This is a genomic window from Methylomonas sp. HYX-M1, from assembly GCF_040741385.1.
Taxonomy (GTDB): Bacteria; Pseudomonadota; Gammaproteobacteria; order Methylococcales; family Methylomonadaceae; genus Methylomonas; species Methylomonas rhizoryzae.
On record NZ_CP160405.1, the window covers coordinates 3,163,812 to 3,279,154 of the forward strand.

The window sequence follows — 115,343 nt, forward strand, 5'->3', positions numbered from 1 at the left end:
CCTGGTTGCGGAAACTGCAAACCGAAGCTGCGGCTAGTTGATTTCGAACTCGGCTTTGTCTCTGCCGGCAGCCAGCAATTCCTGCATCCATTTCGGCGCCAGACCGCGACCCGTCCAAGTTTGAGAAGCATCGGCCGGATTACGGTATTTAGCCGCCACTTTGCTGCCTTTCCTTTCCGACCTTTTATCGCTTTCGCCAATTTCAACAGTCACGCCAATTGACGCTGCAAGTTCCTTAATTTGCGCTAAAACTTCCTTACGCTTGCTGTTCATCCGCTCCTTTAAAGCTCTTTCGGCATTATCGATCAGTGCTTGAATTTCCGCTTCAGAGAGATTGTTAAAATCAGTCATATTTTCCCCATTAAATTAAAAAGCGCCTTAATTATATCACCGCTTTTAATTATTAAATCAAGCATCCTAATGATTAACTAAGAAATTCACTTGGCTAAATAACTTGCCGTCAGCATGGATTAACGCCACTCTCCATTCGCCGACATCTTCGAGTGTAAACTTACGTGAAGATACTAGCTTAAACTTATCCGATTTAATATCGACACGCTTTTTGATCACTAAACCGCCGTTTTTGTACCAAGCTTGATATAGAGTTTGCTTGGCCAATTGCTTCACTTCGCAAAAATAAAACAGCTCCAAGGTTTTACCGGCCTCCGGCACGAACCGGTACGCATCAACCGGCTTTAGCGGTTCGCCTTTTAATAACTCGGTATTCAGCGACGCACGAATTACTCGTCTATCGAAAATGATTGCACCCGGTTTGAAAACTTTTTCGGACAACGTATTGCCGCTAGTCTCAGCCTTAATTCCAACCGGCTTTTCCGGCAAAGCCGGGCTGCCTTCCGTTTTGACGGAATCGCTAATTTGCGAATCCCCGATAGCCGTTTCCGGCGGAAGCGGCTCCGAGGCCGGGCGATCCGAGCCGGCAAATTTAACCCAATAAACCGCGAACGCGATTAATATAAAAAAAGTGAGCACAGCTGCTAGAATTCTACCGGTATGCCATACCGTTACCATTTTCGGATCGATCAATGCTTTCCGATATTTGTCCTTATCGTAATTTATCTTAATAATCACTCTGTTATCCGCCATGCTGCTCTCCGCAATTTTTGCAGCCCGTCTTTGTTCAAGCCAAGCTACGGTGCGCGTTTGCGCTTCGTTTTTCCTTTGGTAATATACCATTAACAGCTACAAACCTTTCTCAAGCGCTAAAACCGGGACGTTATATGAGCAACTTATTGAAACTGTTTAGCGACACCTCGGCGTATTACGGCGGCAACGCCAGCTACATCGAATTGCTTTACGAACAATACCTGAACGATCCTCAATCGGTTTCGGATAAGTGGCGCGAACATTTCGACAATATCCACTGCGGCTCGCACGACGACACACCGCATAGCGTCATCGTCGAACGCTTCGAAAAGCTGGCCATCTCGGAGCCCGGCAAATTAGCCAAAATGCAAGGCTTTACCGAGCAAAGCGTCAAAAAACAATCGGCCGTCGCCAGACTCATCAATCAGTACAGGATGAAAGGCCACCAGATAGCCGCCAATAATCCGCTCGGCAACTCGGAAGCAATACCCAGCGATTTGGAACCGGTGTATTACGGCTTAACGCAAGCGGACATGAAAACCGTGTTCGACACCGGCGGCCTGTGCGGCATAGACCGGCTTCCGCTGCACGCGATCATTCAAACCTTGAATGAAATCTATTGCGGCAGCATAGGCAGCGAATTCATGCATATCGTGGACGCCGAGCCTAAAAATTGGATACGGGCTAAATTGGAAGGCGCGAAGCCTGACTACGCCAGCCATGCGGAAAAACGTATCGGCTTGCTGAAATTGCTGACGGCGGCTGAAGGATTGGAAAAATATTTGCATCGCAAATACGTCGGTCAAAAACGATTCTCGCTGGAAGGCGGCGAATCGCTGATACCGATTCTGGACGAACTGATCCAACGCGCCGGCGAATCGAAAGTCAGAGAGGTGGTGATCGGCATGGCCCACCGCGGCCGCCTGAACGTACTGGTCAACGTACTGGGTAAAAGCCCGGCCGTTCTGTTCGGCGAGTTCGAAGGCACACATACCTCATCTCCCGGCGTATTGACCGGTGACGTCAAATATCACATGGGCTTTTCCTCCAACATCTCCACGCCCGGCGGCCCCATCCACTTGACTCTTGCTTTTAACCCTTCGCATCTGGAAATCATCAATCCGGTCGTGGAAGGCTCCGTTAAAGCCCGACAGGATAGACACGGCGTAGGCGGCGAAGACGCCATTGTGCCGGTACTGATCCACGGCGACGCATCGTTCGCCGGGCAAGGCATCGTCATGGAAACCCTGAACATGTCGGAAACCCGCGCCTTCCATACCGGCGGCACGGTGCACATCGTCATCAACAATCAAATAGGCTTTACCACCAGCAACCCGTTCGACGCCCGTTCCACGCTATATTGCACCGACGTGGCCAATATGATTCAAGCGCCGGTATTTCACGTCAACGGCGACGATCCGGAAGCCGTGGTGTTCATCACCCAGTTAGCGCTCGAATACCGGATGACTTTTCATAAAGACGTCGTGATCGATTTAATTTGCTATCGGCGCTTAGGCCATAACGAAGCGGACGAGCCTTCGGCCACTCAACCGATGATGTATCGCAAAATCCGTAATCTCCCGACCAGTCGGCAGCTTTATGCGCAGCAGTTGATCAACGACGGCGCGATCGACGAAGCCACGGTCAATCATCTCGAAGAAGAGTACTATCAGATGCTCAGCGAGGGCAAAGTCGTATCCCGGCCGATTGTGGTAAATCAAAACTACTCCTACTCGGCCCGTTGGGAAAAATATCTGAACCGGGAATGGAACCAGGCCGCCGACACCACTGTGCCGCTGGAACGCCTGCAATTTTGCAATGCGCGCATGCAAATCTTGCCCGAAAATTTCGAATTGCACCCGCGTGTCGCCAAGGTCATGGAAGAACGCAACAAAATGGCCGCAGGGGAAATATCGATGGATTGGGGCTTCGCCGAAAACCTGGCCTACGCGACGTTATTGCTGGACGGTTACGATATACGCCTGACCGGTCAGGACATCGGCCGCGGCACCTTCTCTCACCGCCACGCGATTTTGTTGAATCAACAGAACGGCGACAATTACATTCCGCTGAAACACTTGACCGACCAGCAAGGCCGCGCGCAAATTTTCAATTCGCTGCTGTCCGAAGCCGGCGTGCTGGGCTTCGAATACGGTTACAGCTCCACCGAACCCGACAAATTGGTGATTTGGGAGGCGCAGTTCGGCGACTTCGCCAACGGCGCCCAAGTAGTTATCGATCAGTTCATCACCTCGGGCGAAACCAAATGGGGCAAATTGAGCGGTCTGGTCATGCTGCTGCCGCACGGTTTCGAGGGCCAAGGTCCGGAACACTCCTCCGCTCGGCTGGAAAGATATTTACAATTGTGCGCCGACCAAAACATCCAAGTGTGCTCGCCCACCACACCGTCGCAAATCTTTCACCTGTTACGCCGGCAGTTGATACGCCAATACCGTAAGCCCTTGGTGGTCATGAGCCCCAAGAGCCTATTGCGCCACAAACTGGCGGTATCCAAGCTGGAAGACTTAACCGAGCGTGGCTTCATGCCGACTATCGGCGAAATCGACGACATCGATCCGTTTGCGACCACCCGCTTGGTCCTTTGCAGCGGAAAAGTCTACTATGACTTGCTGGAAGCGCGCCGCGACGCCGACCTGAAACACGTTGCCATCATCCGCATCGAACAGTTATATCCGTTCCCTAACGACGCTTTTCGCGCGGAACTGGAAAAATACCCCAACATCGACCTAGTCGTCTGGTGTCAGGAAGAACCGCGCAACCAAGGCGCTTGGTATCAAATTAAGCATCATTTTTACGAACTGATCGACGATAATATCCCCATCATGTACGCAGGCAGGCCGCCATCAGCCGCCCCGGCCGTGGGCAACTATAAAACCCATCTTACCGAGCAGAAGGCCGTCGTGCATACCGCCCTATTTGGCAGCAAAGAAGGAAATAAACATGAGTTTTGACATATTGGTGCCCCATCTTCCTGAATCGGTTTCAGATGCTACGCTGGTAGCTTGGCACAAACAAGCCGGCGACTGGGTTAACGCCGGCGACAACCTAGCCGACCTGGAAACCGATAAAGTGATCCTGGAAGTGCCCGCACCGTCTGCCGGAGTGCTACTGGAAATCGTCAGACAACCGGGAGAAACCGTGGCCGGCGGCGAGATTCTGGCCCGATTCGACGCCAAACAGAAAACCGCTGTGCCGGAAAAGCCGACTCCCGCAGTGCAATCCGGGAGTGCCGAACCCCAGTCCGGCAAAGCCGAGTCACCGCTAAGCCCATCGGTACGCAAACTGGTCGCCGAAAACGAGTTGAACCCGGCAGCCATCAGCGGCAGCGGCAAGCACGGACGGATTTTAAAAAGCGACGTACTGGAATTTTTAGAAGAACAAAGCGCTCCGCAACCAACCCCGGTGCCAGCACCTCAGCCACCGGCCCAAGAAGCCAGCCACGCACCGTTGTCGGCTACTGCGGTCGCCAGCCTGCGCCCGGAGCAACGCGTGCCGATGACGCGATTGCGGGCGAAAATCGCCGAACGCCTGCTGCAAGCCCAGCAAAACGCCGCGATGCTGACCACCTTTAACGAGGTCAATCTAAAATCGGTCATCGATCTGCGCAATCAATACAAAGACCGGTTCGAGGCCAAGCACAACGTCAAACTCGGCTTCATGTCGTTTTTCGTCAAAGCCTCTATCGAAGCCTTAAAGCGCTTTCCGGCCATCAACTCCTCGATAGACGGCAACGACATCATTTACCACGGTTATTACGACATCGGCATAGCGGTCACCACGCAGCGCGGCTTGATCGTACCCATATTGCGCGACGCCGATCAACTGGATTTCGCCGGCATCGAAAAAGGCATACAGGATTTCAGCAGCAAAGCCCGTAGCGGTTCTATCAGCATGGAAGACCTGAGCGGCGGCACCTTTACCATCACCAACGGCGGCATCTTCGGCTCCATGCTGTCCACGCCGATTTTGAATCCGCCGCAATGCGCGATTTTAGGCATGCACGCCATCAAGGACCGGCCCATCGTCGAAAACGGCGAAATCGTCATCCGCCCCATCATGTATCTGGCCCTGTCTTACGACCATAGGCTGGTAGACGGCAAAGAAGCCGTGCAATTTTTGGGCATCATCAAAGAAAGCCTGGAAGCTCCGGCTCACCTGCTATTGAACATATAACCCCACCGCACCTTGCGCGCCGTCCGCTCGCGGCGCCTCAGACCATCTTACGCCATGCGTTACACCATCTTACCCGTCACCGATTATCAACAAAATTGCACGCTGTTGGTCTGCGAAAAAACCGGACAAGCAGCGCTAGTCGATCCGGGCGGCGATTTGGACGACGTATTGGCGGTCGTCGAAGCGCAGAAGGTCGAATTGGCGGCCATTTTGGTAACTCATGGCCACATGGACCATGTCGGCGGCGTCGCCGAACTCGCCGACAAATTAAAACTACCGATTTACGGCCCGCACCGGGAAGACGACTTCTGGATTCAAAACCTGCCTAAGCAATGCGAGATGTTCGGCTTCCCTATGAGCGAACGTTTTACTCCGACGCGCTGGCTACAGGACGGCGACCGGGTCAGCGTGGGCGAACAAGTTCTGGAGGTCATACACTGCCCCGGACATACACCCGGCCACGTGGTGTTCTATCACGCCGCCAGCAAATTGGCCTTGGTTGGCGACGTACTGTTTAAAGGCTCTATCGGCCGCACCGATTTTCCGCGCGGCGATTACCAGACGTTAATCGATTCGATACAACTCAAATTGTGGCCACTGGGCGCGGACGTGGCCTTCATACCCGGCCACGGCCCCATGTCGACTTTCGGTGCGGAAATGCGCAGCAATCCGTTTGTGCGCATACGCTGAGACGGCTAACTGCAGCCAACGGCGTTGCCTTAGGATGCGAATAGCCGTTAGAATCAAACCTTCTCGTACCCAAAGGAAGGTAGCCATGGCCCACAAACTCGCACTAAGCAACAAGCTGCTGTTACCCTTACTGCTAAGCGGTTATATGAGCGGCTCGACAGCCCTAGCCGACGTCGTATCCGGCCGCTATCAAGGCACTATCGATTTCGATAGCGGCTTAGGCCTACTCGGCCAAATTATGTACGTCGATTTCAGCTACGACGCCGGCGTTCCCTATTTTCAAAACATAACCGAGCCGCCGTTGCACGACGCGGCCGATTATTTCGATTATTTACTCGAGATGAGGATTCGCATCGGCGACAACGTCTGGGATTGGCAGCCAACCTTGGGCACTTCGTTTATCTCGCTTTACAACGACAGCCTGATTAGTACCCTGATTGGTACGGAAGACAGAATCGTCGCATACAACGACGCATTCACCGGCCCCTTACTCGTCCCGGGAGTAGAAGATATTTCCTACGCATTCAGCCTTTATCTGTCGGACAACCTGGGCTTGGACGGCCTGGACACCGCCCAATCGCTACCCAACAGCGCACCTAACCCGGAACTGTTTAACAACTTGGTGTGGAATTCGATGGAATTCGCCTTTTTTACCGGCAACGGCGAGTCCGGAGAGTTTTATTTCATTACCACGTCCGATGTGACTCCGGTGCCTATTCCTGGCGCATACGGGTTATTCGCTTCGGCAATTTTGTTATTACCCAAGCAAAAGCGGAGCGGATGAGTAGGCATAAAAAAGGGGCTGATTCAGCCCCTTTTTAATTGCGCTAAAAGCCCTGATTATTTGCTGGCATCAACCAGTTTATTGAAAGCTTCAACCCGTTGTTTGCCGATGTTCGCCAAATCGATACCGTTTTCGATAATCATCGCAATCAAGCCTGGCGTGTTATAGACGATTTTCCCCAAGTAAGCGACGGCCGGAATCGCCACAATCGCGCCAAACAGCGTTCCGAAACCCAATACGCCCAAAAATTTGGTCAACAGCACCACAACATCCAAAGGCAGTAATATCATGGTGCCGAAATACACCAATACGATGAAAGTAAATAAAACGAAGACCACAAATTGCAGCAGCCGTATCAAAATGACATTCAGGTTTTTCATGATTTGAATTCTCGGGAAATATTTAGCAAACTGAGCAAGACCAAACGTTTAGCTGATAACGCCGGCCCAAAAACATCGCGCATTATAAAATAAAACCCTAAAAACCACTCAAGTTTTTACCATAACTTAACCGGCGTCATGTCAAGGGATGTAGCGCACATGCTAGCCGGATGCATCAAAAACCGGTCAAGTTTCCTTAACCTTGTCAGTTTCGAGTTAAACCCAAAGGCGGCAGCCTTTACGAGTAATAATCGTAATCCTCGGATTTTTTCAATTTAAACTTGGGCTCGACATCCACCTCTTGGTGATTCAGTTTTTCCCGGCCCGGCTCGGGTAAGGCCCGAACGGATTCGATAAACTCTTTAAACCAAAGGCTTTCGGCAACCGGCTGCATATCCTCGTCCTGCACAATAGTAGACTCGTTGGGCAAACTACCGAATTCTTTTGCTTGCTCCAGGGCTTTTTGACAGGCCGTTTCGTCGCCGCGAAGAGCATAAATGCAGGCCAGATTATAGGCCGCGCTGGCTTTTTGAATCGCGCAAGCTTGCTCGAAAAACTCCTCCGCCTTTGCGTAACACCCCGTTCGTTCGGCCGCCGGGCGCAAACGAGCCAATTCCATGTACGCCACGCCGCCGTCGATTGCCGCGCCTAAATAATTGGGCGCGGTTAACAAGCAAAAGGTAAATTTCGAGATGGCATCTTCGAGAGTGGCGGCCGCTTCCGAACCTTGTTTGGTTCCAGCCTCGTGCAACAGCCCGAACCCCCAATGGTACAAGGCCTCGGAAAACATTAAATTGTCGACGAGTACGCCGGCAAACCCCTGGTAAGCGCTTTTATACAATTGCTCCGCTTTGCCGCCTTCGCTTTTGCGGGCTTGAGCCACGTGTTTGATTGCAGCATCCAAGGTGGATCGCTTTTTAAAAGAACTCAATAATGACATAACGATTTCCTCATCAGGATAACAACTGCTTGCGATAAAATAACCGCCAAGTCTACAACATCGCCTGTCGTTCCGAAAAACCGTTTTATGCAACACTTACCGTCGGACCTTGAAAAAGCCAAGGTCAACCTGGAAACCTCGCAAATCGCCTGGCGGGAATTGCAGCGTTTTTTCGCTGCCGGTCAAACCATAGCGGTAGCCGCCGATTTGGATTTGATCGAAGTCGCCTATCAATTTTCCGCCGACAACCGAACGCTAGTCGCCGCTTGGTTGCAACAGGGAGTGGTCGGACCGGTCAGTGACCGGCAGGCCAGCGAATGGTACCAAGACGACAGTCCGGTATGGGCCGTGGTAGTCAAACCGTGGATCTTGGTACAAGCCTCTGCCCAACCTGCCGATTAAGACGGGAAATACTTGCGCACCAGCCAATAGTCGGCGCTAACGTAACGGCCGCCGCCGGTAAAAAACAATGCCAGCAGCATGACGAAATAAGTAGCCGCGAACTCTATCCCGTTATTCAATACCACAAAATTGCCGAACTCCGTCAGCCACTGGTAATCGCCTTGCGCCTGCAAGAGTTCCTTGGCTTGCGCCAAGCGCTCCACGGCGGCTTTTGTGCGGTCGGTAGCAAAAATCCCGTCGCCGGTGGCAATTGCCAACCAACCGTTGTGCCAATGTACCGTAAAAGCCGCGAACGCCATGATCACCATCAGCGGCAAGCTAATAAACCGGGTTGCAAAACCGAACAACAAAAACAGCGCACCCAAAATTTCGAATAATCCGACTAGGAAGACCAGCAAATATGGAGCAGGCAGCCCTAACCCCCATTCGGCATTACCGAACCACTCGGCGGTATCGGTAAAACCGGAGAATTTCTTAGCCCCCGCCATCCATAACACCGGCGCCAAATATAGACGCATCAACAACGGCGCTAAAAAATCCACGCACTGAGCCTTATCGCAAGCCTTGCGGACCCACGCTACGACAATCGGTGCCGTTTCCAGCATAATTGCCGCGAACTTCGAAAACATCGTATTACTCATTTCCCCCTCCGCCCATTTGATTTTTTGACTTATTTATGACGATACGTGCCGCATCCATCTACCACGGCATTCCGGCGAGTTTGCCGTCCGAATTATGCCAAACGTTGCTGGAGAAACCTATATTGCGCATCGAACGCATCGTATCCCGCGGACACAGCAGCGATTGGTACGACCAGGACAACGACGAATGGGTCATGTTACTGCAAGGCGAAGCCCGATTGACGTTTGCGGACGGCGGCGAATTACGGCTTACCGCCGGGGATTATCTGTTGATACCCGCGCATTGCAAACACCGGGTGGATTGGACGACACCGGACCGGGACAGCATTTGGCTAGCGATACACATCGGCTCCGAACGATAACGGCAATACCAATCGAAACTAAACGGCAACCGCCAGTCGATATAAACACTAGCTCGACACCCTGCGCATCCTGGGGAGCAAGCGCGATCCTGCGCGGAAACGCTGCAGGCTAAGCTAAGCCGGTTGCTGATAACCCGTCTCAGAACAAGTCGATTTCGCCTGTTGCGGCTTCTTTAATAACGCCATCCCGCAATAGTTGTTCGTAATGGAACACACGATTGCGTCCGGCCGCTTTAGCGGCGTACAAGGCGCTGTCGGCGCGGTTAAGCACCTCTCGCGGAAGCACTTTGGGATCCGCTTCGGAAAACCCGCCGCTGATGGTCACTTTGCCGACGCGCGGAAACTCGAAATCTTCGATTTTTTGCCGAGATCTTTCGAACACGCGTTTAGCAGATTCCTCATCCGGAGTTGCGATAATTATCAAAAATTCTTCGCCGCCATACCGGTATAGCAAATCCGATCTACGCATGGAGTTTTTCAGCAAGCCAGTGATCAGTATGAGGACTTCATCGCCGATGATGTGACCAAATCTATCGTTAATACTCTTGAAATGATCGATATCAATCAGCCACAACCAATAACGTTCTCGAGGCGATTTAACATCGGCTGCCTCGGCCTGCATGACGTTTTGGCTTTCCGCCAGCAAACTCCACAATCCGTTCAAATACGCATCCAACGAGTAGCGATTCAACAACCCGGTTAATTGATCGCGCTGACTGGCGTCCAACAGGTCGAAATAGTTGGTGAATACCTCGATTACCCCCTGAATGATGGAATCTTCTTCCGCCGTGACGTCCCTATCCCGCTGAAACACGAAGTAACCGACAACTTCATTCTTGCCGAACGTGGGGTAGCAAATCAGCCGTTGCTCGCCGTCTATGTGCCTGCTACATGCCTTACCCAGCAATCGGGCGCTTTCGAACAACTTGACAACAAGAGCAGGCGCATCGCGTTCGTTGGTCACTTCTTCCACGTTATCGACCACCCGGTTTACACCGTTTTCAGCCACAACATTACGGCTATGGTGTATCGCTCGAATAATGCCGCCGCTATCGTCGGTACGGTAAAAAGAAGTTTCGAGTATACCCAGTAGCGGTTCCAGCGTGCGCAACAAGCTTTGTTCGACTAATGCGGTATCGCGGAGAGCAGTCATACCGCCCAGTTTTTTGAGTACACTCGGTAGCTCAGTATTAGCGCGTTTCTCGGACATAACGATTCATTCCAAAAATTGCCTTACCTTTAATTCGCAACCATTTAACGCTTTAAACCAAATCGATTTTCTAAATGCTCATGCTCGGACAAACGAATGACTTCCTTATAAGCTTCAAAACTGAGGGTCGAGTTGACGTTCTGCGTACTACCGTCCGCTTTTAAGGTGGCGAAACAATCCAGCACGGCCTGGGTAGCCGAAAACAAACCGGACAACGCAAATGCAACCAATTTATAGCCCATCGCTTCCAACTCCGTTACCGACAAATTCGGCGTCTTGCCGCCTTCGATGATATTAGCCATCAACGCCACGCCCTGAAAATGCCGGGCCACCTGCGCCAGCTCCTCACGCGACTGCGGTGCCTCGACAAACAACACGTCGGCGCCGGCCGCCAAATATCGCTCGCCGCGCCGTATCGCCCCCTCCAAGCCTTCTATCGCTCTAGCGTCGGTACGAGCCACGATCACCAGACCGGAATCTGCGCGCGCATAAGCCGCCGCACGGATTTTTTCTACCTGTTCTTCGCTACTGACGATACGCTTGCCGTCAAAATGACCGCATTTTTTCGGCCATTCCTGATCTTCCAAAATGATACCGGCCACTCTGGTTTGGCAGATTTCTTCCACGGTGCGCACCACGTTCAACGGATTGCCGTAGCCGGTATCCATATCGGCAATCAATGGAATAGGCACGCTGGCGGCAATGCGTTTGGCGGCATCTATCATTTCGCCGGCGGTCAAATAACCGAAATCCGGTTTGCCGAGCAGGGACGCCGCAATACCGAATCCGCTGGAAAAAATAAAATTGAAACCCGCCTGCTGCGCAGCCATTGCCCCTATGCAATCGTATACGGCCGGCGCAGCCTGTATGCCGGGTTGCTCTAACATTGCGCGCAATCGATTGCTGCCCATAAACTGTTTCCTCTCATGTGGACGAAAAACGGAACTAAATACCACGAGGCTGATGGGAATCAACGCCGGTCAAACGACATTTTCGTTTTGAACATAATTTTCCAGACGCCCGGCCATATCGGCTTTACGGGCTATCATCTTCTCGGCCAGTTTTTGACTGCCGCCGCAATCGATGACGATACGGCCAATCCGCTCGTCGGGAATCGCCACCACTCGCATAATGGCCTGTGCCAGTTGCTTAGGACTCATGCCGGCGAACAGTTTGACGGCGTGCGGGTTACCGGCGTCGCAACGCAACACGTCCAGTTCGTCCACCCGGGTACCGAAGGCTTTGCCTTTGGGATCTCCCTGAGCCCGGTAGGCCAAGGCCCCCCCCACGTCCAGGGTCAGCACTATGCCGTCCGCGACCCCTTGGTTGTCGCCGTTAAAACCGGCAGCGTCCCAATTGGCGGTCCAGGCGTGCACGGCAAACCAGCGCTGCGCCTGTTTGCGTTCGCTTTCGCTGAAATGGGCAACACATTTCTTGTCGAGCTGCAGCCATTCGGTGGCAATTTGGTCCGGCGCGCTTGTGTTTACATAGGTTAACGTCGGCGCACCCGCCAATTGGTAAAGCTTGGCCGCAAGCCACTCGTTGCGCGCATGCGCCGCAGACTCCAAGGTCTTTACGTAATAGCGGCGTCCGTTACCGTCCTGAAAAATACCCGCCGGGTTAGTGCCCAACTGTCCGCCGACTCGCTGCATGACGGCGGTATCGATCATAGACGGGGCCCACTCATGCCGGAACCGCCCATCAAAGCGCAGGTTTAGTCCGGCGCACCAACGCCAATTGCGCCGGGGTTTCGATGGCCCCCTTACGCACCCGGCGCACCGCATGAATCGCCTCTTCGGGATGCATGCCCAGCTCAACCAGCAAACGCGCGGCGATCATGCCGGCTCGTCCCAGGCCGCCCTTGCAATGCACGAGCACGTCGCCGCCATTGCGCAACAACTCGCGAATCTCGCGCCCTTGGGTTGCCCACTCCAGCTCGAACGCCTTGGTCGGCACGGAAAAATCGGCGATAGGCAGGTGACGCCACTCTATGCCGCGCCTGCGAATTTCATGGCCCAGCTGCGGCACTTTCAACGCGGAAAGTTCGGCCAACTCGACCAGGGTCAACACCAATTTCGCCCCCCAAGCGGCGATGACGTCCAAATCGATACCGAGGTCGCGCTCCCAGGCACCGGTATGGGCGAACCGGTCGTGTTTGCCCGGACAGAAGGTAATCCCGATTCGGCCGTACCCCGGACTGGCGCGTACTTCCGCGATTTGGAGAGGATGTGTGTGACTATTGCGTGCCCCTGCCATAATATCGACCTTACCAATCATTCAGCTGTCAGCGTCCGAGTCTAGCACGAACGGGCAAATGCTCGGCGACCCGCTCGCGCCGGCGAACGGCGCCTGACCGGCAGGCGGCGCAGCGTAACCCGCGTTCATTGCCGCAATTTCGCCAACGCCCAGGCGCTGTGTTCTCGCACCAACGCGTGCGGATGATGTAACCGTTCTCGCAAGGCCTGCTTAGCCGCTTCCAAAGCCGGGCCGTTGCCCAAAGCCACCGCGACGTTGCGCAGCCAGCGCACGTGGCCTATGCGGCGTATCGCCGAGCCCTCGGTTTTTTGTAAAAATTCGGATTCGCTCCAGCCGAATACCTCGAGCAAGCCGGCGCTGTCCAGGCCGCGGCGCGGCATGAAATCCGCCTCGGCACTCAGTTTGGCGAAACGGTTCCACGGGCAAATCAATTGGCAATCGTCGCAGCCGTATATGCGGTTGCCGAGCAACGGTCGCAACGCTTCCGGGATAGCGCCGTGCAACTCGATGGTCAGATAGGAAACGCAACGTCTGGCATCCACTTGGTAAGGCGCGACTATGGCTTGAGTCGGACACACCTCCAGGCAGGCCTGACATTGGCCGCAGTGATTGGCGGCGGGAGTATCGGCGGGCAGCGGCAAATCGGTGTAAATTTCGCCCAGAAAAAACCAGGACCCGGCCCGACGGTTGATCAAATTGCTGTGCTTGCCTATCCAGCCCAGACCGGCCTTTTCGGCGATAGCCTTTTCCAATACCGGGGCGCTGTCGGTAAACACCCGGTATCCGAACGGCCCTGCCACCCCAGCGATTTTATCGGCCAACTTCTGCAAACGGTTGCGCAAAACTTTGTGATAATCCCTACCCAAGGCATAGCGAGACACGAACGCCGCGGCCGGGTCTTGCAAGCGTTGCTTGCTCACCGAGCTCTGTTCGGGCAAATAATCCAGGCGCGCGCTGACGATGCTGAGGGTGCCCGGCTGCAGCAGCGCCGGCCGGCTCCGCTTGACGCCGTGCGCCGTCATGTAGTGCATATCGCCGTGAAAATCCCGCGCCAGCCAATGCATTAAACGCGCTTCGGCCTGGCTCAAGTCCGTGTCGCTGATGCCGATTTGCTGAAAGCCCAAGTCCTCGCCCCAACGTTTGATGCGCTGGGACAACTGCATGTAGTCGAGCGAAGGGGTTGGGGGCATGGCGGGCTTGCACTATAATGGGATGTGCCTCTCATTTTACACGACAATCCGATGCCTCCATCCGATAACGCACTGTACGGGGTCGCTGAAATTCGTGCGGTCGAACGCCATGCAATAGAGCAACTGAACATTCCCGGTTTCGAATTGATGCGCCGCGCAGCCGGCGCGGCCTTCGAGCAGCTTAGACTGCGCTGGCCGGACGAAACCTCGCTGCAAATCTGTTGCGGGGCCGGCAACAATGCCGGAGACGGTTACCTACTGGCCACGCTGGCCATGCAGGCCGGAATGCAAGTCCGAACTTGCAGCGTTATCGATCCGCAACAACTAAAAGGCGACGCTTTAAGCGCCTATCAGCACTATCTGGCGGCCGGCGGCAGTTGTTCGGCGTTCGACGAAACCGCAGCCCCGCAAGGTGTAGTGGTCGACGCCCTGCTCGGCACCGGCTTGAGCCGTCCGGTCGAGCCGCCGTTCTCAACGGCGATCGATTGGATCAACGCCAGCGGCCGCCCGGTTTTGGCGCTGGACATTCCGTCCGGCTTGCACGCCGATACCGGCTGCGCGCTGGGCTGCGCCGTGCGCGCCGATCTGACGGTCAGTTTCATCGCCCTGAAAGGCGGTTTAGTGACCGGTGAAGCGGCGGATTATTGTCGGGAAATCGTCTGCGCGGACCTCGGGCTGCCGCCCGGCGTACTGGAGCCATATAGACCGAAAGCGCGGCTACTACGCCAACCGCCATTTCCGCCGCGTCCCCGAAGCGCCCACAAAGGCCACTTCGGCCACGTTTTGTTGATCGGCGGCAACCTGGGCTTTTCCGGCGCCATCCGCTTGGCCGGCGAAGCCGCGCTACGTTGCGGAGCCGGACTGGTCAGCATCGCCAGCCGGCCGGAACACAGCGGCTTTTTAAACATAGGCCGGCCGGAACTGATGTGCCACGCGGTCGAAAACCAAACGCAACTCCAGCCCTGGCTGGAAAAAGCCGACGTTATCGCCGTCGGCCCCGGCCTGGGCCAGGATGTTTGGGCGCACGGCCTGCTGGCGGCCGCTTTGGCAACCGACCGACGCTGCGTGTTAGACGCCGACGCACTGAATTTGTTGGCGCAATTTCCGGTCGCCCGGGGTAATTGGATATTGACCCCGCATCCGGGCGAAGCCGCCCGATTGCTGGCGTGCAGTAGTCGAGACGTCTCGGCCGACCGCTACGCGGCGGTGCGGGCGCTGCACAAGCGCTACGGCGGCATTTGCGTGCTGAAAGGCGCCGGCAGTTTGGTGGCCGATGCCGACACGATCTACGTCAACACCACCGGCAATCCCGGCATGGCCGGCGGCGGCATGGGCGACGTCTTGACCGGCATCATCGCGGCGCTGCTGGCGCAAGGCTTGCCGGATTCGGATGCCACCCGCTTAGCCGTGCACCTGCACGGCGCCGCCGCCGATAGGGCCGCGCTGCAGCACGGCGAGCGCGGCATGCTGGCCAGCGATTTGTTTCCCTTTCTCACAGCACTGTCGAATTCATGCTGATCGATCTCAACAGCAGCGCGGAAACCGAAGCCTTCGGCGCCGCCTTGGCGGCAGCCCTGCCGCGCCAATGCCTGATATTTTTGTACGGCGACCTAGGCGCCGGCAAAACCACCTTGGTACGCGGATTATTGCGAGCCTACGGCCACAGCGGCGCCGTCAAAAGCCCTACCTATACCTTGGTGGAAGAATATTCCCTCCCGGAGCGACAGGTGTTCCACTTCGATTTGTACCGGCTGAAAGATCCGGAAGAATTGGAATGGATAGGCATGGACGATTATTTAGCGCAGCCGGCGCTGTGCTGCATAGAATGGCCGCAAAACGGCACGGGAATACTGCCTGCCCCCGACATTCGAATCGATTTGGCCATTGCCGACTGCGGAAGGCGATTGGAAATCAACACCCTAGGCAAACCATTAACAATTAACTGGAAAAACAATAACCTGCTGCTATAATCTCCAACCGTTATTATAAGTTCCCCGGTTGGCTGGCTTATGCGCTTAACACTACAATTTTTCTGGCTGCTGGCGATATGCAGTTTCGCCGCCGCCACCCACGCCGGCCAAGCCCGGATTCAAAACTTGCATTTTGCAGGTTCCGCCAAAAGTCTGGTGTTCGAGCTAACCGAAACGCCGCATTACCGCCACTTCCTGTTAAAAAACCCGGACCGGCTGGTCATCGATTTTCCGAACACCGAACTGGCTGCCGCCTTGGCTCAACCGCCGGCCGGCCAATCGTTGGCGCTGGCCGTGCGTTCCGGCGTGCGCAACAAAACCGATTTGCGCGTCGTCGTGGAACTGGCCGGTGCTGCCGACATCCGCGCCAGCGTGAACGGCAAAATCCTGCAACTGGATTTGAACGGCAAACCCGGCACTACCCCGGTACGGCAACAAACGGCCGGCAAAACCACCGCACCTATCAAAGAAGCCAAAATCAAGCCGGTCGCCGAACCGGTTAAGTCCGCCCCGGCCAAACCCGCCAAAACCCGGGGCCGCGACATCGTCATCGCGGTCGACGCCGGGCACGGCGGTAAAGACGTCGGCGCCCAAGGCGGCAACGGCACCAAGGAAAAAGACGTGGTATTCGCCATCGCCAAGCGTCTGGCCGGGGAAATCAACCGACAACCCGGCATGAAAGCCGTGATGATTCGCAACGGCGATTATTTCGTCAAACTGCGCGACCGGGTCAAAATCGCCCGCGACGCCAAGGCCGACTTATTGGTTTCCATTCACGCCGACGCATTCGACGACGCCAGCGCCCACGGCGCATCGATCTACACCCTGGCGAACAAAGGCGCATCCAGCCACGTCGCCCAGTTTCTGGCCGATAGCGAAAATGCCGCCGACGGCTCCGGCGAGGCTCAAGACGACGTGTTGGCCTCGGTGTTGATGGATTTGACCACGAATGCCGCCAAAGAAGCCAGCCAACATATCGGCAACCGGGTCTTGAAAAGCGTCAAATCGGTCGGACATTTACACCGCACAAGCGTACAAAAAGCCGGATTCGTGGTGTTGAAATCGCCCATCCCGTCGATTTTGGTCGAAACCGCCTTCATTTCCAATCCGGACGAAGAACGCCGCTTGAACAGCACAGGCTATCAACAACAAATGGCCAAAGCCGTATTTAACGGCATCATGGCGCATTTCAAACAATACGCTCCCGCCGATACCAGCTTCGCCCAACTGCAAAAATCCGGGCATACGCCGGCTAAACTGGCAACCCGGCAAAAATCCGCCGAACCGCCGCTGGCCCGTGCCGCCATACCGGAAGTCGGCGACAAAGTGGTCGGCAGCTCTCCCGCCACCACCCGCCACGTAATCGGCCGCGGCGAAACCTTGCACGACATCGCCCGCCAGTACGGGGTTTCGGTTCGCGAAATCCGTTCGGCCAACGGCGGCAACGCCGAGGTCAGAGTAGGCCGAGTCTTGCAAATTCCACGCAGCAGTTAGTCCCTGCCCGTTTAAACGGCACATTCGCTATATCACCCAAAATTCGCTCTATCCGTTAGAATACGCGCTTTTGCATGGCGCGCACGATGCGGATTCAAGCTTTACCCACCCAACTCATCAACCAAATCGCCGCCGGCGAAGTGGTGGAACGCCCTGCATCCGTCATTAAGGAATTGGTGGAAAATTGTTTCGATGCCGGCGCCACCCAAATCCACATCGACGTCGAACAAGGCGGTGTCAAACTGATCAAAATCCGCGACAACGGCTGCGGCATCGTTAAAGACGACTTGCCCTTGGCCTTGTCGCGTCACGCCACCAGTAAAATCGCCTCGCTGGAGGATCTGGAACGGGTCGCCACCATGGGTTTTAGGGGCGAAGCCCTGCCCAGCATCAGTTCGGTAGCCCGACTGACCTTGATTTCCCGCCCGGCGGATGCCGAATGCGCTTGGCAAGTCAGCGCCGACGGCAGCGAGCAAAACTTCGATCCGCAGCCCGATCCGCATCCGCCCGGCACCACCGTCGAAGTGCGCGACCTGTTCTACAACACTCCCGCCCGGCGCAAATTTTTGAAAACCGAAAAGACCGAATTCGGCCATATCGAAAGTTTGCTGCAGAAATTGGCCTTGGCGCGTTGCGACGTCGGCTTCGTGCTGAACCACAATCAGCGCGAAGTATTTAATTTGAAACCGGTTGCGGGTGCGGCGGACCAGCAAAAGCGCATTGCCGCGGTGTGCGGCTCGGTATTTCTGGACAGCGCGGTCAACATCGACTTTGCCGCATCCGGCTTGCAACTGTCGGGCTGGGTAGGCAAACCGACATTTTCGCGCAGTCAGCCGGACATGCAGTTCTTTTACGTCAACGGCCGCTTGATTAAAGACCGCTTGATCGCCCATGCCGTCAAACAAGCTTACCAAGACGTGCTATACCACGGCCGGCATCCGGTGTTCGTGCTGTACTTGCAGCTGGACCCGGCGCTGGTCGACGTTAACGCCCACCCGACCAAACTGGAAGTCCGCTTTCGCGAAGGCCGCATGGTGCACGATTTTCTCTATCAAGCCCTGCATCGCAGCCTGGCGGAACAACGCCCCGGTCTAGCACCTACCGAGCTAATCGAAACGCAGATACCAGGCACGGCGGCGAAAACCTCCGCAAATGCCGAAGCTCGTTCCAACCCCGGCGAACAATTATCGCTGCCGTTAAACGACGCCGCGCCGTCACAGACGTCGCAACAAACGTATATACCCCCCGCGGCCACGACTAACCGCGCGTTCAGCTATCCGGCCCGCACCCGCATGCCGGGCAGCGTAGCCGAGCAAATCGAAGGCTACGGCAAGCTGTACCCGCAAAGCCAAAACAAACCGCACGGCGACGGTTTGCCGCCGCTCGGCTACGCGCTGGCGCATATCCACAGCATTTATATCTTGGCCGAAACTGCGGACGGCATCATCTTGGTCGACGCCCACGCCGCCCATGAACGGGTAACCTACGAGCGCTTGAAACAGCTTTACCAAACCCAAGGCATCGTTTCCCAACCCCTGTTGCTGCCGATAAAAATCCAAGTCAGCGCGGCGGAAGCCGATGTAGCCGAACAAGAACACGGCTTTTTTTTCGGCTTGGGTTTCGAATTGACCCGCTCCGGCCCGGAAACCGTGATTCTGCGTGCACTCCCGGCCTTGCTGGCCAAAACCGACAGCGACCGCCTGGTGCGGGATATTTTGGCCGACTTACTCGCTCACGGCACCAGCCGCAAGGCCGAAGAAACGCTGAACGCAATCCTGGCTACGATGGCGTGCCATAACTCGGTGCGCGCCAAACGCCGGCTCAGCATCGACGAAATGAACGCCTTGTTGCGCGACATGGAACAAACCGAACGCAGCGGCCAATGCAACCACGGCCGTCCGACCTGGATAAGCCTGAGTCACCAAGACTTGGACCGCTTCTTCATGCGCGGCCAATAATGCAAACCCTCGAAAAACCGCGCGTATTACTGCTTATGGGGCCGACCGCGTCCGGCAAAAGCGCGCTGGCGGTAACCATGGCTCAAGCGCTGAACGCGGAAATCATCAGCGTCGATTCCGCCCTGGTCTACCGAGGCATGGACATAGGCACCGCCAAACCGACCCTGGCGGAGCGCGGCGGCATCCCCCACCATTTGATCGACATTCTGGAACCGAACGCAAGCTTTTCTACCGGCCAGTTTCGCAGCCGCGCCTTCGAGTTGATGGACGACATCGCCAAACGCGGCAAATTACCGTTGTTGGTGGGTGGCACCATGTTGTATTTCAGCGCGTTGACCCAGGGACTGGCGCAACTGCCGGAAGCCGACCCTGAGATCAGGCAACGCTTGGACAAGGAGTTACTCGACGCCGGCAAGGATGCGATGCACGCGCGCTTGGCGCAAGTGGACCCGCAAGCCGCCGCACGCATCCACGTCAACGACCCGCAACGCATCCAAAGAGCGCTGGAGGTCTACGAAATCAGCGGCCGGCCCATCTCCAGCTTTTTTCAGAGCGAAGCCGACGACGAGCCGCCGTACCGCTTTATCAAACTGATCGTCGCCCCCAGCGAACGGGCCGGCTTGCACCGAAAAATCGCCGCACGTTTCGACGCCATGCTGGAGCAAGGCTTTTTAGACGAAGTGCGGGCTTTACGCGCTCGCGGCGATTTGACGGAGGGCCTGCCGTCCGTGCGTTGCGTCGGCTACCGGCAAGCCTGGTCGTTCCTTAACGGCGAATGCGATTTCGCCACTTTTCGCGACAAAGGCATCGCTGCCACCCGGCAACTGGCCAAACGCCAATTGACATGGCTACGCAAAGAAGCCGACGCCCTGCATTTGGTCAGCGAAGCCCCGGATTTAATCGACACCGCCCTAGCCCATTTTGCCCAGCATGGATAAAGCCCGACAACGCGGCCTGGGCTATGCGGCACGCGCAGCCCAAACCGACAAGGACGCCGCCAGCGCCCGCATTTGCCGGCGCTTTCAAGACTTGGTCGAGCAAGCTCACGCGCGCACGGTGATGTGGTATCTAGATTGCCGCTCGGAAGTGCGCACCCAGCCCGCCGTCTGCGAACAGCTGCGGCTGAACAAACATCGCCTCGTCATACCGTTTTGCACGCAGGACGGCGACGGCAACAAGTGCCTCGGTTTATGGCATTTACAATCCCTGGACGAACTACGGCCGGGCATGTGGCGGATTTTAGAACCGCCGCATCAACGTCGGCTGGAAGCCGAAAAACTCATCAACCCGGATGAATTGGACGCAATATTGGTACCCGGCGTGGCTTTCGATCCTAGCGGCGGCAGGCTGGGCAACGGAGCCGGTTACTACGACCGCCTGCTGGCCCGGGTCAGACCGGATACACTGTTGGCCGGCGCCTGTTTCCACCGGCAACTATTGGATCGGGTATCGATGGAGGCACACGACGTCTACATGAACTGGGTCCTGACCGAATGCGCGGCGTACCGGGGGCAGCGTTGCCCATGACGGACGATATGCTGGCGCTGGAAAATTTCAAGCCGCGCAGTCCGGCTTTCGTACTGGATTTGGACCGGGTGCACGCCAACCTTCAAGCCTTGCAAGCAATCCGAACCGCTAGCGCCTGCAAGCTGTTGTATTCGGTCAAAGCCTTGCCGCTGGCCAGTTTGATAGCCGAATTGTCCGACTTAGTCGACGGCTTTTCCGCCAGCTCATTGTTCGAGGCCAAGCTATGCCGGGAAGCGGCGCAAAACCGCGGCAGCCTGCACTTGACCACGCCGGGCATACGGCCGGACGAGTTTAGCGAACTGGCCTCTTTATGTAGCCACGTCAGCTTCAATTCCCTGAACCAATTCGCCGCGCTGTACCAAACCTGCGCTCCCTACTCCGCCGGCTTGCGAGTCAACCCCAAAGTCTCGCAAGCGGCAGACCAACGTTACGACCCTTGCCGGCGCCATTCCAAACTTGGGGTAGCTATAGAGGCCTTGGCCGAGGGTTTACCGGCCGCAATCGCAGGCCTACATGTTCATAACGCATTCGGCCAAACAGCCATACAGCCGTTACGCCTGACCTTGCAAGCCTTGCAGCCGGTGCTAGCGCGATGCGGGCGATTGCGCTGGCTGAATTTGGGCGGCGGCTATCTGTATCACAGCATGGTCGATCATCAGCAATTGTCGGAATTGATTGCGCAATTGCGCGCCGACTATGCCGACGAGGTCTATCTGGAACCGGGTAACGCCATCGTCGGCAACGCCGGCTATTTATACGCGACAATCATAGACCGCTTCGTCAGCGACGGCGAAACCGTGCTGATTCTGGACACTTCGGTCAACCACTTACCCGAAGTGTTCGAATACCAACTGCAACCCGAGCTATTGCAAGCTAGTCCGTCCGGCGACGAATCGGCCATTGTTGCCGGCTGCACCTGTTTGGCCGGCGACGTATTCGGGGCTTACCGCTTCCGGCGACTACCCGAGATCGGCGAAACCCTAACCTTCGCTCAGGTAGGTGCATACAGCCTGATTAAAGCTCATCGCTTTAACGGCCATCCCCTACCGGCGATATACCTTAAGCGCGGCACGGCGCTGCATTTGGTCAAAACCGACTGCTACGCCGCATACCGCGCACAATGGCTGAGTCAGGATTACCCCTGAGCACGCTAGACTGCATGCGATACCGATAGGCGAACGCTTAAAAAATCTCTCATTACTCTTGATGGCCAATGCGATACACTTTATTGCGATTTTGTGAAATAGCTAACGTTTACGGCCGGGGCCGGCACGCTCTATTTGGGAGAAACCATTCGATGAAACCATTAACTTTCGCAGCAATGTTGTTATTGGCGGCACTCAGCGCCGCCCCGGCCATTGCCTCAACCTATTCAGGCGTATACGTATTCGGTGACAGCCTGTCCGACGCCGGCGCCGACCCGTCGGCAGTCGTCAGTCTCTACAAGTTACTGGGCAGTAACTGCGATCCCTGGCACCCCTGTCCGCCCTACTACCAAGGCCACTATTCCAACGGCAAAACCGCAGTCGAGTATCTCGCCGACAGCATTCTGCCGGGCGGCGCCAATAGCGGAAATTTTTTCGATTTAGCCATCGCCGGCTCGACCTCCGGCATCGGCAACTACGGGGACTTCGGCACGCAATCGACCGGCGGCTTGTTGAAGCTGCCAGGCATGGCGCAACAAGTCGTCGCCTACCTGTCAACCAACCCGGTCGATAGCAACGCCTTGTACGTGGTTTGGGGCGGAGGCAACGATTTATTGACTTTTTCAGGTACCGCGACCCAAGCCGCACAAAATATTGCTACCTACGTAGCCGTGCTGGCGATTTACGGCGCCCAAAACATCCTGGTGCCCAACTTGCCCGATATGAGTAAAACCCCATATGCGCTCGAAAACGGCGCGGACGTAATCGCTTATGCCGCGGCGTTTACTCAAACGTTTAACAGCACCTTATCGCTGTTTCTGGACGATTTATCCGGTAAACTGCCGAGCGCCCGCATCACCGAATTCGATACCTACAGTTTATTCGACACCATTTTGCAAGCCCCCTCGGCATACGGTTTTACCAACGTGGTAGACGCCTGCGTCAATTTACCTTCAGTCTGTGCCGACCCGGACAGCTACCTGTTCTGGGACAGTGTGCACCCCACTACACGTTTGCACGCATTAGCAGCTGAAGCGATGGCTGAAACCTTGGCTTCTCTCGACGCCTTGTCGGCGGCGAACTCGTTTGCCGATACGGTTGTACCGTTGCCGGGCGCTGCGCTGTTGTTCGCCAGCGGCTTACTCGCCGTATCCGGCCGCAGGATGACGACCCATTACAAAATGCGTTTATCACGGCCAAGCCGATTCGTTTAATTTTGTGCTACCGCCCCGCAGTAGCTTTAACCGTCGCGACGCGACACATTAACAAGCCCAAAAGGTCTATACACACATGGCATTGTATGTCTTTAAATTCGGAGGGACTTCCGTAGGTACGGTTGAACGGATCAAAGCCGTCGCGGAAAAAGTCAAAAAAGCCCGAGAGGCCGGCGATCAAATCGTCGTCGTCGTATCGGCGATGAGCGGCGAGACCAACCGTCTGGTTTCACTGGCCAAGGAAATGCAAGTACAACCGACCGACCGCGAATTGGACGTGCTGCTGTCGACCGGCGAGCAAGTCACCATCGCCCTGTTGTCAATGGCTTTGCATAACCTGGGTTGCGACGCACGCTCCTATACCGGCGCCCAAGTCCGCATATTGACCGACAGTGCCTACACCAAGGCCCGCATTCGGGAAATCGACGAAGACAATATGCGCGCGGATCTAGCCGCCGGCCGCGTGGTCGTGGTAGCCGGGTTTCAGGGCGTAGACGAACACAATAACATCACTACGCTGGGCCGGGGCGGCTCGGACACCACCGCCGTTGCACTGGCCGCAGCCTTGAAAGCGGACGAATGCCATATTTACACCGATGTCGACGGCGTCTATACCACCGACCCGCGCGTCGTTCCCAAAGCCCGGCGCCTGGAACGCATCACCTTTGAAGAAATGCTGGAAATGGCTAGCTTGGGCTCCAAAGTATTACAAATTCGTTCGGTCGAATTCGCCGGAAAATACAATGTCAAATTACGCGTGCTCTCCTCTTTCATCGACGGCACCGGCACGCTAATCACTTACGAGGAATCAGAAATGGAAAAAGCGTTAATTTCGGGCATCGCATTTAACCGGGACGAAGCCAAGCTAACGTTAACCGGTGTATCCGACCTGCCCGGAATTGCCTCGAAAATTTTAGGGCCGATAGCCGGCGAAAACATCGAGGTGGACATGATAGTGCAAAACGTCTCCGCCCACGGCGCAACCGACTTTACCTTTACCGTACACCGTAACGACTTCGCCAAAGCCCAAAACGTATTGGAATCGCTACGCGCCGATCTCGGCACCGCCAGCCAAATCCTTGGCGACGACAGCATCGTCAAGGTTTCCATCGTCGGCGTCGGCATGCGCTCCCACGCAGGCATCGCCAGCACCATGTTCAAAGTTTTGGCCGACGAAGGCATCAACATTCAAATGATTTCCACCTCGGAAATCAAAATCTCGGTCGTGATCGACGAAAAATACCTGGAGTTGGCGGTGCGCGCTTTACACAAAGCTTTCGGCCTGGACAACGAACCCGCCGTCGCCTAAACGGAGCATAAGCAATAACATTGCTGTAATAAAAAGCTTGCAAAAACTTTTAGACGCTTTATAATGCGCGCTTAAGTTGCCGGGGTGGTGAAACTGGTAGACGCGCCGGATTCAAAATCCGGTTCCCGCGAGGGAGTGTCGGTTCGATTCCGACCCTCGGTACCATTTATATGTACAGAGACGTGCAACTGAATACGAAAACCCGCAAGCCGTAAGGCTTAGCGGGTTTTTTATTGTCCGAAGACATCTCATGAAATGCCGGGACATACACCGGAAAGTGTTACCTTTTTTTGTTACCTCGCCGAACGTCCGGCGCTGAAAGCGGAGCTGGAAATCGCAAGTACGCGCTCGAAGTAGAAGAGGAGCAATTAATTTGCTCAGCTGACACATCGGGCATGGACGGCTTTTACCGCCGGCAGAATTGCAACCCCGAAATCGTACTCATGATGGAGGCCTAAACTATGCTGACCGGCACCCTGTACGCGATGCCGCGCATTCACCTGGAAACGCTGTTCCGCACCGAAGCCAAACCGGCGACCATGGAAGTACCGGCGCCTTCGCCAGTACCGTTCAAAACTCAAGGCAAAACGGCGGTGATTGCAATCGTCACCGACACCACGGCAGAATTGGGCAGCATCGGTATCGTCGGTATTGTCCGGACCGGCGGCCAGAACGCCATCGAGATTGTTAGCAGCAACGCGCCGAACAAACGACCGACCGGACGCCACAACGCCGGAAGGCAAACGGATACCCTTTTATTGTCTTTTCATAGCTTTTTTATTTCCAGCGTACCGCAGACATAAAAAAAGCACTTGGCTTATGGCCTAAGTGCTTGTTTTATTGGTGGCGACACCGGGAATTGAACCTGGAACCTCGGGGTTATGAATCCCGCGCTCTAACCGGTTGAGCTATGTCGCCGTGATCTGGTAAAGAGCTGCTATTATATGGATTTGACGATATTGTGTCAAACGTTGAAGCGGAAGTGCATGACGTCGCCGTCCTTGACTTTATAGTCCTTGCCTTCCAAACGCCACTTGCCGGCGTCTTTGGCGCCTTGCTCGCCTTTGTAGGCGATGAAGTCGTCGTAGGAAACCACTTCGGCCCGGATAAAGCCTTTTTCGAAATCGCTGTGGATTACCCCGGCTGCTTGCGGTGCCAGTGCGTTGACCGGGATCGTCCAAGCGCGGACTTCTTTGACGCCGGCGGTAAAGTAGGTCGACAAATTCAACAACTGATAGGCAGCCCTCACCACTCGATTCAATCCGGGCTCTTCCAGGCCCAAGTCGGCTAGAAACTCTTGTTTTTCCTCATCGTCCAGTTGCACGATTTCGGCTTCGATTGCGGCGCAAACCGGCACTACCTTGGAGGCTTCGTTGTTGGCGAATTCGACGACTTTATCCAGCATCGGATTGTGTTCGAAACCGTCGTCTTGCACGTTGGCAATGTACAACACCGGCTTGATGGTTATCAGGCACAGTTCTTTGATCAGTTTGGCTTCGTCTTCGGACAGGCCTAGGGTGCGTACTGGAAAGCCGGCGTTCAAGTGTTCCTGTACCCGTTCCAGTACCTCTTTACGAGCCAGTTCGTCCTTATTGCCGGATTTGGAGGCCTTTTGCGCTTTTTGCAGCGCGCGCTCGACGGAACTCATGTCCGCCAAAGCCAATTCGGTATTGATGACCTCGATGTCGTTGATCGGATCGACCTTGCCGGCCACGTGAATCACGTTTTCGTCCACGAAACAACGCACTACGTGCACGATGGCGTCGGTTTCGCGAATATTGCCCAAAAATTGGTTGCCCAAGCCTTCGCCCTTGGAGGCGCCTGCCACCAGTCCGGCGATGTCGACGAATTCTATGGTCGTCGGCAGCACGCGCTCCGGCTTGACGATTTCAGCCAGTTTGTCGATGCGCGGGTCCGGGACCGGCACGACGCCGACGTTGGGATCTATGGTGCAGAATGGGTAGTTTTCCGCTGCGATGGTGGCTTTGGTAAGCGCGTTGAAAAGCGTGGATTTGCCGACGTTAGGTAAGCCGACGATGCCGCAATGTAGAGCCATGATGATTTGGAGTTAGATGCAAACGTCCCGTTGCCGAACGGGGCCAAAGCAGCGAATTATACCGCTGCGTCGCCGATACTTCACCTGTGCGTGTGTCGGATCTCGGACGGGCCGGTTCATATCTTGATGCGTTCCGGCGCCACTCGGTTTACCTCGTCTATGGTAGTCAGGCCGGCGGCCACCTTTTCCGCGCCGCTGAGCCGCAACGGCCGCATGCCTTCTTTGATGGCGAGTCTTTGCAATTGGGCTAAATCGCAACCTTCCACGATCAATTTTTGCAGCTCCTGGGTGTTTTCCATGATTTCGTAAATGCCTATCCGTCCGGCGTAGCCGGTATTGCGGCATTCTTTGCAGCCGACGGCGCGATACATTTTTTTGGGCGCGGGACTCTTGAACGGGAATACCAGGGCCTGCCATTGGTTTTCGTCGACTTCGATTTCCTGTTTGCAGTGGCAGAGCACCCGGATCAGGCGCTGCGCCATGACGCACAGTACGGTTTGTTGAATCAGATAACCCGGCACGCCGATATTCAACAAGCGGGTTACCGCCGCCGGGGCGTTGTTGGTATGCAGGGTGGAAAACACTAAGTGGCCGGTCAGCGAGGCTTGCACGGCCATTTCCGCGGTTTCCATGTCGCGAATCTCGCCGACCATGATGATGTCCGGGTCTTGCCGCATCAAGGTGCGTATGCCGGCGGCAAAATCCAGGCCGATGTTGGGCTGTACCTGCATTTGGTTGAAGCTGGGTTCGATTTGCTCGATAGGGTCTTCCACCGTACACAAGTTGACTTCCGGGGTTGCCAGGCGTTTTAGTGTGGAATACAGCGTGGTGGTTTTACCCGAACCGGTAGGCCCGGTCACTAGAATGATGCCGTGGCTTTGGCTGCTGACGCGACTCCACACTTGCATTTCTTGTTTGTTGAAGCCAAGTTGTTCGTAGTCGCGCAGCACCACTTCCGGGTCGAAAATCCGCATCACCAGCTTCTCGCCGAACGCGGTCGGCATGGTCGACAAGCGCATTTCGATTTCCTTGCCGTTGGGGGCTTGGGTTTTCACCCGTCCGTCTTGCGGTAAACGCTTTTCGGCGATGTTCATCCGGCCCAAAATTTTCAAGCGGCTCAATACCGCATTCAAAATCGGCTTGGGAAATTGGTAAACCTGGTGCAGCACCCCGTCAATGCGAAAGCGCACGTTGCCTTGATTGCGGCGCGGCTCGATATGAATATCGCTGGCACGTTGGTCGAACGCGTATTGCAGCAGCCAATTCACCAAATTGACGATGTGCTGGTTGTTGGCGTCCAAATCGGACGATTTACTCAGCTCGACCAACTGCTCTAAGTTTTGGACGTTACTGATTTCGTTTTGTCCGGTTTGCGTGCTGGCGCCTTTTAACGAGCGGGAAAAATTATAAAACTCGTCGACGTAGCGTTTGATTTCGTCCGGGTTGGAAAAGACGCAGCGAATCCGGCCCTGGTGCATTTTGTTCAAATCGCGCTGCCAGGAGCGGATGAAGGGTTGCGCGGTGGCCACCACGACTTCGTCGTCGCTGATTTTGATCGGCAAAATGTTGTAATTGGCCGCGTAAGCCTTGCTGAACAAGGTAGTGACCTTGGCGACGTCGATTTTCAGCGGGTCGAAATAGTAGTAGGGAACATTCAGTTTCGGGGCCAACCACTGGGTCAAGTCTTCCAGACTCATCAGTTTGCCCGACTGACTGCGGTCGCCCAGCTCACAGTCAGCCAGGACTTTTAACGGATGTTTTTGCGCGTTGATCCCGGCTCTGGCGTATTGCTCGGCTTTCTGCAGATCGGCGGGCGACAGTTTTCCATCTTGCTCCAACCAGGCGATGATGGCGAATATGTCCAGCTTATGGTCTTCGGTATGGCTGTCTTCCCGCATGTGTCCGCACGAATCGATAGAAATGGTTTAAGTCTAGCGGAATCATTGCGGGCGGACGTAGCCGGCGTCGAAAACTGCGGTGCGCGGCTGCGTCAAACCGAATCGACCACGCCCCGGCCCGCTCGCGTAAACGAGGACGGAGCGTCGGCGCTGGGCATCTAGGGAAACGCGATAACGATATTCATGGATAGCCGAGGCTATGCCAGCATGAGTTTGTAAATGTAATGCTCGCCGGCATGATTGACCGTGCTGTGTTCCAGCGTTACCGAAAAGCCGAATTCCGGGGCGATGTGTTTCGGATCGTGCTCCGCCCCGACAAATTGCGAGTAAGGAATATAGATGCGGGTATGCTCGCTAATATAATCTTTCACCTGCCGGAAAAACCGTTTCAAGATTTCCCTGCCGCCGTCGGCATTCAGCCCGAAAGTACCGTCCGCCGGATAGTAATTGAAATTGAACACGATCAAGTCGAACAGCTTATGCGGCACATCGGCAAACAAATCGCTGTGCAAAAAATCGATGGGCCCCAGGTGCGGATTCAACCGGCTGTTTTCCAGGGTACATTGCACTGCATCGCGGTTGAAATCCACGCCGGTCACCTGGCCGCAACCGATTTTTTTCAATAAAAATGCGAAATAGCCGCTACCGCAACCCATGTCCAGCGCCGTTTCGGCCGGCGCTTGCTGCAGGATGAAATTACCGAAAAACGGACTGGTCAGCCCGAAGTCCGACGGAAACACGTTTTTGGCGATGGTTAAGGTGATGCCGTCCAATTCGGTGACGTAGGGTTGTTTATCCAAATAATGGGCTAACTCCTGTTGACGAAAGTCGATGCTCATATCCTGTGCTGTCATGGTCTGCAATGTCGGGTAGTCGTTGGGAAAGGTGTGTTCCGGCGCATGCTACCGTAAAGTCCGCGATTAACTCAAACCGGCTTTGGATTTTGCCGGCGGCGCACGGCTGGGCCAGATTGTCAATCGCAGACCCGGCAAACCGCAGGGCTCCCTCATTAAACCATTCGAGCCGGCACATCGTTTAATACCACCCGCTCCCTTTACGCATACGCTTAATGGCTATGCGTTTGGTTTTGGCGCGCCTGGTCATGTTTAAAGCGGCGTAAAGATAAACAAGTTACGACAAGCGCAGCGGCAGCTCCAGGCGTAGTCGTACCAAGCCCCGCCGCGAACCACACGAGGCCCTAAACCCAAGCAGACCCATCCCGGAGGGCGCCTTGGTAACCGGCGCGTCAAGTATCCTGTGTTCATTCCCAGACATTGCCGTGCATTGCATGCAACCCCCAGCGATTGGCGGGCAGGCTGGCCACCGGCACGGTCTTGCCCCGAAACTCGCTTTTTTCGCCGTCGGCATAATGGTGCCTCCCGTGGTAGCTCACCAAAGCCGGCGTGATGTTGCCGCCGAAGGCAACCGGTGGTTGTTCCCGCCCGGCAGGCGTATTCCCATTGCGCCTCGCTGGGCAAACACAGTTGTAAACCGGGCTGCAATTGGTTTAGCACCTGGATGAAGTACTGAACATCCTGCCAGGATACATTTTCGACCGGCAAGTGCTCATCGCCCTGGAAATGACTGGGATTATTGCCGGTCACCGCTTGCCCAAGGCCTGCGTGCAGGCGGTATCAAACAGCCGGAAACCCGCAGCAAAGCTCACTTCGTGTTGCCCCAATAATTCCGGGCTATCGCGGTAATCGTCCATCAGCGCCCGATACGGCGCATGGCGGGGCAGCAGAGATTGGAGTGACTAACGTACCCGGCGCTTGTCTTCGCGAAACGGCGTCAGCCGCTGACTATCGTCTTCGGGGGTGGTGTATCAACACAAAACTGAAATCGGCCAGGGCCTTCTCCAGTTCCGCGACCGCGGCATCCAGATTGCGGCGGCCTATCCATACAGCGTTGTAGTCTTTGCCGTCGGGCAAACTGCACAAGGTGATGTTGATCGCCAGCACGGCAATCAAGCATCCATTTGCGTCGAAGCGTTGTAACGGTTGGCAGGTGTTGTTCTTGGGGAATTTTCTAATGTCTTTGAAATAACGGTCGTACCATTTTTGGAACTCCTTGAATTTGTTGAAATGGTACTTTGGCTTGCCGTTAGCGAAATACTCGACGGATTCGTTCTCGCTTTTTAAGGTGCGCGCCAAGCCCTCAGCAACACTTTTATCCACATCATGATTGCCCGGCGCGATGAACAAGCGGGTTTTATCCAAATCGGAAGCCGCCGACAGCGCATCGAAAAATGCGCTAGCCGCTTGATATTCCTTGGCTTGGCCGGAATAGGCAATATCGCCGGTCACGAACACGGCATCGGTCTGAAAGCTTTCGCGTTCACGGCGGCGAATTTCGGTAATCAACGCATTTAAGACGGTATTGCGTTCGTATGGGTCTTTGCCGTCGACATGAAAATCGGACACATGTATCCAGCGAAAAGCCATCATCGTGTTCCAAGCGATAAACGATTGCGAAAATTAGCACGGCAAACTGGGCGGGAACAAGGCCGGCTTTGCCAATAGCGACGGGGCATCGCTGCCGCCAGCCATGCTTTGATTAAACAACCCGAAGTTTCTCAGATCGTTAACAGAGCAAACGGCGCAACAAAGCGGCCACTTTCAGTCCGAAAGATCGAACAACTGGCGCCAAGCCGGGTCCGGCTGTCCTTTAAACGCTACGGCGTTGATTTCTAAATTACCTAAGCCCATGTAAATATGAGAAAAACCGGCTTGTTTCAAGGCATTTAACAAGGATTTTTCGCTAAAACCGGTTTTGTGAGCGTAGAAATCCCGGCCGCTACGCTCGATCTCGACGCCGTAGCCGTAAAGCACGTCCAACACCATAATCGGTCCGGCCTTGGCCTGATACAGGGTGTCTTCCAAGTCCAGTTGATTTTCCAGGGTCTTACGCATGACCGCTAGCAAGTCCGGCACCCGAATGTGCGCGAAGCCACCGGGTTTGAGCACGTGTAAAAAACCGGCCAATACCAGCGGCACATCGTGCCTATAGTAGTGCTCCAGATTATGCGAACAATAAACCGCATCGAAGCCGGCGGACTCCAAATCGGTCAACCGGCGCGCGTCGCAGACGATATCCGGCGAACCTTTAGGATCGATGTCCAGCAACAATTGCCGAAAATTTTGATACTGGCCGGGTAGTGCGATGGCTTTGCTATGACCGCCGACGTTTAATAGTGTTTTCATTGTTTTGCCTTAGCCGGTATATGCCGGCTAATTGTGATTGTCAAAATAGCGTGCGCTTGCTCTATGAAGCTATCTTAACTGACTTGCGTCAAAAACCGACGCTTGCGCATTTTGCTGGCGGCGGCGAATAATTGATCGATGTTTAATTTTTAGGTATAGTGCGCCTCAATTTCCATCCGTCTGCTAAGATGAGCCCCCGGAGGCCCACTATGTTAAAAAAATTTCTGCATTGGTTGCTGACGCTGCTGTACCGAGTCAAGGTCGTCGGCCTGGAAAATTACCACGCAGCGGGAGCACGGGTATTGATCATCGCCAACCACACCTCGTTTCTCGACCCCTTGTTGCTGGGGGTATTCTTACCGGACGACATCACTTTTGCGATCAACACCCATATTTCCCAGCGCTGGTGGCTGAAGCCGTTTTTACGCTTGTCCACGGTGTTTCCGATGGACCCAACCCATCCCTTGTCTTTAAAAGCCCTGATCAATCATCTACAGCACGATACCAGAACCGTGATTTTCCCCGAAGGCCGCATCACGGTGACCGGCTCCATGATGAAGATCTATGACGGCCCCGGCATGGTGGCGGACAAATCCGGCGCGACCATTCTGCCGATTCGCATAGCCGGCGCGCAGTACACGCCGTTTTCCAAGCTGAAAAACATCGTGCGCCTGCGCTGGTTTCCAGCGATTACCCTGCATATTCTGCCGCCGACCCGCATCGATACCCACGGCCAATTTACCGGTAAAGTCAGGCGCAAAAAAAGTGGACACATCCTGGCCGACATCATGACTGAAATGCTGTTTGCCACCAGTCATTATCAGCAAACCCTATTCTCCGCACTATTGGAGGCCCGCCGCGTCCACGGCGGCAAGCATCGGGTGGCGGAAGACATGGAACGCAAACCGCTCGATTACGACAATGTGTTAACCCGTAGCATCATCGTGGGCCGGCTGTTGAAACCTTTGACCGAGGCCGGGGAAAACGTCGGCGTGTTACTGCCCAATTCCGCCAAAACCTTGTGCGCGATACTCGGCATTCAGCTGTATGGCCGGGTGCCGGCCATGCTGAATTATTCGATCGGTTCAACAGGCATGCTATCGGCCTGCAACACCGGCCAAATCAAACACGTGGTGAGCTCGCGCAAATTCGTCGAGCTGGCCCGTTTACAGGACGACATCGAGCAATTGGCAAAAGCCGTTCAGATTACCTATTTGGAAGACTTGGCCGGCAGTTTGTCCGGCATCGACAAATTGACCGGCGCATTGCTGGCCAAGACTGCCGGCCTTTGGTATCGCGGCGGCGATGGCGACGATGCCGCCGTCACTTTGTTTACTTCCGGCTCGGAAGGCGCTCCCAAAGGCGTGGTGTTGTCGCATGCCAACGTGTTGGCCAATCTGCTGCAAGTCAAATCCCGCATCGACTTCAATTCGCGCGACATCGTGTTGAATTTTTTACCGATGTTCCATTCCTTCGGTTTTACCGTCGGCACCATGCTACCGGTGGTCAACGGCATGACGGTGTTTTTCTATCCGTCGCCGCTGCATTATTCCATTATTCCGGAAATGGCTTACGAAGTGGGCGCCACCATCATGTTCGGCACCAATACGTTTTTGGCCAATTACGCCAAAAAGGCCAATCCTTACGATTTTTACAGTTTGCGTTATGTGGTGGCCGGGGCGGAAAAATTACAGGAATCCACGCGGCAAATGTGGTTGGATAAATTCGGCATCCGCATATTGGAAGGTTACGGCGCCACCGAAACCTCTCCGGTCACCGCGGTCAACACGCCGATGGACTACAAAGCCGGCACGGTCGGCCGCTTCATGCCGGATATGCTGCACAAACTGGAAGCGGTTCCCGGTATAGACGAAGGCGGCAAACTGCACGTCGCCGGACCCAACATCATGAAAGGCTATTTGCTGCCGAACAATCCCGGCGTGCTGGTGCCGCCCTGCTCTTTATACGGCGAAGGTTGGTACGATACCGGGGATATTGTCAGCGTCGACGACGAAGGCTTTATCCGCATCCAGGGCCGCAGCAAACGCTTCGCTAAAATCAGCGGCGAAATGGTGTCTCTGGCCTTTGTCGAACAGCTGGCCGCGACCGTCTGGCCCGATGCTCATCACGCAGTCGTCAATCTGCCGGACCCGAAAAAAGGCGAGCAATTGGTGTTGTTAACCAGCCAGCGCGGGGCAAATCCCAAACAATTGGCCGCGGCCTCGCCCGGCGTTGCCTCAATCAACTTACCCAAGAAAATTTTTGTGCTGGACAAATTGCCGGTACTGGCCACCGGTAAGACCGATTATCCCGGCGCCACGGCTTTAGCGCAGTCCTTGTTGGATCACGCCGAGCACGCCGAGCACGACGAGGCAAGCGAGGTTTAGCGTTTCGACCGAGGGGAGCCATGCCCAGCATTGACTCCCGACTGGAATCGGCAGCCGGCCGATTTATTGAGCCGTTTCGTCGGCCAAAAATTCTTGTATGGCCTCGCGGATATCCGCGACCACTTTTTTGTTCTTTTGCTGGATTTTCAGCTGTTCGAAGACCATTTTCACCACCGGATCGTCGTCTTCGACCGCACCGGCGTAATATTGCAGCGTATTCAATGCGTTGTCCCTGACTTCTTCGTTGCCGTCCAATAAGGCCTGCGATAAGGCCTCCACGGTTTCCCGGGTCGGCACTTCGATATACGACAAGTAATCGGCCGCCGCCGCCCGCACCGCCTCGGCTTTATCCTGCTGCAGGGCAGCGCGCATCAGTTGTTCGGACTTGGGAGAAGGATAGGCCGACAATTGCTCGATTGCCGCCACCCGTTGTTCGACGCTCGCATCCGCCAGCAATTTGCCGGCTTCTTCGATTTGCTCCATATCCGCTTGCGCCTCTTCAGCCGCGTCTTCTTCGCTTGCTTGGTAGTTTTGCGCGGCTTCCAAGCGTTCTTGCATAGCCGCCGGGTCTAATGCCGGATTGGCTTCCGCCGCTTCTTGCGTTTGTGCCTCCTGCAAGCCGAAAAAGCGCTGTATCTCAGACCAATGCTGCGACGCCCAAAAAGCGGAGGGAACCACAATAACCGCGGCAGCCAAAACCAATGTCAATCCGATATAGAGTTGTTTACGTTCCATGAGTGAAGCTTAAAATACCAGTGAAACAAAAAACGCAGGGGCAAGGTAAACCGCCCCTGCTAGTAAAGCTTAAAGAACCGGAATCACCCCGTTATCCAGGCCGGCCGGACTGCTGACGCAGTTCGGGTGATCCGTGGTGTTTGGGGTTACCGTAGTAACCAAGGTCATTTCGTCGCCTTTCGCCCCTTCCGCTGCGCCGGTTTTAAAACCGGCGGGAACGGCATCCAATTCCAGGGCTTTTCTGATTTTCCAAGCAACCGCGTGGTCGGTACAGGAGGTATCGCCCGATACGCCGATAGCGCCGATTTTCTTGCCGTTTTGATACAGCGCCAATCCGCCACCGAATACGTTGACTCCGCCGATACGTTTCTTGATCAACGGATCTTTTTTAGTCCCGTAAGTGCTCGGAGATCCGGCATAGGCGCGGCCGGCATCGACCGGGTTGCTGTGTTGCAAGCCGTATAAGCTACCGCCCGGCTGGGTCAACCCGTACAGATTGGCGGTAGAAATCGAAAATCCGTCCAGGCTGAATGCATTGGCGGTATTGGCTTTTTGGGCGGAGATCACTCGGCTGCCCAGCCAAGACACATTGCTGCGACCGTTTTCATCTTTTTCGGTACCGCTGGAATTAACCACCTCGCAAACCTTGCCGGTTTCGTCGACGCTGGTTACCCACATCTGCAATTTAAATCCGCCGCTATCTTGGGCATCGACTACCGTTTTGGCGGTCTCTTGCAAATTACCGGCTGCGGCAATGGCTTTACAATCGGCCGTCACAGTGCTTGAAAATACGGTGGCAATGCAAGCCAAGGGCAATATCACTTTATTTTTTATCATACTCACTCCCCCGTTTAATTATTGTGTATGTGTACCTTTCACAAGGCGGCTCATTTTCACATCAAGCCCAATACTTGTCTACCTCATAAACTCGGTCGCTAGTAGCGAATTTAGCTACCGCAAAGGCAGGCAAATCGCGGCGTCAAAACAAAATTCGCAATACCAGTGCCGCGAATATTCCGGCTGCCACGTCGTCTAGCATGATCCCCAAACCGCCGCTTACCCGCCTGTCCAACCAACCGATAGGCCACGGTTTGATAATGTCGAACAAGCGGAACAACATAAAACCAGCCGCCAAACTTTGCCACGAGAAGGGTACCACGGATAAAGTCAGCAACAGGCCGGCAATCTCGTCCCAAACGATACCGCCGTAGTCGTGGACTTGCAGTTTGCGTGCGGCCTGATCGCATATTGGAATTCCGATCAGAACAACAGCCGCGGTAACCAGCCAGTACAGCCAATCCGGCGTTTGGCTCAGTCCCAGATAGAGCGGTATCGCCGCTAAACTGCCGAAAGTTCCGGGCATGCTCTTGGCCAAACCGGAACCGAAACCGAATGCCAGAAACAGCACAGGGTCGTTAAGGATTTGCTTGGGGCTTAAACCGGCGTTGCCGTAGGACGCTCTAAAAAAAATGCTCATAGCCTTTGGCTGCAATAGTTTCTTCCCGTCCCGCCCGTCGAATGCGCAAGCCGGGCTCGGCTTGAATGACGCCTATGCAGTAGCAACCGGCGGGCACCAGATCGCCCCGCTTCGCCGGCACGGTAAAACATAATTCGTAATCGTCGCCGGCAATCAACGGCATGCGCCAGTCGCCGGTCAAGCGGATGTACTCCTGCACCGGAGCCGACAAGGGCACGCGTTCCCATTCCAAACACGCGCCGACCTCGCTTCTGTCCAAAATATGTCCGAGATCGGCGGCCAGTCCGTCGGAAATGTCGATACAGGCGTGCGCCACACCGCGCAAAGCCAGCCCTTCGGCGATTCGCGGATGCGGCTTATCCATTGCCCTTAACGGCAGGTCGGGTTCGGAACACGCCCAACCTTGTTTGATTTTTAAACCCAAGCCGGCATTACCGACTTGTCCGCTGACATAAATCAAGTCCCCGACTTTTGCAGCAGAGCGCAATAAAGCCCCGCCTTGCGGCAACGATCCCATCGCGGTTACGCTGAGCGTCAGCGGACCTGCCGTCGTATCGCCGCCGATCAAATCCACCCCTTGTTGCTTGGCCAAACCGATGAAGCCGTCAGCAAACGCTTGCAACCACGCTTCGTCGGTATGCGGCAAGGTCAGCGACAAGGTCACGGCAAACGGGTGGGCGCCCATCGCCGCCAAATCGCTCAAGTTGACCGCCAATAATTTATGGCCCAACGCGGTGGGATCGACGTCGGCGAAAAAATGTACGTTTTCGACCATGGTATCGGTGGTGACCGCCAACTGGTGGCCAACCGGCAAACTCAACAACGCGCAGTCGTCGCCTATGCCCAAGCGGTTTTGCGCTTGTTGCGGGGCATATTTAGCGAAATAACGCTGAATCAGGTCGAATTCGGCCAACGCCATGGCTAAGAATCCGCCTTCTTCATGCCGATTTCGACGGAGCGGTGTTTTTGCGCGACCTTGTCCAAAATGCCGTTCACATATTTATGGCTGCCTTCGGCGCCGAATTCTTTGGCCAAGTTTACGCCTTCGTTAATAATGACTTTGTATGGCGTTTCCAAACGGTTGATGATTTCGTAAACCCCCAAACGTAATACCGCCCGTTCCACCGGATCGATTTTATCCACCGGCCGGTCGACGAATTCCAGCAATGCGGCGTCGATAATGTCCAGTTGCGCCGGCACGCCGTGTATCAATTCGTTGAAATACGATTTTTGCGCCCCCTTAAGGCGTTGTTCTTCCTGAAAATAGTTTTCTATGCCCGTAAGGCTAGCTCCGCTCATTTGCCATTGATACAGTGCCTGCACCGCACATTTACGGGCATTGGTTTTCGCCTGACTCATTAAACGCCCATGGTTTTGAACAAACTGACCATTTCGATTGCCGACAAAGCGGCTTCCGCGCCTTTATTGCCGGCTTTGGTACCGGCCCGCTCGATGGCCTGTTCTATGGTATCGACGGTCAAAACGCCGAAAGCTACCGGAATGGCATACTGCAAACCGACTTGAGCGATGCCTTTGACGCATTCGCCGGCCACGTATTCGAAGTGCGGGGTACCACCGCGAATCACCGCACCCAGGGCGATAATCGCGTCGAACTTTTGACTGGCCGCCACGCGTTGCACGACCACCGGCAGTTCGAAAGCGCCGGGGGCTTTGACCAAGGTAATATCGTTAGCATCGGCGCCGTGGCGAACCAAGGCGTCGATTGCCCCGGCTTCCAATTGCGAAACGATAAAACTGTTAAATCGAGAAGACACCAAACAAAATTTCCCGCCTTGCGCGGTTAAATGGCCTTCCAATGTAGTGACTGCAGTCATTTTGTTACCTATAACAACGATTAAAATGATTGTAACTATTCAGCGGTTATCCGTTTACTCCCACTCCTGATGGAGAGGAGATTTGTGCTTGGCGCTGAATAATTGCAAATGATTTAGCCCGGTTAGTACGCAATCGGCGCAAATTCGCCGGTGGAGCCGGGTCAAGTGGAGCTTGCGGCAAGGCCAACGCGGCTGCCGCGTAAGTCAAACGCCAGCGGTTAAGTGTCGATATGCTGGACCACTTCCAGGTCGAAGCCCGACAAACCTATGTATTTTTTCTGTGCGCCCATCACTTTCAAACGATGCACGCCTAAATCCGACAAGATGCGGGAACCGGTACCCGTGGTACGCCAATCACCGTCCGCGGTTAAGTCGCGCTGCTGTTTGACGCCGTGATCTTGCATTTCGTAGGCGTGAATCAGTTCCACCAACGACTTATTGTCTTCTTTTTGTCGAATGATCACCAACACGCCCCTGCCCTCTTCGGCGATTTTTTTCATCGCTTCGCGCACCGGCAAACTGCAGTCGCTGCGCTTGGAGAACAGTAAATCGTCGACCAGATTGCGGGCATGCACTCTAACCAGCACCGGCTGCTCGCCCGCCACATCGCCCATGACCAAAGCCAGATGCACGTTGTCGTCGTTGCGGTCTTGATAAGCGTACAAGCGAAAATCGCCGAATTCGGTCGGATACGCGCACTCGCTGATCCGTTCCAAGGTGTTTTCGTGCTTGATGCGGTAATGGATTAAATCGGCGATGGTGCCTATCTTCAAGCCATGGATTTCGGCGAAAGCTTCCAAATCCGGGCGGCGCGCCATAGAACCGTCGTCGTTCAAGATCTCGACGATTACCGCCGCCGGCTCCACGCCGGCCAAACGGGCCAAATCGCAACCGGCTTCGGTGTGTCCGGCCCGGTGCAATACCCCGCCTGCTTGCGCCATCAACGGGAATACATGGCCAGGTTGCACTAAATCGCCGGGCTGAGCGTTTTTAGCCACCGCTTTTTGGATAGTCAAAGCCCGATCCGCCGCGGAAATGCCGGTGGTTACCCCTTCCGCGGCTTCTATCGACACCGTGAAATTAGTGGAGTAAGGGGTTTGGTTGTCGTTAACCATCAGCGGCAAGCGCAATTGCTGGCACCGCTCGCGGGTCAGGGTCAAACAAATCAGACCGCGGCCGTATTTCGCCATAAAGTTAATGTCTTCCGGGCGAGCGAAAGCCGCCGCCATCAATAAATCGCCTTCGTTCTCCCGGTCTTCGTCGTCCATGATCACGACCATTTTGCCTTGGCGCAAATCCGCTATGATTTCTTCTATGCTATTCATCTAATTAATAAAACCGCTGTCATGTAATAAGGCTTCGGTAATATTGCCGCGGCATTGCGCGGCCGCTTCGCCCTGCATTAAACGCTCCAGATAACGGGCCAACAAATCCACTTCCAGATTCACCCGGGCGCCGGTTTCGGTCGAACCCAGCGTGGTCTCCTGCAAGGTATGCGGCACGATATTGACCGAAAATAACGCGCCGTCCACGTCGTTGACCGTCAAGCTGATGCCGTTGATGCAAATCGAGCCTTTTTCGGCGATGTATTTGGCCAGACTGTCGGGCGCTTTAAAGGTAAAACGTATCGAGCGGCCATCGGGCCGTTTTTGCGTGACTTGCCCGATACCGTCGACATGGCCGCTGACGATGTGACCACCGAGGCGACTGGACGGCGTCAGAGCTAATTCCAGATTGACCGGCGCGCCGACCGTTGCCGATTCGAGTGTGGTGCGCGACAAGGTTTCGTTGGAAACGTCCGCGCAAAAATAATCGGCGCCCAATTCCACGGCCGTCAGACACACGCCGTTAACCGCAATGCTGTCGCCCAGCGCGCAGCCGTCCAGCGGCAATTTGCCGGTGTTAATTTTCAAGCGGCAATCGCCGCCGCGTTGCTGCACGGCAGCGATACTGCCTATAGCCAAAATAATGCCGGTAAACATGCTTACCCCAAATGAGTCATCGAGTCAGGGTCAGGCGTAAATCCGGCCCGACTTGCCTGACTTGAGCGAAGTTAAAAGACTGGCGATCGGAAAGGTTTTGCAAGGCCGGAAAAGCAAACACCCCTCTGGCTTGGTCGCCCAATGCGCACGGTGCGACGTAGACTAACCACTCGTCCACCAAATCGGTCGCCAGCAAAGCGCCATTTAATATGGCTCCCGCTTCCACCCAGACGGTATTGATTTGCCGCCCGGCCAACCACGCGAAGGCTTGCTGCAGATCGACCCGTCCCGCCTGTGCCGCGACCTGCTGTACCGTACAACCCACGGCTTCTAACGCTTGGCGCTTGGGCGCATCGTCGGTGCAGGTTATTACCCAGGTTTCTCCCGGCAGATTCAGCATTCTGGCGGTCAACGGCATCCGCAATTTAGAATCCAACACGACGCGTACCGGTTGTATGCAATCGAAATCGACCCTGGCATTCAAAGACGGATCGTCCTCCAATACCGTGTCTATGCCGGTCAGAATAGCGCTGCTTTCGGCACGGAAGCGTTGCACGTCAGATCGCGACTCGGCCGAGCTTATCCATTGGCTTTGGCCGTTCGCCAACGCGGTGCGGCCGTCCAGACTCATCGCCAACTTGCTGCGTATATAAGGCAAACCCTTGACCATGCGTTTGATAAACCCCCGATTCAAGCGCTCGGCTTCGGCTTGCAATAAACCGCATTCGACCTGCACGCCCGCCGCTTGCAATTTAGCCAAGCCGCGGCCGGCCACCAGCGGATTGGGATCTTGCATCGCGGCGACTACCCGGCTCACGCCGGCCGCAATCAAGGCGTCGCAGCAAGGTCCGGTGCGGCCTTGATGGCTGCAGGGCTCCAAGCTGACGTAGGCCGTAGCGCCGACCGCCTGATCCGGATGCGCCAGCTTCGCCAAGGCATCGACTTCGGCATGCGCCTGTCCGGCTCTGACGTGCCAACCTTCCGCCACAACCTCTCCGTCTTTGACCAAAACGCAGCCGACCCGCGGATTCGGATCGGTGGTATACCAAGCGTTTGCAGCCAACCGAATAGCCCGCGCCATAAAAATCGCGTCCGCCGCCGCACTCATGATTTTTGCAGGCTGGCAATCATGTCGGTAAATTCGCTGACGTCCTGAAAACTACGGTATACCGAGGCGAAACGCACAAAAGCCACATGATCCAAATCGGCCAATTCTTTCATCACCAATTCGCCGAGCTCCATAGCCGGAATCTCCCGCTCTCCGCGGCTCATTAAGGCTTTTTTGATTCTGCTGATCGCCGATTCTATCGCATCGACCTTTACCGGGCGTTTTTCCAACGCTTTCTGCATGCCGGCGCGTAACTTGGCTTCGTCGAAAGCCACCCGAGCGCCATTGCGTTTGATGATGCGCGGCAAGGCCAGTTCGACCACTTCGAAGGTGGTGAAGCGTTCCTTACAGACGACGCACTCGCGGCGGCGTTTGACTTGATCGCCGTCGTCGGCCAAGCGGGTATCGACAACCCGCGTATCCTGAGCTGAACAAAAAGGGCAACGCATCGATCAAGTTCCGCCGTCAAAGCTTACCATTGTATTACACATCGTTTTATTCACGAAGCCGGAGCACCGGCTTTATTGCCCCAATATACCCGGTGCGACCGAGCGAACGTGGATGTCGCGCTGCGGGAACGGAATTTCGATGCTATGCTGCTGCAGAGCCTTGTATATACCCTTATACAACGCATTGGTGGTCGGCAATCGATCGCTCAATTCCCGCACATAGGCGAAGATTCTGAAGTCAACCGAACTTTCGCCGAAGCCGGCAAACACAATCACAGGCTCCGGTTCTTTCAACACTTTTTCTACAGAGCCCACCACTTGACGCAAGAGCGTTTCGACCTGTTCTATGTCGGTTCCATAGGCTACACCGATGTTGATTTCCAAGCGGGTCATGGTGTCGCTTAAAGTCCAATTGACCAAACGGTCGGTAATGATGTTTTTGTTGGGCACTACCAGTTCTTTTAAATCCCAATCGATGATGTGGGTCGCGCGCATTTGAATACGGCTGACGCGGCCGGTAACCTCTCCGACCGTCACTACGTCGCCGACCCGAATCGGTCGTTCGAACAATAAAATGATGCCGGACACCAAATTAGCGAAGATTTCCTGCAAACCGAACCCCAAACCGACGCCCAAGGCCGCTACCAGCCATTGTACTTGCGTCCAACTGCCGCCAAGTTCGTTGGCGACCGCCAAGAACGCAATGCTCACCCACAAATAACGTCCCAATTGAATCAGCGCATAGCGGCTGCCGGCCGTCATATCGAAGCGGCCGACCAGCAACAAATCGACCAAGGCCGGAAAGTTGCCGACCAAAATCACCGTCAAACCCATATACAACAAGGCCGCCAACAGATTTATCAGCGTCACGGCTTGCACGACCTCTTTACCATCCAGAACTTCCAGATGTTCCCAAAGCACCACTTGGTCGAACACCGACAGGGCCGGCAGAATGGAGCTCCAAATCATCCAGCATCCGACCGCCAGCATCACCACAATTAACGTCGACAGCAACTTGTTGCTTTGCTGTTGTATTTTGGATAAGTCAGGGGTCGCTTCGTCCGCCACGAAGGCTGCGCCTTCGTCACCGACAGCCTGACCGGCTTGTTGTTCGGCCTGTTTGCGCTTTTGCCGGGCGCTTTGTAAGGCCAATTCGCGTTTAGTGACCGTCAGCCAACGGGTCACCAAGGCGTGTATCAATGCCACGACGAATACCAAACGCAGCGTGCTTATCAGCTTTTGCTGCAACTCCAAGGCACTTTGGTAATAGCCGGCCGCGCTGAAGCCTATCACCACCCATGGCAACAACACGATCGCCGCATACCAGACATAGCGCAACCGGCTGATCCAGTTGTCAGAGGTTTCGAAATAGTTTTTCGCCACACCGGTGACGGGATGGGTTAAGCAATGCAACACGAACGACAGGGTCAGCATCAACACGATTTGTGCGCTGCGGCCTAACGCGTGGCTGTATTCCGAATAGGCGTTGTTGCCCGACATGCCGATCAGAAAGATGCACGGTATGATCACGAAGCGCGCCCATTTAAACTGTCGGTATAGCAAATTAGTGGTTCGGGCTTTCCAGTGAAACAGCAGTTCGGCCACGCTATCCGGCTTGAACAGCCGATAAAAAAACTGCACCATGCCCAGAGACAGCGCTGCGGCAGTCAAGCCTGAGGCCAATGCGCGGCTTAAATCGTCGCCGCCCTTGGCTAGATTCAAGGTCCAGCCTGCCCACAACATCAACAGCGGCGCGGACAGCGACAATAGCAGCAAGCAGGCTATGCCGTCCAAGGTATGCCCGAACCCCATCAAATAACGGCTGGCGCCGGTTTTGTTCAGCAAGCCGGCTAAGCGGGCTTTTACCGACTTGCGAAACCGCAAATTCAAACCGACAACGGCTAACGCGGGCAAGCAAACCAACGGGTTGCTGCCGAGTCCTTGCAAAAAAATATTGCCGACCGACAACCATGCGCTGGGACTCAACAAACCTATCAGCGCATGAAACATGTTGTTTAGATAATCTTTGCCGATCACCGGCGCGCTGGGCACCCATAACAAGCGTTGATCCAGGTAGCTGCCGAAACTATCGGCGGCATTCAATAGTTGTTGCAAGGTGAAATCCACGTCGCCCAACACCCGGGCATAAGCGGCATACGCAATGGCCAAACGCCCGATCAAATCCTTTCTATCGTTCAGCAACATACGCAATTCGGCTCGAATGCGTAGCACCTCGCCGGGCGAGGTATCCGGCGGCACATTGGCCGCCAAGGCATCCGCCAAGGTTTGGTTCACATCGACCAAGGCCTTCTTTTCGTCTTCCAATTTGAACATTTCCAAACTGGAGCGGGAAATCTCCTGCTGAATCATGTCGTTCAACGCACTGTAGCGCTTGCGTTCCGGCAGACTGCGGCGTTGCTCTCTCAACAAATTGCCCAACGCCGGACTCAAACCGGCCAAGCTGATTTTCTGTTCCGCGCTCTTGTAATCCTGCTGAACTTCGTTGTAACGGCTTTCCAGATCGCTCTTTTTTGCCAAGTATTTTTCGATGTCGTCGTTAACTTCCCTGAGATTTTGGTTGTACGCAATATTGATTTTGGTGGCTGCCTTGATCAAAGGGTGCTTGCCCTCGGCGTCTTTTTCCGCCTGCGCCAGAACCGCTTGTTCCTTACTGATTTCCGCTTGCCGACGCTCCAACAAACTGTTGTCCAAAGCATCGATAGATAGCGCCAGTTGTTCGCGTTTAATGCCCAACAGATGCCGCTGATCTTTTTGCAGTTGCAAACGCATCGGATTGATGATGTTTTCCAATTCCAAGGCCTTTTGCGTGTTGTTTAACAAATTGGCTCGAGTGTCCAACTGAACCTGCCTGGCTTCCATTTCGATCAGGCTCGCGCCCTGGCCGCCGGCCAAGGTCTGCAATTCTTGCTGTATGCCTAATTGTTTGGCTTTAATGTCGGCGATTTTTTCTCGGGTGCGTTGCGGCCCGTTGGTAAGATCGCTGATCGCGGTGTCGTTTTGCGCAATTTCCGCGTCTAAATCGCTCAAACGCGACTTCAAAATAATCAGGTGCTGCTCCAATTCGTCGCTCGGCAAATCGCTAAACCTTTCGCTTTTACCGTTGGTCAGATTGCGCTCCGCTTCGGCAATTTCGGCTTGCAGGCGCTTGGTTTGCAGGGGCAGTTCCTTAATCGCCCGTTTATACGCCTCGGCCTGCTGTTCTTGATTTTTGATTTCCCTAAGATTGTCCGCGCTTTCCTGATAAGCGCTTATCACCCGATTTTTCACGTCCTCGGCTAAATTTTGCTTATCTTTAACCGATTGGATCCGCTGCTCTATTTCCGGCAACACTAAAACGTTCAGCGACTTTTGCGTGCCGGCATAAGCCAACTGCGCATTTGCGGCCAATCCCAACCAACAAACCAGTAAACTTATGACAAAAAGCGAATATTTCATGAAGCGTTAGACACCGTGAACAATAGTGATATGAATTTAGTGCAGCCCGTTGACGAGCCGGAAGGCGTTATCAAGTACCAGCTCACCCATCGCCATGCCAACATACCCTACGATTTCGACGTAGCCGGTTTAAACGGCTGGCGTAATCTATTGTTTAAGCTGGGTTTGATCGGACAAAGCCCGGACAAGTACCAAGGCCTCGGATACGGCAACATCAGTTTGCGCCTGCAAGCCGAACGGCAGGCGTTTATCGTTACCGGCACGCAAACCGGACACTTGCCGTATCTATATCCCAAGCATTTTGCCATTGTTGAGGCAGCGGAACCACGGAAAAATTCAATCCTCGCGCGCGGCCCCTGCAAGCCGTCTTCGGAAGCATTAACCCATGCTAGCATTTATCTTAATTCTGCTGCCCAAGCAGTCATCCATGGGCATTGCCCGGAAATATGGCGGCATTGCCGGGCTTTAGGTCTAGCCGCCACAGATGAAAACATCCCGTACGGTAGCGTGCAGATGGCGGATGCGGTTGCCGCTTTAATCGACAGGATGAGGGATCAAAACACTACGGTATTTTGCATGCTCGGCCACTTGGACGGTGTGGTAAGCTACGGCGACAGCCTAGCGGAAGCGGCTACGGCCTTGTTAATTCAATTGGCCCGCGCGTTAGCTATTGAGATTCCCGCTTCCTCTGAGTAGAATCGCACTCTTTATTAGCAAAGGATAATTTAGCATGAGGTCAGAGATTGTTATTTACACGGGTCGCCTGTGCCCTTATTGCACCATGGCTAAACGTCTTTTCGAACGCAAGGGCGTAAGCTATACCGAAATCGACGTCGATTCCAAACCGGGATTGCGCGAGGAACTGATGGAAAAAACCCGGCGCAGAACCGTACCGCAAATCTTTATCGGCGAATTCCACGTCGGCGGCTTCGACGACTTGCAGGCCATGGATACGCGTAAAGAATTGGACCCCTTGCTGAACCTTGGCTAATCCGGCGTAAATCAAGGAATTTCGACGATTTGCAAACCGACCAAGGTAAAGTCACCTTGATTATTGACCCAAATCACCTTGCCTAAAGCCGACATACCGAACTCGTTAATCTGCAATTTGACCGGCGCATTCGGTTTAATCCCCGGGTGCTGCACGGTCAATTTGACGCATAAACCTCTGGCCGAGCGATTGATGCCTTCGACGTGCAGCCGGTCTTTACCAATGTAAAGCTCCGCTGTAAACGGCTCGGTTTTGCGATACCCCCGGCGCTTGATCCACAATTTTTCGGCGTTGTGAACGACACTCTCGAATTCCAAACCCATCAAAATTCTGCCGCGGTCTTCGCGCACCCACACTACTTTAACCTCGCCGGCCAACATCAACTCTTCGACAAATATTTCCGCCCTATCGTCTTCCAACAGCAATGCTTCAAAATCCTCCAGGTTCTCCAACAATTTGCCGCGTTGTAATTCAATCATCGCGCCTTTGACCGAAACGTCGTAACAATTAAACCGCAAGGTTTCGCCGCCGATATTCAATTCGCCCACGGCATTAAAATTTTTTCTGTATTCTTTTCTTTCCTGGAACATAGTGCGGATCTCTTTTACATCGATTTTGTACTGGCAAAGATAGTCTATTTTCCGTCGGTCTGACTCGGCAACTCGGTACAAGCTGTCGTCAACAGCGGCGGCAGGCGATTTGCGGCTGGATGATCCGGTGTGCGGGCGACAGGCGCGGGTTTGGCTAGTTCAACACGCGCTTGCCTGCCACCTAGGCTGCGATAGCCTATTGAAACTCCGCTATTCTCGTAGGAACGAGGCCTTCATTCGCTTAATGCTAGCGCCACTCCGACATAAATTGGAATACGCCGCCGCAGTTCAAAAGCTGCACTCCCACAAGCAATCCTTTCCATTACCGAAGTAGGAGCTGCCTTCATGAGCATTGGGCGGATTAACCCGTGTTGCGCATCCCGGCCGCGATGGCGTTGATGGTGCGTAACAATGGCTTCATCCAGCGACTTTGGTTACCTTCCTCCTCGTCCTCGTTCAAGGCTTTCAATAAGCTTGCTTGCATGTAGTTTAACGGGCCCAGGTAATCGTTGCGGCGGCGCAACGAGGCTGCCAGTTCCGGATTTTCCGCCAGCAAGCGGTCGCATTCGGCGATTTGCAAAATGCTGTCGACGCAGCGCCCGTATTCGGCGGCAATCAAGCCGTGAATTTTGGTGCCAACCTGCGAATCATTACATAAGGCGCTGTATTCGGCGGCTATCGTCATATCGGATTTGCTCAAAGCCATTTGCGCATTGCTGAGCAGATTGCGGAAGAAGGGCCAGGTTTTATACAGCTGCCGTAGCGCGGTCAAGCGTTCCTCATTACCTGCGCAATAGGCCTCCAAGCTGGAGCCTATGCCGTACCAGGCAGGAAAGGTCTGCCGCGATTGCGCCCAGGCGAACACCCAGGCGATAGCCCGCACCGAGTATTTGGAACGGTCTTGCTTTTTGCGGTGCGACGGCCGCGAGCCTATGTTCAACTGGCCGATTTCCTGCACCGGGGTAGCTTCGTAGAAATAATCCAAAAAGCCCGGGGTATGTTCGGTCAATTGCCGATAGCTGTGTTCGCCCAGCCGGGCTAATTCGTTCATCACCGCGATGTTGTCCGGGCGGTCCTGCTCGACCGGTTGGATCAGGCTGAGACTGGCTTTCATCAAGCCGGTGATGCCCATGGTCAATTCGTAAACCGCGGTCTCCATGTTGTTGTAGCGGTAAAACAATACTTCGCCTTGCTCGGTGAATTTGATCTGGCCGCGCACGCTGGCCGGCGGTTGGGCCAATATCGCTTCGTGGGTCGGACCGCCGCCGCGGCCTATGGTACCGCCGCGGCCGTGGAACAAGCGGCATGGCACGCCAAGGTCGTCGGCTATTGCCATCACTTGTTGTTGCGCGCGGTACAAGCCCCAAGCCGAAGCCAGAATTCCGCCGTCCTTACAAGAGTCCGAGTAGCCCAACATGACTTCCTGGCGCAAGTGCGAAGCTACCAGCAAGGCACGGTAAGCCGGCTGCGCCAACAGGCCGCGCAGCACGCTGTCGATATGGTTTAAATCGTCTATGGTTTCGAACAGCGGGCTGACGCCGATATGGCAATACCACTGTCCGCCGATCCGGCCGGCCAACCCGTTTTGCGCCGCCAGCAGCAACACTTCCATGATGTGACTGGCCGAATGGGTCATCGAAATCACGTAACGGCTAAAGCATTGATGGCCGACTTCGCGGCGCATTTGCGCCATGATTTGGAAGACTTCCAAGGTTTCCAGGGTTGCCGGTGACAATTGACTGGCGTCATAACCCAGACCGCCTGGAATCGCGATGGCTTCGGCCAAGACCTGCAGGCGCCCTTCTTCGTCCAAACCGAGATAATCGACGCCTAAAGCCGCACCCAAAACTTCCGCCACCGCTTGGCTGTGCCGGCCGGACTCCTGACGCACGTCCAACTGCATCAAGTGAAAGCCGAACACGTCTACCAGACGGATCAAATCCTGCAATTCGCGGTCGGCGACGATTTGCTCACCGTGACTGATCAAGGAGTCGCGAATCAGGTGCAAGTCGGTCAGAAAGCTTTGCAAATTGTTATAGGCGATAGCATCGGTTTGCGAACTATCGCCGGAGATACGCTGCTCGATCAATTCCGCCCGGCGCTGCATGCGGAACTTCATGAAGCACAGTTTGTTTCGGTAAGGTTCTTGCTGCGTGGTGCGTTCCAACGCTACCGCGTGCTCGCCGAGCAAATCCCGGTCTGCGTCCAGACTAAGCAAAAATGCTTCGGTCGGCTCGCACATCCCGTGCGAATAGGCCAGCTGTTCGCGCAATTGATCCAAACGGCGCACGTATTCCTGGGTGATGGTGCGCGCCTGCAAACGCAAGGCTAAGGCCGTGGTTTGCGGCTTTACATTGGGGTTGCCGTCACGATCGCCACCTATCCAGGAGCCGTAATTCAAGAAACCCGGTACCCGTACTTGGTCCGCGGCTTCCGCTCCGTAAACGTCGACCAGCGCCCGGCGAAAATTCCGGTAAACCTGGGCGGTGGCTTCGAACAGGGACAACGGGAAATAAAACAAGCCGGATTCGATCTCGTCTATGACACCCATGCTGCGCACCCGCACTTCGTCGGTTTTCCACAGCAATTGAATTTGACTTTGCAATTTGTCCAGGGCTTCCTCCAGGAAATAACCCTTCACGTCGCCGTGTTGGATCTTCTCCTGACTGATGAACACATTGCGCAAGGCGCCGCGCACCGTGCGGCGCTTGGCTTCGGTCGGATGCGCGGTCATCACCGGCAAATACAGCATCTCGTCCAACAGAGGTTGTAACTGTCCGGCAGTGATTCCCGCGTTCTTGAAACTTAGCAAAGTATCGTGGAACGAGCCGCGCCAGTAATGATTATGCCGTTCGATTTGGCTGCGCCGGGTTTGCAGCTGCGTGGTCTCTTCCGCGATATTCAGCAGGCTAAACAGCATGCTGAAGGCCCGAATCACGTCGCTCAGACTGTCTGCCGGCAATTCCTGCAAAGTATCCAACAATTGTTGGCGTTTAACCGCACCGGGGTCTTTTTGCAATTCCGCGAATTGACGTTGCAATTGCTCGACGGTAGCCACCACCTTGGGACTAGCCTGTTGTTTCAACACCTTATCCAGCATTTGCCTGAGCAAACTGATCGCGGCGCGTACTTCTTTGTCGTCGTATTCGGTTTGGGTTGTCATGCAGTATTTCCGAGAGTGAGAGAAAAGATGAGGGTAAATTACGATGGAATTTTTAAATAGTAAACGCGTAAATTAGTAGGGGAATTGAGCAACTAAGGATAAAAGCAAGCCCCCTGCCGCCCGACTGCAACTGAAATCCGCCGGACTGCGGGTAGTCAATTCAGGCGATGCTTTCAAGCAAGCGAACTAGACCAGGATAGGTCTTCATTGCTTACAAAGCATTGAATATAAATGATTTTGCACAAACTCGCGTCGCGTTTTGCGGCAAGAGACCACCGCCACGAAGTTGAAGCGGCACCGAAATCGAAAAAATTGCGTTAAATGGCGAACAAAAACTGGATAGCCGCTGTGTTTTTTATAATAATCCATAGGGTGCGAAGTGCGGCATCAGGAAACAGCCCAGCATCTCGCCGTTCAATAATAACAAGCAGGAGGTAGAGCTATGCTAGCAAAAATAGCTGTCGCAGATTACATGAGCGAACACGTTGTTACTGTTACTCCGGAAACCGAGGTCACCCATGCATTCAAAAAAATGTTGGATCACAAAATTACCAGCATGCCGGTGGTCAACAATCAAGGCAAATTGGTCGGCATATTCTCGGAAAAAGACGGCATGAAAATTGTTGTCGAGTGCGCTTACAACCAGAGCATGGCCGGGAAAGTCGGCGAATTCATGACGGACAATCCGGTCGTGGTTCAGTCGGAAGAGAGTTTGGTCGACGTAGCGGCCAAGTTTTTGAACTCGGCAATAAGAAGCTTTCCGGTGTTTCAAAACGGCGACATGGTAGGCATTATCAGCCGGGTCGACGTCATGCGAGCCTTGACTGCGGTTCATTAAACCCGTTTTCTCCAGCCGTGGTGCCGATACAACACTTAACACTGTGGAAACAGCATTTTCCAGCCTTCATCAATCAGGACGATCACGCCTTAAGGCAATTGATGGAGGCTGCACTACTGATAACAATTCCTGCAGGTAAACAAATTTTTTACCCGGGCAAGGCCTGCGATCACTATTTGCTGATGCTGGTCGGCAGCGTGAAAACGCAAATTATTTCTACCGACGGACGTGAAGTATTGCTGTACCACGTTTTACCGGGCGACTCTTGCGTTTTGACAACCTCCTGTCTTTTAGGCGATAACCATTACCCCGCCGAAGGTTTTACCGAAACCGATATCAGCGCTTTTGCAATTCCGGCCTATGTCTTCCACCGCTGCCTAAGCCAATCCGAATACTTTCGCGAATTCGTTTTCCGCAATTTTTCCAAACGGTTGAGCGATGTGATAAGACGCATGGAAGCTTTGAGCTTCGACAGCGTAGATCGTAAACTCGCAAAAGCGCTACTGGCCGAAGGGTGCGACATCATTCGCAAGACCCATAACGAATTGGCGGCAGAGGCGGGTTCTGCCCGCGAAGTTGTCTCCCGGCATCTGAAACGCTTCGAAAGTTATGGCTGGTTGAGTTTAGGCCGCGGCAATTTACGGATCATCGATACCGCAGCCCTAAAACGCATTGCCGTCCAAGATACGGCGGAATAATCGAACGGATTGACAGAAAATTTAACGATCGCGCTCAGCTTTAGCCTCGTTACCGATAAAATGCAATAACACAAAGCCGATCACGAAGCCCATCACTGCGGCAAACACCAAGGGTAAGGCAAATGGAATATCGTGGGGATCTTTTAAGTTCATTTGTAATACCCCAGACGCGATTGCGAATATAAAATCTAACATATAAACCTACCTTTAATAATTGTTGATTGATCCAAGCCACTCCCGCTTGCAACGGCTGAGAGCTGCCGAAAATATAAGGCTTGGCCTTACAACGCTCAGTAACTTAGTCACCGCAATCGCGCGAAATTTCGAACATAAATATTTTGCAAAACGCATTGGCTAGGCATGCGCATAAGGGTAAAATGTAGGGCTCTATCGTTTAGAGGGGACGAAAATGAAGGAACATCAACAAGACGAAAACATAAAAACAGCCAAAAACATCGCAGCCGCAGTCTATCTGCTCGCCATGATTGTGATTACCGGCGGATCTTATTTACACCAGCAAAACGGTGAAACAGCGCAAGAAGCTAAAATCAGTCAACATCAATAATCCGAAGCACGCTCAGACTAAAGACCCTAAGTTCAGGAATCACATTGAATAAACATACATAGCACCGGACCGGGTAAGCGGACACTCGGCCGGTGCCCTATTCCAATACGCTACAGTCGGGGGAAACAGCGGGAATAACCCAATTGGTTGAGGGATTTATCAACATGCAGAACCACACCGGATTGAAGCTACTCATTTTAAGCCTGTCCCTGACCCTACGCATCGCCCAGGCGGACGCCCTATCCGCTCTGAATATCAGCCTGGATTCCGACAACTCGCCTGCAACCGCAAAAATCGCCAGCAAGGCCAAGCGGTTGTTAGGACAAGGCGTCAAGCAGCGGCTTTTGGATAGATATATCGCGCATAACAACACGGAATCCGGCTTTGCCGCTTGCGTATCGTTAAATGACACAGTTTCACCAAAACGCACTGCCGCTCTGGTTAAAAAACTGCGTCAACTCACTCTAAACGTCGATTATACCGATAACTGCTCCCCATCCGCCTCTACCGACGTTAGCAACACGTCTGGGCCGGAGATAAAGTACGTCACTCTGTACAAAAAAACTTCCTTCGACGGTTACCACCAATTTTTAAACAGCCTAGTCGATAAACAAGCGGATTGGGAACAATTGTGGCATGACGCAAATACCGACGAATCATTGCCGACTGTAGACTTTAACACCCAGCGCGTCATCGGGATATTTTTGGGAGATAGGCCGGACAGCTGCTATTCGCTGGATATAACATCCGTTCAAATAGTCAATCAAGCAAAGATCCGGGTCAGCTATCAAGAAACCCACTGGATAGACGGAATTTGTCTGCAAGCACTGACTCAACCCAGCGTAATTGCGACAATAGCCGATACCCGGCTTCCGGTTGAGTTCGTCGCACTACCTGTAAAAAATGCATCCATTGATGAAACCGGCCGGAGGGATGACGGCGACGGATATGCACTGGATTTCGCGGCATTGCACTACACTGAAAACGGTGCCTGTCCAAATAGGGCGGCAAAGTACGATATAGCGATCGTAAAAGACCGGCAGTCTTGGCAGCAACACTGGCAGGACTGTTCCGAACCGACCTGGGACTCGCAAACCCAGTCCTTTATTAAATCCCCTCCGCCGTTACCCCAAGTCAATTTCGACACCGACATGGTAATCGGCCTGATCAGTGATGGTGGTGGTTGTGATGTAGCGAGTAAAATCGAGTCCATCGAATACCACCCAAACGGAGGGCTAGCGGTGAATTACCGTCCGGAGACTACGTTACCGCCGCCTCCGCATAACACGGCTTATGTCTGCACAGCCGATTATTACCAGATCAATCACTGGGTCTCCGCCCCCAAATCAAATCTGCCGGTTAAATTGAATAAATTACTAACCAAATACGTCGGAAGGACACAGTAGACAATGCAAAGCATAACGGGAATTGATCAACCATTCTTGTTCCCTCGCGTACTTCGATTGAAACTAGTGCATCGCCGATTGTAGATTAAATTCGAATATCAATCACATACCTGGACTACGCCATGCTACGAATTCTGTTTTTTCTACTCGTTGCCAGCCAGTACAACTTTGCAATAGCCGGCATTACTAGCAACTCACCTCCGAATGCGCTGAGCATCGACATTAAAAACCTAAATTCGACAAACGGGAAAAAAGCCGCGGCCAAGACCATCCGCTTATTAGGGGAAGGCGTCAAGCAACAAACTCTACAGCACTTCGCGGTCCGAACCGACAACTCCGACACTTTTTCCGCTTGCGCGAGCTTCAACGCTAATGCGCCGGTCAAAAAAACGCTTGCACTGGAGAAAAAACTGGCTTTTACAGGTAATGGGAAAGACGCAAGCGAGCATACGGCTACCCGGGTTGAGCAATGCAACAGCACAACTGCGGTCTCAGAGCAACCAATTTCCAGCGCTAACCGGCAACCGCTGATTTTTCGAACCTTGGATAGGCAACGCTATTCCGGGATTAGTAGCGCCCAATCGGTAACGATAAATGATGCCCTGCAATGGCAGGAATTTTGGAGCACGCACTTCGACGACAGCGTTGACCCGTTGTACTCCCTGCCTTTCCCAGCCCCGGAGGTGGACTTTTCCAGTCAAATGGTCATCGGCGTGTTTTTAGGGACTAAGAGTTGTTACGCTGTCGACATCGAAAATGTCGACTTGATTGACGAAAGAAAAATCGTAGTCAGCTACCGGGAAAATGCTCCGGCACAAGCCTCACTATGCAAAGACTCCCACTATGCGCCGGGCCATTTGATTGTCGTCGAGCGTTCCGATTTACCGGTCGAATTTAACAAGCTCCCCGCGGCCCGCGCCGCCCTGCCTATGAATCCGGTTAACGGCCTAAGCCCGTGGTATCTAGAATTGATTGACGAAAATTTCGATTGCCCGTTCCTGCTGCTGGAAACCGAAGCCTCCGCTTTTTGCAGTTCTCCGGAATCGTTCCACGACAAGGTATTGGTAAAAGACGCCATGAGCTGGCAGACCGTTTGGCAAGGCTATTTCGGCGCTGAAAGGCCGCTTCCGGAAATAGATTTTGCCACCAACATGGTAGCCGGCATTCATATTTCCGGCGGCGGCTGCGCCATAGAAGCGCGTATCGAATCGATAGAACAAGTCGGCGACCAAAAGATTTTAATCAACTATAGCCGAACCGCATTACCGATTTGCGCATACGGCTATTTTGCCAAGCTCAACTGGTATCAAATTCCAAAATCGCATTTACCGGTAGAACTCAATTTGGTGCAACCCCGATAATCCCCCGGACAGGTAAACGGCGTCGACACCATGCCGTTTACCTTGAACTAGCGTGCCTTTAGCGCATTTTCCAAGCAGACGATTATTTGTCGAAAAGTTTCGGCAGCCAAAACGCCACCAAACCTATCACGATTAAACCGGAAAATACCGACAAACCGAGTGCGTCTCGGTCCGCTACCTGATGACTCCGTTTTGCCGCCAATATCGAAGCCGAAGTCCGGCCGTCGGCGGCGTAGCCCGGCGCGGAATCCTCCGCATCAGCCCTGGCAGTCATCGAAACCAGCAGCGCGAAAGTGGCAAACATTCCAACAACCGACACTTTCCTAAAAGAAATCAGCCGAATTTGTCGAAACATAGGGAGTACCCTCCTTAAACGGCTTCCGGCAAAAAATAGGCCGGACCGACTGGCCTTTTTGCCTATCTCTACGCTAAAAAAGCTTGCATGACGCCGCTACGCTTCGCTGCACAACAATCCGGCGTCGTTGAACATATTGGTTTTTCGGTAACCGCCTTAAGCCTGGCCTATCGCTTTAAAGCCGATATCGGTTCGATAATATACGTCCTGCCAACGAATGCCGTTACACAATTGGTAGGCCTTGATTTGCGCTTGCTCAATGGTCGCGCCTAGTGCGCAAGCGCACAAAACCCTGCCGCCTGCCGTTACGATGTCGCCGTTTTTGCGCTCGGTCCCGGCGTGAAACACTTTGCAATCGTCGGTAGCTTGATCGGGTAAACCGGTAATGATCGCACCCTTGGCATAACTATCGGGATAACCGCCCGCCGCCATCACCACACCCAATGCCGCCCGCTCATCCCATTCGGTAATCATGCTATCTAAGGTTTTATCCAACGCCGCCAAACAGAGCCCTACCAAATCGGATTTTAAGCGCAGCATGATGGGCTGGGTTTCCGGATCACCGAAACGGCAGTTATATTCCAGCACCTTAATCGCGCCGTCCTTGCCTATCATCAGGCCGGCGTACAAAAAACCGGTATATTCGTTACCATCCTCGCGCATGCCTTGCAGCGTCGGCAGAATTACCTCGTCCATCACCCGTTGATGAATATGCGCCGATACGATAGGAGCAGGCGAATACGCACCCATGCCGCCGGTATTCGGCCCACGGTCTCCGTTATCCCGCGCTTTGTGATCTTGCGAGGTCGCCATCGGCAAGGCATGAACGCCATCGGCAATCACAATAAAACTGGCTTCTTCGCCATCCAGAAATTCTTCTATGACTACGCGATGCCCGGCCTCGCCGAAGCTATTGCCGGACAGCATGTCGGTAACCGCATCTATCGCTTGTTGCTCGGTTTGCGCCACAATAACCCCCTTACCCGCCGCCAAACCGTCGGCCTTAACGACAATGGGTGCGCCTTGCCTGCGGATATACTCGATCGCCGGTTCAGGATCGGTAAAGGTCCGGTATTCGGCGGTCGGGATAGCATGCCGCGCCATGAAATCTTTACAGAAGGCCTTGGAACCTTCCAACTGCGCGGCGTTTGCCGTAGGGCCGAAGCATGCCAAGCCGGCCGCCTTGAACGCATCCACTATCCCTTTAACCAGCGGAACTTCAGGCCCTACAATGGTCAGCGCAATGTCTCGGGCTTGGGCGAATCCAAGCAGGCCGGCAATATCGTCGGCCGCTATGGCGACGTTCTCAATGCCGGGTTCCATCTCGGTTCCGGCGTTTCCGGGGGCGACGAACACTTGACTTACGGTTGCAGATTGTTTGGCTTTCCAAGCCAATGCGTGCTCTCGGCCGCCGCTGCCGACGATCAGGATTTTTCTCATGCAGGTAAAACCTTGGATAGTTGACTAGGTTAAAATCGGGACGAATTTTACCGACATTTGCTCGTGCTGTCGGGAAATTCTATACATCTACCCGTAAGCGGCAGGTGCGCTAGCAACGAAAATAAACCGTGACTTAGCTTAATTTCAGGAGCTGAAAATGACAGATTGTTTGTTTTGCAAAATGGCTTCCGGCGACATCAAACCGGACATCGTGTACGAAAACGACTCCCTATTGGCTTTTCGAGACATCAATCCGCAAGCCCCGACCCATGTTCTGCTGATACCTAAACGGCACATCGCCAACTTGAACGGCATGGAGGACGCTAATTTAGCGGGAGAATTGCTAGTTACCGCGGCGAAAATCGCCAATCAATTGGGTGTCGCCGAAAACGGTTATCGGACGGTCATCAATTGTAACGACGACGGCGGCCAAACCGTCCACCATTTGCACCTGCATTTGCTCGCCGGCCGCCGCATGTCCTGGCCGCCCGGTTAACCAAGGCCGGCCTGCCACGGCTAATCTCCGCGCAAGCGGACGTTAGCCGGCCAAGTGACGACGTGAGTTAAGCCGAGCTTGGACTCCAAATGCAGCAATATTTCCTCGACTCGGCCGGGAGAATCGTAGAATTCCACGATTAACGGCAAATCCAGCGACAAGGTTAACAAGGATGCGGTATGCAACACGCCGTCACTGCCGATACCGGCAATTCCGCGCACTACGCTTACCCCGCGAACAGTTTCCGCCTGCAGATGCTCCAGCAGCGGCGACAACAAATGCTCGCCTTCGCGCAAATAAATCCTCGCTACTGTGACAGCCTGCCCAATTGCCATACCCAATTCCCTACCCAATACCCCGACCAAATGGTGGCCACCCCCAGCAAGGTGTTCACCACAAACAAACTCAACAAACCTTGAAATTCCATGCGAACCTCGCCGGCTCGCAGACCGAACCACAGCGTAGAGGCCATCGTCAGCCCGCTAAGTAGCGAAATGAAAAAAATTGCCCGCATCTCCCGAGCCGCATTGAAATAGTGAAACAGCAATTCAACGCATAACGACAAGAAGAAAATCCCCAGGAATCCTAACATCAAACCAAAGTTAGTTTGATATTGCACGACCCAGGGAGACAAGCCCTCGGAAAATAAAATCCTGCCCCAAATCAAACCTACCCAACAAGCGCTCAAACACAATACGACGCTGAGAAAAATATTCAACAAGGCCTTTAAATAACTACCCTCTTCGAAGAGATAGAGAGTTTCCAACGCAAAGGTGGAAAACGTCGTAAAAGCGCCGAGAAATCCCACCAAAACCGCGGCCCGGTATTCGATGGCGAGTGCGAAGCGATGTACCATGAGTTCGGTCAACACCCCGATCAGCAGTGAGCCGACCACATTCACAAACAAGGTACCGTGGGGGAAACTGCGCCCTAACGCGGCATAAACGCCGTTAGCTACCAAAAAGCGCGCCACGGCCCCCAACGAGCCGCCGACGGCTATCGCAAATAACTGTTGCATACGTGAAGTGATAGGAACTGTTCTAGTCGTTTTTGTTTCGAGTTTAACAGCAATTAACAAAAAATTTCGAAGATGTTCTTTTTCATTGTAACGGCGTAGACGCAATTATCATCTGAGCCGCTGTGTATGCGCCAACCGAAAAAATGTCTTTGCAGTTGGGTAATGGGATTAGACGCATTCGACGAACTATTCGCGCTTCAACAAAAGTGCGAATAGACGATAGAAATAGAGAGTGCATCCATGCACTGTAAAGATGAAATCGAATAGGCGCTATGCTCAATTCACGACTTTGTGGCCACGCTGTCTCATACAGCTGCTAAAAGCCCTTTTGTAATTAGCATCCGCTTCCAAGCCTTGTTTGGCACCGCCACCTATGCCCCCGGCCGCAGCTCCTATGGCTGCCCCCTTCCCGGGATCACCAACCACCGCACCCAAGGCTGCACCGCCCGCTGCGCCTATCAGACCACCGACGCCGGCACCCACCGCCGTTTCTTTTGCCGCCCCGCCGGCAGCTTGAGACGCAAGCTGCTCGCATTCCTGCAAGTCTTGATTGATACGGTAAGCGTTCGGATCGCCGTAAGGGTCGACAGTCGGCGTCCAACCGCCCACGGACGCACAACCGGAAAGCAGCAAAGCCGTCATCACTGCTGCAGCTAAAGTGTTACGCGAAATCGTTCTACACATAATGTCCTCACTTGATTTAATAAAAACTCTAAAAATTGGACCGAAGTCTGCGTCTTTTAGTTGCGGGCAGACTACGTAACGAACCTGAAGGTTAAATTAGCTACTCAGTAGAATTGAGTAACGGCTGCTACCTTGGTCAACTACCTCGTATCGAGAATAGCGGCGAGCGGTATTGAAGCGGAAAACTCTACTCATTACCGTGAATCCGTACAAGAGCGAGCACACCCTGTCGAAGTCAATCCGTTTCTTGTTTTACTTTGTCGGGTTCGGCACATTCTACCGATACCGGCTAAAACCTGCCGACAAGCAGACGAAGCCGACTCGGTAAACCCAATTTCACTTGTTGGAAAAACGCCAATTTGTCGGTCCGCAACCCCGGGAGAACTTGTCAAATAAACGACAAAAGCACCGGATTGCACGCGCAAATCCATAGAAACACCAATCAAAACAAATTGTTATATCAAACCCTATAACCACGGACCTATCTCCAATTTTGCCGCTTAAATTGGTCGCATTATTGCTTGGACTGTGCTTGTCACACTTCGGCCAGCCCATTTCCGCACATTGTCGCTTAGTTCCTGTAACGGTTTACGCCTACCGGACTCGACAACTCCGCAACATCGGAGAATGGAAATTCGGCATAGCCGCCCCCTTTTACTGACACACAACTAGAGAGGCACTATGTTTGAACATAAAAATTTAGACGGCAAATGGAACCGAGTCATTCCGGCAACCGATAGTTTTCTTGCCAGCGACGTGCTCGAATGCAGGGACAGCGTCGGCTCCGAACCGGAAAAAATCAGCCGGCAACAATACGCTGTGATCGGCGACCGCTTGGTGAACCGCTGCCTACCGCCGGAATCGATTGGCGAAACGTGGAGCCACGACAACGGCAAATCGCCTTGGTGGGGGTCAGTCATGAATCCGCCGCATATGGGCTTGATTGCCGAATTCAACAGCCAATTCGGCGGCTTGCAACGTAGAAACTTAGATGTTGCGCATAACGTAGTCGGTTATGCGAGCGCGGGAGAAGAAATCACCTTACGCAACACCGTTTACTACGTCACTCGCGCCAGCGACGGCACGGAACTGAGCGCCCCATCCATGCTGGAACTCCGTAAACTGTATTTCGTTTGATTCCCGTTGTAAAAAGCCGCCGCGGCCGCTTCACCGCGACGGCTCTCAACCCTATTGGCAGACACCTTCACAATTGTCCCGGCTTACCCCCTGGAACAATAAGACTTAGGCATTAACTTGCAACGCCCTTTACGCGTTGAGGCAGACAGTCGCTACGCGAATGAAGCGTATAGCCGAGTCGAAAATCGTCCCGCCAAAACGGATTCGTCAATATCTCGTCGACCGATAATGCATACGGTGTCCTCAAGCCGTGAAATTCGCACGGAGCGCCGATTTGCCGCATCTCGAAACCCTCTTTTTTGATGACATGCGCTAAGGACGGGGCCACAAAGATATACCAATCTTTAATGCCGTTATCCTTGGAGTAATCCAACGCGCCTCGGTATAAGCCCCACATCAGTCTGCGGGTCAAGCTACGGTACAAACTTAAATCTCTGATGTTGCTGCCGGAGGAATGATCAACTAAGTACCCTGGCATTAAGCGCCTGGCTTCCTTTACGACACAAAGCCTCGAAATTTCCGCGCTATTTTTAAACTGACTACTTTGAAGCTTATGATACGGCCGAGTTTTGTCCAGGAAAGGAAGGCGCTGCCGATCCGGATTGATCAATCTCAACGCCCCCCAATAGGTTTTGCTCTCGCGATCCCGGACTAAAAAATGCGTCGAGTAATCATCCCATTCGTCGCGTTCCCTGTAATCGGCAAACCGGGTCTTGTCTTCGTAACCCATTTCGTCGCAGTACACCCGGTAGCGCAAACGATAATGGGCGGTTTGGCTTTCAGGCGTATCCGCCAAGATCACCTCAAAGTGATCGTCAAAGCGTTGCGGTCCTAACATCGCTCAAAGTCTCCGTAGAAAATATAAGGGCCAATTTCCTTATAATGGCAAGGAAAATACGTTGGTTTTCTCGATTACCACACGGCCTCCTGCCACACTCCCCCGTGTACGCGGCCTTAGCGATGTGTTAAAAAAATAGTAGCCAAGCAGTATTAAGAAAATGCTACGGTTTCAATTAAAATTACGTGAATTTTCAGCTGTAAGCTTAAGAAAATATTGAAATTCTGTCGTTACATTCTAACGAAATATGGCACAGATAAAACCGTTAGGCGAAAATTCCTCGACGGCTTGAACCCCCAGCTGTACCTTTATCTACGGTTTAACTACAGCCCGATCAACCACCTGCGGAATGGGTAAATTTAACCAACTTCCGGCAACCAGCATTTAGGAACCCGGCCACAATGCGACAACTATTTTCGTTGAAGGCATTCATTTCGTTAGGCTTCGGCTTGGCGATCCTGCCCATACTGTTTACGGTATGGTTAGCGAAAGACCACATGCAGCAAGCTTTAACGGTCAGTAAAGATTTAAACAACAAGGTATTCAAACAAACCCAATCCGTGTTGACGACTCAGCAGCGGGCAGCGGACACCGAACGCAAAGCCCGCTTGTTCATTCTATTATCCGATCCTTCGGTCCGACAACCTTACGAAAGGCAATCGTACGAAGCGGCTCGCTCTGCCTTAAAACAGTCGATAGACGAGTTGTTACAGCTTAGGGTCGACAATAAAATTGCCTTGCTGGCTGAAGAATTAACCAGCAAAGAAGAGCTGATTTACCGGCAAATTATCAATCTCGATACCCCAAATGCGCTGATTCTACCGTTAGACATTCTGTTTCAAGGCTTCCGCGAAACTTCGAGCGCGTTGGCGCGGGAATTCGAAAGCTACGTCGAGCGAGAGTTTTCTCAGCTGGCAGAGCAAGCGGACAGCCTGCAATCCCGATTCGTATCGCAAAGTCTGATTTTGTTAAGCCTCTCGGCGGCATGCATGCTGGCTCTGTTGGCCATGATGCTGACGCCGTTGCGGCAGTTGGATTCCGCAATCAACCGTTTGGCTTCAGGACTTTTGAAAACGCCCATCACTATTGACGGCCCCCCGGATTTAAAGGCTTTAGGTCAGCAGTTGGAATGGCTACGCAATTATTTGTTCGAGTTACAGCGTTCCAAACAATTACTGATGAGTAATTTCGCTTACGAAATCGAGGGATCGTTGGACGACTTGCGTACCGGATTGGACTTGTTGTCGCCCGGATTGGATAAAGCCCAGCAAGAAATCTTGCAGCCTTTGCTGACGCACGTGGAACGCATAGAGCATATCCGCGCCGCATTTTTGCGCTTTGGCGACATCAGCACCGCCTCCCCCTCGCAGGCAAAAGAGCCGGTCGACCTGCCCCATCTATTGGATACCGTGCTTTCCTACTTGCAGCCGGAAATCATCACCAAGGCCCTATCGGTCAAATTGCAATTACAACCCGCGCAAATCCTCGGTTTTTCAGCACAATTGCGCGCCGTGCTCGCGCAACTTTTGAGCAACGCCATCCAACATTCGCCGCAACACAGCGAAATTGCCGTCAGCTTGACGATTTCCGGACAAGACATCGAATTGACCATCGCTGACGAAGGACCGGGAATTCCCGAAGAAGAACGCGCAAGCATTTTCGAACCGTTCAGATCGACAACCAATCACGACAATTCCGGCATAAACCGACTAGGATTAGGGTTGTGCCTGGCCAAACAATTCATTCTCAACCATCAAGGCACAATAGAATTTATAGATCCGAAACCACCTAAACACGGTGCCTGCGTTTACGTCAAGCTACCGTTAACCATTTTTTAACTCAAATACGACAGTCCACCCGCATGATTAGGTTAACTTCTCCGCTTACCTTTGCCATACCGCTAATCCTGCTCGGCGGCTGTGCTCATTTTCAATCGGACCCGGAGCCCCCGCCGCAGCCGTGCGCACCGCAGCCGAAACCGGTCTCGGAACTCGAAAACTTGCTGACTTTTGCTTTCGACATGGCCAACATGTCCGAAACAGCCCGCTCGGAGGCCTGTTCCGCATTGCTCAAACGCCAACAAATCGCCGAAACCACCACAAATCTGTTACAGCTAGCGGTCGGCCGCCAATTGTCCGGCGCTTGCGGAGACATAGAGCAGATTTTGAGCAAACTCAATGAAATACCCCCGGAACAACTCGGAGACGAACCGTTACGCTTATTTGTCGGTTTCCAAAAAGCCACGTTAACCAGTAAAGGCCAGCTGTCCAAAAAAATTGGCAAACTGGAGCGCAAGCAAAAAAAATATCAATCGGCACTGGAAAGCAAGGACGCCAACGCAACCAAAGCCAATGAAGCCCGGTTGTTACGGGAGAAGTTGGAAGCTATCCGCAGTATGGAAAAACAACTGGACGAAAGCGGCGGCGACAAATAACGGCGATGTTTAGATTTCGTTTGTCGGCAGTCATCGCGGTTTCGGTGTGCTTCGTGTTAACGTTGGGAGCCGCCTTATATTGGGAATCCAACCAAGTGGCGATTTATTTCGAGCGTAGCCAAACCGCCCATCAAACCTTCGCGCTGTATCAACGCCTGTCTCACGAGGCGTTTCGCCACTTCAAACAACAAATCAATCGCTTAAGCAACAATTCGCCGACCTCCGAAACCAAATTGAAAAACTCCGAACAACGCCTGTTAAACGCGTTGCAAGCGGTACAAGACACGGTGATGCAAAACGCTTCGGCTACCGGCATAGTGCAGAGCTGGGACGATAAACTGACGGATCTGGATAGGCTGGCGCGCTTCAAGGTGTTTTTGGAAACCAATCGCTACCAATTCGAAACCATTCTGCACTTGCGCAAAGAAGGCAAACCCGAACAAGCTAGCCAAGCCCTGGCGCATTTTTCGGAAAACGAAATCGACGGCGTCTTTCAACCCTTAATCGATACCGCTATCGAATCCGAACGCCTGAAAGCTCAACAAGCCAGCGACGACATGGAGCGTCTGATCAACAACGCCAGGACCATAGCCGTTTCGGCCGCGGGTCTGGCTGCCCTATTCGGTTTAATAGCCGGATTTATATTGCTACGTAGCGTGCGTAAACCGTTAGAAGCGCTGATGGCAGGTACCGACGAAATCGCTTCAGGCAACCTGAGTTATCGCATCGCCCTGCACAGCCGCAACGAATTCGGCTATTTGGCCAAGCATTTCAATCAAATGGCCGGCGAATTGGAGCAACAGCAAGAACGGGTCCGGCAAGACCGCTCCTTATTGGAAAAACGCATCGCCGAACGCACCGCCGACCTGCGCAAGGTCAACGAAGAGCTGAAACGCTTGGACAAAGCCAGACGGGAATTCTTTGCCGACATCAGCCACGAATTGCGTACCCCGATCACCGTGATCCGCGGGGAAGCCGAAGTTGCGTTACGCGGATCGAACCTCGGCATTCCCGATTACCAAGACGCATTGCAGCGCATCGTCGACTTGTCCGCGCAATTGAGCACTTATGTGGGCGATTTGATGTTTATGATCCGCACCGACAACACCCAACCCCAGTTCGACTGGGAACCGATAGACCTGCGCGAGCTGGTCGGCAGTGCAGCCGAAGACCTAAAAGTCATCGCCTCGGAATACGCGCAGTCCTTGGCTTTGCAACTCCCGGACCAGCCGATCAAAGTACGCGGCGATAAACAACGCTTGCGCCAAGTCTTGTTCATTCTGGGCGATAACGCCTGCCGTTACTCCCCTAAGCAGGGCCACATCTCTTTGAGCGTAACGTCGAATCCATCCCAAGCCTTGATCAGCATCGCCGATCAAGGCATAGGTATAGCCGAGGACGATTTACCGCAAATTTTCGACCGCCATTTTAGGGGCAAGAACGCAAAACGTTCGCGGGAAGACGGCTCCGGCTTAGGCCTGCCCATGGCTAAATCCATTATCAAAGCGCACGGCGGCGATATTGCGGTGCGTAGCGTCGAAGGCCGAGGATCGACCTTTACCATCAACCTGCCGCTTAACGGCGCAACCTAACTCATCAAACAGACCGGACAGCAAAACTATGTCAATCACTGCTTACGATACGCAGCTCATGCGCATTCTCATGGTAGAGGACGATAGCCGAATATCGGATTTCGTCATGCGCGGCCTCAAGGCCGAAGGTTACACGGTAGAGGTTTGCAACCGGGGCTCTTCGGCGCTGCCGCTGGCCCTGTCCGGAGAATTCCGGTTGCTGATCCTGGACTTGGGCCTGCCCGACATCGACGGCCGCACGCTGTGCGGCCAACTGCGCGAACAAGGCTCGCAAATCCCCATTCTGATGTTGACGGCTAGAGACGAAGTCGCGGACAAAGTATCCGGCTTACGCGCCGGAGCCGACGATTATTTGACCAAACCCTTCGCATTCGAAGAATTGTTGGCCAGAGTCCAGGCCTTGATGCGCCGGCGCCGGGACGAATTCAAACTGGCACAAACCGAACTGACGATAGCCGATTTGACCTTGAACCGGGAAACCCACATCGTCAGCCGCGCCGGCATCCCGATAGAATTAACCCCGAAAGAATTCGCGATGCTGGAATGTTTTATGTGCATGCCGGGAAAAGTACTCAGCCGCACCCGCATTTTGGAACAAGTCTGGGGCTACAGCGCAGACCCGTTGACCAACGTGGTCGACGTCTACATCCGCCAATTGCGGCGCAAGATAGACGATAATTTCGAACCCAAACTGCTCAAAACCATACGCGGCTACGGCTACAAAATGGATGCATCCTAAACCATCCGCCGCCAGCGTTCCTCCGTTTCCAGCCGCCGGACCACAGCGGCTAGCCTAATTTTCCAAGGCTAAAACCTAAAAGCTTGGTAGCATGCCAAGCGTCCTTCTGACACCGATTGGGTCATGGAAACCGACAGCAAACCCAAGACACGCCGCCAACATTTAGGCCGCCGCAACACCGTCAAGCTGTTAGCCTTACTGTGTCTGCCGGCTTGGGCTCAGGCCGACGTCGAAATCGACGGCCTGAGCGGCGAAGTCCGGAACAATGTGGAATTGACCCTGAGTGTGGCCGACGAAAACTGCGAATCGCCCGAATGGAAAATCCGCGATTTGTACGCACAAGCCGACCAAGAGATCGATCAGGCCATGCGGGCGTTCGGTTACTACCACAGCCAACTGGCAAAGCAACTGCGATTCGGCGACGGCTGTTGGCAAGCGCACTTCGTGATCGCTCCCGGCCCGAGAACGTCGATCGCGGAAATCAATGTGGAGATACGCGGCGAAGCCGCTGAAGACCCGGCGTTCGTCAAACTGCGCGAACAACTGCTGCAGCAGCGCAATCTGGCGCTCAACCACGCCGATTACGAGTCGATGAAGCGCAAGATAAACGCACTGGCGGCCGAACAAGGCTATCTGCAAGCCAAATTTCTAACCCATCGCTTGCATATCGACAAGCAACAACACAGTGCCTTGATCGATTTGGTATTCGACAGCGGCCCGCGCAACCGTTTCGGCGTTTTGAGCATAGATCAAGACGTTCTCGATCCTGCGTTGGTCGAGCGTTTCGTCAGCTTCAAAAGCGGCGATTACTACAGCGCCAAACAACTCGCGCAAACCCATGCCGCCCTGACCTCCAGCCCATACTTTCAGCGGGTCGACTTACAACCTGATTTGGATAACATTCAGGATCTGCAAGTACCGGTAACCTTGACACTGCATCCCCGCAAAACCCACCACTATACCGTGGGGATAGGCTACGACACGGACAAAGGTCCGTTACTCGGCGGCGGCTACCAAAACCGGCGCTTGAACCGCGACGGGCATGTGTTGAACGCCGACCTGGACGTCTCGCCGGTGCTGGCCACCGCCACGCTGGAATACACCGTGCCGCTGCAAAAACCGGCCAGCGATTATTTCAGCTTCGGCGGCGGCATCAAACGCGAAGACACCGACAGCTACCAGTCGCTGTCCGGCAAACTGTCGGCCCGCGTTAAAAAGTCCCTGGATAGCGGCTGGAAGCAGACTTTGTTCCTGGATTCGGTCTACGAAAGCTACAAAACCGACGGCGACGACGATAGCACCTTACTACTGCTGCCGGGCGGCAGTTGGTTACGTTCGGTTTCCGACGATCCGGTGCGCCCCCGCCAAGGCTATCGCATAGAGTTCAACGTCATCGGCAGCGCACAAAATCCGTTGTCGGACATCAATTTAGCGCAAGCCCATTTCGCGGCGGTTTGGCAGCATCCCATGCCGTGGCGCAGCCGTTTGCTCGTGCGCGCCGAGCAAGGCGCTACCCTAGTCGACGATTTCAGCAAACTACCGACCACCTACCGCTTTTACGCCGGCGGCATGAACAGCATACGCGGTTATTCCTACAAAGAACTCGGCCCGACCGACGCCGCCGGCAACGTCATCGGCGGTCGCTTTGTGAGCGTACTCAGCCTGGAATACGAACAAGGCCTGTTCGACGATTGGGGCATTGCCGCTTTCATCGACAGCGGCAATGCCTACGAACCGGACGACATCCGGATTAAAACCGGCGCCGGCCTGGGCTTGCGCTGGTATTCGCCATTCGGCCTGGTACGCTTTGACCTAGCGACACCTATCGGTCAACCAGACGGCGGCATACAATTTCATTTCGCCGCCGGCACGCGTTTATGAAAAAATTGCTTTGGTTAACGCTGACTATCCTGATACTGGCGCCGCCCGCCGTCTTATACGGCTTGCTGAGCAGCGAAGCCGGCAGCAACTGGCTACTGCGCCGGGTACTTCAGACCATACCGGCCGACAGCGGCTTCGTTTCCATGCAAGGCAATTTGCTTGGCACCATCAGATTGAATGCTTTCGCATACCGAACCGCCGGCGAAACCGTCCGCATCGATCAGCTCACATTTTCCTGGTATCCCAGGCAATTATCGGCCGGCCGCCTGCACATCGCCGAACTTTCCGCACGCGGCGTTTCGATAGAGCGGAAACCTAACCCAACACCGCCGGATTCCTCAACCCGGTTCGATCGGAATCGCTCCTTCGCCCCGCCTATCGCTATAAAAATCGACGCATTATCGATAACCGACTTGCAGTATCGTAGCGGCGATAGCCAATTCGAATTGCCGGAGTTAAAAATTTCCGCACACACCGTGCAAAACCGCCTGCATCTGGAGCATTTGGCCGTTTCCGGCCTGCGTGCCGGGATTACTGCAAGCGGGGAACTGCAACTGGGCCAAGGTTTCCCGTTCCGACTCGGCATCGACTGGCGTTACGACGACCCAAAACAAGGCCGCTTTTCCGGCGCCGGCCGACTCGACGGTTCCATCGAGCTGATCAATGTGCATAGTCGGACGGCCGGCCCGTTCGTTTCCTCGCTGCACGCGCAAGTGTCCGACCTGCTGAACCGCCCCCGGATTCAAGCCGAACTCGATTGGCAACAGCTGCGTTGGCCGTTTACCGAAGCATCCGGCCAATTGCTTAGCGAACAAGGCCGCATCGGCTTCTCCGGTTACCCGGACGCTTACCGGCTGGAGTTGAACGCTGAGGTACACCGCACCGGTCTGCCGAAATTTCAAGCCCGTCTGAACGCCAACGGCAGCCAAAGCGGGTTACAGCTGCAAACCTTGAGTATCCGCTCGCCGGCCGGCGGCTTGGAGGCTAGCGGTCGAATCGATTGGCGGCAAGGCCTTGCGTTTTTGCTGGACGGCGAAGGCCGCGATTTCAACCCCGGTCTATTCGACCCACGATTGCCCGGGCAATTGAACTTCAGCGCGCATCTGCAAGGCACTATACGAGACAACAGCCGCCGGCTGACGGCCGAATTAAAATCCTTACAAGGCCGGCTACGCGATTATCCTGTCGCCGCTTCCGGCAAACTGGATTTACAAAACGACGCGCTGGCCGTCGCACAATTCGACCTGAGCAGCGGCAAAAACCGGATCCGCGCCGACGGCAACCTGGACCGGCAACACTCGCAATTGCGACTCGACGTCAACGCCTCTGACCTGGCCGGATTATGGCCGGGTCTGCGCGGCCGGGCTTCCGGGCAAGCCCGGCTGAGCGGCGACTGGCAAAACCCGGCGCTAACCCTGCAAACGCAAGCCGAACACATCGCTTATCAAGCCAATAAGGTGGACAAACTGGATGTAAACATCGATTACGCCCCGGACGGCAAACGCTTATCCCATGCCCGCGCTGCCGCTGCCGGCATCGTTTCCGGCGCACACGCCGTCAAACAGCTAAACCTGGAAGCCGAAGGCTCGCAGAAACAACACCGTATCCACGCCGAGGCCGCCAGCCCGGCGGCCACGTTGGCATTAACTCTAGCAGGCGGCTTAAACCAAGAGCGCTGGCAGGGTCAGATAACCCATCTGCAGATCTCCGCCGTCGATTTCGGTCGCTGGCACCTCAAACAAGCTGTAAAATTAGCCGTCTCGGCCCGGGCCGCTGCCACCGAACCCCTATGCCTACAGCAAGGCAATGCCGCACTGTGCCTGAGCGGCAAATACCGGGAAAACCACGGCAGCGAGTTCACCGGCGACGCCACCGCGTTACCCTTAGCATTATTACAAGCGTTTTTACCCGGGCGGTTGAGCATAGACGGCGAGTTAAACGCCCACGCAACATTGCAACACAAGCGGCAAAAATTCAGCGGACAAATCCGGGCCGGATTAACCGACGGCACAGCGTTACGCGTGAAGGACGCCGAAACCGGAACGGAGTTTACCTTAAAGCGCGCCGAGTTTTGGGGAGACACGGACGGTCAACGCCTTAACGCCAATTTGGCCTTACACCTGAACAATAACGACAGCCTGCTTGCCCACGCCCTGATCGATCCGGACGACTGGCGGGCGGTAAGCGGCAACTTGCAAGCCTCGATTGCCGATATAAGCCCGTTCAACCCCTTTGTACCGCAACTAAGCCGGCTAGCCGGCAGAATCGATGCCGATCTGAGCGCCGATCCTCAATCCGGCACACCGAAGCTACAAGGCCAACTGCAACTGAGCCAAGCCTCGTTCGAACTTCCCGGTCTCGGCATTGCCCCGCACGATATACAGCTAAGCGTGACGCCCAGCGCCGATGATCCCGAGCGCTTTGCGCTTACCGGCAAGCTATCGTCCGGGCCCGGTCGCTTGAAGTTGGACGGCTGGGCCGACCTGACCGGCGAAGCGAATCTGCACATCAAAGGGCAACAATTCGAAGCGGCTAAAATCCCGGAAGCGCAGATCGAACTGTCGCCAAATTTGACACTCGCCCGGGCACCCACCGGCGCTAAACTGGCCGGCACGCTCAGCCTGGACAAAGCCGTGTTAAGCCTGGCGGAAATACCGGAAAACGCCGTCGCCGTCAGCCAGGACGAAGTCATCGCCGGCGCCCCCGCTCCAACCGAGCCTGCGGCGGCTAGCGTCAATCTGGATACCGACCTGGAAGTTTTGTTGGGCAAGCAAAGCAGATTCAGCGGCCAAGGGTTAAGCACGGATTTGCACGGCCGGTTGGTCATCAGCAAAATCGCCGATAAAAACGGCGTGTACGGCACGGTGGAAATGAAAAACGGCCGCTACCGCAAATACGGCCAGGATTTGACGGTACGTACCGGCCGCTTTCTATTCAACGGCCCGGCGGACAATCCCTGGCTGGACCTCGAAGCCACCCGCTTATCCAAAAGCCGGGAGGTGACCGCGGTGCTGAGTTTGACCGGCCCGCTGAATTCGCCCAAAACCAAGGTTTATGCGGAACCTGCCTTGCCGGAAGCCGACGCCCTGGCCTATTTGATCACCGGCTCGGCCTTGGACCAAGTCGGCAAAAGCGACGGCAACCTGATCGCCAACGCCGCGCTGTCTTACGGCGTCGGCCAATTGTCCTGGCTGCCGGAAAAATTAGGTGTCGATACTTTCGACCTGCAACAAGGCAAAACGCTGCAAGACACCTTGGTCTCGGTCGGCCGCTATTTGACTCCGGATTTTTATATAGGCAGCAAAATCAACTTGTTCAGCCAACAAGCCAGCTTGATTTTGAAACATAAAATCGGCAAAAACTTCAGCGTGGAAACCCAAACCGGCAGCTCGCAACGGGTGAAATTCAATTGGGAAGTGGATACGAATTGAGCGATTTAAAACTTATGGCCCTTTACAAATTATCAATCATGGTCTACCCGATCAGCTGAAATATGTCGGTTTTTTTAACACAAGTTAACAGCTTGACCACAAACCGGCAAACAAACTATTGAAATGATTATAACTATTAATATGGCACAATTAATGCTTATATTTTGACATGGAAAACAATTTCGGGGGATATCACATGTTAAAAAAACTTTTTCTGACCGCATTGCTTGCGGTCCCGATAACAAGCCAATCGGCCACTTTCAATACCTGGACCACAAACGAAGGCGGAACCGGTAACTACATCTTAACGGTTACGGAACAAGCGACCGACGGCATATTCGATTTCAACTTGACGGTAAATCCTTGGAACGCCGAAGCATTGGGATTGTTTATCGATTTCGGCAACAACGACCTGGGCGCGACGACGCTGAGCAACGTTACCCCATCAGGACAAGTCAGCTTGTTCGCGACAGATACCAGCTCTGACAACTGCGGCTCAGGATGCAACCTGAACGGCTTGTTCGCGCCGGTATCGTCTCCGGACGGCGAATGGGAACTGGTTTTTCGCTTAGGCAGTCAAGGTTTCAATAACATCCAGACCTTTTCGTTCACCGTTGGTGGCTTAGCCGGACTGAACGATACCGATATTACCTTGGCAGCTATCCGCTCTCAGCAACTATGTTCCGGCACCGATACATTGCCCACTGGTAGCTGCGGAGGCAGCGACAAATCGTACGGCACTCCAACCTTCCCAGGGCCCACCGTCCCCGAGCCTGGTATTTTGGGCTTGATCGGCATTAGCGCGCTGGCTTTGCGTAAATTCGCAAAAAAACAGTAACTATTCGGTCATTCTCGTGGGAGCGACGCGAGTCGCGAATTGAGACGTCGCTCCTGCGTATCCGTACGCTTCTTGCTATCGTTACTCCGACATCAGCCGGAGTGCTCGCTGAACAATGACAACGTATTGTTGTTTGCATATAACGCCGGTTTACCGGCGTTATTGCCATCCCTGGCCGTCTTCTCGACGAATCCCAAAGCAAAAACTCAAGCCTGTAACGCTTGTTTACGCTTACCCAAGCCCAGCATGCCCGCAAACGCGGTAGTGAATAACCAAACGGCTGCCGGCACCGGTACCGGCGCAGTCGTTAGCGTGGCGCTGTATTGCTGACCGATAGCGGTACTGCCCGTGCCGTTACCGCCTATCCACAAACTGTAATGACCGGCCGCCAAATTCAAAAAGGTGATTTCCACCGAGTTGCCTACCAGCGAATAGTCGACGCCACCGTCGGAACTGGTAGTCGAGGCGTGCCCCAAGTAAACCAAATTGCTGGCCCCGCGGTTACCCGGATTATAAGGATCGGCGTTCCAGGAACCGTGCTTGCTGCTGGTGGTGGTTTCGTCCCAGTTTTCCCACAAGGTAAATCCCGGTACGAAAACGGAGCCCAAGGCGGCATCGGCTTCTACTTTGATAGTCAAATTGGCTGCCGAACTCAAGCTGATCAAGCCGAAGTCCAAGGCATTGCCCCAACTGGATGCCGGGTTCCATTTATTGTTATAGGTTTCGATGACATAGCCGCTAGGCGCGCCTTCCGCCAAAGCGTCCGCGGTCGAGACTTCCAAGCTGGAACTGTCGCCATGGATGTGTGCCATCCAGGTTACCGGCAAACGGCCGGTATAGTCGGTTGCGGCTCCACCGGTCCAGGTTCCGGCGCCGTTAGTGGCGTTGCCGTTCGCCAAACTGCTTGAGGTGTTGTACGACACGTGGGCTTGCGCGCTCGTGGCTCCCGTCAGCAACAAACCTATCGTTCCGGCCAGCGCTGATTTTTTATACTGATTCATGCCTTTTCCCTGTGATCTATAAAATTCGGGTTGGATATCTAAGATGCGCTCACCTGACAGCCTACCGCCAGCAGGGTCGACCGCAGGGGCGCAACACAAATAGAGCAACCGACATGCCATTCCACAAGGCATTGATTTTAAATAGCTCTACTACACTAATTTCCAAAACATCGGTCAAAGCCCGCAAGAAAATCCGCGAAATAACATAGTTTCCCATTTCACAACGATCGATCAACGCCGTGACCGTCTATTGCTGGAAATCCGCAGTAGGACTTAGGTAATACACGCCGTCGTCGTGATTGACGACCCGTTGGTAGGGAATGAAATCCAGCTCGTGCAGTAACACGATAGCGTGGGTCTTGATCAAGCAATACACCCAATCGCCTTCGCGCAAGCCCATGCCGCGGTTAGCCGCCGGGGTAATTTCCGCCAATAAGATTATTCCGCAATCGATTTGCACGATGACGCTATCGCCGCGGGCAATGACGGCGCACACACGTCCCTTGATTTGATTCTGGATAGAGATGCCTTGAATATAGTGATGCGACAACGCAATATCGTTGGCGCGTATGGCAATATCGACCTTGGTTCCCGGCTCCAATTGCGGACGATACGGCAAAGCCAGCGCATAACCGCCAAAGCCGGCAAAACTGCAACCGCCGAGTTCCTCGTGGCATTGCATCTTGACCGTGACGATGTTGTCGGTTTGCCGCACGCCTAGAAAGCGCAAGACCTGCTGTCGTTTGGCCAACTCGCGGATAGGCCCGCTTTGCACAATACGCCCGTGTTCCATGATTAGCAAGGTGTCGCTCAAGCACAGAAGTTCGGACATCGATTGGCTGGCATAAATCACCGGAATGCCGAATTCGTATTGCAACCGTTTAAGTAAGGGCAACACTTGCTGACGACAGGATTCGGGCAGCGTCGCAAAAATATCGTCCAGCAACAACAATTTAGGGGATTGCAGCAAAGCGTAGGCCAATGCGACCCGCTGCCGCTGTTCGCCCGACAATTGACCTACCCGTTGATCCAGCAAGTGGCTCAACTCCAAAAGACGCAGCAAAAACTCCACGGAAAACCAGCGCCGACGCCACGCCCAATACCGGCCAACCGAATGCAACACTTCCCTGACGGTTTGCCCGCTTCCCCGATAGGCCGCTTGCAACACCGCGCCTATCGGTCTGGCTGCGGCCGGCATTGCAATGCCATGCCGGCTGTCGAACAAAGCAACGCCGTCCAGCAAAATATATCCGCTTTGCGGTTGCAAGGTACCCGCAATGATTTCCAGCAACGTGCTTTTTCCGGCACCGGCCTCGCCGTACAAACCCGCACCGCTTGCTTGCACATTGAGTTCCGCCGCCAGTTCAAAGTAACCGCGGCGTAGTTTGACGTTGACTTCCAATTGCATAAACGCCTACTCCCACTGTTGCGAAAACACGCTGTTTAAGAAATTTTCGGTGCCGCCTTGTCGCGATAGCCTAAGTACAGTCCGTCAATTGGCGATGGCAAGGATGACTGCACCCGCTTTAAACACTACCGTCGCCGGTTGGCCCACCCGCAACCTCAAGTTTTCGATGCTGTCGTTGGTCACGGTGGAGGCGATTTTTTGCCCGCCGGCGAGTTCCAAATCGATTTCCGCATTGACCGCTCCCGGTTTGATCGCGGTCACCACACCCGGCAGTTGATTGCGGGCCGACAACCGATACCCGCCGAAATCGGTAACAAGGATGATTTGCGGGGCTTTGACCATCGCAATGGCCGGCACACCCGCTTTTACCCCTAAAGTCTCGACCGAGTCCTTGGTAATGGAGGCAACGATCGTTTCTCCGCCGGGCAAGCCGACATGCACTTCCGCATTGACCGCACCGATTACCACTTCACTGACCACACCGCTAAATTGATTGCGCGCACTGGCTTGCATAAACTTGCTCCTAAAATTTATCTCAATATCGATGAACCCTTGATTTGCACATAAACCGGCATCCCGACCCGCAAGTTCAACGCCAGCAGGGATTTTCGAGTAATACGCGCCAATAAGGCCTGTTGTCCTACGTTTAAAGCAACTACGTTTTGACCGTCGACCGCATCGTTCAAACCGGTCACGCTCGCCGGCAATACATTCAAAATACTGGTAGCCGCCGGCCGCTCCAATGCGATACTGATGTCGCTGGCATTCAGTTGCAATCTGAACTCGCTGCCTACCGGCGCATCCACCAGCGGCACACACAATTCCCCGCCATCGAACTTAACGTGGGTCAGGTGGTAGTCCGGCTCGTGGCTCGCTACGGACACCGGCCAAACCACGGCAGCCTGTTTTTCCAGGGCTAAGGGCAAATCCAGGCGGCTCAAGGTTTGCGCCAAAGGCCCGGCCGCTTGCACCCGGCCTTTTGCCAATACCACCATGTAATCGGCCAGCTGAGCCGCCTCGTGCCGGGAATGGGTGACGTACAACACCGGCATGCGCAACTCCTTATGCATGTCGATCAAATAAGGCAGAATTTCCTGCTTGCGCTGTTCGTCCAACGCCGACAAGGGCTCGTCCATCAGCAATATCTTGGGATTAAGCGCCAAGGCCCTGGCTATCGCCACCCGCTGCCGCTCGCCGCCCGACAGGCCGGCCGGCATCCGTTGCAACAAATGGCCGATTCCCAATAATTCGATGACGTGCGCCATGTCGCCGTTGGCTTTTTGCTGTCTCAAACGTTTGACGCCGAACTGCAAATTGCCCGCTACCGTTAAATGCGGAAATAAATTGGCCTCCTGAAACACATAACCCAACGCGCGTTGGTAAGTCGGCACGAACACCGAACGGGCGCTGTCTTGCCAAACGTCGTCGCCAATCTGCAAATAGCCGTTGCCGGCCTGTTGCAATCCGGCCACGCAGCGCAACAAACTGGTCTTGCCGGAGCCGGACGGCCCGAACAACACAGTGATGCCGGTACCCGGCAAAGTTAAATCGACGTCCAGCGAAAATTGGCCGTAGTTCAAGTTAAAACGGGCTGAAATCGGATTGAGCATTAGGTCAAGGGATGCGCGACTGGCTGGGTTTTTAATGCGGTATAAAGCACCAGCAACACCAAAAAAGAAAACAGCAGCAAACCACCGGCTAAAGCATGGGCTTGCCCCAGCTCCAAGGCTTCCACATGGTTGTAGATTTGCACCGACACGACACGGGTTTTGTCCGGAATGTTGCCGCCCACCATCAACACCACGCCGAACTCGCCGACGGTATGCGCGAAGCCTAAAATCGCTGCGGTCAAAAAACCCGGTCGGGCCAACGGCATAACCACGTGAAAAAAAGTATCCAGCGGTCCTGCCCGCAAAGTCGCCGCCGCCTCCAAGGCCTGGGGCCCGATGCCGGCAAATGAAGCCTGCAAAGGCTGCACCACGAAAGGCAGGGAATACAGTACCGACGCGACCACCAGTCCGGCGAAGGTAAACGGCAAGGTACCCATGCCCAAAGCACTGGTCAGCTTGCCTATCGGCCCATTCGGACCCAGCAAAATCAAGAGATAAAAACCCAGCACGGTAGGCGGCAACACCAAAGGCAAGGCCACCAAGGCGTTGCATAAGCCCTTCCAACGCGACTGAGTTCGGGCCAGCCACCAAGCCAGCGGCGTGCCGAAAATGAGCATTAAACAAGTGGCCACGCCGGAAACCTTGAAGGTCAACCACAACGTGGCGAAATCCGCTGAATTCACACTAACAACTCCTTACTATGTAAGTCATGACCATGAAAGTCATAGTGGGAACGACAGATAGCCGCGATTCGCAAGGCCCTCATCGCGACTATGCGTCGCTCCTACCAAACTACCTTTCATTTGCCGGGGCGGCTGCCAGGCCTTCATGGTAGTTACTATGAAAATCATCGTGAGGGCGGGGCGATGCCCTTGTCGCGCATAGCCTTTCGAATCGCCACCGGGCGTCGCTCCCATTATCAATGCTTTTCATCGGCGGGGGGATTTGCCACGACTTCGCGCCCGTTAGGCAAGCGATAGCCGTAGCGTTCGATAATCGCCAAAGCTGGCGGCGACTTCAGAAATGCCATCAACGCCGATGCCGCCGGGTTTTGCGCACCGGCCTTCATTAACACGGCGTCTTGCCGAATCGGCATATGCAATTCTGTCGGCACTACCCAACCCGAACCTTCGCCGATGCCGCCGCCATCGGCGATCACTTGCGACAACGCGATGAAACCCAATTCGGCATTGCCGGTACTGACGAATTCTTGGGCTTGAGAAATATTTTCGCCATACACCAACAAAGGCTGCAGTTTGTCGTATACCTTCAGTTTGTTCATGACCTCCACGGCGGCAACACCGTAGGGCGCCAGTTTCGGATCCGCCAACGCCAAATGTTGAAAACCGCCTTTGTGCAATATCTGCCCATCGGCGTCCACCACGCCCGGTTTGGCCGACCACAGTAGCAAAGTACCTAGCGCATAGGTAAAACGGCTGCCGGCCAGCGCAACCCCTTCTTGTTCCAATCGTAGCGGCTTATCGCCGTCGGCGGATAAAAACACTTCGAACGGTGCCCCGTTCAGCAATTGCGATGCGAATTTACCGGACGAACCGAAGGCTAAATTCGCCCCGTAGCCGGTTTGCTTTTCGAACTCGGCGGCAATCTCGCTCATCGGCTTGGTAAAGTTGGAAGCCACCGCCACCAACACCGTTTCGGCCTGCGCCGCAAACGAATACAGGAATAAACAAGCAGCCAAGCAAACGCTTTGCCTAAGGTAGGTGACCATCGATTTCTCCTGGTTGATTCTTAAAAAGATACATGCACTATGCCTACGGCGGTTTTAAAATCTCAGCTGACTTTGCAGGTAAAAATAATCCACGTCGCCCTCGGCCGGTGCCGACGGCGCGTGTTGGGCAAACGCCCCTTTAAACAAATGCGCCCAGGCGGCTTCGAAATTTAAACTGCTGTTGAAATCCCAGCGGGCCGTCAATTCCAGTTGATGTCCAATATCGCCGCCGCTTTTTCCGGTTTTATCGCGCAGGCCGGCTGTCGTCCAACTGTCGGTATCGGACGCCAACCAGAAGTAGCGGTGCCTGACACTCATTTGCACATCGCTACGCGGCGAAATACCGATGCCGTATCCCGGCGTATTGATGTTGCTGCGCGCGAAGGCGCCGTAAATACCGGTCGGGCCGAACTCGAAACGGCGCGCACCATACAGCGTATCGAAGCGCTGGTCGAGGTTGTCGTTAGGGTCTTCGTCGCCGCTGGCGTAATCGTAATCCAGGCCGAATCGAGGCGACCAGGGCACGTCTAAGGTGTAACCAAGACTGACATGCTCATACCAAGCGGCGTGATCCAAGTCTTTGCCGTCGCTGTTGGCGGTGGTTTTTCTAACCGTACCCAATTGTCCTATCGCTTCCAGTTCGAAATCGAGTTTGGCTTTGGCCGGTTTCAGGTAAAAACGCATACCAGGCGTGAAGTAACGGCGGTTACGAGTGGGGTTTCGAATGCTGTCGCCTTCATCCAAATGGTAAAGATAAGCCTCGGCGTTTATACCCCAAAGCAAATCGTACAGCTCCAAAAATCCGCCGGAAAACCAGGTATGCGTGTCTTCCTCATCGAATTCGTGCGTTTCGGCCAGGATTGCCTTTTCCTTGTCCGGAAAACGCAACACCGGCATGGTTACGAAACCGGTAAAGGCCCACTGACTGTAATCGGTAACACGCAATTTCACCCCGGTAAAACTATTGATGGTATTTCTAAGGGCATTACGCGCCACCAAACGCCGGCTGCCGATATTCAAGGTCTGCCTACCGGCCGTCGCGTCGGCCCCTATACCGCTATAAAACAGATTCTGCTCCGCCCAGTTGAGGTAGCCCTGGATGAAATCGGCGTTGTCGGCGTGAGTGGTGTTGAGGTCCGAATCCTTGTCGCTCAACAGCGCGCGAGCATCGACGAATTCCGCTCCCGCCCGCAACTTGCCCAGATTGGCTTCCAGCCAAAACGCGGTTTGCAATGCGATTTGTTGGTCGCCGCCGCTGCCGGAGGCCTTGAACGCGTTGTCGAAAGTCTCATAGCGGGTACGCTGCTCCACAGACATCGATAACCAATCCGGCAATTTCAACATGTCATGCAAATTCCACACCGGCTTTTCATATTTCCCGCCCCCCAACAAAGGATCGTGCATTTGGCTGGAGAACGCCGCAAAAGGCGGCCGGATGTATTTAGGTTTCTCCGCCGCTTCGACAACTTCGCAAGCTAAAAACGTGCATGCGCTTAACAACGAAAGAGGTAAGGCGGTGCTTGCGCGACCGACCGGTTGTATCGCCATAGGGAGCCTGCTGTGTCTGTTAGTTGATAGATTTCTTCCTCGCCTTGAATACCGCGCAAGGCAGGTGTTGGGGCCAGTTTAATTCGTTATGTACAAAAGTAAATAACGAAACGCAAAATGGTTTATTCACCCTGGTTAAATAACAGAGCGATCACAAGGTTATTGCGCCGGGAAAACGCGTTGGATTTGCCGACAAGCTAGCTTGCGCCAATACAATATCAGGCAGGAGAGAGGCAAACATCCCGATACGGCGCCGCAAATCCGGCTAGCGGATAGCGGCTCGGGAAGGCAGAAGAAGAACGCTAGAAAAAACTATGGAGCGCTTGGCGACAAACCGCGGCAATAAACGGCGTACCCCGCTATGTAGCAATAGCATAAGGCCGGCAGAACCAATGCCGCCTGGATACCGAACGCATCGGCCAATGCGCCTTTCAGCAACGGCACAATCGCACCGCCGACTATCGCTGCGCACAAGATGCCGGAGCCCTGGCCGGTGTGTTCGGCCAAGCCGGTTAAAGCCAGGGAAAACAGGGTCGGAAACATCACCGAATTGCATAGCCCTACGGCGATCAAACTCCACATGGCCGGCTGGCCGCTGGCAATAGCCGCGGTAACGACCAGCAAAACCGCCGTTGCCGCATGACCGGCCAGTACCCGAGCCGGATGGAAATGGCGCATCACTACCGCGCCGACAAAACGACCCGCCATAGCGCCACCCCAATAAAACGCCAGGAAACGGCCGGCTTGCGCTTCCGGCAAACCCGCAATATCGCTTTGCCCGAGGAAACTCACCATAAAGCTGCCGATAGCGACTTCGGCACCCACGTACAAAAAGATGGCAACAGCACCCCAACGTAAATGCGGATAGGCCCAGGCATTGGCATGAACAGGCACTTTGCCGCCGCCGGTTTCGACGTTTGTCACTATCGCCGGTAGACGCAACACCGCAAACAGGCATGCCAACAAAAACAATACCCCGGCCAAGCCCAAATAAGGCAGTTGCACGCTTGCAGCCTGCGCCGCTTGATAAGCCGCCAATTCGGCCGCGTCCAAACCTTGCAACTGCGTTTCGCTTTTCACCGCTACCGCCATGATCAGCGCCGAACCGAAAAACGGCGCGAGCGTGGTACCCAACGAATTGAAGGCCTGAGTCAAGGTCAGACGGCTGGACGCGGTTTCGGGGCTGCCCAACACGGTCACGTAAGGATTGGCGGCAACTTGCAACAAGGTGATGCCGGAGGCCAATACGAAAAACGCGCCCAGAAACAGCGGATAGCTATGCAGGCCGGCCGCCGGATAAAACAGCAAACAACCACTGGCGGCAACCGCTAAACCGACCACGATACCGCGCCGATAACCCAGTTTTTCCACCAGATAACCGCTGGGCAGCGACATCACGAAGTAAGCGGCAAAAAAACAGAATTGCACCAGCATGGCTTGGGTGTAATTCAGGGTAAAAACCGCCTTCAAATGCGGGATCAAAATATCGTTCAGGCAGGTGATGAAGCCCCAGATGAAAAACAAGGACGTCAGCACCGCCAAGGCCGGGGTTTGATTGGTTCGGGTCGTTGGATTCGCCGACATCCTTAACTCCATTTGCTTAATCGGCCAGCACTTCGAAACTCGCACTTTCGTCGCCCACCATCACCTTGAACTCCCCGGGCTCCACGATGCGCCGCATGTCCGGACCGATGAAGGATAAATCCTCGGGTTTCAAGGTAAATTGCAACGCGCGCCGTTCGCCGGGTTGCAACGCCACTTTGCTGAACGCTTTCAGTTGTTTGACCGGCCGGGTGACCGAGGCATACACGTCGTTCAGGTACACCAAGACCGCTTCTTTGCCGGGCCGGTTGCCGGTGTTTTCGACGCTTACGCTTAATTTGACCTCCTCACCGAGCCGATAGCGGCTGCGTTCGAGCCGTAAGCCGCTGGTTTTAAAACGGGTGTAGCTCAAACCGTGGCCGAAAGGATACAGCGGCTGGTACTGCACCATTTCAAAGGCTTCCATCGGTTTATGGTCGTACGGGGTGACGTCGTTGCTCGCCCTGGGATAGCTGATCGGCAATTTACCGCTCGGATTGACCTCCCCGAACAAAATATCCGCCATCGCCCGCCCGCCTTCCATACCCGGTAAAAAGCCCAATAGCACGGCTTGAGCCTGCTCGGCGATGTCGGTAATGAGGCGCGGCCGGCCGCCAAAGGTGATCAGCACGATGGGTTTACCGGTGGCAAACAGCGCCTTAGCCAATTGCAGTTGTACGGAATCCAGCGACAAACTGTCGATGTTGCCCAAGGTTTCGGTGTAAGTATTTTCGCCCAAGGCCAAAACCACCACATCGTGTTGGCGCGCTGCCGTCACTGCCTGCTCGATGTTGATTTCCTCGCCGAACCGCTGCCCGCCCACGTAGCTGACTTTACCGGCGGACTTTGCCTGCAGCGCTTGCAGCAAGGTCGGATGCTGTTTGGGATACCAGTCTTCGGCGTTGCCTTGCCAGGTAATGGTCCAGCCGCCGTTCATCACGCTTAAGGAATTGGCGGTCGGACCGGTCAGCAAAATACTGGCCTGCTTGCTCAACGGCAGCAGGTCGCCGGCATTTTTGGCCAACACGATAGCCTCTTGCGCGGCTTGCCGATTGACGGCGGCCGCTTGTTCTGTGGCGAAATTGCCGGCGACCGGCAAATCCGCCTCGCGGCGCTCGAACAAACCGCTTTGCAATTTGACCCGCAAGATGCGCCCCACCGCTTCGTCGATTCGACTCATCGGCACTTCGCCGCTGTTCACCAAATCCAATAACAGCTCGTAAAACGAAAAATCGTAAGGCACCATGCTCATGTCGACCCCGGCCATCACCGCGATTTTCACCGCTTCGCGCGGCGACGCCGCGACTTTGTCGCGGGTGTGCAGACGGATGATGTCTTGCCAGTCCGATACCGTGAAGCCGGTGAAGCCCAGTTCGCCGCGCAAAATCTCGGTCAGATAATGGTAGTTGGCGTGGCCGGGAATGCCGTCCACTTCGGACGAATTGATCATGACGGTCGGCGCACCGGCAGCGATGCCGGCTTGGAAACCGGGTAAAAACCATTCCCGCAGTGCCCGTTCGCCTATCCAGGCCGGAGTGCGGTCTTTTCCGTTCAACGGATAGCTGTAGCCGACATAGTGTTTCAAACAAGTGGGGGCTTTATCGGCAGCGGAGTAATCCGTGCCTTGGTGGCCGGCGATATAAGCGCTACCCATCGCGCTCGCCAAGTGCACGTCCTCGCCGTAGGTTTCCCAAAGCCTGGGCCACAGGGGTTGGCGGCCTATGTCCATGACCGGGGAAAAATTCCAGTCCAGGCCTGACGCCTTCACTTCCCGAGCGGTGATCTGCCCTTCCAAAAAAGACAGTTCGGTATTGAAGGTGGCTGCCATGCTGATCGCTTGTGGAAACAACACCGAATCGCGTGTGTACGTGGCGCCGTGAATAGCGTCTATGCCGTAAATGACCGGGATCTGCAAGCGGGTTTTGGCCGCAGTGTCGCGAATCTGTTGGGTAATGGTCCGCCATTTTTCGACCGGCTGGGCTTTATTATTAGGCGTAGTCGGCGTATTCAGGATAGAACCTACGTGGTAGCGAAAAATCGCCGCGTCCAACTTGGCCTGATCGATAGGATTGTCCAAATCCTGACCGTTTTCCAACGAAATCACGCTGAAATCGACTTGCGTCATCTGCCCGACTTTCTCTTCCGGCGTCATTTGCGCCAACAAGGTTTCGATACGCTGTTCGACAGCGGGATCCAATTGCTGTGCGGCCATCGCAGCCTCCGACAATGTGAGTAATAAAAATGTGAGTAATAAAATGGAAAAACAGGAATTAACGTTCAAGGCGCTTGCAAGGTAATGGGTTAACGTTAGCCGGTCATACGGCCGGCATAGACACCCGGCTGACCGATTTTTCGAATCAAGCAAAAGAGGCTTGCCACTCGACGAGCATGATTGCAACGTGCGTTAACCGCAGGAACGGCCGGAACAAACCAATCCGGCACAATAGCCGCGCAAAAAACGCCGGCGGATTATAGTTGAAGCTACATTTTGCGCCACAGCTTTCTCATGGGTGAAGAGGCTCAATCGGCTGTGGGCTTGGAGCCATTTACAACAAAACCTGGAAGCGAAAAATACTAAAGTCCAGGTTTACCTTCCCGATACGGCCGACTATTGTTAAAAACCGAACGAACGATTACCGCCCTAGCACAACCGGCCATTTCATCTAGTCTTTACTCATGCCTGGTAGGCTTTTAGATTCGAACAACCGGCCTGTAAGGCGTGAAAGCAAGGCAATCTCCCGGGTCGTTACCGGAGCATAGCCGGTGGGAGCGACGCTCCGTCGCGAATTGAAAGGCTCTATATGTTCACGACAACGTGTCTCTATCGGCATGACTTTCACTGTATCGCTAACTATGTCCATATACCCCTCCCATCCCACCCTGAATGATCGAAACCGAGGAACTTAGCTATGGCAGAAACCCATTGTTTGATCGTCGACGACAGCAAAATGTCTCGCATGATGGTGCGTAAAATCATTTTGGACGCGCATCCGGATTGGCTGCTCACCGAGGCGGAAAATGGCCGGATCGCGATAGAGTTGGCCGAAAAAAACAACTACCAGATCATACTGTTGGACTACAACATGCCGGTACTGGAAGGCGACAAAGCGGCCGAAATCCTCCGGCCTTTACAGCCGCAAGCCAAAATCGCATTTTTAACCGCCAACGTGCAAGAGGCGGTTAAGAATTTGGCCGTCAAATTACAAATCGACTTCATCCCCAAACCCATCACCGAAGAAAAGATCAGAAATTATGTGGGATAACGCCGAAGCGTCGCACGCAGATTTTTTGGATGCCGTCGCGGAAGTGCTAAACGTCGGCATGGGCTATGCCGCCGCGGTGCTTAGCGAGATGGTCAACGAAGAAGTCAGATTAAGCGTACCCCAAGTCATGTTCGTCAGCAGGCCCGATGCACTGACACATCTACAAAGCAAAACCCATAAAGAAGTCAGCGGAGTCAGTCAGCATTTCGAGGGCCTGATGGGCGGTGACGTGCTGCTGCTGTTTCCGGAAGACAAAAGCCTGGAACTGGTACGCGCGGTACTGCAACAGGATTTGTCCTTCGAAGAGTTGACGGAAATGGAACAGGAAGCCATGACCGAAATCGGCAACGTGATTTTGAACGGTTGTTTGTGCAGCATCGCCGACATGTTTCAGCAGCAAATTTCCGGCGGCATTCCGGAATTCGTTAAAGGCTCGATCGGCAGCATCCTGACCCAGGATAAATTGCTGGATAAAGTGGAAGCCTGCGTTTTGCTATTGAACATGGAATTTTCCCTGGATAGAAAACAGGTGGAAGGCTATGTATCGTTCCTAATGGACATGGACTCCATGCTCGCGTTTAGAAACAGCGTAAAAACCTTTTTGGACATGTAATGCAAAGCAACGTCAGTACGGATTCTGATATTTACCAAGCCATTTTCGATCACTGCCAATTGGGACTGATCGTCACCGACGCTCAACAACGCATCGTGGCATGGAATCCTTGGGTAGCGAAATTCAGCGGCCTGAAACCTGATCTGGTACTGGGTAAATTGCTGCCGGAGGTTTTTCCGGACTTGGAAGGCGGCAGCCTGCAGCGCGCGATTAAAGTAGCTCTCAGTCACGGCATGTCGTCCGTGATTTCGCATAGTTTGAATCCGAACGCACTCCCCTTGTTTACCTCGGCGGGTCATCCCATCGATCAGCAGATCAAAATCAAGCCGATAGGCGACGACAAGGCCAAGCGGCGCTGTTTGATTCAGATCAACGACATCACTTCTGCAGTCAAACGCGACCGGCAATTGCTGGACAACGTCGCCGAACTGACTTACCAAAAACATGTACTCGATTTACACGCCATCGTAGGGGTTACCGATGCCGTCGGTAAGTTCAGCTACGTGAACGACTTGTTTTGCGCCAGCAGCGGCTATAGCCGAGAGGAATTGCTGGGCCAAACTCCGGAGCTTTTACATTCCGACGCACATCCGGCCGAGTTTTTCGACAGCATGCGCCAAACCATCCAAAGCGGCCAGGTTTGGAAAGGCGACGTCTGCTGCCGCAATAAAATGGGGGATCGCTATTGGGTTTCCACCACCATAGTCCCCGACACCAGCGCTAGCGGCGCACCCAGCCGGTATTTCATGGTCAGTACCGACATCACCGAACGCAAGCGAGCCGAGGACGCCGCCCACGCCGCCGCAATCGCCAAATCGCAATTCTTGGCGAACATGAGCCACGAGATCCGCACGCCCATGAATGCCATTCTCGGCTTGACCCGCCGGGTCATGGAAACCGAGTTGAGCCAAGAGCAACGCGAGCAACTGCTCAAGGTGAAAAAGTCCGGTCAGGCCTTGCTGCGCATCATCAACGACGTGCTGGATTTTTCCCGCTTCGAATCATCCAACCTTGTCCTGGAACGAGTCCCGGTGCAGCTGGAAACCGCGTTGTTGGAAGTATCCGACTTGTTCGGCGCGCAAATAGCGGAAAAAGGTCTGGAAATCTTCGTCGACATCGATCCGGCCACGCCGCTGTGCGTGCTGACCGACCCTTTACGCCTTAACCAGATTTTGAGCAATCTAGTCGGCAATGCCGTTAAATTTACCGAACGCGGCGAAATCGACATAGCGGTGCAACCCGAACGTCTCAGCGACGATGCCGTCGTGTTGAGATTCTCGGTCCGCGACACCGGCATAGGCTTAACGAGCGAGCAATGCCGACATTTATTCACCCCGTTCGTGCAAGCCGACAGTTCCATCACCCGTAAATACGGCGGAAGCGGTTTGGGCTTGGCGATTGCGAAAAAACTGGTGGAATTGATGGACGGCAAAATCGAACTGGACAGTCGCATAGGGCAAGGCACTTCGGTCACGTTTTGCATCACAGCCGGCATCGCGCCGGAAACCTCGCAATGTCCCAACCACTACCCGAAAGACTTGCACAAACTGAAAGGCAAGCGCGTGCTGATCGCGGACGACTTAGCGTCTTCGCGGCGAATATTGTCGCGCTTATTGAGCGACTGGGGCTTGGAAACCGTGCTGGCCGGCTCGGGCTTGGAGGCCATTTCCTTAATCCGGGACGCTAATCGTCAAGGCAAACCGTTTTACGCCGCGTTACTGGATTGGCGCATGCCCGGCTTAAACGGTTTGGACACCGCCGCTCGGCTTAAAGCCATAGGCAGCGAGACCGGCCCGCCCTCCAAGCTGCGCGTCGTCATCATCACCGCATACGACAAACACGGCATGCTGCAAAATCCGTTAATGCCCCATGTAGATGCCGTTTTGACCAAGCCGGTTATGCCGTCGATGCTGTTCGACGCCTTGCTGGACGCACACACTACGCAACCGACCGCCAGCCAAGACGAGGGGACGCAACATTTCGCGGGCTTGCAGGTGCTATTGGTGGAAGACCACGACATCAACCAAGAATTAGCCGCAAGCTTTTTACAAAAGCGCGGCATTGATGTGACCATCGCTTGCGACGGCGCCGAAGCGCTCGCCATCGTCAAACAGGGACACGCGTTCGATCTGGTATTGATGGATATACATATGCCGGTCATGGGCGGCTTGGAGGCCACCCAACTGATCCGGGAATTACCCCAGGGCCGCAACTTACCCATAGTCGCGATGACCGCGGCGGTTTTAGCGGAAGACAGGCAGCAGTGTTTAGCAGCCGGCATGAACGACTTCATCCCCAAACCCGTCAATCCGGCCGAACTGGTTCGAGTACTCAACGCTTATACGCAAACAGCGCCTGCCCGCAGTTTGCCCACCGCCGTCCCTAAGGTCGACCGGACGATTTTGGACGTTGCGCAAAGCCTCAAACGCCTGGACGGAGACACATTTTTACGCGGCCGACTGATGCAGGGTTTCATCGAACGTTATCACGCAATCGACGACCAACTCGCCGAGTTGTTAAGTAAAAATCTCAGCGCCGCCGCGGCGGATCTACTGCATGCCTTAAAAGGCGTCGCCGCCAATTTAGGCGCCGTAGCGCTCGCGGAACAATCCGGCCGGATGTTGGAAACGCTACGGCACGGAGCCGACCATCTCGACCTCACGCATTTTCAAAGCGTTTTGCAGGAAACCATGCGGCAAATGCAGGCCTTCATCGCCACCGATTCGACAAGCCCCACCTTACCTATACAAGCCGAGCCCACTGTCGAGACCGATGAAATCATGGCCTTGATAGAAACTTACTTGAAAACGCACGAAGTCATTCCCGACCAACTGCTGCAAGCCTTGCTAGATATGGCCGATAGCGATAAAGCCTACGCGACGGCCGTGCAGCGCCTACTCTATCACATCGACAATTTCGACTACCCTGAAGCGCTACGGACCATGGCCGCCCTCAAACCGTATCCGGAAAACCTACCATGAGCAACGGCATGCTGGAAACGCAAACCGGCAAACCCCTAGTTTTGCTGGTAGACGACCTGCCGGCTAATTTGCACGTGTTGGTTGCCGCGTTAAAAGCCGACTTTCGGCTGAAAACCGCGACGAATGGCGTCACCGCGTTGGAGCTTACCCGCAACCTGAACGATCAGCCAAAACTGGTGGTGTTGGACGTCAAAATGCCCGGTATGAGCGGCATAGAGGTATTGCGCCGCATGCGCGAGGAACCCGCCACCCGCGACATTCCGGTCATTTTGCTCAGTGCGGATACCTCCGAACAAAACGAACTGGCCGGCTTGCATTTCGGCGCCGAAGATTATCTGGTCAAACCCGTGTCGCCCAACGTATTGTCGGTAAGAGTCCATAACCAGATTCAACGCCACGCCGACCGGGTTCAATTACGCTTGGCCGCGCATGTCTTCGAATACAGCGGCGAGGCCATCATGATCACCAATCGGGAAAACCGGATCGTCGACGTCAATTCGGCCTTCACTACCCTCACCGGCTATTCCAAAGCTGAAGTATTAGGTTCTGACCCCAAGTTTTTATCATCCGGCCACACCTCGCAGGAACAGTACAAAAAAATGTGGAGCGCTATCCGGCAACACGGATTTTGGCAAGGAGAACTATGGGACAGGCGCAAAAACGGCGAGGTTTATCCCAAGATGATGACCATCTCCGTGGTGCGCGACAGCACCGGCACCATCGAATTTCACTTGGCCAATTTCGTCGACATCACCCATTTAAAAGAAGCCCACGCCCGTTTCGAGCATCTGGCTCACCACGACCCCTTGACCGGACTGCCCAACCGCTTGCACCTGCAAATGTATTTGGAACAATCGATGCTGATCGCCAAACGCAACGCCGAGCAGTTGGCGGTGATGCTGCAGGACCTGGATCGATTCAAAAACATCAACGATACCTTGGGACACACGGTCGGCGACCAACTGTTGATTCAAGTCGCCAGTCGGCTCAAATCCTGTATGCGCGAATACGACTTGGTCGCGCGTCTGGGCGGCGACGAATTCGTCGTGGTGGTGCGCGGCGCCAAGGTACGCAATGTTGCCGCGGCGGTGGCCGAAAAGATTTGCCAGCAGCTCAGCACTCCGTTCAACCTGGAACCGCATACCTTGCGGACCGCGACCAGTATCGGCATCGCCATTTACCCGGACAACGCCGAACACATGGAAGGGCTGATGAAAAACGCCGACACGGCGATGTATTTCGCCAAATCGGAAGGCGGCAATTTATTTCGCTTCTTCGCCAGCCCCATGATTCAAAAAGTCTACGAAAAAGTGGAATTGGAAAATCATTTGCACGAAGCCTTGGAAAATCGGGAATTGGAGCTTTATTACCAACCGCAAGTCACCTTGCCCGAGCAAAAAATCATCGGCGCGGAAGTATTGCTGCGCTGGCGCCATCCGGAACGCGGCTTTATTTCTCCCGCCGTGTTCATTCCGCTGGCGGAAGAAACCAATCAAATCCACAAAATCGGCGAATGGGTTCTGGAGCAAGCCTGCCGCCAAGCGGTCGAATGGGCACGAACCGGCTTGCCGATCAGGCGCATCAGCGTCAACGTATCCGCCAAACAATTTCAAAACAAAGGCTTGTACGATACGATCAGACGCATTCAAGCGACAACCAATCTACCGCTGGACTGTTTGGAGTTGGAACTGGAAATTACCGAAACCGCCGTGGTCACCTCGCCCGGTGAAGCCGGAGTCTTGCTGCAATCGTTTCGCAATAGCGGCATTTTGGTGGCATTGGACGATTTCGGACAGGGTTATTCTTCGTTGGGTCAATTAAAGAATCTACCCTTGGATCGTTTGAAAATCGACGCAGCTTTCGTCCGCGACATCGGTAGCGATTTTACCGATAAAAACAACGGGGCCATTGCCGCCGCCACCATCGCTTTAGCTCACAATCTGGGCTTTGAGGTGATTGCCGAAGGGGTGGAAACCGAACAACACCTGGCATTTCTAATCGAACACGGTTGCGATGAGGCGCAAGGCTATTTCTTCGGCAAACCCATGCCGAAGGCCGAATTCGAAGCCCTGTTGCGCGCACAGTCGCAGCACGACCTGTAGACTCCCGGCCCCGCTTAGGCGGGTACCCAAAATCAACCTAACCGATTGGCGGCGTATTTTTGTTCAGATTTACAAGGAGCCAAAGCCCCGTCAGCCCGGACTATTTTGGGCCGGAAATCGCCTTAAGCCGCAGCGCGACAATCGGCTTGCACCTTCTTTATCAGATCGGCCACCACCGCGATCAATTGCCCGCGGTGGCTGGTTTTACGCCACACCAAGCCTATGCTGCGGCTAGGTACCGGCGGCCGAAACGGAATGTAACGTATCCCCTGTTCCTGTTGGCGCACGGCAATCCTCGGCATGAAGGTAATGCCGCTGCCGGCCCTCACCATTTGCCGCAAAGTCTCCAATCCGGTCGCCCGCACGTCCTGGTATTCCTCCACCCCGTGCAACCGACAAATTTTCAACGCGTGTCCGCGCAAACAATGGCCTTCTTCCAACAACAACATGTGTTTTTGACCGGCAAGGTCGGATAGCTGTACTTGGCTCGCTTTTGCCAATTCGTGATCGGTAGCGACCGCCAACAAGAATTCGTCTTCGAATAATTCTTCGTGCTGCAAAAAGTCATCGGCGATCGGCAGCGCCAGCAAGGCCATATCGATGTCGCCGTTTTTTAGCTTATGCATCAAGGCCTCGGTTTTTTCCTCCACCAATATCAACCGTATACGCGGCAAAGTCTCGCGGATCAACGGGACCAAGCCCGGAAACACGTATGTGGACAAGGTGGGAAAAGCGCCGATGCGTAAATTGCCGGCGTAAGGGTCTTGCACGTTTTCGGCCAGCTCTTTGATGTGATCGACTTCGCGCAGAATCCGTCGCGCCGATTCCACAATCAGGCTCCCCGCCTCGGTCAGCAAGACTTTTTTATTGCTGCGCTCAAATATTTGCACGCCTAAATCGTCTTCCATTTTTTTGATTTGGGTGCTTAGAGTCGGCTGGCTAATGTAACAGCGCTCCGCAGCTTGGACAAAACTGCGCAAATCGGCCACGGCGATTAAATAACGAAGGTCTCTAAGGTTCATAGCAGTACAAAGGGTTAAACCCGCATCCAATATTAACGGACAGTTATCCTAGAAAACTCGTTAGCCGATTCTCAGGATCATCAATGTACAGGCTATGCCCAGCCGGCCAAAGCCGTCAAGCGGCAAAACTTAGTCGCCGCCGCAAAGGCGTTTTCCGCTTTAAACCTTTCGGCTTGAGACTATCGCCAAACCGCGTCGTTATCAATTCTCAGTGATAGCGCAGAAACGCTTTGCGCTCGGCTTCTTTGTCGGCCAAGGCACTGGAAACGTGCTGCCAATGCTGCAACAGCTGGTTGTACATGGTCAGGCTATCGGGCAATTGTTGGGTCACGGGATGCGCCAGCAACTGCTGCAGTTGGTGCACTATGACATGGGCCAGTTTAGGACAATGATTGCCGCTGATGAAACGCGTCATCATCAGACAGGTTGCGGCGTGTAACTGGGAAATTTCCGATTCCGCTAATTTGAGTGAAGAAACTGATTGCATATCGACCTCGCCAATGACTAAGAAATTAGAACGGCGCACACTGCTTGTATTTGCGGAGGACGACCAGGTGCGCCGGTGATAGCACGAGAGAATACTACCGGTTACAAATGATAATGATTATCATTTTATAGTCAAGTAAAATCGAAGCCCCATTCGCCAAAAATAGTTTGTTCCCTCGTGACGGCTTGGCATAATTTGGCACGGGATACGGCACCGTCCATCATGTCCACCGAGATGAACAGATGACGTCAGCCAGTGGCTACTGTAGTGGTCTAATAAATCAGTAGATAAACTAACCCTATCCACTTGAAAGAAAACAACCACACGGGAATGAAGAACGCCGGGTATTCTAGGCATGCCGATAGAATGATGACCTTCATCGCTTTTCCAAGTGCTTGCTGTGCGATCTTGTCAGCCGTTGATTACCGTATCGAGGCTTTATCGATACCTCTATCCGATGAAGCAATTGTCCAGCCGCCGCCGAACGCTCGATACAGTGACACCATGGCCACGCCGGCCGCCGTTTCGGCTTTGGCGCGTTCGTCGCTGACGGCCAGCTTGCTGCGTTGGGCATCCAGCACCGCCAGATAATCGCCCGCACCGCGTTGATACAAGGCGTCGACCAGCCGGTAGGCTTTTTCCGCCGAGGCTTCAGCTGTAGTCAATTGGCCCAGGCTATCCGTGGCGGCACGATGGGTAACGAAGGCGTTTTCCACGTCTTCCAATGCCAGCAAAAAAGTCTTCTCGAAATTGGCCGCGACCTGATCCAGCCGCGCATCGGCGGCGGCGATATGGGCGCGGATGCGTCCGGCGTTGAAGATCGGCGCGGAAAGGCCGGAGCCCAGCGCATAAACGCTCTCGCCCAGACTCGGAAAACCGCCGACCGCCAGCGCGCCGACGCCGCCACTGGCCGACAGCACCAGTTTCGGATAGAGATCGGCCCGCGCCGCCCCAAGGCTAGCCGCTGCGGCGCTGACTTCGGTTTGCGCGAGACGCAAATCCGGCCGTTGCGCCAATAGATCGGCCGGCAACAGCTTGGGCATGGTTGGCGCTTGTTTCGGCAACGGGCCGGTGACGGTCAGCCGCTGTTCCAGGCTTTCCGGCGGCTCGCCCTGCAATACGCCCAAACGATGAATCAGCTTTTGCCCGGCGTTGACCAGTTGCGGCAGTGTCGCTTCAGTGCCCTGCAACAAGGTTTGCTGGCGGGCCACATCCGCCTCGTTAGCGAGTCCGGCTTTAACAAATACCTGTAAAGTCCTCAGCCGTTCGCGCTGCAAGGCTATATTGCTTTGCAGAATGCCGGTACGTTGCTGCACCCCGCGCAGCTCCAGATAGTTGGTTGCTACCTGGGCCAGCAGACCGACCTGCGCCGCATGCAAGCCTTCCCGGCTACCCTCGGCTTGCGCGGCGGCAGCTTCCGCTTCCAAATGCCGGCCGCCGAACACGTCGATTTCCCAGCGCGCCGCCAATCCGCCGCTAACCGCATCGGCGGTCGGTGTAATCAATTGGATGCCTTGCCCGCTCGGTACGCCAACGATGCGGTCGATGCGTTTTTCCCGGCCGCCGGCTAGCGAGAAATCGAGACTGGGATACAGCGCCGCTTCGGCGACGGTGACCATCGCATTGGCTTCGCGGACGCGAGCGGCGGCGATCTTCAGATCGTGGTTGGCGGCCAAGGCTTGGTCTATCAATTCATTCAGCAAGGGGTCGTTGAAACCTTGCCACCAGATTTTCAGGTCTACCGTTTCTGCGGTTTGGGGATCGGGCGCGTGTTGCCAGCTTGCCGGGCTATTCAGCGCCACTTGGTCGCCGACGCGGGTCGGCGTACAGGCGCTCAGCCAAACCACGGACAGAACGGTTAGCGGTGTTAAATATCGATTATTCATTGTAAAACTCCGTGGTCGCCGCATAGGGTACGCACCGCGTACCTTCTTGGGCTTTAACAATTGCAGAGGCTTTAAAAGGTACGCAATGCGTACCCTACCGCTATTCTTCTCCCCTCTTTGAAAAAGACGACTGCATGGATGCAGAAGGTAGAGCAACGCGTGGAGCAGTTGCCGAGGGGCTGGGGAGATTTTTCTAATAAATCCCCCTCAATCCCCCTTTGAAAAAGGGGGAGGTATCGTTGGCTCGATCGCGTTGCCATCAGGCAGGGGCTTTATTACCTCCGACTGGCGCACGCTCCACCCTAAACCACGCCGCATACAGCGCCGGCAGGAAGAACACTGTCAATACCGTCGCCACCGTCAGCCCTCCCATGATGGCGATAGCCTGCGGGCCGAAGAAGTCGTTACGAGACAACGGTATCATCGCCAGAATGGCCGCAGCCGCAGTCAGCATGATCGGCCTAAAGCGCCGTACCGTCGATTCGACGATGGCCGACCAGGTGTCGAGCCCGGATTTTTCGTCCTGATCGATCTGATCCACCAAAATCACCGAGTTGCGCATGATCATGCCAGCCAGCGCCAGGATGCCGAGCAAGGCCACGAAACCGAACGGCGCCCGGAACAGCAGCAACGCGAAGGCCGCGCCGATCACGCCCAGCGGCGCGGTGCTGAACACCATGAAAGTCCTGGACAGATTCTGCAATTGCATCATCAACAAGATCAGCGTGACGATCAGCACCAGCGGAATCCAGATCAGGATCGACTTCTGCGCGGTCACCGCGTCTTCCTTGGAACCGCCGGTTTCGATGAAATAACCGGCCGGCAAGCTGTCCTGTATGGATTTAAGTTTCGGGACGATTTCCGCCGCCACGTCCGGTGCCATCTTGCCGTCGGCCACGTCGGCGCGTACCGAGATGGTTGGGAAGCGGTTGCGTCGCCAGCGCACGCCGTCCTCGAACACGGTCTCGAACTTGACGAACTGTGACAGCGACACCGACTTGCCATTGGCCGTGCGAACCGCGACGTCGGGCAATTCGTCGGCGGCGATGCGCAATTCGGGGCTGGCCCGCCAGACGATGTCTATCAATTTATCCTGCTCGCGTAATTGTCCGACCGGGATGCCGGCGTAATGCGCCTGCAAGGCTTGCGACAAACTGGCCGTCGACACGCCGAGGGCGCGGGCCTTGTCCTGATCCAATATCAGGCGGAACGAGGGTATGCGGTCATGCCAGTCGTCGTTGACGTCCACGGTGCCGGGATGGTTACGCACTACGTCGGCCACCTGATCGGCAATGCCGCGCACAATATTGGGATTTTCGCCGAGCACTCTGAATGCCAACGGATAATCCATCGGCGGCCCGACATTCAGCCGTTTGACCCGGCCCCTGACATTCGGAAAATCCGTCTCAAGCATCTGCCGGACGCGCTGCATCACCCGTTCACGCGCTTGGTTATCCTTGGTCATCACCACCAGTTCGGCCAGATTGGTATTCGCCAGTTGCTGCACGATCAACATGAAAAACCTCGGCGTGCCGCTGCCGACATAGCTGGCGACATGTTCCACGTCCTCGTCCTCGGCTAATAGGGCTTCCATGCGTTTGGCGGCGGCCTCGGTTTGTTCGAAGGCGCTGCCCTCCGGCAACCACAGGTCGACGATGACTTCCGGCCGGTTGGACAGCGGGAAGAATTGCTCCGGGACATGGGTTAAAGCCACCACACCGAGACCGAACAAAGCCAGGGTGGCGACAATGACTTTCTTACGGTGCGCTACACAGGCATCCACCCAGCGGCGCAAGCGGTTGTAGAACGGCGTATCGAACAAGTCGTGAGCCGCTTGGTCGCCGTCGGCATTTACCTTGAGGATCAAAAACCCCAAATACGGGGTGAATACCACCGCGCCTATCCAAGACAGTATCAAAGATATGCCGACTACCTGGAAAATCGCCACGGTATATTCGCCGGCCGAGGATTGCGCCAAACCCACCGGCAGGAAACCGGCGATGGTAATCAAGGTGCCGGTCAGCATCGGGAAAGCCGTGGCAGTATACGCATAGGTCGCGGCGCGCATCCGGTCCCAGCCTTCTTCCAGCTTGCGGGCCATCATCTCGACGGCAATCATCGCATCGTCCACCAGCAGGCCCAGCGCCAGAATCAATGCGCCCAAGGAAATCCGTTGCAGGTCGATGCCGCACAGCAGCATGACCAATAAGGTGGCGGCCAGCACCAGCGGCACGGTCAGCGCGACCACGGAACCAGTGCGCCAGCCCAGGCTCAAGAAACTGACCACCAACACGGTCGCCAAGGCTTCGAAGAAAGTACGGCCGAATTCCGCCATCTGGTTTTTAACCACATGACCTTGATTGGCGACCGTCTCGACATCCATGCCTAACGGTAACTCGGTTGTTATGCCGGCCAGCGTCTTGTCCAAGGCTTGCTCCAGATCGATAACGTTGCCTTTCTTGTTCATCGTCACGCCGAGGCCAAGCGCCGGTTTGCCGTTGAAACGCATCTTGAATTCGGCGGGATCGACATAGCCGCGGCTCACCTTGGCAAAATCTTTAACCTTGAAGGTGCGATTGGCGATGCGCACCGGCATATTGGCGACACCATCTTCGGAGTCGAACGCGCCGGTCAGGCGTATCGGCAGATTGCGCTGCGCGGAAAATACCGTGCCGGCTGGCGCCATGCCGTTCTGCGCCTGCAAGGCCTGAGCCACCGCCGCCGTATCCAGGCCCAGTTCGGCCAGTTTCTTGTCGGAAAATTCGACGAAAATCTTTTCGTCCTGCACGCCGATCAGATCGACCTTCTCGACATCCTTGACCCGCAACAGCTGTTGGCGAACCGAATCGGCCGCCAATTTCAGGTCGGCATAACTGAAACCTTCGCCGGAAAAGGCGTAGATCAGGCTATAGGTATCGCCGAATTCGTCGTTGAAAAACGGCCCGATGCTGCCGGGCGGCAGTGTCATGCGGATGTCGTCGACCTTCTTGCGCACCTGATACCAAAGCTCGGGAATGTCCTTGGGCGGCGTATCTTCGCGCGGCGTGACGAAAATCACCGATTCGCCGGGTTTGGAATAACTGCGCAAGTAATCCAGGTCAGGCAGCTCCTGGATTTTCTTTTCCAGCCTATCGGTCAACTGCTGCTCCACTTCCAGCGCGGTGGCGCCGGGGTAGAGGGTTTTAACCACCATGATCCGGAAAGTGAACGGCGGATCTTCCTGCTGGCCCAAATTGTAATAGGCGAACATCCCGCCGAGCACTGTCAGTGCGAGCATAAAGCCGGTGAAGGAGCGGTGTTTAAGCACCCATTCGCTGAGGTTGAAGGCTTTCATAGAGATCCCTCTTTAGCCGGTGCATTTTCTGCCGGCAAGCGGACAGACTGGCCCTCGGCCAGACGCTGGACGCCGGCGCTGACCAGCAATTGGCCGGCGGCGACTCCCTCGACGGCAATGCGTTCTCCGGCCAGCGTTTCGCCCAGCTTAACCGGCACGGATTTGACCGTGGCCGCCTGCTCGTCGACCAACCAAACTAAAGGATGGTCGGTCTGGTTTTGCGGGGTATAGACGGCGGAAAGCGGGATGGCGATGCCGGAAGCGGTGTTCGCCGCGAGTTGAACCGTCGCCGTCATGCCTAATTGCGCGGCATCCAGACCTTCCAGCAAAGTCGCCTTGATGCGATAGGTGCGGCTAATCGGATCGGCGGCCGAAGCGATTTCGCGAATTCTGGCCTTGATCCGCCGGTTGTCGTCGAACCATAAAGCCACATTAACGTCTTGTTGGCGCTGGATTTCTTGTAAGCGATGCTCGGGCACGTCGAAATGAACTTCCTTTTCGTCGAGCTGGGCCAACGTCACCACGGCCTGACCGGCGGCCAGCACCTGTCCGGCTTCTACAGTCAACGCAGTCACCACGCCGTCGCGGTCGGCATGCAGCTCGGTATAGTTGAGCTGGTTAAGCGCCTCGCCCAATTGCGCTTCCAGTGCCGCCGTCCGCTCCCGCGCCGTGGCATAGGCGGTTTCGTGCCGCTCGAACTCCGGCGGGCTGATGACTTGTTGAGTCAACAGCTCGCGGTATCTCGTCAGGTCGTCGCGCAAAAAATTGCTGTCGGCCCGCGCGGCAGCCAGTTGAGCCTTAATGGCCTGCACGGCGAGGCGGTAATCGTTGCCGTCCAGTATGGCCAACGGTTGGCCTTTGCGCACTGGGTCGCCAACGTCCACTTTGCGTTCCAGCATTTTACCGGCCACCCGGAAGGATAAGGGCGTCTCGATTCTGGCCCGGACTTCCCCGGCAAAGCTTCTGGCGCCGGCGACGGCGTTCTGCTCGATTCGAAATACCTTTACCGGGCGGGCAAGCGATTGCGGTGTTTTGTTCTGGTCGCTGCAGCCGATACTTAGTGCCAGCAGCACTCCTGACAGGAGCCAGCCTTTACTTGCGAGTCGGAATTGCAGCCGGCCAGAACGGGTGGTCATTAACAGACTTTTGGGTTTCGCCATGTGGCTTCCTCCTTCGGTAAAAGGTTCGGTCATATTTGGAATAATCATTCGATGCTGTTTGCTATCAGTATCTCGGCGGCCAACTTGGCATCCTCGGCCGCGCCGGAATGGCGCTGCAATTGTTCGGATACAGTGGCGCCTTTAAACAAAGCACAGAGTTGCCCGGCTAGCCGTTCCGGACACCGCGCTCCGGCTTGTGTGGCCAAATCGGTCATATAACTTCGAAACTTGCGGTAAAACGCAGCGGATACTTGATGCACCGCATGGCTTTGCTCGGGAAATTCCACAGCCGCCTTGATCAACGGGCAACCCCGAAAATCAGGGCTGGTCAACCACGCGCTATGGACATCAAAACTTGCCGATAGCTTGTCTTTCGGGGTTTGCGCTTTTTGCTCAATTTGTTCGACAAACCAAGTCCAAAATTCGACATCGCGTGTTTGCAGATAATCGACAATCAACGCCTCCTTGGACGAGAAATGGTGGTATAGAGTCATCTTGGTGGTGTCCGCCAATTTAACGATGCTATTGATGCCGGTAGCTCTAATGCCCTGGGTGGAAAAGAGCACTTTCGCCGCCAACAAGATTCGTTCGCGCGCAGTTGGGGAGTTAATAGGCATCGTCACTGATGGCTCCGAATAATTGGCCATCAATTAGCCTCGCGCCCGAATATCAATAATGTTGATGTCGCCGAGGCATAGAGCCGACCTTCGGCGTCGATAAGGCAAGCTTCGGCAAAGGCTGCTCGCTTCCCTAGTGACAGAACGTTGCCCTCCGCCCTAAGCAAGCCCGTATTCTTGGTTATTGTCTTGTGGTATGAAATTTTCAGCTCCAAGGTAATATAGGCTTGTAGCTCGGTTAGTTTGGAATGAACGGCACAGCCGCAGGCGGAATCCAGCAAGGTGGCCGCATAGCCGCCGTGAACGGTACCTAGGGGGCTATAAGCATGTTCGCGGGGCTTGCCAGCAAAGACAGCTTTGCCAAAGTCAACTTCCACCAGCTCGAAATCCAGCGACACCAAAATTCCCGGCATCCGCCCACAGGCCATCAGGGCACGCAACTGGTCTAACCCATTGAGTCCGGTGCCGGTTTTCTTGACGAGATTCACCTTAGTGTCGCTCCTTCCCATACGAGGTTGATCACGGGATACATTGTCGTCATGGAATTCTTCGATAACTGAGTCATGTCCCTATCCGTCCTTAATTCAGGCTATCGGCAGCTGGTTAAACTTGCGCAAACTCTTGTCTACCAAGGCTTCCGGCATGAATCGGCGCAGGAAACGCACTTGGCTGGCTTGTTTTCCGGCGGTATACCGTCTTTTGGGAACCGCGGCAGTCGCGGCTTTCAACACCGTATCAGCCACCACCTCCGGGGCATCGCCCGCATTCACCCCATTGCGCATCAGCGCTGCCATGCCGGCACGTACCGCGTCATAGACCGCAAGCGGTTGATCGGGCTTGGTTAAACTGGCTTCGAACGCGGTGCGGGTAAACGCCGGTTCAACCAGTACGACGCGGATGCCGAAGGTGCGCAGTTCGTGGTCCAGCGATTCGGAATAACCTTCAACCGCATGCTTGGTCGCCGCATACAGCGCGTTGTAAGGCGCCGGGATCAAGCCCATTACCGAACTAATATTGACGATCCTACCTTTTCCTTGGTTGCGCATGGTCGGCAGCACGGCATTGGTCACGCGGGTGATGCCGAACAGGTTGACATCGAACAAGGCCTGAGCCTGCGCGGTGGACGACTCTTCCGCCCCGCCCAGCAAGCCGACGCCGGCATTGTTGACCAGAAGATCTATGCGGCCGGCCTGTTGCACTACCTCGGCTACCGTGGTCTTTACCGACCCTTCGTCGGTCACGTCGCAGGTCAACATCGTGATGCCATCGGCGCTTGCAAGCGCCTTGCGGCTGGTGCCGAATACGCGGTAACCGGCTTGTTGCAGGGCCTTGGCCGTTACCAGCCCAATGCCCGAGGATGCGCCGGTGATCAGGGCTACAGCGTGGTCTTTATTGTTCATATCGAATCTCCTTGTGAGGGTGGATAGTCTGCCGACTAAGTGTTACTATCATTTCGAAACTAATGTTACTATCAATTTGAAATCAAGTCACTACTAAAAACGTATGAACGATAAAAATAGTTGCGCCGACCCTTGTCCAATCGCTCGCTGCCTGGCTTTTCTCGGCGACGCCTGGAGTCTGTTGATAATGCGGGACGCCCATATTGGCCTGACCCGCTTCGACCAATTTCGAAAAAGCCTGGGCATCGCGCCGACGATATTGACGCGGCGCTTGGCTACATTGACGGAGGAAGGTATGCTGGAAAAGCGGCTTTATTCGGAGCGTCCGCCGCGAGAAGAGTATCTGTTGACGGCCGCCGGCCGCGATTTTCTGCCGGTGCTGGTGATGATAGGCGCCTGGGGACACCGGTATCGCGGCGAAGGTCCGTTGGTGCGCATCCAGGACGTTGAAACGGGAGAGGATATTAAACCGGTCGCTATCGACGAGGTAACGGGGGCAAAGATTGGGACTCGCCCGCTACGCTTTGTGTTGCCGAATGACGTCTGATGATAGCCCTTCCGGCTCAACCCACATAAATTGGTGAACTCGGCATGAGTTTTACAACCGAGATAATCCAGTTTGTACTCGATAAGTTATTGAAAATATTGCAATCGAATTTAAAGCCAATATTTCGGCAGCAATCCGGTAATGTCAAAAGTTACAGAGAGATAGCGGGACAAATTATGCTTTGGGTTAATGACCCGCACATTCACTCGCCTCAAGCAATTTTTCTCCTCCAACCGGCTTCAACCGGATTTCCGCTACTGGATAGACTTTATCTATCGCACCGATACAGACAATCAAATTTCCATACCTGTAGCGGACAACTAAACTAGCCGACAGACGGGACGGGAGTGATGCAGCTTAAGGCATCACGGATCAACTACTACACACTCGGCCCGCCCCGCTCTGCCATCATCGCCAGGAGGACACCGCCATGCACAAACTCTCGCCCTTACCGATAGTGGTTGCCGCCGCCATCGGGGCCTGCAGCCAAACACCGCAATCCGTTACGACCAGAGCGCCAGCTGCAAAAGCCGTTACGGCCGCCGCCGGCTCCGGCAACCCGTTACTCGGCCTGCCGCACGTGCCGATACCGGCCGACAACCCGCAAACGCCGGCCAAAATTGCCCTAGGCGACAAGCTATTTCACGACAAACGCTTTTCCATCGACGGCACGGTCGCCTGTTCCAATTGTCACGACGACGGTAAGGCCTTCACCGACAATCTGCCGGTCTCTGTCGGCCACCACGGCTTGACCGGTACCCGCAATGCCCCGACCGTCATCAACGCGGCGTTTTACCAATCGCAATTCTGGGACGGCCGCGAGCCGAATCTGGAAAGCCAATCCAAGCAACCTTTCGTCAACCCGGTGGAAGGCGGCCTGCCCAACCACGAGACGATTTTACACATCGTGCGTAACGACCCGGACTATCGAACCGCGTTTAACGCGGTGTTTCAAGTCGCCGGGGACAACTTGAACATGGAACACGTCGCCAAAGCCATCGCCAGCTTCGAACGCAGCATCGTGGCCGGCGATTCGCCGTTCGACCTGTACTACTTCAAAAGTGAGCGGACGGCATTAACCGAATCGCAACAACGCGGCTTCAACGTATTCTTATCCGAGGGCCGTTGCGTTTCCTGCCACCTGATCGAACAAGACCAAGCCCTCTTCACCGACAGCCGCTTTCACAATATCGGGGTCGGCATCAATGCGGTGCAACAAGACGTACCGCGCTTGGCTTCGGCATTTCTAGCCGCCAAAGCCCAAGGCGGCGACGTCGACCAAATGGTGTTAACCGACAAAAAATCTTCGGAGCTGGGCCGATTCGCGGTCACCGACCACATCAGCGAGATCGGCGCCTTCAAAACGCCCACCCTGCGCAACATCGCCCTGACCGCACCGTACATGCACGACGGCAGTTTGAAAACCCTGAAAGAGGTGGTGATGCATTACAACAACGGCGGCGTCACCCCGGCCGGTGCCATTCCGAATGCCCACTTAAGCGGCGGCATACGGCCGTTGAATCTGAGCGACGCACAAATCGACGATCTGGTGGCCTTCTTGGAAAGCCTGACCAGCGCGCAATACGCCAAGCTAGAACCCGCCACCGTTCAACCGGGAGACAACCATGAGTAATATCGACCGCAGCCGACGCAACTTTCTGAAAACCGGCGGGGCACTGGCGCTGGGCAGCACCTTGCCTATCGGCCTGGTGGAATTGGCCTTCGCCGAACCGGCGCAAAACTTCAGCTTCGCTTACATTTCCGACGCCCATATTCAGCACATCAAAGGCAACCGCTTCGTGCGCAATTGGGACATGGGCCTGAAGCGGGCGGTAGCCGAGGTCAATCTGCTGACGCCTAAGCCCGATTTCGTGATGTTCGGCGGCGATTTGGCACAGCTAGGTTCCAAACCGGAACTGGACCACGGCGCCGAAATGTTGTCGGCCCTACAACTGCCGGTGAAATACGTGATGGGCGAACACGACTACTACCTGGACTTGGGCGCGTACTGGGAACAGTTGTTCGGGCCGCAGTATTACAGCTTCGAGCACAAAGGCGTGCATTTCATCGTATTGAACAGCATCCGCACCTACGACGACTGGACTTACCACCGCTGGCCCAGCGCCGAACAACGCATGCTGGAAATGGCCGGTCTGGACAACCCCAAAGGCTCGCCGTTCATGGTCGGAGACGAACAACGAGTTTGGCTGAAAGCCGATCTGGCCAAGGTTGATAAAACCACGCCCATCGTGGTGTTCTCGCACTCGCCGCTGCAAAAAATCTATAAAGGCTGGAATTTCTGGACCGAAGACGCCGAACAGATCCAAGCGCTGCTCAAACCCTTCAAAAAAGTCTCGGTGATATACGGCCACGTACACCAGATACAGTACAACCAAATCGGCAACATCAGCTTCAACTCGGTGATGGCCACCGCCTGGCCGTGGCCGTATCCGGCCAGCTATGCCCAGGCCGAGCAATACCTACCCAAGTTGACCGTCCCCATGAACCGGGCCGACCCCTTTTTCGAGCGCGACGCCACCGGTTGGCAATTCATTAATGTCGGCAGCGGCAACGTCGATCTGAATTTTACCTTGTACGACAATCGAGACCGGGTGGTGCGTTTCGATACCCTGAAAAAACAACCGCAAGACCGCGACTATCAAGCCGAAAGCGCGCGCATCGACCCGCAACGCCATTACTAACCGCAGAGGAGAAGCTCATGAACACCGTAAAACCTTGGATGCCGCTGTTGATCGTCTGCGCTTTGACAGGCCTCACCTGCCCGGCCGCCGCCGACGAATTCAACGCGGAAGACCAACAACGCTGGCAACAACAATTCATGGCAAGCGTCCAACAAGGCCGCGCACTTTGGACAGACCCGGCCATGGGCAGCAACGGCGTGGTTTGCGCGCAATGCCACCCCAACGCCGCCAACACCCACCCGGAAACCTATCCGAAATTCCAAAAGCAGCTCGGCCGAGTAGCTCCGCTGTGGGAAATGATCAACTGGTGTTTGCGCAACCCGCTGGAAGGCCAGCCCTTGGCCGCCGACGACCCGAAAATGATTGCCATCCAAGCTTACGTAACCTACGAAAGGCGCGGGGTTAAGTTAGAGCCAGGCAAACATTAATCCTAATTCTTCATATAGCCAATTAGTCAACCTTATAGCCGCTTTAACGGCTATAATGCCTTCGAGTCGACATAACCTGCATGCATATACAGACATGCTTTCTCTATCATGTTTTGAATACTCAAATGGTTACCCACTTAAGCCGGGACAATTGGAGGCTAAGCCTCCTTCTTTTATCCCGGCTTAAAAAACGGGAAGACTGCTCAAATCATGCTCATCGTGTAATTTATTGTTGGCGATAATTTCGAGCCTTGAAGATCAAGCTTTATCATTTTGCACCCATACTGTTGACTTATTTTAACAAATTTTCAATTTTTATAATAAATTATATTTTATGATTAAAAAGGATTTGAAACTCAAAAAACTTTTTTTAGCTTTTTCTTTTATTTTGGTAACAACAAATACCCAAGCATACTCAATCAGTTTAAATGCCGATCGCTACTTATATAGCGGCAATGCGACCGACGGCACACCCTGTTTCGATTATCAAATCGGCATATTTAGCGCCAAAAACGGCTTTATAGCCTCAGCCAATTTTCCTAGCTATGCTTGTAATGAAGAATTAACAGCGCTTGACGGCCTACCTATAATTAGCTTGGCATTTTGGAGTTTATATCCAAAATCGGCCTTGGGTGGTATTAAAAGGAGCGCTCAAACTTATAGCATCGACGAGATTGAATATGTTGCTTTATATTCAAAACAAGCCGGTTTATCCAACAAACCCATTGTTAGCGTTACCTATACTGGATATTTAAATCAGAATCAAACTTCGTCAAACGAAGACGATGCGGAAACCGAGAATTACGGTTTTTTCAAGGTCAGCTTGGATCGTGCGCGCACAACCGAAATGACGATTAACTTCAAGCTATCAGGATCAGCCAAAAAAGGTCAGGACTATCTCGTTTATTTATACGATAACGCCAACGATCAAATGCAAAACATCACCCAGGAAAATAGCATTACTATCCCTGCCGGGGAAACGGACGAAACTATTTTTATATTACCGGTAGACGACATTAAAAAAGAGAAAAAGGAAAAACTCAAATTTTCGCTAAAAGCCAATCCGAAAATTTATAAAATCGGCAAACCCAAATCCGGCACCTTACAGATTACCGATAACGACTAACCGACACGGCACGAAATAAGAAAATTATGCAACCCGTAAGGCGGATACCCGATAGGGATTATCCTCCGAATCTCGGCTGCAATTGTGCCGGTCTGGCTACGGGTATGTTGCTGGCTTCGATATGGCGGAACGTCTGACGACTTCCGCCCTACGAAAATACGAAACCACAACCATTTTTTGGCAAGGAAAAACCTATGGGCAAATGGGACAAGCTGGTTGATTTGATTTTGCTCGGTGGCTCGGATGCCAATATTGCTTTTGACGATTGATGCGGCTTGTTATTGAGGCTGGGGGTTGATGAACGTATAACCGGGTCATTCGGCGGACATAGAACGTTTGATAGCAAGGAAAGCGTCGGAACTGTCCACAGGTAGCGGATTTAAGCTTTTTAGCGCCTGTTCCAGCGATTTTAGGCGATTGGAATCTTGGAAGTGGCCGGCATGAGAATTTGCCAAGCGTCGGGAAATTTCAAGTATGGCGTAAGGATCAAACCCGGTCTGTTGCAACAGCCGAATGGCAATCCGGTCTGCTTGTTGCTCTTTTGCCGGCTCGATCTCCTGAGTGATGGAACCATGTTGAACTTGCTCGGATGTTTTCGATGAAAAAACGTCCAATAAATGACTTAACAAGAATGAAGATTGTCGGCAGAAATGTCCCCCGAGCTCGTGGCCTATTTCATGAGCGATGATGGCCGCCAATTCGGATTCGTTCTGCGCCAAATTCATTGCCCCCTCCGTTATAAAAATCAGGCCATTGCCAATGGAAAACGCATTAGGCTCCAAGTTACGCACTACCATAAACCGCCAGATTACCCCTTGTCCGTCGAGAGCCGTTCCAACCAAACGGGCGCCCAGGTTTTGCACATACTGTGTAACGGGATCTCCGCTTCCGCGCATCGGCCATTCGTTTTCGATGTGCTGCAGGGTTTGTGAAGCCAATTCTCGCTCTTCCGGACAAGGCAATTCCAAATATTCCGCCCGCGCATTAAAAGCGAGAATCGTGCAAAGCGGCAGCAGCAAACGCTGTGTGTACCGCCGACTTAAAGATTTGCTCGAAATGTAATGCCTCAACTATGCGCCAACGACAAATACGGTGGGACGCACGTCATAGCTGCTACCGGATTGAATTTTTTGCTCGATTACATAAGTTCCGGGCGGCATTTTGTTCGGAATCGTGAAATCGACCTCCGAATTGCCGCCACCCAGTTGGCGGGTTACCGGTCGATTACTGAGTTCCTGTAGAACTTTTCCGTCTTTTTTCAACGTCATGGTTTCCTGAACATTAACGCTCTGAGTGCCCTTGGGCGCCATGACCGAATAGTCAAGCGCAATTTTCAGCTTGTCTCCCGCCCGCACGGTTTCGGGAAACGCGGTGGCGTTACGAATCTTGACTTCCGTTGTATTCATCGGCGTTGTATAGCCGTATAGCTTTTGATCTTCCGCTGCAGTTCTGGTTTGAGAAGAGTGATAACTGTAAAGGGCCAATCCGGCCAAAGCCAGACATCCGGCTCCCGCCCCGGCCCCGGCCCCGGCACTTCCTGTCAGCGCCCCGGTCAAAATACCCACGCCTGCGCAGCCCAGCGTTGCCAATCCGGCAGATTGTTCCATGGTTGCGCACCCGGTTAGCAAGGCGGTTGAAAATACGGTAGTCAGAAATGTTATCTTTGGTGTGTTCATCTTCATCTCCAGGAAGGCGGGCGGACAAATACCATTAAGGGTTGGGACGGTTACAATCAACGGCTAACTATTCATTTAATTCTTATCGCGCTTTGGGCAAAATCCTGTTGCCAATCGCTATCGCTATTATTCGATTTGAGTTTCTTCGGCTTCGATTTTTGCTGTTTAGGTTTTTCAGTTTGAGTATTATTCTCGTGCTGCGAGCTGCCACCTTCATTAATGGTACTCGTTTCGGCAAATGATGGATCCGGCTGTGTAAACTCAGGTTCCGGCTTGGTAATAGTGACGGGTACAACCTGCTTTTCAGTTTCAGGTTTCGAGGACAACATATTGTAATCAAGCACTTTCTTTTCCTGATTTTGGTTGTCGTCCTTAAGCGTCTCTTTAATATCTACGATAGTGTCACGATTACTGGTTTCAATGATCGGCGATACGCTTCGCTTATCCCGAAAGTTGAAATCCCAAAAAATATAGGCGCTGCCGATTATCATTAGTCCAAATAAAAAAACCAATCCGGGATATTCGGTGATAAAGTTTTTAATTTTACTGTCTTTGCGGATTTGATTGGTGTTTGAAGGCGTATTTTCAACGATTTTTTGTAGTGCTTTACTAAAATCATTGGCGTCCTTAAAACGATGCTCCGGCTTTTTTTCCAACGCTTTAAATACAATATTTTCCAGTTGATTTGGAATAATGCCCGCTAAGTTTTTCAATGGCTTCGGCTTTTCCTCTACGTGCGCTTTTATTAATTCATACTCGGTATTTTTCTGAAAGGGGACATGGCCGGTAAGCATTTCATATAGCGCTATGCCCACGGAATAAATGTCGGATCGGGCATCCGTTTCCTGTCCTCGGATTTGTTCAGGTGAAACATATTCCATCGTGCCGACCAAATGTCCGGTTTTTGTCAAGCGTGCGGTTTCTAGGATTCTAGCAATTCCAAAGTCCAGAATTTTTAACGATTTGCTGTTATTAACAATGATATTCGACGGCTTGATGTCTCTATGAACGATATTGAAGCCGTGGGCATGAGCGAGGCCTTCCAATATTTTTATCGTATAGTCCAAAGCCGCTTGCCATGGTAAAGCGCCTTGACGCTGAATCAAAGAATCGAGCGTTTCCCCGTTGACATACTCCAAAGCCATATAGTACTGATCACCGATTTTTCCGAAGTTATAAACGGTAGCAATATTGGGGTGATTCAATTTACCGAGCAGGATGGCTTCGGAACGGAAACGCTGAACGATGTCTTCCCGACTGCTTAATTCGGGTCTAAGCAGTTTTATTGCCACTTCCCGTTCCAGCATGACGTCAATGCCTTTGTACACCTCACCCATGCCGCCGACACCGATTTTTTCAATGATTTTATAGTTATCGATTTGATCCATAATATTTGGGTTTAAAACCGGGTAATAGGTACACGTAGATGTCCTTCCGCCATTTTTCCAATCTTGACAATAATCACCGAGATATTATCGTATCCGCCTCTTTGCTTGGCTAAATCCACTAAAATATCGCAGGCAATTTGCGCCGAATTTTTCTGGGTTATTTCTATTAATTCAGGTTCGGAAACCAAGTCATATAAACCGTCGGAGCAAAGTACAAAGCAGTCCGATTGTTCCAAAAACAACGGACTTTTAGATAATGCGACGTTGACGCTAGGTTTGGTGCCTACAGCGCGCGTGATGATGTTTTTATCAGGATGAGTTTCCGCTTCCTTCGGTTGTAACAAGCCGTCTCTGATCATTTGTGCGACCATCGTATGATCTTCGGAAAGCTGGATACAGCTTCCATTTCGAATCAAGTACAAACGGCTGTCGCCGACATTGGCGTAGACAGCACAGCCCTCCACGATCACCAGCACGACCAAGGTCGTTCCCATGCCGGCCAACTCCGCCTGTTGTTTCGCAACACCGAGTATCGTGGCATTGGCTTCCGCGAAGCTGTCCGTGAGCGCTTGCTGGCAGGAATGCCGGTCAAGTTGGCGAGAAAAGCGCCTTTCCAGAACGGTAACCGCCAATTCGCTGGCTGTTTCTCCACCGTTATGTCCGCCCATTCCATCCGCAAGAATGGTAACCGCATTGCCGGGGGCGGCGTAACGCACGCATCCTATTCGATCCTGATTACTGGCTCTCACGCAACCGACATCGGAGTACAACCCGATATCAATAGAATAACCCGATAAATGGGGCTCCCGGATAAGGTATCTGGAGCGCTTTGTTTTTCCGAACCAGCGATCCCAAACGGTTTTCATATTGATTATTGCACCAATTTATTGATACCCATTACTTCCAGACCGTGCTTTATCGGTACTGCAAAGGTTATCGCGGTTCCTCCCGATTGCCTGCCGGATGAAAAAATGCCGATCACTTTACCTTGGTCATTGAATACCGGGCCGCCGCTGTTTCCGGCACCGGTGGCGTTGACGGTCAATTGATAGGCATCGCCAAATTCGCTGTAGTAATCTTCCACGGCATCGGACGTCACTTCCGCTTTGCCTTGCAGCACTTTGCCTATGTTGCCGGAGGTCACGGTCGGCTGCGGTATCACCCGGACTTGACTTTGTCGGTTAAAAGGGTCCTGGGAATTCAGCTTGACTCCGATATCGGGCGAAATACCCGGATAACCCATCACGGTGATGGAATCGCCGGGGTTGACCGAAATGTCCGTCGCCAAGTCAACCGGCATCAACGCGTTAATGACATCGATTTTTATCAGTGCAACATCGGCAATATCGGATACCCTAACCAAATGCGCGGGGATAGCCAGTCCGGTGTTCGGAAAAGTCACATTCAGGGTATCGTTGACGCCTTCAACCGATTTACCCAATTGGCCGGGCACCCATTTATTCAAACTACTCCAAAGTGCATCGGATTCCGTGAAAGGCTTGATTTGATATCGCGCGCAATTCGTGTCTTGGCAAATTTTTAACACGCCGGGAGAAAAATCCTTGTAACTGGTTTGCCAACTAGCGGCGACATGGCGATTGGTCAGAATGAAGCCGGATTTATCGACTACAAAACCGGATCCCAAGCCACTTCCTCGAATCGGAATGCCATTTTCGTCACTGAGTTCCGGACTTACCGAGCCGTCAATATAACGGTAGGCGGGTACGGCGTTTGCACAGCGCCCTCTATTTTTTTCAATACAGTATAAGCTTTGATAAATTTGTTTTCCGGATACGGTATGAATGAGTCTCCAATTGAATTCAATTGACGCCGTGGAGGCTGCATATTGTTTGAATATGTCCGAGGGACTTAGGGCGTTATTTGCCGAAATTTCGGCAATTTTTTGATCGCTGCTTTGCTTAATACCGATAATGCTCTGTTGGAGTTGGGTTTTGTCTTGATAATTTTTATATAGAAAAAAGCCGGAAACCGCAATAATAAGGCCGATAATGCCGGCGCCATAGTTAATCATTTTCTTGCGAGTATTGTTTTCAGCATAACTGATTTCGCGCATTAAAGTGGTTTTGCCTATACCTTTGGAGCTGTCTGCGCCGGCCCGTGTTTCCTTTTTCGTCGTATCGGATTCGAAGAAAGGTTCTATGCGTTGTTCTCGAGTTGCCGGCGATACAGAGATTTGTTCGGATAGCCGGGTTGCCTTGATAGGCGTTTCCGGTCGAGGATCAAGGTCGAAGGTGAATTTCACTCCACCATTACCTAATTGCACAACATCGCCGGGTTTCAATAATTGCGGCCTTATAATCTTTTGATCATTGACATACGTTCCGTTTGTACTATTCAAATCCGTCAATAAAAAATCATTTTCACCTTGAGCGGTAATTTTGCAGTGCTGGCGACTTACCAAATCATCTTTGCTTGCATCGAAAATAACCTGACAGTGATTCTCTCGACCGAATAATACCTCCCGTATGGGTAGGTTAAAGAATTCCGTCTGGTTTGCTTTCGATCCAAGTAAATGTTTTATAATGATTTTTTTCATAAAGTGATCCGATTAAGATAGTGTTTTTGGACTATAAAGCAGCGCTACACCTTACCGATAATATGTCATCGATCATTCGGCAGTAAAAACTCTTTTTATCGGACAGCCAACCAAATACCCGGTACTGTCGAAAATATAATCACCTATTGCCAAGCTGTTTTCAACACACTTAGCGTTGAACCTGATTCCATTGTCTTCAGCCCAGCCGTCCTATCCTTACACGGAAAAATCTCCTGTTGGCCGGTGGATGGCAATTGCTCCGGCGTTTCAGCGCATAGCAAACCTTACTATGAAAGTCATGCCGGGAACGACACATAACCGCGATTCGCAAGGTCATCATCGCCACTCGCTCCTACCAAACTCCTTTCATTTGCCGGGGCGATTGCCAGGCCTTCATGATCGTTAGGTATAGGCATGGCGGAATCAATGGGACGACAGATAAGAAGTCCTTATGCTTCCGGCTGCTTCGGACTCGGCGGTTTGCGCCTACACTTAAATTTTGATTCCGAATTTGCTGTTATTGGGACGGTCTTGTCGTCGCGACCCGGGTTTTGCTCCCACTGACTACCTTTCATTGGTCGGGGCGATGCTGCGGTTTCGCGCTCGTTAAATTCCGCATCGACCGTATTTAAATCAAGGCAAACCTAGTCTGTGGCTGGTTTAGCCGTAACCCATCCAGAATTTTTCAGTTTGTTTTATGACATCCAGTGTTATCCCATCATGCCGGCGGGGATTGGCATTAACAATATTCGCAAGAGGGAGTCAATGAGAATTCCTCCTAAGCCCGCGCGCAGCAAAGGCTTTGTGTTTTTGTTCGGCTTATGCCTGTCCGGGATTGTGTTGTCTTCGGTTTGGTTTTTGCAAAACAGTTACCGGCAGAACATGGCGGACGCCGAGCGAAATAATTCGAATCTCGCTCGGATGCTGGAAGCCCGCTTCGCGGAAACGTTTGCCCGGGTAGCACAGCTATTGACGCAGCAAGCTCAAGTCATCGAAGTCAAGCTGTTGCCGAGCGGCGCTAAGGGCGAGGACCTTGTCTCGAGTTTTTCGGCATTGGCGGATGCCATACTCAGGCAAGACGTCGCGCAAATTCGCTATTACGCCGGCGATGGTCGGTTGCGGTATGCAACCGATCCGGAACATGCCGAACGCTCGATTTCGGATGAAAGTTATTTCCACGAGTTACGTTTTCAGCCGGCTCTGGAATTTGCCTTTTCCGAAGCGGTGTTTGAGCCCAAAAGCGGGCGCTGGTTCTTGATCATGGCAAGAGCGGTTCGCGATAACGACGGCGGTTTGCGGGCAGTGCTAGCCGGTTTGATCGATTTACAGCAGCAGGCCGAGCTCTTGCAAAAGCTGGATTTCGGCACTAGCGGTCTGGTGTCTGTCAGACGGATAGACGATAGCCGCCTCATCCTCCGAATTCCTTGGCTGGACGACGAGATCAACCATGCGGTCGCTACCGATCATCCGATCAGAAATTTCATTACGCAAGGCCGCAAGTCCGGCGCCTTGGTGATAGCTTCGCAGATAGACGGCAACGAGCGCATCCTGCATTTTCGCGCGATCGACCGCTTTCCGTATTACATCAAAGTCGGCACGTTGAAGTCGGTGGCATTGGCCGCCTGGTATAGCCAATTCAAGTGGACCTTGTTGCTGCAAAGCGTGTTTATCGTGCTGTTCGGCTTGGGCGTCCGGCGCTTGCAACGCGCCATGCGCGAACAGACCCGGCTGACGCAGGCTTTCAACGAGCAAGCGTCTCAATATCGGCTGGCAATCCAAACTTCCTTGGACGGCTTTTGGTTGGTGGACGCCGAAGGGCGGATACTCGAAGTCAACGACGCCTATTGCGTCATGTCGGGTTATAGCCGCGAGGAGCTATTACGCAAACAGGTACTGGACATCGATGCGGATCAATCGGCCGAGGTAGTTGCCGAGCACATGGCCACCTTGAAGCGATGCGGTTTCGAAAAATTCGAAACCCTGCATAGGGCGAAAAGCGGGCGCATCGTGCCTGTAGAGATTGTCGTCTCATTTCTGCCCTATGCCGGCGGACGGTTTTACGCCTTTATCAAAGACCTTAGCGAGCAAAAGCAGGACAAGGCGCGATTAGAGGAAAATCAAGCGCGTTTGTCGGCGATCATCGACAACGAGCCGGAATGTATAGAAGTGATAGGGGTAGACGGCTGTTGGGCGGACATTAATCCTGCCGGTATCGGAATGTATGAAGCCGATTGCGCCGAGCAACTCATCGCTTGTTCGGTATTCGACTTTATCGCCCCCTCTTTTCGCTTAGCTTACGCCGATTTGCATAGGCGGGTGATTGGCGGAGAATCTTGCGTCATGGAATACGCGGTAAACGGCCGCAAAGCGGGCCGGCGTTGGCTGGAAACGCACGCGGTACCGATGCGGCAAAATGGCGAAACGTTTCATTTGGCGATTACCCGAGACGTGACCGAGCGGCGAAAACTGGAACACGTGTTACGCGAAAGCCACGAACGCATGTTCCAATTTTTCGAATTGGCGCCGGTAGGGATTGCGATGAGCGATATGCAAGGCCGTCTGGTCGAGTTCAATCTGGCGTTTCAGACCATTACCGGGCGAAACGCGCGGGTGCTGGCGGGCTTGTCGTATAGCGACATCACCCCGGAACGTTTACAGGTCCACGATGAAGCACAGTTCGAGATTTTACAGCGTACCGGAACTTACGGCCCTTACGAAAAAGAATTGGAACGGCCGAATGGCGAGTTGGTTACCGTTAGAGTCAACGGCATGCGGGTTACCGAGACCGATGGCAACATCTATGCCTGGTCGATATTCGAAGACATCACGCATTTAAAACTTGGTCAGCAATTATTGCGTGCCAGCGAACAGCGCTTTCAAGCGGTGGTAGATACCTTGCCGATCGGCATTTTAATCGTCGACGAGCGGGAAAACGTGAATTACCTGAATCCGAGTTTTGTCGCTACCTTCGGCTACAGCACCCGGGATATCGCTAAAATCGCGGATTGGTGGCGCTTGGCGTTGCCGGAAGCCGAATATCGCGAATGGGTAATCGACAATTGGAATGAACGGCAATTGGCTGCGCAACGGCTGGGACAATTCAGTCCTCTGGAAATCCGGCTGAGCTGCAAGAACGGCAGCCGGAAGCGAGCGATTGCCAGCGCGGTACCGTTAGCGGATTTACGCTCCGGCCGTCTGCAATTGATTACCTTGGTGGACGTCACTGAAATGAAGCGGCTGGAAATCAAGCTGCGCGAAAGTTACGAGCAGTTGAACAAGTTATCTCAGAACGTCCCCGGTGCAATCTTTCAATATCAACGGCATCAGGACGGCTGGAGCCGTTTCCCTTACACGAGCAAGGGTATGGCCGAGCTGTTCGGTATAGCCGCGGATAAATTGCTAAGCGATGCAAAGCCGTGGCTGGAAGCGGTACATCCGGATGACAGAAAAAGTTTGGAGGAAAGCCTGGCGTATTCGGCCGAAAGCTTGAGCGATTGGAAACTGGAATACCGGGTGTCGGCAGCGGACGGCAGCGATAAGTGGCTGCTGGGTCAGGCCCGACCGGAGAGGCTGGCGGACGGCAGCGTGTTGTGGAACGGCTATTTCGGCGACATTAGCGATAGAAAGCGGCTAAACCGAAAACTGGAGGAAAACCAGGCGCTGATGACTGCGGTGCTGGAAAACGTTAGTGCCTACATTTATTTAAAAGACCAAAACTTTCGCTACGTATATGCCAACCGCATGGCCCGGGCGTTGTTCCAGGCTAACGAAGTCGAGATCATAGGTTCTAGCGATTTCGATATGTTCGACGCGCAGACCGCCGCCAAAATTCGGGCGAACGACGAGCGGGTATTGTTGAAAGGCGAAACGATACAAGTCGAACACAAATACCGCTTGAAGGAAGGCGAGTTAACCAAGGTATTTTTAACCGTTAAATTACCCTTGCGCCGAGAAGACGGCACTATTTATATGGTGTGCGGGATTTCCACCGACATTACCAGCCGGGTGGAACTGGAAAATTCGATTCGAGCCGCCCGCGATGCCGCCGAACAATCGGCGCTAGCCAAATCGCAGTTCTTAACCAATATGAGCCACGAAATCCGCACGCCGATGAGCGGCGTGATCGGTTTGACCGCGCTGGCCTTAAATCAGCACTGTAGTTTGCCTGTTAGGCAGTATTTGGAAAAAATCGCCAGTTCTTCGCAAAGCTTGCTGGGCATTTTGAACGACATTTTGGACATCTCCAAAATGGAGGCCGGCCGTTTGACGTTGGAGCGCGAGCCCTTCGATCTGGACGTCGAGCTGGACATTCTTAGGGCGATGTTCGAAGACAAGGCGCTGGCCAAACAATTGAGCCTTGCTATCGATGTGGCGGCCGGCACGCCGCGCGAATTGATCGGGGACGCCTTGCGTCTGCGTCAGGTTTTGTCCAATTTGCTGGGCAATGCCCTCAAATTCACCCCGCAAGGTTCGGTGAAATTGGCGATAGCCTGCGACCGTCAGTCGGACGATACGGTCGATCTGAATTTTTCGGTTTCCGATACCGGCATAGGTATCAATGCGACGGATTTAGACAAGTTGTTTCAACCGTTCAGCCAAGTGGACAGTTCTATTGCCCGCCGTTTCGGCGGCACCGGACTGGGCTTGGCGATCAGCCGGAATCTGCTGCAGCTGATGGGGAGCGATTTTTATGTGACGAGTGCACAAACGGAAGGCTCCACATTCGGGTTTGTGTTGCGGTTACCGTTGGCTACGAAGCAAACGCGAATCACCCGCCGGCGGCGGGCGCGGAAGGCCGGCGCGTTGACCCGCGAATTGCAAAGCCTGGGCGCTCCCATCCGGGGCGCGCGGATTCTGTTGGTCGAAGACGACGAAATCAACCGGCGGGTAGTGGCGGAATTTCTGAAATTGACCGGTTTAGCGGTAAGCATTGCCGGCAACGGTGCCGATGCGCTGGCGACGTTGCAACAAACAAGCTTCGACGCGGTACTGATGGACGTCAACATGCCGGAGATGGACGGCTTCGAAGTCTGCCGGCGTATTCGCTCCCAGCCGCAGTATGCGGCATTGCCGATTATCGCCTTGTCGGCCGGCGCGTCGGAATCCGAGCGCGCGCATTGCATCGAGCAAGGCATGAACGATTTCGTCGCCAAACCTGTCGATCCTAACCAACTGATCCATACCTTGACGCGCTGGGTGGCGCACAGCTCACCGGCGGATTCGCCGCTCGAAACGGCGGTCGGCGAGGTGCTTGGCCACGGCCCGAGTGCTCTCCTTTCGCCGGATAGTCATGCCGCGGCATGGCCCGGATTGGATTGCTCGCGCC

101 protein-coding genes, 2 tRNA genes and 1 pseudogene (2 of these 104 cut by a window edge) are annotated in these 115,343 nt (G+C 54.1%); 45 read left to right on the plus strand and 59 right to left on the minus strand.

What is annotated here, in order from left to right:
• Positions 1-41: the 3' end of an alpha/beta fold hydrolase gene (locus tag AB0A83_RS14275; protein ID WP_367154525.1), read on the plus strand. It extends 748 nt beyond the left edge of the window; the window shows 41 of its 789 coding nt (coding positions 749-789); the start codon falls outside the window, past its left edge; its stop codon occupies positions 39-41.
• On the opposite strand, the gene AB0A83_RS14280 is transcribed toward AB0A83_RS14275, so the two are convergent.
• Entirely contained in the window at positions 34-351 is a 318-nt protein-coding gene (locus AB0A83_RS14280) for an H-NS histone family protein (RefSeq protein ID WP_150049530.1), read from the minus strand. The genes AB0A83_RS14275 and AB0A83_RS14280 overlap by 8 nt on opposite strands.
• A gap of 66 nt (positions 352-417) precedes the next feature.
• Positions 418-840 carry a DUF2914 domain-containing protein gene (locus AB0A83_RS14285; RefSeq protein WP_367154526.1) on the minus strand — a complete coding sequence of 141 codons (423 nt, stop codon included), beginning with the start codon at positions 838-840 and terminating at the stop codon, positions 418-420.
• A 398-nt stretch (positions 841-1,238) separates the two neighbouring features.
• On the opposite strand from AB0A83_RS14285, the gene AB0A83_RS14290 reads away from it, so the two are divergent.
• The 4 genes from AB0A83_RS14290 to AB0A83_RS14305 all read left to right on the plus strand — a co-directional run bounded on the left by AB0A83_RS14290 (position 1,239) and on the right by AB0A83_RS14305 (position 6,772).
• On the plus strand, positions 1,239-4,076 hold the full coding sequence (locus tag AB0A83_RS14290) for a 2-oxoglutarate dehydrogenase E1 component (protein ID WP_150049534.1): 2,838 nt from the start codon (positions 1,239-1,241) through the stop codon (positions 4,074-4,076).
• Positions 4,066-5,298, plus strand: a complete 1,233-nt coding sequence (gene odhB, locus AB0A83_RS14295; protein WP_150049536.1) for a 2-oxoglutarate dehydrogenase complex dihydrolipoyllysine-residue succinyltransferase — start codon at positions 4,066-4,068, stop codon at positions 5,296-5,298. Before AB0A83_RS14290 ends, odhB begins: the two co-directional genes overlap by 11 nt.
• A gap of 54 nt (positions 5,299-5,352) precedes the next feature.
• On the plus strand, positions 5,353-5,988 hold the full coding sequence (locus AB0A83_RS14300) for an MBL fold metallo-hydrolase (RefSeq protein ID WP_150049538.1): 636 nt from the start codon (positions 5,353-5,355) through the stop codon (positions 5,986-5,988).
• A gap of 85 nt (positions 5,989-6,073) precedes the next feature.
• Positions 6,074-6,772 (plus strand): hypothetical protein, encoded by a 699-nt coding sequence (locus tag AB0A83_RS14305; RefSeq protein WP_367154527.1) that lies wholly within the window; start codon positions 6,074-6,076, stop codon positions 6,770-6,772.
• Positions 6,773-6,828: 56 nt separating this feature from the next.
• On the opposite strand, the gene AB0A83_RS14310 is transcribed toward AB0A83_RS14305, so the two are convergent.
• Both AB0A83_RS14310 and AB0A83_RS14315 read right to left on the minus strand, forming a co-directional pair.
• Positions 6,829-7,152 carry a hypothetical protein gene (locus AB0A83_RS14310; protein ID WP_367154528.1) on the minus strand — a complete coding sequence of 108 codons (324 nt, stop codon included), beginning with the start codon at positions 7,150-7,152 and terminating at the stop codon, positions 6,829-6,831.
• A 238-nt stretch (positions 7,153-7,390) separates the two neighbouring features.
• The gene (locus AB0A83_RS14315; protein WP_150049544.1) at positions 7,391-8,092 is read right to left on the minus strand and encodes a hypothetical protein; all 702 of its coding nucleotides are present in this window, start codon (positions 8,090-8,092) and stop codon (positions 7,391-7,393) included.
• Between the two features lie 87 nt (positions 8,093-8,179).
• On the opposite strand from AB0A83_RS14315, the gene AB0A83_RS14320 reads away from it, so the two are divergent.
• Complete coding sequence (locus AB0A83_RS14320; protein WP_150049546.1) at positions 8,180-8,494, plus strand: DUF2288 domain-containing protein; 315 nt, start codon at positions 8,180-8,182, stop codon at positions 8,492-8,494.
• On the opposite strand, the gene AB0A83_RS14325 is transcribed toward AB0A83_RS14320, so the two are convergent.
• Entirely contained in the window at positions 8,491-9,135 is a 645-nt protein-coding gene (locus tag AB0A83_RS14325) for a DoxX family protein (protein ID WP_150049548.1), read from the minus strand. The two genes, AB0A83_RS14320 and AB0A83_RS14325, sit on opposite strands and share 4 nt — an antisense overlap.
• 35 nt (positions 9,136-9,170) lie before the next feature.
• Between AB0A83_RS14325 and AB0A83_RS14330 the strand changes: the two genes are divergently transcribed.
• Positions 9,171-9,497, plus strand: coding sequence for a cupin domain-containing protein (locus tag AB0A83_RS14330; protein WP_150049550.1), 327 nt, complete (start codon positions 9,171-9,173; stop codon positions 9,495-9,497).
• Between the two features lie 139 nt (positions 9,498-9,636).
• Here AB0A83_RS14330 and AB0A83_RS14335 read toward each other — a convergent pair whose 3' ends face one another.
• From AB0A83_RS14335 to queG, 5 genes are all read right to left on the minus strand, one after another.
• A complete protein-coding gene (locus tag AB0A83_RS14335; protein ID WP_150049552.1) occupies positions 9,637-10,707 on the minus strand; it encodes a GGDEF domain-containing protein in 1,071 nt (356 codons plus the stop codon).
• A 44-nt stretch (positions 10,708-10,751) separates the two neighbouring features.
• Positions 10,752-11,618 carry an oxaloacetate decarboxylase gene (locus tag AB0A83_RS14340; RefSeq protein ID WP_367154529.1) on the minus strand — a complete coding sequence of 289 codons (867 nt, stop codon included), beginning with the start codon at positions 11,616-11,618 and terminating at the stop codon, positions 10,752-10,754.
• Between the two features lie 69 nt (positions 11,619-11,687).
• On the minus strand, positions 11,688-12,377 hold the full coding sequence (locus tag AB0A83_RS14345) for a hypothetical protein (RefSeq protein WP_150049556.1): 690 nt from the start codon (positions 12,375-12,377) through the stop codon (positions 11,688-11,690).
• Positions 12,378-12,408: 31 nt separating this feature from the next.
• The gene (locus AB0A83_RS14350; protein ID WP_367154530.1) at positions 12,409-12,963 is read right to left on the minus strand and encodes a cyclin-dependent kinase inhibitor 3 family protein; all 555 of its coding nucleotides are present in this window, start codon (positions 12,961-12,963) and stop codon (positions 12,409-12,411) included.
• A gap of 125 nt (positions 12,964-13,088) precedes the next feature.
• Complete coding sequence (queG, locus tag AB0A83_RS14355; RefSeq protein ID WP_367154531.1) at positions 13,089-14,153, minus strand: tRNA epoxyqueuosine(34) reductase QueG; 1,065 nt, start codon at positions 14,151-14,153, stop codon at positions 13,089-13,091.
• A gap of 51 nt (positions 14,154-14,204) precedes the next feature.
• On the opposite strand from queG, the gene AB0A83_RS14360 reads away from it, so the two are divergent.
• The 11 genes from AB0A83_RS14360 (at position 14,205) to AB0A83_RS14410 (ending at position 25,573) form a co-directional block, all read left to right on the plus strand.
• Complete coding sequence (locus AB0A83_RS14360; RefSeq protein WP_150049562.1) at positions 14,205-15,671, plus strand: NAD(P)H-hydrate dehydratase; 1,467 nt, start codon at positions 14,205-14,207, stop codon at positions 15,669-15,671.
• Positions 15,665-16,123: a tRNA (adenosine(37)-N6)-threonylcarbamoyltransferase complex ATPase subunit type 1 TsaE gene (gene tsaE, locus AB0A83_RS14365; protein WP_150049564.1), complete on the plus strand. Its 459-nt coding sequence runs from the start codon at positions 15,665-15,667 to the stop codon at positions 16,121-16,123. The genes AB0A83_RS14360 and tsaE overlap by 7 nt, the downstream gene beginning before the upstream one ends.
• Before the next feature lie 39 nt (positions 16,124-16,162).
• Positions 16,163-17,617, plus strand: coding sequence for an N-acetylmuramoyl-L-alanine amidase (locus AB0A83_RS14370; protein WP_150049566.1), 1,455 nt, complete (start codon positions 16,163-16,165; stop codon positions 17,615-17,617).
• An 86-nt stretch (positions 17,618-17,703) separates the two neighbouring features.
• On the plus strand, positions 17,704-19,575 hold the full coding sequence (gene mutL / locus AB0A83_RS14375) for a DNA mismatch repair endonuclease MutL (protein ID WP_150052000.1): 1,872 nt from the start codon (positions 17,704-17,706) through the stop codon (positions 19,573-19,575).
• Positions 19,575-20,513, plus strand: coding sequence for a tRNA (adenosine(37)-N6)-dimethylallyltransferase MiaA (miaA, locus tag AB0A83_RS14380; RefSeq protein ID WP_367154532.1), 939 nt, complete (start codon positions 19,575-19,577; stop codon positions 20,511-20,513). The genes mutL and miaA overlap by 1 nt, the downstream gene beginning before the upstream one ends.
• Positions 20,506-21,102, plus strand: a complete 597-nt coding sequence (locus tag AB0A83_RS14385) for a 5-formyltetrahydrofolate cyclo-ligase (protein ID WP_150049569.1) — start codon at positions 20,506-20,508, stop codon at positions 21,100-21,102. Before miaA ends, AB0A83_RS14385 begins: the two co-directional genes overlap by 8 nt.
• A complete protein-coding gene (locus AB0A83_RS14390) occupies positions 21,099-22,247 on the plus strand; it encodes a carboxynorspermidine decarboxylase (protein ID WP_367154533.1) in 1,149 nt (382 codons plus the stop codon). The genes AB0A83_RS14385 and AB0A83_RS14390 overlap by 4 nt, the downstream gene beginning before the upstream one ends.
• Before the next feature lie 152 nt (positions 22,248-22,399).
• Complete coding sequence (locus AB0A83_RS14395) at positions 22,400-23,461, plus strand: SGNH/GDSL hydrolase family protein (RefSeq protein ID WP_367154534.1); 1,062 nt, start codon at positions 22,400-22,402, stop codon at positions 23,459-23,461.
• A 76-nt stretch (positions 23,462-23,537) separates the two neighbouring features.
• Entirely contained in the window at positions 23,538-24,770 is a 1,233-nt protein-coding gene (locus tag AB0A83_RS14400) for an aspartate kinase (RefSeq protein WP_150049574.1), read from the plus strand.
• A 78-nt stretch (positions 24,771-24,848) separates the two neighbouring features.
• Positions 24,849-24,935, plus strand: a tRNA-Leu gene (locus AB0A83_RS14405).
• Positions 24,936-25,231: 296 nt separating this feature from the next.
• Positions 25,232-25,573 (plus strand): hypothetical protein, encoded by a 342-nt coding sequence (locus AB0A83_RS14410; RefSeq protein WP_367154535.1) that lies wholly within the window; start codon positions 25,232-25,234, stop codon positions 25,571-25,573.
• Between the two features lie 38 nt (positions 25,574-25,611).
• Here the strand turns inward: AB0A83_RS14410 and AB0A83_RS14415 are convergent.
• The 7 genes and pseudogenes from AB0A83_RS14415 to AB0A83_RS14445 form a co-directional block, all read right to left on the minus strand.
• Positions 25,612-25,688 (minus strand) — tRNA-Met (locus AB0A83_RS14415).
• Positions 25,689-25,734: 46 nt separating this feature from the next.
• Entirely contained in the window at positions 25,735-26,826 is a 1,092-nt protein-coding gene (ychF, locus tag AB0A83_RS14420; protein WP_150049578.1) for a redox-regulated ATPase YchF, read from the minus strand.
• A gap of 116 nt (positions 26,827-26,942) precedes the next feature.
• Positions 26,943-28,724 carry a GspE/PulE family protein gene (locus AB0A83_RS14425; protein WP_367154536.1) on the minus strand — a complete coding sequence of 594 codons (1,782 nt, stop codon included), beginning with the start codon at positions 28,722-28,724 and terminating at the stop codon, positions 26,943-26,945.
• Positions 28,725-28,921: 197 nt separating this feature from the next.
• Positions 28,922-29,563: a methyltransferase gene (locus AB0A83_RS14430; protein ID WP_367154537.1), complete on the minus strand. Its 642-nt coding sequence runs from the start codon at positions 29,561-29,563 to the stop codon at positions 28,922-28,924.
• Positions 29,564-29,985: 422 nt separating this feature from the next.
• A pseudogene (locus AB0A83_RS14435) lies at positions 29,986-30,328 on the minus strand (formylglycine-generating enzyme family protein).
• 198 nt (positions 30,329-30,526) lie between these two features.
• A complete protein-coding gene (locus AB0A83_RS14440) occupies positions 30,527-31,171 on the minus strand; it encodes a metallophosphoesterase (RefSeq protein ID WP_367154538.1) in 645 nt (214 codons plus the stop codon).
• 171 nt (positions 31,172-31,342) lie between these two features.
• On the minus strand, positions 31,343-31,927 hold the full coding sequence (locus AB0A83_RS14445) for a methyltransferase domain-containing protein (protein WP_367154539.1): 585 nt from the start codon (positions 31,925-31,927) through the stop codon (positions 31,343-31,345).
• A 209-nt stretch (positions 31,928-32,136) separates the two neighbouring features.
• Here AB0A83_RS14445 and AB0A83_RS14450 point away from each other — a divergent pair, with 209 nt between their 5' ends.
• Positions 32,137-34,314, plus strand: a complete 2,178-nt coding sequence (locus AB0A83_RS14450) for an AMP-binding protein (RefSeq protein ID WP_367154540.1) — start codon at positions 32,137-32,139, stop codon at positions 34,312-34,314.
• Positions 34,315-34,377: 63 nt separating this feature from the next.
• On the opposite strand, the gene AB0A83_RS14455 is transcribed toward AB0A83_RS14450, so the two are convergent.
• The 11 genes from AB0A83_RS14455 to AB0A83_RS14505 form a co-directional block, all read right to left on the minus strand.
• Positions 34,378-35,049 carry a HEAT repeat domain-containing protein gene (locus AB0A83_RS14455; RefSeq protein WP_367154541.1) on the minus strand — a complete coding sequence of 224 codons (672 nt, stop codon included), beginning with the start codon at positions 35,047-35,049 and terminating at the stop codon, positions 34,378-34,380.
• A 69-nt stretch (positions 35,050-35,118) separates the two neighbouring features.
• Positions 35,119-35,886 carry a heme-binding protein gene (locus AB0A83_RS14460; RefSeq protein ID WP_367154542.1) on the minus strand — a complete coding sequence of 256 codons (768 nt, stop codon included), beginning with the start codon at positions 35,884-35,886 and terminating at the stop codon, positions 35,119-35,121.
• Positions 35,887-36,028: 142 nt separating this feature from the next.
• A complete protein-coding gene (locus AB0A83_RS14465; protein WP_367154543.1) occupies positions 36,029-36,526 on the minus strand; it encodes a phosphatidylglycerophosphatase A in 498 nt (165 codons plus the stop codon).
• Positions 36,510-37,445: a thiamine-phosphate kinase gene (gene thiL, locus AB0A83_RS14470; RefSeq protein WP_367154544.1), complete on the minus strand. Its 936-nt coding sequence runs from the start codon at positions 37,443-37,445 to the stop codon at positions 36,510-36,512. The genes AB0A83_RS14465 and thiL overlap by 17 nt, the downstream gene beginning before the upstream one ends.
• Before the next feature lie 2 nt (positions 37,446-37,447).
• Positions 37,448-37,885 carry a transcription antitermination factor NusB gene (gene nusB, locus AB0A83_RS14475; RefSeq protein ID WP_150049594.1) on the minus strand — a complete coding sequence of 146 codons (438 nt, stop codon included), beginning with the start codon at positions 37,883-37,885 and terminating at the stop codon, positions 37,448-37,450.
• Positions 37,885-38,361 carry a 6,7-dimethyl-8-ribityllumazine synthase gene (gene ribE / locus AB0A83_RS14480; RefSeq protein WP_150049596.1) on the minus strand — a complete coding sequence of 159 codons (477 nt, stop codon included), beginning with the start codon at positions 38,359-38,361 and terminating at the stop codon, positions 37,885-37,887. Before ribE ends, nusB begins: the two co-directional genes overlap by 1 nt.
• 218 nt (positions 38,362-38,579) lie before the next feature.
• Positions 38,580-39,686 carry a bifunctional 3,4-dihydroxy-2-butanone-4-phosphate synthase/GTP cyclohydrolase II gene (gene ribBA / locus AB0A83_RS14485; RefSeq protein WP_367154545.1) on the minus strand — a complete coding sequence of 369 codons (1,107 nt, stop codon included), beginning with the start codon at positions 39,684-39,686 and terminating at the stop codon, positions 38,580-38,582.
• Positions 39,687-40,343: a riboflavin synthase gene (locus AB0A83_RS14490; RefSeq protein WP_150049600.1), complete on the minus strand. Its 657-nt coding sequence runs from the start codon at positions 40,341-40,343 to the stop codon at positions 39,687-39,689. It abuts the gene before it with no gap.
• 16 nt (positions 40,344-40,359) lie between these two features.
• Entirely contained in the window at positions 40,360-41,451 is a 1,092-nt protein-coding gene (gene ribD / locus AB0A83_RS14495; protein ID WP_367154546.1) for a bifunctional diaminohydroxyphosphoribosylaminopyrimidine deaminase/5-amino-6-(5-phosphoribosylamino)uracil reductase RibD, read from the minus strand.
• On the minus strand, positions 41,448-41,900 hold the full coding sequence (gene nrdR, locus AB0A83_RS14500; RefSeq protein ID WP_150049604.1) for a transcriptional regulator NrdR: 453 nt from the start codon (positions 41,898-41,900) through the stop codon (positions 41,448-41,450). Before nrdR ends, ribD begins: the two co-directional genes overlap by 4 nt.
• Before the next feature lie 72 nt (positions 41,901-41,972).
• A complete protein-coding gene (locus AB0A83_RS14505) occupies positions 41,973-45,356 on the minus strand; it encodes a mechanosensitive ion channel domain-containing protein (protein ID WP_150049606.1) in 3,384 nt (1,127 codons plus the stop codon).
• Positions 45,357-45,386: 30 nt separating this feature from the next.
• Here AB0A83_RS14505 and AB0A83_RS14510 point away from each other — a divergent pair, with 30 nt between their 5' ends.
• Positions 45,387-46,052, plus strand: a complete 666-nt coding sequence (locus tag AB0A83_RS14510; RefSeq protein WP_367154547.1) for a class II aldolase/adducin family protein — start codon at positions 45,387-45,389, stop codon at positions 46,050-46,052.
• A gap of 34 nt (positions 46,053-46,086) precedes the next feature.
• Entirely contained in the window at positions 46,087-46,347 is a 261-nt protein-coding gene (gene grxC, locus AB0A83_RS14515; protein WP_150049608.1) for a glutaredoxin 3, read from the plus strand.
• Positions 46,348-46,358: 11 nt separating this feature from the next.
• Here the strand turns inward: grxC and AB0A83_RS14520 are convergent, their stop codons facing one another.
• Together AB0A83_RS14520 and ppc are read right to left on the minus strand one after the other, a co-directional pair.
• Positions 46,359-46,937: a PilZ domain-containing protein gene (locus AB0A83_RS14520; protein WP_150049610.1), complete on the minus strand. Its 579-nt coding sequence runs from the start codon at positions 46,935-46,937 to the stop codon at positions 46,359-46,361.
• A 361-nt stretch (positions 46,938-47,298) separates the two neighbouring features.
• Positions 47,299-50,100, minus strand: coding sequence for a phosphoenolpyruvate carboxylase (gene ppc, locus AB0A83_RS14525; RefSeq protein WP_367154548.1), 2,802 nt, complete (start codon positions 50,098-50,100; stop codon positions 47,299-47,301).
• Positions 50,101-50,542: 442 nt separating this feature from the next.
• Between ppc and AB0A83_RS14530 the strand changes: the two genes are divergently transcribed.
• A complete protein-coding gene (locus AB0A83_RS14530) occupies positions 50,543-50,938 on the plus strand; it encodes a CBS domain-containing protein (protein WP_150049614.1) in 396 nt (131 codons plus the stop codon).
• Positions 50,939-50,955: 17 nt separating this feature from the next.
• Positions 50,956-51,636 (plus strand): Crp/Fnr family transcriptional regulator, encoded by a 681-nt coding sequence (locus tag AB0A83_RS14535; protein WP_367154549.1) that lies wholly within the window; start codon positions 50,956-50,958, stop codon positions 51,634-51,636.
• 21 nt (positions 51,637-51,657) lie between these two features.
• On the opposite strand, the gene AB0A83_RS14540 is transcribed toward AB0A83_RS14535, so the two are convergent.
• Positions 51,658-51,831, minus strand: coding sequence for a hypothetical protein (locus tag AB0A83_RS14540; RefSeq protein WP_190303149.1), 174 nt, complete (start codon positions 51,829-51,831; stop codon positions 51,658-51,660).
• Between the two features lie 214 nt (positions 51,832-52,045).
• Here AB0A83_RS14540 and AB0A83_RS14545 point away from each other — a divergent pair, with 214 nt between their 5' ends.
• From AB0A83_RS14545 to AB0A83_RS14555, 3 genes are all read left to right on the plus strand, one after another.
• On the plus strand, positions 52,046-52,201 hold the full coding sequence (locus AB0A83_RS14545) for a hypothetical protein (RefSeq protein WP_190303150.1): 156 nt from the start codon (positions 52,046-52,048) through the stop codon (positions 52,199-52,201).
• 164 nt (positions 52,202-52,365) lie between these two features.
• Positions 52,366-53,607: a hypothetical protein gene (locus tag AB0A83_RS14550; RefSeq protein WP_367154550.1), complete on the plus strand. Its 1,242-nt coding sequence runs from the start codon at positions 52,366-52,368 to the stop codon at positions 53,605-53,607.
• Between the two features lie 122 nt (positions 53,608-53,729).
• A complete protein-coding gene (locus AB0A83_RS14555; RefSeq protein ID WP_367154551.1) occupies positions 53,730-54,968 on the plus strand; it encodes a hypothetical protein in 1,239 nt (412 codons plus the stop codon).
• A gap of 82 nt (positions 54,969-55,050) precedes the next feature.
• Here AB0A83_RS14555 and AB0A83_RS14560 read toward each other — a convergent pair whose 3' ends face one another.
• Positions 55,051-55,272: a hypothetical protein gene (locus AB0A83_RS14560; protein ID WP_367154552.1), complete on the minus strand. Its 222-nt coding sequence runs from the start codon at positions 55,270-55,272 to the stop codon at positions 55,051-55,053.
• Positions 55,273-55,479: 207 nt separating this feature from the next.
• Complete coding sequence (purD, locus tag AB0A83_RS14565) at positions 55,480-56,763, minus strand: phosphoribosylamine--glycine ligase (protein WP_367154553.1); 1,284 nt, start codon at positions 56,761-56,763, stop codon at positions 55,480-55,482.
• A gap of 157 nt (positions 56,764-56,920) precedes the next feature.
• On the opposite strand from purD, the gene AB0A83_RS14570 reads away from it, so the two are divergent.
• Positions 56,921-57,259 (plus strand): histidine triad nucleotide-binding protein, encoded by a 339-nt coding sequence (locus tag AB0A83_RS14570; protein ID WP_150049626.1) that lies wholly within the window; start codon positions 56,921-56,923, stop codon positions 57,257-57,259.
• A 20-nt stretch (positions 57,260-57,279) separates the two neighbouring features.
• Here AB0A83_RS14570 and AB0A83_RS14575 read toward each other — a convergent pair whose 3' ends face one another.
• From AB0A83_RS14575 to AB0A83_RS14585, 3 genes are all read right to left on the minus strand, one after another.
• Positions 57,280-57,594: a DUF190 domain-containing protein gene (locus tag AB0A83_RS14575; RefSeq protein WP_150049628.1), complete on the minus strand. Its 315-nt coding sequence runs from the start codon at positions 57,592-57,594 to the stop codon at positions 57,280-57,282.
• Positions 57,567-58,277: a fluoride efflux transporter CrcB gene (gene crcB / locus AB0A83_RS14580; RefSeq protein ID WP_150049630.1), complete on the minus strand. Its 711-nt coding sequence runs from the start codon at positions 58,275-58,277 to the stop codon at positions 57,567-57,569. The genes AB0A83_RS14575 and crcB overlap by 28 nt, the downstream gene beginning before the upstream one ends.
• 276 nt (positions 58,278-58,553) lie before the next feature.
• The gene (locus tag AB0A83_RS14585; protein ID WP_150049632.1) at positions 58,554-58,961 is read right to left on the minus strand and encodes a glycine zipper family protein; all 408 of its coding nucleotides are present in this window, start codon (positions 58,959-58,961) and stop codon (positions 58,554-58,556) included.
• A gap of 681 nt (positions 58,962-59,642) precedes the next feature.
• Here AB0A83_RS14585 and AB0A83_RS14590 point away from each other — a divergent pair.
• Complete coding sequence (locus tag AB0A83_RS14590; protein WP_150049634.1) at positions 59,643-60,098, plus strand: hypothetical protein; 456 nt, start codon at positions 59,643-59,645, stop codon at positions 60,096-60,098.
• Between the two features lie 112 nt (positions 60,099-60,210).
• Here the strand turns inward: AB0A83_RS14590 and AB0A83_RS14595 are convergent, their stop codons facing one another.
• Positions 60,211-60,936, minus strand: a complete 726-nt coding sequence (locus AB0A83_RS14595) for a PEP-CTERM/exosortase system-associated acyltransferase (RefSeq protein WP_150049636.1) — start codon at positions 60,934-60,936, stop codon at positions 60,211-60,213.
• A 401-nt stretch (positions 60,937-61,337) separates the two neighbouring features.
• Here AB0A83_RS14595 and AB0A83_RS14600 point away from each other — a divergent pair, with 401 nt between their 5' ends.
• The 7 genes from AB0A83_RS14600 (at position 61,338) to AB0A83_RS14630 (ending at position 71,851) form a co-directional block, all read left to right on the plus strand.
• On the plus strand, positions 61,338-62,774 hold the full coding sequence (locus tag AB0A83_RS14600) for a HAMP domain-containing sensor histidine kinase (protein WP_150049638.1): 1,437 nt from the start codon (positions 61,338-61,340) through the stop codon (positions 62,772-62,774).
• Positions 62,775-62,797: 23 nt separating this feature from the next.
• Positions 62,798-63,370: a hypothetical protein gene (locus AB0A83_RS14605; protein ID WP_150049640.1), complete on the plus strand. Its 573-nt coding sequence runs from the start codon at positions 62,798-62,800 to the stop codon at positions 63,368-63,370.
• Positions 63,371-63,375: 5 nt separating this feature from the next.
• Positions 63,376-64,962, plus strand: coding sequence for a HAMP domain-containing sensor histidine kinase (locus AB0A83_RS14610; protein ID WP_150049642.1), 1,587 nt, complete (start codon positions 63,376-63,378; stop codon positions 64,960-64,962).
• 28 nt (positions 64,963-64,990) lie between these two features.
• Positions 64,991-65,701 (plus strand): response regulator transcription factor, encoded by a 711-nt coding sequence (locus AB0A83_RS14615; protein ID WP_232056662.1) that lies wholly within the window; start codon positions 64,991-64,993, stop codon positions 65,699-65,701.
• A 123-nt stretch (positions 65,702-65,824) separates the two neighbouring features.
• Positions 65,825-67,582 (plus strand): autotransporter assembly complex family protein, encoded by a 1,758-nt coding sequence (locus tag AB0A83_RS14620; protein ID WP_367154554.1) that lies wholly within the window; start codon positions 65,825-65,827, stop codon positions 67,580-67,582.
• On the plus strand, positions 67,579-71,013 hold the full coding sequence (locus tag AB0A83_RS14625; RefSeq protein ID WP_367154555.1) for a translocation/assembly module TamB domain-containing protein: 3,435 nt from the start codon (positions 67,579-67,581) through the stop codon (positions 71,011-71,013). The genes AB0A83_RS14620 and AB0A83_RS14625 overlap by 4 nt, the downstream gene beginning before the upstream one ends.
• Before the next feature lie 196 nt (positions 71,014-71,209).
• Positions 71,210-71,851: a hypothetical protein gene (locus AB0A83_RS14630; RefSeq protein WP_367154556.1), complete on the plus strand. Its 642-nt coding sequence runs from the start codon at positions 71,210-71,212 to the stop codon at positions 71,849-71,851.
• A gap of 206 nt (positions 71,852-72,057) precedes the next feature.
• Here AB0A83_RS14630 and AB0A83_RS14635 read toward each other — a convergent pair whose 3' ends face one another.
• The 9 genes from AB0A83_RS14635 to AB0A83_RS14675 all read right to left on the minus strand — a co-directional run bounded on the left by AB0A83_RS14635 (position 72,058) and on the right by AB0A83_RS14675 (position 82,940).
• Positions 72,058-72,852, minus strand: a complete 795-nt coding sequence (locus AB0A83_RS14635) for a hypothetical protein (protein ID WP_150049652.1) — start codon at positions 72,850-72,852, stop codon at positions 72,058-72,060.
• A 247-nt stretch (positions 72,853-73,099) separates the two neighbouring features.
• Complete coding sequence (locus tag AB0A83_RS14640) at positions 73,100-74,260, minus strand: ATP-binding cassette domain-containing protein (RefSeq protein WP_367154557.1); 1,161 nt, start codon at positions 74,258-74,260, stop codon at positions 73,100-73,102.
• An 84-nt stretch (positions 74,261-74,344) separates the two neighbouring features.
• Positions 74,345-74,773, minus strand: a complete 429-nt coding sequence (locus AB0A83_RS14645; RefSeq protein ID WP_150049656.1) for a molybdopterin-binding protein — start codon at positions 74,771-74,773, stop codon at positions 74,345-74,347.
• 17 nt (positions 74,774-74,790) lie between these two features.
• Positions 74,791-75,870: a molybdenum ABC transporter ATP-binding protein gene (gene modC, locus AB0A83_RS14650; RefSeq protein WP_367154558.1), complete on the minus strand. Its 1,080-nt coding sequence runs from the start codon at positions 75,868-75,870 to the stop codon at positions 74,791-74,793.
• Complete coding sequence (gene modB, locus AB0A83_RS14655; RefSeq protein WP_150049660.1) at positions 75,870-76,553, minus strand: molybdate ABC transporter permease subunit; 684 nt, start codon at positions 76,551-76,553, stop codon at positions 75,870-75,872. The genes modC and modB overlap by 1 nt, the downstream gene beginning before the upstream one ends.
• Before the next feature lie 236 nt (positions 76,554-76,789).
• On the minus strand, positions 76,790-77,599 hold the full coding sequence (gene modA / locus AB0A83_RS14660; protein WP_367154559.1) for a molybdate ABC transporter substrate-binding protein: 810 nt from the start codon (positions 77,597-77,599) through the stop codon (positions 76,790-76,792).
• Between the two features lie 54 nt (positions 77,600-77,653).
• A complete protein-coding gene (locus AB0A83_RS14665; protein ID WP_367154560.1) occupies positions 77,654-79,147 on the minus strand; it encodes an alginate export family protein in 1,494 nt (497 codons plus the stop codon).
• Between the two features lie 312 nt (positions 79,148-79,459).
• Positions 79,460-80,731: a sugar MFS transporter gene (locus AB0A83_RS14670; RefSeq protein ID WP_150049666.1), complete on the minus strand. Its 1,272-nt coding sequence runs from the start codon at positions 80,729-80,731 to the stop codon at positions 79,460-79,462.
• Positions 80,732-80,747: 16 nt separating this feature from the next.
• A complete protein-coding gene (locus tag AB0A83_RS14675; protein ID WP_367154561.1) occupies positions 80,748-82,940 on the minus strand; it encodes a glycoside hydrolase family 3 N-terminal domain-containing protein in 2,193 nt (730 codons plus the stop codon).
• A gap of 697 nt (positions 82,941-83,637) precedes the next feature.
• Here AB0A83_RS14675 and AB0A83_RS14680 point away from each other — a divergent pair.
• The 4 genes from AB0A83_RS14680 to AB0A83_RS14695 are packed head-to-tail and all read left to right on the plus strand — an operon-like array spanning position 83,638 to position 89,687.
• Positions 83,638-83,991 carry a response regulator transcription factor gene (locus AB0A83_RS14680; protein WP_367154562.1) on the plus strand — a complete coding sequence of 118 codons (354 nt, stop codon included), beginning with the start codon at positions 83,638-83,640 and terminating at the stop codon, positions 83,989-83,991.
• Complete coding sequence (locus tag AB0A83_RS14685) at positions 83,981-84,604, plus strand: chemotaxis protein CheC (protein WP_150049672.1); 624 nt, start codon at positions 83,981-83,983, stop codon at positions 84,602-84,604. Before AB0A83_RS14680 ends, AB0A83_RS14685 begins: the two co-directional genes overlap by 11 nt.
• Positions 84,604-87,585 (plus strand): response regulator, encoded by a 2,982-nt coding sequence (locus AB0A83_RS14690; RefSeq protein ID WP_367154563.1) that lies wholly within the window; start codon positions 84,604-84,606, stop codon positions 87,583-87,585. The genes AB0A83_RS14685 and AB0A83_RS14690 overlap by 1 nt, the downstream gene beginning before the upstream one ends.
• Entirely contained in the window at positions 87,582-89,687 is a 2,106-nt protein-coding gene (locus AB0A83_RS14695; protein WP_367154564.1) for an EAL domain-containing protein, read from the plus strand. The genes AB0A83_RS14690 and AB0A83_RS14695 overlap by 4 nt, the downstream gene beginning before the upstream one ends.
• 122 nt (positions 89,688-89,809) lie before the next feature.
• On the opposite strand, the gene AB0A83_RS14700 is transcribed toward AB0A83_RS14695, so the two are convergent.
• The 8 genes from AB0A83_RS14700 to AB0A83_RS14735 form a co-directional block, all read right to left on the minus strand.
• Positions 89,810-90,709, minus strand: a complete 900-nt coding sequence (locus tag AB0A83_RS14700; protein WP_150049676.1) for a LysR substrate-binding domain-containing protein — start codon at positions 90,707-90,709, stop codon at positions 89,810-89,812.
• A 208-nt stretch (positions 90,710-90,917) separates the two neighbouring features.
• Positions 90,918-91,196 carry a hypothetical protein gene (locus tag AB0A83_RS14705; RefSeq protein WP_150049678.1) on the minus strand — a complete coding sequence of 93 codons (279 nt, stop codon included), beginning with the start codon at positions 91,194-91,196 and terminating at the stop codon, positions 90,918-90,920.
• A gap of 422 nt (positions 91,197-91,618) precedes the next feature.
• Positions 91,619-93,082, minus strand: coding sequence for an efflux transporter outer membrane subunit (locus tag AB0A83_RS14710; RefSeq protein ID WP_367154565.1), 1,464 nt, complete (start codon positions 93,080-93,082; stop codon positions 91,619-91,621).
• Positions 93,083-93,341: 259 nt separating this feature from the next.
• A complete protein-coding gene (locus AB0A83_RS14715) occupies positions 93,342-96,416 on the minus strand; it encodes an efflux RND transporter permease subunit (RefSeq protein WP_367154566.1) in 3,075 nt (1,024 codons plus the stop codon).
• Positions 96,413-97,576 carry an efflux RND transporter periplasmic adaptor subunit gene (locus AB0A83_RS14720; protein WP_367154567.1) on the minus strand — a complete coding sequence of 388 codons (1,164 nt, stop codon included), beginning with the start codon at positions 97,574-97,576 and terminating at the stop codon, positions 96,413-96,415. Before AB0A83_RS14720 ends, AB0A83_RS14715 begins: the two co-directional genes overlap by 4 nt.
• A 44-nt stretch (positions 97,577-97,620) precedes the next feature.
• The gene (locus AB0A83_RS14725; RefSeq protein WP_367156168.1) at positions 97,621-98,193 is read right to left on the minus strand and encodes a TetR/AcrR family transcriptional regulator; all 573 of its coding nucleotides are present in this window, start codon (positions 98,191-98,193) and stop codon (positions 97,621-97,623) included.
• A 29-nt stretch (positions 98,194-98,222) separates the two neighbouring features.
• Positions 98,223-98,681, minus strand: a complete 459-nt coding sequence (locus AB0A83_RS14730; protein ID WP_367154568.1) for a PaaI family thioesterase — start codon at positions 98,679-98,681, stop codon at positions 98,223-98,225.
• A gap of 96 nt (positions 98,682-98,777) precedes the next feature.
• Positions 98,778-99,593 (minus strand): oxidoreductase, encoded by an 816-nt coding sequence (locus AB0A83_RS14735; protein ID WP_367154569.1) that lies wholly within the window; start codon positions 99,591-99,593, stop codon positions 98,778-98,780.
• A 103-nt stretch (positions 99,594-99,696) separates the two neighbouring features.
• Between AB0A83_RS14735 and AB0A83_RS14740 the strand changes: the two genes are divergently transcribed.
• The 5 genes from AB0A83_RS14740 (at position 99,697) to AB0A83_RS14760 (ending at position 104,396) form a co-directional block, all read left to right on the plus strand.
• Positions 99,697-100,140: a winged helix-turn-helix transcriptional regulator gene (locus AB0A83_RS14740; protein WP_367154570.1), complete on the plus strand. Its 444-nt coding sequence runs from the start codon at positions 99,697-99,699 to the stop codon at positions 100,138-100,140.
• Between the two features lie 430 nt (positions 100,141-100,570).
• The gene (locus tag AB0A83_RS14745; protein ID WP_367154571.1) at positions 100,571-101,773 is read left to right on the plus strand and encodes a cytochrome-c peroxidase; all 1,203 of its coding nucleotides are present in this window, start codon (positions 100,571-100,573) and stop codon (positions 101,771-101,773) included.
• Complete coding sequence (locus tag AB0A83_RS14750; RefSeq protein WP_367154572.1) at positions 101,766-102,842, plus strand: metallophosphoesterase; 1,077 nt, start codon at positions 101,766-101,768, stop codon at positions 102,840-102,842. Before AB0A83_RS14745 ends, AB0A83_RS14750 begins: the two co-directional genes overlap by 8 nt.
• A 17-nt stretch (positions 102,843-102,859) precedes the next feature.
• Complete coding sequence (locus tag AB0A83_RS14755) at positions 102,860-103,270, plus strand: cytochrome C (RefSeq protein WP_150049694.1); 411 nt, start codon at positions 102,860-102,862, stop codon at positions 103,268-103,270.
• A gap of 334 nt (positions 103,271-103,604) precedes the next feature.
• Positions 103,605-104,396, plus strand: coding sequence for a hypothetical protein (locus AB0A83_RS14760; RefSeq protein WP_150049696.1), 792 nt, complete (start codon positions 103,605-103,607; stop codon positions 104,394-104,396).
• Between the two features lie 314 nt (positions 104,397-104,710).
• Here the strand turns inward: AB0A83_RS14760 and AB0A83_RS14765 are convergent, their stop codons facing one another.
• The 5 genes from AB0A83_RS14765 to AB0A83_RS14785 form a co-directional block, all read right to left on the minus strand.
• The gene (locus AB0A83_RS14765) at positions 104,711-105,292 is read right to left on the minus strand and encodes a M48 family metallopeptidase (RefSeq protein ID WP_367156169.1); all 582 of its coding nucleotides are present in this window, start codon (positions 105,290-105,292) and stop codon (positions 104,711-104,713) included.
• 174 nt (positions 105,293-105,466) lie between these two features.
• The gene (locus AB0A83_RS14770; RefSeq protein ID WP_190303154.1) at positions 105,467-106,072 is read right to left on the minus strand and encodes a hypothetical protein; all 606 of its coding nucleotides are present in this window, start codon (positions 106,070-106,072) and stop codon (positions 105,467-105,469) included.
• A 71-nt stretch (positions 106,073-106,143) separates the two neighbouring features.
• Positions 106,144-107,460 carry a serine/threonine protein kinase gene (locus AB0A83_RS14775; protein WP_367154573.1) on the minus strand — a complete coding sequence of 439 codons (1,317 nt, stop codon included), beginning with the start codon at positions 107,458-107,460 and terminating at the stop codon, positions 106,144-106,146.
• 11 nt (positions 107,461-107,471) lie between these two features.
• Positions 107,472-108,326 carry a Stp1/IreP family PP2C-type Ser/Thr phosphatase gene (locus AB0A83_RS14780; RefSeq protein ID WP_150049704.1) on the minus strand — a complete coding sequence of 285 codons (855 nt, stop codon included), beginning with the start codon at positions 108,324-108,326 and terminating at the stop codon, positions 107,472-107,474.
• Between the two features lie 5 nt (positions 108,327-108,331).
• Entirely contained in the window at positions 108,332-110,017 is a 1,686-nt protein-coding gene (locus AB0A83_RS14785; RefSeq protein WP_367154574.1) for an FHA domain-containing protein, read from the minus strand.
• A 765-nt stretch (positions 110,018-110,782) separates the two neighbouring features.
• Between AB0A83_RS14785 and AB0A83_RS14790 the strand changes: the two genes are divergently transcribed.
• Positions 110,783-115,343 carry the 5' portion of a PAS domain S-box protein gene (locus AB0A83_RS14790; RefSeq protein ID WP_367154575.1) on the plus strand. 308 nt of this gene lie beyond the right edge of the window, so 4,561 of the gene's 4,869 nt are visible here — the first part of the coding sequence; the start codon lies at positions 110,783-110,785; its stop codon lies off the right edge, out of view.

What these genes read in the sequence shown, in the direction of transcription:
- AB0A83_RS14400 (WP_150049574.1), top strand. Translation starts at nt 23,538, where the DNA reads ATGGCATTGTATGTCTTTAAATTCGGAGGGACTTCCGTAGGTACGGTT.
- AB0A83_RS14530 (WP_150049614.1), top strand. Translation starts at nt 50,543, where the DNA reads ATGCTAGCAAAAATAGCTGTCGCAGATTACATGAGCGAACACGTTGTT.
- AB0A83_RS14775 (WP_367154573.1), bottom strand. Translation starts at nt 107,460, where the DNA reads ATGGATCAAATCGATAACTATAAAATCATTGAAAAAATCGGTGTCGGC.
- AB0A83_RS14640 (WP_367154557.1), bottom strand. Translation starts at nt 74,260, where the DNA reads ATGCAATTGGAAGTCAACGTCAAACTACGCCGCGGTTACTTTGAACTG.
- AB0A83_RS14595 (WP_150049636.1), bottom strand. Translation starts at nt 60,936, where the DNA reads ATGTTAGGACCGCAACGCTTTGACGATCACTTTGAGGTGATCTTGGCG.
- AB0A83_RS14340 (WP_367154529.1), bottom strand. Translation starts at nt 11,618, where the DNA reads ATGGGCAGCAATCGATTGCGCGCAATGTTAGAGCAACCCGGCATACAG.
- AB0A83_RS14635 (WP_150049652.1), bottom strand. Translation starts at nt 72,852, where the DNA reads ATGAATCAGTATAAAAAATCAGCGCTGGCCGGAACGATAGGTTTGTTG.
- AB0A83_RS14615 (WP_232056662.1), top strand. Translation starts at nt 64,991, where the DNA reads ATGTCAATCACTGCTTACGATACGCAGCTCATGCGCATTCTCATGGTA.
- AB0A83_RS14725 (WP_367156168.1), bottom strand. Translation starts at nt 98,193, where the DNA reads ATGCCTATTAACTCCCCAACTGCGCGCGAACGAATCTTGTTGGCGGCG.
- AB0A83_RS14610 (WP_150049642.1), top strand. Translation starts at nt 63,376, where the DNA reads ATGTTTAGATTTCGTTTGTCGGCAGTCATCGCGGTTTCGGTGTGCTTC.
- AB0A83_RS14710 (WP_367154565.1), bottom strand. Translation starts at nt 93,082, where the DNA reads ATGAATAATCGATATTTAACACCGCTAACCGTTCTGTCCGTGGTTTGG.
- AB0A83_RS14545 (WP_190303150.1), top strand. Translation starts at nt 52,046, where the DNA reads ATGAAGGAACATCAACAAGACGAAAACATAAAAACAGCCAAAAACATC.
- AB0A83_RS14670 (WP_150049666.1), bottom strand. Translation starts at nt 80,731, where the DNA reads ATGTCGGCGAATCCAACGACCCGAACCAATCAAACCCCGGCCTTGGCG.
- AB0A83_RS14290 (WP_150049534.1), top strand. Translation starts at nt 1,239, where the DNA reads ATGAGCAACTTATTGAAACTGTTTAGCGACACCTCGGCGTATTACGGC.
- AB0A83_RS14325 (WP_150049548.1), bottom strand. Translation starts at nt 9,135, where the DNA reads ATGAGTAATACGATGTTTTCGAAGTTCGCGGCAATTATGCTGGAAACG.
- AB0A83_RS14570 (WP_150049626.1), top strand. Translation starts at nt 56,921, where the DNA reads ATGACAGATTGTTTGTTTTGCAAAATGGCTTCCGGCGACATCAAACCG.
- grxC (WP_150049608.1), top strand. Translation starts at nt 46,087, where the DNA reads ATGAGGTCAGAGATTGTTATTTACACGGGTCGCCTGTGCCCTTATTGC.
- tsaE (WP_150049564.1), top strand. Translation starts at nt 15,665, where the DNA reads ATGCTGATCGATCTCAACAGCAGCGCGGAAACCGAAGCCTTCGGCGCC.
- AB0A83_RS14755 (WP_150049694.1), top strand. Translation starts at nt 102,860, where the DNA reads ATGAACACCGTAAAACCTTGGATGCCGCTGTTGATCGTCTGCGCTTTG.
- AB0A83_RS14385 (WP_150049569.1), top strand. Translation starts at nt 20,506, where the DNA reads ATGGATAAAGCCCGACAACGCGGCCTGGGCTATGCGGCACGCGCAGCC.
- AB0A83_RS14770 (WP_190303154.1), bottom strand. Translation starts at nt 106,072, where the DNA reads ATGAACACACCAAAGATAACATTTCTGACTACCGTATTTTCAACCGCC.
- AB0A83_RS14370 (WP_150049566.1), top strand. Translation starts at nt 16,163, where the DNA reads ATGCGCTTAACACTACAATTTTTCTGGCTGCTGGCGATATGCAGTTTC.
- AB0A83_RS14760 (WP_150049696.1), top strand. Translation starts at nt 103,605, where the DNA reads ATGATTAAAAAGGATTTGAAACTCAAAAAACTTTTTTTAGCTTTTTCT.
- AB0A83_RS14715 (WP_367154566.1), bottom strand. Translation starts at nt 96,416, where the DNA reads ATGAAAGCCTTCAACCTCAGCGAATGGGTGCTTAAACACCGCTCCTTC.
- AB0A83_RS14440 (WP_367154538.1), bottom strand. Translation starts at nt 31,171, where the DNA reads ATGATGGCTTTTCGCTGGATACATGTGTCCGATTTTCATGTCGACGGC.
- AB0A83_RS14645 (WP_150049656.1), bottom strand. Translation starts at nt 74,773, where the DNA reads ATGCAAGCCAGTGCGCGCAATCAATTTAGCGGTGTGGTCAGTGAAGTG.
- AB0A83_RS14395 (WP_367154534.1), top strand. Translation starts at nt 22,400, where the DNA reads ATGAAACCATTAACTTTCGCAGCAATGTTGTTATTGGCGGCACTCAGC.
- AB0A83_RS14765 (WP_367156169.1), bottom strand. Translation starts at nt 105,292, where the DNA reads ATGCGCGGAAGCGGAGATCCCGTTACACAGTATGTGCAAAACCTGGGC.
- AB0A83_RS14505 (WP_150049606.1), bottom strand. Translation starts at nt 45,356, where the DNA reads ATGAAATATTCGCTTTTTGTCATAAGTTTACTGGTTTGTTGGTTGGGA.
- AB0A83_RS14560 (WP_367154552.1), bottom strand. Translation starts at nt 55,272, where the DNA reads ATGTTTGCCACTTTCGCGCTGCTGGTTTCGATGACTGCCAGGGCTGAT.
- miaA (WP_367154532.1), top strand. Translation starts at nt 19,575, where the DNA reads ATGCAAACCCTCGAAAAACCGCGCGTATTACTGCTTATGGGGCCGACC.
- ppc (WP_367154548.1), bottom strand. Translation starts at nt 50,100, where the DNA reads ATGACAACCCAAACCGAATACGACGACAAAGAAGTACGCGCCGCGATC.
- AB0A83_RS14685 (WP_150049672.1), top strand. Translation starts at nt 83,981, where the DNA reads ATGTGGGATAACGCCGAAGCGTCGCACGCAGATTTTTTGGATGCCGTC.
- modA (WP_367154559.1), bottom strand. Translation starts at nt 77,599, where the DNA reads ATGGTCACCTACCTTAGGCAAAGCGTTTGCTTGGCTGCTTGTTTATTC.
- AB0A83_RS14455 (WP_367154541.1), bottom strand. Translation starts at nt 35,049, where the DNA reads ATGGAACGTAAACAACTCTATATCGGATTGACATTGGTTTTGGCTGCC.
- AB0A83_RS14305 (WP_367154527.1), top strand. Translation starts at nt 6,074, where the DNA reads ATGGCCCACAAACTCGCACTAAGCAACAAGCTGCTGTTACCCTTACTG.
- AB0A83_RS14585 (WP_150049632.1), bottom strand. Translation starts at nt 58,961, where the DNA reads ATGTGTAGAACGATTTCGCGTAACACTTTAGCTGCAGCAGTGATGACG.
- AB0A83_RS14465 (WP_367154543.1), bottom strand. Translation starts at nt 36,526, where the DNA reads ATGAGCATTTTTTTTAGAGCGTCCTACGGCAACGCCGGTTTAAGCCCC.
- AB0A83_RS14310 (WP_367154528.1), bottom strand. Translation starts at nt 7,152, where the DNA reads ATGAAAAACCTGAATGTCATTTTGATACGGCTGCTGCAATTTGTGGTC.
- AB0A83_RS14550 (WP_367154550.1), top strand. Translation starts at nt 52,366, where the DNA reads ATGCAGAACCACACCGGATTGAAGCTACTCATTTTAAGCCTGTCCCTG.
- AB0A83_RS14780 (WP_150049704.1), bottom strand. Translation starts at nt 108,326, where the DNA reads ATGAAAACCGTTTGGGATCGCTGGTTCGGAAAAACAAAGCGCTCCAGA.
- thiL (WP_367154544.1), bottom strand. Translation starts at nt 37,445, where the DNA reads ATGGCGTTGGCCGAATTCGACCTGATTCAGCGTTATTTCGCTAAATAT.
- AB0A83_RS14620 (WP_367154554.1), top strand. Translation starts at nt 65,825, where the DNA reads ATGGAAACCGACAGCAAACCCAAGACACGCCGCCAACATTTAGGCCGC.
- mutL (WP_150052000.1), top strand. Translation starts at nt 17,704, where the DNA reads ATGCGGATTCAAGCTTTACCCACCCAACTCATCAACCAAATCGCCGCC.
- AB0A83_RS14350 (WP_367154530.1), bottom strand. Translation starts at nt 12,963, where the DNA reads ATGGCAGGGGCACGCAATAGTCACACACATCCTCTCCAAATCGCGGAA.
- AB0A83_RS14430 (WP_367154537.1), bottom strand. Translation starts at nt 29,563, where the DNA reads ATGAGCATCGACTTTCGTCAACAGGAGTTAGCCCATTATTTGGATAAA.
- AB0A83_RS14320 (WP_150049546.1), top strand. Translation starts at nt 8,180, where the DNA reads ATGCAACACTTACCGTCGGACCTTGAAAAAGCCAAGGTCAACCTGGAA.
- nrdR (WP_150049604.1), bottom strand. Translation starts at nt 41,900, where the DNA reads ATGCGTTGCCCTTTTTGTTCAGCTCAGGATACGCGGGTTGTCGATACC.
- modC (WP_367154558.1), bottom strand. Translation starts at nt 75,870, where the DNA reads ATGCTCAATCCGATTTCAGCCCGTTTTAACTTGAACTACGGCCAATTT.
- AB0A83_RS14600 (WP_150049638.1), top strand. Translation starts at nt 61,338, where the DNA reads ATGCGACAACTATTTTCGTTGAAGGCATTCATTTCGTTAGGCTTCGGC.
- AB0A83_RS14450 (WP_367154540.1), top strand. Translation starts at nt 32,137, where the DNA reads ATGTTAAAAAAATTTCTGCATTGGTTGCTGACGCTGCTGTACCGAGTC.
- AB0A83_RS14510 (WP_367154547.1), top strand. Translation starts at nt 45,387, where the DNA reads ATGAATTTAGTGCAGCCCGTTGACGAGCCGGAAGGCGTTATCAAGTAC.
- AB0A83_RS14490 (WP_150049600.1), bottom strand. Translation starts at nt 40,343, where the DNA reads ATGTTTACCGGCATTATTTTGGCTATAGGCAGTATCGCTGCCGTGCAG.
- AB0A83_RS14425 (WP_367154536.1), bottom strand. Translation starts at nt 28,724, where the DNA reads ATGCGGGAAGACAGCCATACCGAAGACCATAAGCTGGACATATTCGCC.
- AB0A83_RS14390 (WP_367154533.1), top strand. Translation starts at nt 21,099, where the DNA reads ATGACGGACGATATGCTGGCGCTGGAAAATTTCAAGCCGCGCAGTCCG.
- AB0A83_RS14345 (WP_150049556.1), bottom strand. Translation starts at nt 12,377, where the DNA reads ATGATCGATACCGCCGTCATGCAGCGAGTCGGCGGACAGTTGGGCACT.
- AB0A83_RS14335 (WP_150049552.1), bottom strand. Translation starts at nt 10,707, where the DNA reads ATGTCCGAGAAACGCGCTAATACTGAGCTACCGAGTGTACTCAAAAAA.
- AB0A83_RS14630 (WP_367154556.1), top strand. Translation starts at nt 71,210, where the DNA reads ATGTTAAAAAAACTTTTTCTGACCGCATTGCTTGCGGTCCCGATAACA.
- AB0A83_RS14520 (WP_150049610.1), bottom strand. Translation starts at nt 46,937, where the DNA reads ATGTTCCAGGAAAGAAAAGAATACAGAAAAAATTTTAATGCCGTGGGC.
- AB0A83_RS14315 (WP_150049544.1), bottom strand. Translation starts at nt 8,092, where the DNA reads ATGTCATTATTGAGTTCTTTTAAAAAGCGATCCACCTTGGATGCTGCA.
- AB0A83_RS14740 (WP_367154570.1), top strand. Translation starts at nt 99,697, where the DNA reads ATGAACGATAAAAATAGTTGCGCCGACCCTTGTCCAATCGCTCGCTGC.
- AB0A83_RS14410 (WP_367154535.1), top strand. Translation starts at nt 25,232, where the DNA reads ATGCTGACCGGCACCCTGTACGCGATGCCGCGCATTCACCTGGAAACG.
- AB0A83_RS14745 (WP_367154571.1), top strand. Translation starts at nt 100,571, where the DNA reads ATGCACAAACTCTCGCCCTTACCGATAGTGGTTGCCGCCGCCATCGGG.
- AB0A83_RS14360 (WP_150049562.1), top strand. Translation starts at nt 14,205, where the DNA reads ATGCCTCCATCCGATAACGCACTGTACGGGGTCGCTGAAATTCGTGCG.
- ychF (WP_150049578.1), bottom strand. Translation starts at nt 26,826, where the DNA reads ATGGCTCTACATTGCGGCATCGTCGGCTTACCTAACGTCGGCAAATCC.
- AB0A83_RS14460 (WP_367154542.1), bottom strand. Translation starts at nt 35,886, where the DNA reads ATGATAAAAAATAAAGTGATATTGCCCTTGGCTTGCATTGCCACCGTA.
- AB0A83_RS14445 (WP_367154539.1), bottom strand. Translation starts at nt 31,927, where the DNA reads ATGAAAACACTATTAAACGTCGGCGGTCATAGCAAAGCCATCGCACTA.
- ribE (WP_150049596.1), bottom strand. Translation starts at nt 38,361, where the DNA reads ATGACTGCAGTCACTACATTGGAAGGCCATTTAACCGCGCAAGGCGGG.
- AB0A83_RS14695 (WP_367154564.1), top strand. Translation starts at nt 87,582, where the DNA reads ATGAGCAACGGCATGCTGGAAACGCAAACCGGCAAACCCCTAGTTTTG.
- AB0A83_RS14750 (WP_367154572.1), top strand. Translation starts at nt 101,766, where the DNA reads ATGAGTAATATCGACCGCAGCCGACGCAACTTTCTGAAAACCGGCGGG.
- nusB (WP_150049594.1), bottom strand. Translation starts at nt 37,885, where the DNA reads ATGAGTCAGGCGAAAACCAATGCCCGTAAATGTGCGGTGCAGGCACTG.
- AB0A83_RS14675 (WP_367154561.1), bottom strand. Translation starts at nt 82,940, where the DNA reads ATGGCCGCACAGCAATTGGATCCCGCTGTCGAACAGCGTATCGAAACC.
- AB0A83_RS14540 (WP_190303149.1), bottom strand. Translation starts at nt 51,831, where the DNA reads ATGTTAGATTTTATATTCGCAATCGCGTCTGGGGTATTACAAATGAAC.
- AB0A83_RS14690 (WP_367154563.1), top strand. Translation starts at nt 84,604, where the DNA reads ATGCAAAGCAACGTCAGTACGGATTCTGATATTTACCAAGCCATTTTC.
- AB0A83_RS14300 (WP_150049538.1), top strand. Translation starts at nt 5,353, where the DNA reads ATGCGTTACACCATCTTACCCGTCACCGATTATCAACAAAATTGCACG.
- AB0A83_RS14785 (WP_367154574.1), bottom strand. Translation starts at nt 110,017, where the DNA reads ATGAAAAAAATCATTATAAAACATTTACTTGGATCGAAAGCAAACCAG.
- AB0A83_RS14705 (WP_150049678.1), bottom strand. Translation starts at nt 91,196, where the DNA reads ATGCAATCAGTTTCTTCACTCAAATTAGCGGAATCGGAAATTTCCCAG.
- AB0A83_RS14665 (WP_367154560.1), bottom strand. Translation starts at nt 79,147, where the DNA reads ATGGCGATACAACCGGTCGGTCGCGCAAGCACCGCCTTACCTCTTTCG.
- AB0A83_RS14720 (WP_367154567.1), bottom strand. Translation starts at nt 97,576, where the DNA reads ATGGCGAAACCCAAAAGTCTGTTAATGACCACCCGTTCTGGCCGGCTG.
- AB0A83_RS14575 (WP_150049628.1), bottom strand. Translation starts at nt 57,594, where the DNA reads ATGGCAATTGGGCAGGCTGTCACAGTAGCGAGGATTTATTTGCGCGAA.
- AB0A83_RS14590 (WP_150049634.1), top strand. Translation starts at nt 59,643, where the DNA reads ATGTTTGAACATAAAAATTTAGACGGCAAATGGAACCGAGTCATTCCG.
- AB0A83_RS14555 (WP_367154551.1), top strand. Translation starts at nt 53,730, where the DNA reads ATGCTACGAATTCTGTTTTTTCTACTCGTTGCCAGCCAGTACAACTTT.
- crcB (WP_150049630.1), bottom strand. Translation starts at nt 58,277, where the DNA reads ATGCAACAGTTATTTGCGATAGCCGTCGGCGGCTCGTTGGGGGCCGTG.
- AB0A83_RS14605 (WP_150049640.1), top strand. Translation starts at nt 62,798, where the DNA reads ATGATTAGGTTAACTTCTCCGCTTACCTTTGCCATACCGCTAATCCTG.
- odhB (WP_150049536.1), top strand. Translation starts at nt 4,066, where the DNA reads ATGAGTTTTGACATATTGGTGCCCCATCTTCCTGAATCGGTTTCAGAT.
- AB0A83_RS14625 (WP_367154555.1), top strand. Translation starts at nt 67,579, where the DNA reads ATGAAAAAATTGCTTTGGTTAACGCTGACTATCCTGATACTGGCGCCG.
- AB0A83_RS14330 (WP_150049550.1), top strand. Translation starts at nt 9,171, where the DNA reads ATGACGATACGTGCCGCATCCATCTACCACGGCATTCCGGCGAGTTTG.
- ribBA (WP_367154545.1), bottom strand. Translation starts at nt 39,686, where the DNA reads ATGAATAGCATAGAAGAAATCATAGCGGATTTGCGCCAAGGCAAAATG.
- AB0A83_RS14680 (WP_367154562.1), top strand. Translation starts at nt 83,638, where the DNA reads ATGGCAGAAACCCATTGTTTGATCGTCGACGACAGCAAAATGTCTCGC.
- AB0A83_RS14735 (WP_367154569.1), bottom strand. Translation starts at nt 99,593, where the DNA reads ATGAACAATAAAGACCACGCTGTAGCCCTGATCACCGGCGCATCCTCG.
- purD (WP_367154553.1), bottom strand. Translation starts at nt 56,763, where the DNA reads ATGAGAAAAATCCTGATCGTCGGCAGCGGCGGCCGAGAGCACGCATTG.
- AB0A83_RS14700 (WP_150049676.1), bottom strand. Translation starts at nt 90,709, where the DNA reads ATGAACCTTAGAGACCTTCGTTATTTAATCGCCGTGGCCGATTTGCGC.
- AB0A83_RS14280 (WP_150049530.1), bottom strand. Translation starts at nt 351, where the DNA reads ATGACTGATTTTAACAATCTCTCTGAAGCGGAAATTCAAGCACTGATC.
- ribD (WP_367154546.1), bottom strand. Translation starts at nt 41,451, where the DNA reads ATGAGTGCGGCGGCGGACGCGATTTTTATGGCGCGGGCTATTCGGTTG.
- queG (WP_367154531.1), bottom strand. Translation starts at nt 14,153, where the DNA reads ATGCCCCCAACCCCTTCGCTCGACTACATGCAGTTGTCCCAGCGCATC.